Source organism: Halobacterium sp. KA-6, from assembly GCF_021029015.1.
Taxonomy (GTDB): Archaea; Halobacteriota; Halobacteria; order Halobacteriales; family Halobacteriaceae; genus Halobacterium.
Window position 1 is genome coordinate 56316 of sequence record NZ_JAJJZH010000005.1, and the last position, 113290, is coordinate 169605.

The following is a 113290-nucleotide window of genomic DNA, read 5'->3' on the forward strand; positions in this document are numbered from 1 at the left end:
GATTGTGCCGTTCCTCATCGGCGTAATCATCTTCGCATACGTCGTTTTCCAAGTCGTTCAGAACTTTGTGACAATCGAAGAAGCACACCACCCAGTCGCACTCAGTACTGCTGGCTTTCTTGAGGGGTTCCTGCTCGCAGCATCCAACCTCGGCCCACTACTCCCGGCGTATTTCCATACGTTCGAGCGTGACACCGAGCGCTATATCGGCGGGCTCTCCATGGTTTTGGGAATTATCTTCACGGTCCGCATTCTTCAGATGGCTCTTTTCACAGATCTCATGACTACGTACCGGCTCTGGCTCGGGTCCGTGATTGCGGTCATCACGATTGTGGGGCTTCTCCTCGGAACCTATCTGCGGCGGCTCGAAGTCGACGAGCAGAAATTCAACTGGTTCGTCATCACCCTGCTGTTCGTCATCTCGCTCAACATCTTCCGGAATACGATTCCGAAACTATTCTAGCGCGTTAGGGTTTGATATACGCATATCCCTCGTTCTGGAGGCGCGTTAACTCGCCAACGCCAGACGACACGAGTTCGACGCCTTCGATGAGATCGTCTTCTGAGATATCGGTGCCTTCGATCGTATTGCTGCATTGCTTGACTGTCACGCCACGGTCGATCAAATCCATGATTTGCTCGCGCTGCTGTGACATCGATTTCAGGAGTTCCAACCGCTGCTATTTGCATTGACATCCTCCTCCGCCTGAAGGCGGAGGAATCCTGAGCGTTGGAGCTTTCAGGTTTGCAGTCCCACCGAACCCCAACACGGTGAGAATCCGTGCGGGGTTCGTGGACTACAGCGGGTGAGAGTGCTGGGAGTGCCAAGCCCCCGGTACTCCTATCCTCGGTCATATCGGGACTCCCAGAGTTGTTTATGCCTCGCGGGAGTCCGGTAGACTTCGACGGACTCGGAGTTACTTTTCGTGGTTGCAAGCAGTCCGGCACTGCACTGGTTCATTGTAGGAACCAGCCGTTCACCAGACTGGTTCCGGATACTGCCTCGTTATTGTGGGCGGACAGGCCGCCTCCGCAGGAGGGGTCGGAATCCGCTCCGTTCCGACCAATTCCTACTCCACAGTACGTCGGCCTGTCAGTTAAACGTCACCATGTGAAACTCGGGAGTAGCGTTTCAACGGTGGACTGTTACCAGAAGTGACGGCGCGTATCCACGGCCTGAACGCCGTGGTATTGCGCCTGCTCAGCCTATAAGCACGACAGCTTCGGCATCGATGGTTTCGCCGTTCTAGAGATTTGCAATATTCCCGACGGCACGGGCGTGAAGTTCCGACTCGTCGTTCGAGTGATGAAACGACCGCTCTCATTTGCGTCGCTGTTCCCGGAGATCCTCTGCTCGGAGTTCGCCTTTCGCATGCCATGTCCGCGGCCGACACCCGATGATAATGGCGGTAAGGTAGAAGAGTCCAACAGTAACAAGAATAACGACACCCGAAATCATGCCGATTGCTGCACTCTCCACCCACGGTTCGGGAGAGAATGCTGTAATACGGACGAGCCACGCAGCAAGCAGTATTCCAAATAGTGGCAGGTACACGCGTCGGAGGCGGTGCGCGATTGCCTCTTCGGCGCTGATTTTGATGGTCGGCGTACGGTAATCGTCGCTGAGCTTTGCTCGCCAGTCTGGGTCCACGACGCCGGCTGATGGGTCGAGTCCGTACGCCCAGACGTTCTCCTGGAGAGTCCGAACCCGAGTTCGCCAGATTTCGTATCCACGATAGCGGCGCGCCTCGATCACGAGGAAGACCGAGAGCGTCGCCACGCCGATGAGGAGGATGTAATGTGGGTTGTTCGGACTTGAAAACGCCCATGTGATGATTGCGGCCATGACGATGACCGCCCAGTTTGTTGTCCGGTCGAGGCGCTCGCGCCAGAGCTTCATCCGATGGATTTCGCCGCGATACAGGTGCGCCATCGCGGAACTGGGCCCCATCTCCTCGTCTAGTAACCCTTCCCCGACATCCCGATACTCGGGGTCAGTTGGGTCGACATCCTTCGCGGTAGATCCAGTCATTGGGACCAGCAAAAAGTGTGCATAGTGGCTGTTCTTCCGTCGTACGATTAGGCGTCCGGCAGTTCGTCGAGGACGCGTTCGAATCGCTCCCGGACCTCTGCTGCGATCGAGTCCAGCTCGGGATTGTCGACAACGGAGAGCATAACCTCAGGATCGACTGCGCTCACGCCGATTTCCCCATCGTCTGTCTCGTACACGACGACGTTACAGGGCAGAAGCGTCCCTAACTGGAGTTCTTCTTCGAGGGCCTGCTGCGCAAGCGGGGGATTGCAGGCGCCAAGAATCCGATACTGGCGGAAGTCTTCGTCTAGTTTCTTCTTGAGCGTCTGTTGGACGTCGATATCACAGAGAACCCCGAACCCCTCCTCTGATAGTGCATTCGTCGTCCGTTCGACGACGATATCGAATTCACCGTCGACACGCTTGTCCAGAGTATAGGACATACTACTCAATTTAGCCACCTCGCTATTAGGTATTGTGTCCGGGGTTCACCAGAGACGGACCGTACTCGGGCAGGTGACTCAACCGGAAGCTGGCCAAAAACGAGTTCCAGCCACGTTCACCAACAGTTGAGCCGGATTTGCATTAGATGAGGAGCTGGATGTCAGCGTCAGCCATATCCTGAATCGCGGTGGCGGCGCCGACACCGGTCGTCACGCCGTCGTAGAAGTCGTCCTCGTCGTAGTCCATGAGATCGATGGTCATCTGGCACGCCTGAAACTCGACACCCATGTCGAGGCTCGTCTCGATGAGTTCCTCGATAGTGGCGGTGTCGTTGTCGTCGATTTTCTTCTCCATCATCTTCGTCGTCACACGGTCCATGCCCGGCAGCGCCGCGACGGCGTTCGGGACCGGCATGTTGGGATTCCCGACCGAACTCAACTGTAAGTTCTTCGAACGTTCCTCGTGGAGGATGTCGAGCCCCCAGAACGTGTGGAAGACGGTCACCTCGTAGCCGAACGCGGCTGCCGTACTCGCGAGGATGAGCGGCGGGTACGCCATGTCTAACGTTCCCTTCGTGGCGATAATCGACATCTTCGGGTCGTTGTCATCCTCTGTCGCGTCCGCGAGTTCGGTCTCTAACTCGTCAATGCGAGCGGCAAGTTCCGCACGAGAGGGTGCCCCCTCATCTGGTGATTGTGGCGTCTCCGTACTCATCGTTAGAACGTGAACACCTGATCGGCGTTCTCCACTTCGTCGAGGAACGTGGCCGCGCCCGCGAACTTGGTCGTGACAGTCTCATCGATGGCGTCCTGATCCCATTCGAGCATGTCGAGGGTCGTCGTGCACGCGACTGTCGTGACGAGATCGCCACCATCGGCCACCAGCGCGTCGAGGAGGTCGTACGGGTTTGGCATCCCCTCTTCGAGTAGCGGCTCGATCTCCGAGAGGTCGTTCTCACCTTCGAGGAGATGGGTGAGTCCATCGAAGGTGAAGTAGACGAGAACCTCGGTGTCGGAGGCAAGCGCCGTGTGGCCGAGGTTCATCGCCATCGCGAGGCTCTTCGGGCTGTCGTTGTCGACGATGATTCCGATTTTCTCCATTGGTTTACTCCGTCTTGCGCACGTAGTGCGTGTACACGTCGTCGCCCTCCTGCTGGTCGACGAGTTCGACGCCGTCGGTCGTGTCCGCCCAGCCGCCGAGATCGCTCATGCTCCCCGGGTCGGTCGCGAGGACCTCGAGGATCTCGCCTTCGGCGAGTTGGTCGATGTTTTGCTTCGTCTTGACAACGGGCATCGGACAGTTTTCGCCTTTCACGTCGAGAGTTTCAGTGGCTTCGTACTGTGTCATGGTAGTGACTTCACTCCCCAATATTGGGTGGAGTTAGAAAAGGATATCGATAGTAATTCCCTTAGTCCACAACACACTACCTTCTGTCCAAGTATAACTCGTCTCAGTAGCCCTAATAGTGGTTTTTGACCAATGGAGTGTTGTACTATAGTTGAACTACTATACAAAGCCTTATTTGCGAGCAGTAGATAGAGAGGACTGACGATGACCGACGCGGCAAATCCCGAATCGGACGAAACGGTCGCATCAACCACGCCTGCAGAGCTGAAGCAACGCATCGATAGCGGCGAGAACGTGTTCATCCTCGACGCACGCTCCGAAAGCGACTTCGAGGAATGGCACATCGACGGCGAGAACGTCGACGTCGTCAACTACCCATACTTCGAGCTGCTCGACGAGATCCCGGAGGACCTCCACGAACAGCTCCCCGACGACCGCCGGATCACCGCGCTCTGTGCGAAGGGCGGGTCGAGCGAACTCGTCGCGGACAACCTCGAGGACGCCGGCTACGACGTCGACCACCTCGAACGCGGCATGAAGGGCTGGGCGCGCATCTACGAGTACCAGGAACTCGACGTGGACGTCGACGCCACGGTCGCCCAGTACCGCCGTCCCTCCAGCGGCTGTCTCGCCTACCTCGTCGCCTCGGACGGCGAAGCGGCGGTCGTCGACCCGCTCCGTGCATTCACCGACGAGTACGAACAGGACGCGCGAGCCCTAGGCGCAGACATCGTGTACGCGCTCGACACGCACATCCACGCCGACCACATCTCGGGCGTCCGCGACCTCGCCACGGAGACGGACGCAACGGCCGTCCTCCCCGCGGCCGCCGCCGAGCGCGGTGTCGACTACGACCTGGCCTACGAGACAGTCACCGACGGCGACACACTCTCCGTCGGCGACGTCGAAATCGAGACCATCGCCACGCCCGGCCACACGACCGGGATGACCGCGTACAAGGTCGGCGACGTACTGTTCACGGGGGACGGCCTGTTCACCGAGAGCGTCGCGCGCCCCGACCTCGAAGACCCCGAGGCGGCCAAGGACGCGGCCCGCACGCTCTACGAGAGCCTCCAGGAACAGATCCTTCCTCTCCCCGACGAAACGGTCGTCGCACCGGCACACTTCAGCGACGCGGCGACGCCGAACGACGACGGCACCTACACCGCGGAACTCGGCGACCTGGTCGAGCGGATGGATGCGCTCACCATGGACGAAGACGAGTTCGTCGAGTTCATCGTTTCGGACATGCCGCCGCAGCCGGCGAACTACGAGGACATCATCGCGACGAACCTCGGCCAGCAGTCTCCCGACGACGAGGAGGCCTTCGAGCTGGAGCTCGGCCCGAACAACTGCGCCGCGAGCGAAGAGGCGATGACTAACTAACGATGGAGCCACTTCTCGCACCGCTCGTGCTCGAGACGCCCTTCCCCCGCGGGATACTGCCGTACCTCGTCGGCGGCCTCCTCGTCGGCCTCGGCGCGGCAGTCATCTACCTCGCGACGGGCATCATCGCGGGCGCGAGCACGTTCCTCGAATCCACGCTGTCGTACGTCTCCGACGTCGAGCGGTTCAACCGCTTCAAGTATATCCAGTCGCGCGGCTGGCGGGTCGTGTTCACACTCGGTATCGTCAGTGGCGCAGCTCTCTGGGGGCTCGTCCTCGCGCCCGATCCAACGATCTGGACGACTGACGTCCAGTGGTGGCGGCTGCTCGGCGGCGGCGTCCTCGTCGGCATCGGCACCCGCCTCGGAAAGGGCTGTACGTCTGGCCACGGCGTCTGTGGCGTCGGCTCCCTCTCGAACACGTCGCTCGTGAACGTCGCGACATTCATGGCATTCGCCATCGGAACCGCGCAACTCGTCCAAGCACTGGGGGTGACACCATGAGCGACGAGACGCGAAGCCCATGGTTCCTTCCCGTCATCTACGTCGGGGGGCTGATATTCGGCCTCGGCCTCGCCGTCAGCGGCATGGCGCGTCCCGAGGTCGTGCTGGACTTCCTCCAGTTCGACGACTTCGGACTCGTCTTCGTGATGGGCGGGGCCGCCGTCGTCACCGGCATCACGTTCGCCGTCGCAACGCGCTACCTCGATCGTGCGCCGCTCACAGCGAGCGAGTACACGCGCCGCGTGAAGGAGTTCGACCGCAACGTCGTCGTCGGGGGCGTGATCTTCGGCGTCGGCTGGGGGCTCTCAGGAATCTGTCCTGGCGCCGCCTACGCGAGCTTCGGCGTCGGGAACTATCCGATCCTCTGGGCCATCGGCGGGATGTTCCTCGGCGCGTACGCACAGGGATACGTCCGCTCGCTGACGGGCAGCGAGGAGACGAACTAACAATGTCATCAGAACATACAGTCATCAACGTTCGGCAACAGTATTGTGTAGAAACCGAATTAACGAACAACACTATGAGGGTCGTGTAAGATGTTCGGACTCGAGAACTTGAGTGGTTCCGCGCAGGCTGTCGCCACCGTCGGGGTCGTCCTCGCGGAAGCCTTCGCGCTGTACCTGGCGTACGGCGCACTCAGTAATACGGTCGGAACGACTGTCATCGACGCCCTCGGAGGTGACTAACCGTGGCGATCCTCGGTCTGAGCCTTACCATGGTCGCGGTATTCGTCGGATTCGGCCTACTCATCGGCACCCTGTTCGGGTTCTTCGGGATGGGCGGGTCGTTCCTCGTCACACCTGCACTACTCGTGATGGGCTATCCATCGACAGTCGCCGTCGGAAGCGGACTCGCGTTCGTGTTCGGCACGAGCGTCATCGGCGCGCTCCGCCACCGCGACCACGGCCAGGTTGACTACAAACTCGCAGCGATCATGACCGTCGCGATGACCCTCGGTATCGAGGGCGGGAAGAGCGTTGTGTTCTTCCTCGAAGCCACCGGGATGGCCGACCTCATCATCAACGTCGCGTACGTCGGCCTGCTCGCCGCTGTGGGGCTGCTCACGCTCCGGGACGCGTGGTCCGACGACGACGATACCGAGACGAGTAGCGACCTCGCGGACCGCGTCCAATCGATTCACATCCCGCCGATGGTGACGTTACGCGGCGGCGTCCGCGTCTCGGGGACGATTATCTTCGCCGTGGGGCTCGTCATCGGCGTCCTCTCGGGCTTCCTCGGCGTCGGCGGCGGGTTCCTCCTCATGCCGGCGATGATGTACGGGCTCGGGGTTCCTGCTGCAATCGCCGTAGGAACTGACATCCTCCAGATCACGATCTCTGGCGCGTTCGGTGCGTTCACCTATGCCCAGTCGGGCTCGGTCGCGCTGCCCGTCGTCGCGTTCCTGCTCGTCGGGAGCGCGCTCGGGGCTCGCGTCGGGGCGGGTGCGACGAACCTCGTCGACGAGGACGAGATCAAGGGCTACTTCGCGGCTATGCTGCTCGCGGGGAGTCTCGCCGTCGCGTCGAACAAACTCGGGACGGTCTACGGGATCGACCTGCTCAACACGTTGAGCACGGTGCTCATCTTCGGCGCGGCGCTGCTCGTCAGTGGCGCCGTCGTCCTCGCCGCCGTCTGCCGGCTCCGGAACGACCGGACCGGGACGTGGTGCCGGCTCACCACGTCGTAGGTCGGTACAGTATTGTGCCGACTATGCAAACACTTTTGAGGCTCTAACACCTACACTCCGTTAGTAATGGCTGAATCAATGAGTGAGATGCTCCGGCGGGACATGCAGTGTGAGGGACTGCTGGAGTGTTTCCACGACCTCAAGACGATCGACAAGGACATCTTCCAGCTGCTTCAGGACCGCCAGGAACCACTCACCGTCGACGAAATCGCAGAACAGGTCGACCGTGAACGGTCGACCGCGTACCGGAGCGTCCAGCGGCTGCTCCAGGCGGGCTTCATCCAGAAGGAACAGGTGAACTACGAGCAGGGTGGCTACTACCACGTCTACCATCCGCGTGACGCCGACGAGATCACCAACGAGATGCAGCGGACGCTCAACGACTGGTACGCGAAAATGGGCCAGCTCATTAGCGAGTTCGAAGAGAAGTACGAAAACGAATCGCAACCCGCAGCACCCGCTGAGAGTTAACACAGCGTTCCTCAGCTAGAGTATCGCCCTAAATCGGTGACAGTCCGTGACGGCGTGCAAACCGACCTCGTCATTGGAGCGTCTCACTCTCCCGGCTATCGGACAATTTTTCGTAGAAAGGAGGCAATCCGATACAGCACTGTATTTCGCTCGTACTGTCGCCATCCAGTAAATCCGCCGGTAAGCGTCGTGGCTGTGTAGCCCGCGTCTTCGAGGTACTCGGTCGCTTTCCGAGCGACGATACCCGCCTTACACACTGTGACGACTTCCGTGTCGTCTGGAATCGCGTCCAGATGGGAGTCGAGCGCTTCGAGACGGCCTTGTTGCAGGTCGTGGTACACCGGTGCGTTGGTGCTGCCCGAAATGTGGTTCTCCCGGTACTCCTGTTCGGGACGAATGTCGAGAACGAAAACATCGTCGTCGGATCGCCGGTCGTCAAGTCGCGACGGGCCAATTCCACTCATTGGAGACAACCCACGACCAGGAAGGTCTCCGGTCGGGTCGCCTGGAAGTCGATTTCGAAGCCGGCGTCGCGAAGTGCTGACGTCACTTCACCGGCAGTGAAGCGTTCTTCCAACGGCGGGCCGTCTTCGCCGGCGCCGTCCGCTGACCAGTCGCCAATGACGAGGCGACCGCCGGGAGCGAGAACGCGTGCGAGTTCGGTGCGGGCCTGTGCACTCGCGAACTCGTGATACGTCATCGTCGAGACGGCTGTATCTATTTTGCCGGTCTCGAACGGGAGACTATCCACACCAGACGTCACGAGCTCGGTGTTCTCCGGAACACCCTTGTCGCGGTAGTACTCGTGCATCGCCTCTTGGATATCAATTGCATAGACCTGACCAACGTGCGGCGCGATTGTATCTGTGTAGAAGCCGGTTCCGCTACCCAAATCAGCGACGGTCTCGGATTCATTCGGATCAAGGGCCCAGAGAAGCTCCTCTCGAGAGAGATACCGATACCGTGTCGCCGCACCCTCGAGTTTCGTCGCTTTGGCAGCATCGAATGTGTGATGACCCATACCTAGGCAGTTGTGGGCGAATTATGAAATAGTTGGCGACCCAGACATCAGTCACAGCCGGTCCGTTTCAAGCCACTAATTATATTTTGGGGCGATATACCGGCATTGTCGTAGGAATAGGCGAACCCTCCAATAACCCGCTCCCAACACATTTATATCCGCCCGACTGTGTAGTATTGGCTGTAATGAGCAATACTGATATCGAGGCGTCCGAAGTCGCACGCCGCATCGCTGAGGACGACGCCGAGGACCTATTCGTCCTCGACGTCCGCAACGAGGACGACTACGAGGAGTGGCAGATCCCGGGAAGCACGAACGTTCCCATCTACGACGAACTCCTCCAGTACGACTATTCGGGACTGGAAGACAATCTCGACGACCTCCCCGAAGATGAAGAAATCGCTGTCGTCTGCGTCGCGGGCGTCACGTCCGCCCGCGCTGCCGACTTCCTCCGCGAACACGGGTTCGACGCCAAATCCATCCCCGACGGCATGAACGCCTGGGGACGCGTCCACCGCGAATACGACGTGGATAGCGCCGACGGCATCACCCAGATCGTTCGCCCCGGGACGGGCTGTGTGTCCTACCTCGCACACGACGGCGACAAAGCCGTCGTCGTCGACCCGACCCAGTACATCGACCAGTACCTGAACGTCGCGGACGACAACGACCTCGACATCATCGGGGTCGCTGACACGCACGCGCACGCCGACCACGTCTCCGGCGCCCGCCGTCTCGCCGGCGAACTCGACGTGCCCTACTATCTCCACTCCGAGGATGCGGGCGAACTCGACGACGTCACCGAAATCAAGGACGGAGACACCATTGCCGTCGGCGACCGAGCCCTCGATGTGCTGCACACCCCCGGTCACACGCCCGGCAGCGTCTCGTTCCGGTTCGACGACGCGCTCCTCTCCGGGGACACGCTGTTCCTGCGGAGCGTCGGTCGACCCGACCTCGAGGATGGCTCCGAGGAGGCCGTTCGCGAGGCGTCCAGCCGGCTATTCGACAGCCTCACCACGCTAACCGATCTCTCAGACGAGACGTTCGTCCTCCCCGGCCACTTCAGTGACGAGCAGGTTCGACCGCTTGCGACGGCGCTCGGCGACCTGCAGGCGGAGACGACGAACGAACTGCTGAGCTACGTCGAGGACGGCGACGAGGAGACGTTCGTCGAGACCATCGTTGAGAGTCTCGCCGAGGAGCCCGCGAACTACAACGAGATCAAGCAGATTAACTGGGGCAAAGAACAGCCCAGTGGCGACGTCGAGACGCTCGAACTCGGCCCCAACAACTGCGCCGCGAACTAAGGAAACGAAAACCTGAAACCTACCATCTCAACTCCTCGGCCGGGTTAGTCGGCGGCCTGTTCTTCCTGCGGGGTTGTTTCGACCTGTAGCGGGTTCGATGTCGTCGTCGCAGTGACTAACCGGAGGAACTGACCCGCGTTCGTGAGGAGTTTGTTCTCCGCCTTTCGAAGGTGTTCTTCGTACGTCGAGCGAGCGACGGACGTCTGCTCGGCGAGGTCACGCAGCGACGTCTTCCGTGGCTGTTCGTAGTAGCCCGTTTCGAGCGCTAACTGGAGGGCTGCCACCTGCCGGTCTGTGAGGTTTTCGAAGAGCTGGTCGACCGGGGCCAACATACTGTGCGGAACCTGTTTCTCTGAAATCGAGGTTTTCGAGAGGAGTTCGATCTCTCTATCAGAGCGCAAGTCATCGAGCAGCGCCCGGATGTCTTCTCCATCAAACGCAATCACTGTGTAGTGCTCCCAGCCCTGTCGGTAGATCGTCGGGGACTGATACAGGCAATTATGTTTCTCGAATCGGTCGATAATCGATTCGTCGAGCGAGCAGAGACAGGACTGCGTAACGACGTGATACCCGTCCTCGTCCGCTGACTCGTGCAGCACGGTGCCGAGCTGATCGATCTCCTCGAGTAACTCGTCGGTGGGCGTCTCCTCGGATGTGATTTCGAGAACTTGGCAGTCGCTCAGCGGCCACTCGCGTATCGTTAAGTCCGGGTAGCGTTCCGAGATCGACCGGTACGGACACTCGTGTTTGACCCGGATCGACGCCTCGTACAGACTCATACGAACACATTTGACCTCGTCAAAATTAACAGTGCCGGTCATGTCCGGCAGTAGCCTGTTGCCGGTCTCCCGACTACACGGAAACACAGATGGAGGAACTACCGCCGAACGAATTTAGCGAACTGGTACACGACGGCGACGAAGATCTGCTCGTCGTCGATATCCGCCACGAAGCAGACTTCGAGGACTGGCATATCCCTGGGAGTGTCAACGTCGATGTCTACGACGAACTCACTGAAGACCCCGAACAGGCCAAAGACGCCCTCTCCGACCTTCCCCGTGAGAAGCGGATTGTCACGGTCTGTGCCGCAGGCGTCGTCTCCCAGACTGCAACAGAGGTCCTCAACGAACTGGGCTACGACGCAGTAACGCTTACCGACGGAATGAATGGATGGAGCCGCATCCATCGGCACGCAGAAGTACCAGCCGACCTCGATAGCACGCTCGTTCAGGTCGCGCGTCCGGGAAAGGGCTGTCTTTCACACGCTCTCGTCTCGGACGGGGAGGCCGCCGTCTTCGACCCGTCGCACTATCTCGACGAGTACGAACTGATCCTCGACGAGTACGATGCCACCCTCGTCGGCGTCTTCGACACGCACGCCCACGCCGACCACGTCTCCGGAGCCGCAGAGCTCGCCGACCGACACGATACATCCTACTACCTTCACCCGAAAGACGCGCTCGCGCTTGACGCGACACCCCTCGAAGACGGCCAGGCCGTCCCGGTCGGACAGACCGACGTCGAGGTCATTCACACGCCAGGCCACAGTGAGGGAAGCGTCTCATTCGACATCGAGGGGGCGGCGTTGCTCACGGGCGACACACTCTTCCACGAGAGTGTGGGACGCGTCGAACTTGGCGTCGAAGCAGGCATCGAGGATTCCGATGTCGAACGGAACGCGGCAACACTCTACGAGAGTCTTCAGCGATTGCTCGATCGACCGGACGACGCGCTCGTCCTGCCGGCCCACGACCTTGGGTCCCCTGAACCGCCAGTCGCTGCGACCCTTGCTGAAGTCAAAGACCAAAACGACGATCTGGGCCGCGACCGGGAGGAATTCGTCGAGGAACTCGCAGCGGACATTCCGGACCATCCGCCGAACTTCGAACGTGTCAAGCGGACGAACGTGGGACAAGAGTCGGTTCCAGCCGACGAGCTGGCCGAGCTGGAACTGGGCCCCAACAACTGCGCCGCCGAGTAATCCATGAGTACGGAAACTGACCTCAAACAGGGTATCCGTGAGCACCTCGGGCAGTTCTCACTCCACGTCCTGTTGGTGTTCGCCACGGGGCTGACTATTGGGTCCGAACGGGCCGTCGTCCCGGTACTGGGCCGTGACGTCCTCGGCGTCGAGTCCCTGCTCGTCATCGGCTCGTTCGTCGTCTCATTCGGCTTTGTCAAGGGCCTCCTGAACCTCTACGCCGGCAAATGGGGCGGCGAGTACGGCCGCAAGCCCGTACTCGTCCTCGGCTGGGCGACCGCACTCCCGCTGCCCATCATCCTCATCTACGCCCCGAGCTGGGCGTGGATCACTGTCGGGAACGTCTTACTGGGGATCAACCAAGCGTTGACCTGGAGCATGGCAATTAACGCCAAAATCGACATCGCGGGCCCCGACCAGCGCGGCCTCGCAGTCGGTATCGACGAAGCGTTCGGGTACACCGGCGTCGCCGTCGGCGCCTGGGTGACGGGTGTCATCGCCGCCCAGACGAGCCTTCGACCGGAGCCGTTCTACTTCCTCGCTGCTGTCGTCGTGCTGGCGTTCCTCATCTCGATCTTCCTGATCAAGGAGACGGTCCACCTCGCGGAGTTGGAGGTTGAGGACGACGACCATCACGACGCGAACCTGCCGTTCGTCGAGGTGCTGAAGCGCGCGACCTACGGCGACAAGACGCTGTTCGCCGCTGCCCAGGCGGGACACATCGAGAAGTTCGTCGACACGCTGTTCTGGCTCGCCGTCCCGCTGTATCTCACCAGTCAGGGGCTCGGCATCGCGGCGGTCGGATTCGTCGTCGCCGTCCACAGCGCGATGTACTTCCTCCAGATCGCGACCGGCGGCCTCGCCGACCGCATCGGACGCCGACCACCGGTCCTCGTCGGGATGTTCCTCGCCGGCGCGGGCGTCCTCGGAATGGTCCTCGTCGACGGCTACCTCCCATGGGTTGTACTCTCCGGGGTGTCGGGGCTCGGGATGGCGTTGCTCTACCCGAACCTGATGACAGTGCCTGGAGACGCCGCGCACCCGACGTGGCGTGCGACCGGCATGGGCGTCTACCGGATGTGGCGGGACACCGGCTACGGCGTCGGCGCCATCCTCATCGGCCTCTCGATGGAGTTGCTGAGCATCGAGGCCGCGTTCTACGTAATTGCCCTGTTGATGTTCGTCTCAGGAGCGATCGTGTACGTCTGGATGCAGGAAACCCATCCCGACTTCGGGACGCACGAACCGCCCGCTCCGGAGTGACTAGGTACAGCTCGCTCACTGACTTCCCGAGGCATCACGTCGAACCCGTTCGCCAGCACAGTATTGTGTAATTCGTGCAAAACAACTAAATCGTCGCGCATCGAAGAACCACAGCATGGCGGAGAATTTAGAGGAGATTCGACAGCGGAAACTGGAGGAGCTTCGTGACAGAGCCGAGTCAGCGCAGAGGACCGAGGCCACCATGCAGACTCCAATGACGCCGATCCAGATCAACGGACAGACCGCGCTGACTGAAACTGTCGACGAGCACGACGTCGTGCTCGTGGACTTCTACGCCGACTGGTGTGGGCCGTGCCAGATGCTCGAACCGGTCGTCGAAACGATCGCCGCTGAGACCGACGCGACGGTCGCAAAGGTCGATATTGACGCGAACCAACAGCTCGCCGCCGAGTACGGCGTTCGAAGCGTTCCCACGCTCGTCCTGTTCGCGGACGAGCAGCTGGTCGAGCGGCTGATCGGAATGCAAGACGAATCACGGCTTCGCACCGTTATCGAGAACCATACATAACCACCCCACAATGGCCAACAACCACTCGTCATCAGACCAGCAGACCGCCAATAACCAGTCGATCTCCGACGTTGCGCGAAAACTTGAATCGCCGTTGACCGACACCGTCGGTGAGTCACTGGTCGGCATCGCTGCCTACGAGAACGGCGAGTACAGCGTCCCGTATCGGGAGAGCGATGGGTCCGCCCAGTACACGACGGCGGACGTCACCGCGATTCTGGAGAACGTTCAGCTGGAGAGCATCGGTATTCGAGCGTACGAAGACCACCACGGACAGTCGTTACGCGCGACTACTCGCGTCTACGAGGATGTGGTTACAGTCGTGGTTCCGGTCACGGAGACCACGGGTCTCGTTGTCGCCCTTCGAAACGATGCGGAGCACGACCCGTACGAAGTCATCCAAACGGTCGAAGACGCGATTTCAGAGCGATGAATGAGGGGATTCTCCCCGAGTACGTGCATACCCACCGCGAGGAACTGGTCGCGCTCGGACTGGATCTCCTCGCAATCGATACGTCCAACCCACCCGGCGATACGCGCGAAATCGTTGCCGAGATCGAGGCGTTCCTCGACCCGCTTCCCGTCGACGTCGAGCGGTTCGCGGTCGATCCGGCGAAGCCGAACTTACTCGTTCGGGTTCCCGGTGAGTCGGACCGCACGCTACTATATAACGGCCACCTCGATACCGTTCCGTTCGACGACGAGGCGTGGGCGCACGACCCCCTGGGCGAACGTGTGGACGACCGCGTCTACGGCCGGGGCGCAACCGACATGAAGGGCGCTGTGGCGTCGATGCTGTTCACGATTCAATCCTTCGCAGCTACCGACACTGAGCCACCTGTCGACCTCCTGTTTGCGTTCGTGAGCGACGAGGAAGTGGGCGGCGACGCGGGCCTGCCCGCGCTGCTGAAGAATGGAGATCTCAACGCGGATGCCTGCGTCATCGGGGAGCCGACCTGTGAGGAGGGCCGGCACTCCGTCACGGTCGCAGACCGGGGCAGTATCTGGCTGACGCTCGAAGCCAGCGGCGAGGGCGCCCACGGCTCCCGGCCAGTACTCGGCGTCAACGCAATTGACCGACTCTACAATGCCGTGGAGACAGTGCGCGAACGGTTCGGCACTCAGCGACTCGAAATCGACCCTGACGTGGAGCCGATCGTCGAAGAGTCCATCGAATACTACAGCCCGTCGATGGGCGAAGACGTCGCTCGCGATCTGTTCCAGTATCCCTCAATCAATCTCGGCATCCTCGAGGGGGGCGACGCGATAAACAGCGTCCCACAGTCCGCTCACGCCAAGATCGACGTGCGGTTGACAGCGGGTGTCCACACGCCCGACGTGCTCGCGGGGATTCGGGAGTGTGTCGCCGACTGCGAGGGCATCACGATAGCCGACGTCTCGTGGAGCGTCGGGACCGCCGAGGCACCCGGCAGTCCGCTCGTCGAAGCTGTCGCGTCGACGGCGGCGGACGTCACTGGCGAGCGTGTCTTCCGGCGGAGTGCCACGGGCGGCGGGGACGCCAAAACCCTCCGAAACGCGGGGGTGTCGACTGTCGAGTTCGCGCTCGGAACCGACACCGTCCATGCGCCCGACGAGTACGTCCCTGTCGACGTGCTCGTCGACAACGCGGTCGTCTACGCACAGCTTCCGACTGCGTGGCAGTTCCAGATAGATCAGTAGCCGCCCATAGATACATTGTACTGACTACTTCGATGGGGAGACTCCAACTGGTGTTCTTCAAAACCGAGTGGACTTCTTCTAATTGCAATCCCTTGTAGCGTGCTGCCCACTATCCGCACTCTGCGCATTTTTGCAGACTCTGTGAATCGCCATTTCAACCATATATATCGAGGGCGCAATCCGGGTATGGATATTCCATCTTCGATCACACGACGGCGTGCGGTTTTTGGCGGTGTCGGAACGATCCTCGCAGGTGGTAGCATCGTCTACGGAGCTTCGACGCTAGACGCAAGCCAGGATTCGAAAGTTCCGACTGCGGCCCCGTTCCACACCAGTTCCAACACGACCGGGTTTGAAATTGACCTGCAGGGCCATCCGATAATGGGGCTATTAGACGCCCCTATCGATATGTACTACTGGAGTGACTACCAGTGCCCCTTCTGCCGTCGCTTCGAGCAGAATACGCTTCCGAAGATAATCCGGAACCACGTCCAATCGGGCACCGTTCGGGTCGTCTTCATCGAGTTTCCCTACATGGGCAAAACGTCGATGACCGCGGCGGTGATGGATCGCTGTGTCTGGCGGCAGGTGAGAGAGGACACCCCCCAGGCGTATTGGCGGTGGCATTCGACGCTCTTTGACAAGCAGGGCTCAAAGAACTCGGGATGGGCGTCGAAAGCGAATCTCCTGGAGATCACTCGAGGCGTCGACGGTGTCGATGCAAGTGCTGTCGATTCGTGTATGCAGACCCACCGAAGCGAGATTGAGGCGTCGATTAACAAGGATATGAGCCGGGCGGCACAGTTCGGGATCCGTGGGACGCCTGCGTTCATTCTCTACAATCGCGATGTAGATGCCGCTGGCAAACTCGTCGGGGCACAGCCATACGACCGATTCGACAAAGCAATCACACGGGTGCAGAACGCATGATCGCCCTGCGTCTCGAACACCACACCGAACAGCTTCTGGCAGCACTGGCCTATCCGCTGACGTCTACAATACGGGGACTCCTGTTTGTCGGGGTCTCCGTCGCAACCTACGTCCTTCTAATTTTGAGTTCATTCCCGGAGTACTCGATGCAGATGCTCGGTGCCGACCTCGGGTATCTCGATACTGCACTCGTGGCGCTCACTGCGAACACGTACGCGACAATTGGAGCCATCGGCCTCGGGCTGATTGTTGGGTATGCAATCTTAACTGGCGTCGCGGTCACGAACGTAGCTGGTCGAGTAGCTCAGGTCGGACTCTTAGGATCCAGAGGGTTGTCGAGCGCGATTCCCGGTCTGCTCGCATCCGGCTGTGCGAGCTGTGGCGCGGGTGTTCTCGGCCTCATAGGGTTCGCTGGTGCATTAGCAGCGATGCCGTTTCACGGGAACCTGCTCCGTGTTGGGGGCCTCGCGCTTCTGATTGGGTACCTCGCTCGTGCTGGCGACCCACGCTACTGTACGATCGACTTGGTTACCGAGGGTGAGTGACCGATGGCGTTGTTTGCTTCATCATCGATACTTGTGGCGGCATACGCTGCGGGTGTCTTGATGTTCTTTGCCCCCTGTAGTGTTGGGCTCCTCCCTGCGTACCTCTCGTATTTTTATACACAAGACGAAGATAAAATACAAGCAGACCAATCGGATGCGTCTGACCCTGTCCGGACGGCCCTCCTAGTTAATGGCATTCTGGTGTTTCTCGCCGGGGCGATCCCGCTCTTCTACATGGCGGTTGCCGGTATTCGGGTTTTGCTCCCCGGTTATGAGCTGATCGTCCCACTCGCGAAACTCGGAACAGGGAGTTACTATCCCCCAGTCGCCGTTGTCGTCGTCGGCACACTCCTCATGCTCTTGGGACTCGGTCGACGTGCAGTGGTCGATGGACTTCGCGTCGGCGGGTTCGTGACGGCCGGCGTAGTCACCGTCTATCTGCTTATTGGCGGTGTCGTGCTTCTCCTCGGCCAGTGGATCGAACCGTATCTCGTGTCGATGGAACTCCTCGTTGGGCCGCTCTTGATCGGTATCGGTATCATGTACTTCTACAATCTGTCTCCGCTGCAGTCGATCCGCCTCCCTGAGCGAGGTTCAGCCACGATTCCTGCCTTCTTTGTGTTCGGTATCGTGTACGGAGTTGGGAGTTTAGCGTGTAATCTGCCGGTCTTTCTGGGGATGATTCTCACGTCATTCACGACGGAAGGGCTCGTGCAGGGACTTGCCGTGTTTGGCTCATTCGGAGCGGGTATGGGGACACTCGTTCTCGGTGTCAGTGTGGTCGCACGCGTTACGGGGAGTTCACTCTCGCTTGGCAAATACGGACAGTCCGCTCGCTACGCTGGCAGTCTGGCCTTCGTCGTGATCGGCGTCTACGTGACGTGGTATTCGCTCCGGTCGTTCGGGTATCTCCCTGGCGGAGCGATGTTCGGATAGACCGGACAGTAGTGACTCATCCTCGTCTAGAGGACTCACGTTTCGCAGGATTTGGAGTCTGACCGAAATCGGTATACAAAGCCGAGAACCCCAACTGTTAGTGCCGCCACTAGTATTCGGATGAGTCCGCCTCCGAGGGCCGCCGTTGCACCACCAGCAGCGGTAGCTCCGGCAGCGCCTGTCGCGGCCGGAGCGGCAAAGAGACAACAGAGACTCAGTGCGCCACCGAGTCCGAGCAGTGACCAGCGGCGCCGTGAACCCGTCTCGTCGGTTGGTTCTGTTTGAATATCTGTCATTTGACTGGTCTACTGATGTGTGGTCGTCTGCTTCGGTTCTACCTCACAGGACTCACACGGACGTTGCGAGCGAACGTACAGAAGCCCGGCGAAGAGCGCAACACTCACAACTCCCAGAAGCGGCCGGAGCGGGTCGAAGTACGTCATTAGCGCGGAACTGCTAAACAGGGCAAGCAAAAACGCGTTGCAGATCGGGCATCCAAACGCTAGAAATCCGAGAACAGCACCCGCAGTTGCAGTCTTTTCGTCGCCACGCTGCTCCGTTGTTCGCTGTAACACGTAGAAGCCCAGGAATCCAGCAGTGAGAGCGAGAAAGAGATAATCCAACAGCGTTCGGGGAACCATCCGAACGTAGACCGGATTGGGAATCAATCCAGTGACGACCCCGAACAGTACAAACGACCCGACGCTGATAGCCGCCGCTTTGAGATGCCGTCTCTGAAACCGTCTCATCAGTACTATCGCTCGAGTTGCTGGGCTGTAAAGGACGCTGTCTGTTTGCACTATTCGCAAAAAGCCTCGTACGACAATACGACTCTCTGAACGGGGAAATCTCAGCCTACGAACCAGAATCGGGGAAACCACCGAATCTTTACGCCGTCCTCACAATGCGGAGATATGGAGAGTCGTGAGGGCAACCCGTCTGCGTCCCTCCTTGAAGTCTTTGCGGACGACTACTCACGCACGATTCTACTTGCAGCTGAGGAGGAGCCACGAACGGCAAAGGATCTTAGCGAGGTCTGTGACGCGTCGCTGGCGACCATTTACCGTCGCATCTCCACATTACGGAGCCATGATCTCATTGCCGTCCATTCGACGATCGGCTCCGGTGGAGAGCACAAACAGCTGTTCGAGACGACGGTCGAGGCGTTCCACGTTTCAATCGCCGACGGTGAGTTCGAACTCTCCGTCGAAACACGTGATGAACTCGCCGATAATTTCGCTTCGCTTTGGGAGAACTTCCGGGAGAGCACATGATCAGCCCGTCAATCGTCGTCGTCAAGCTGATTACGCTGTTTCTCAGCCTTCTGGTCGCGTACCTCGCCTTCTACGCATACAAGCGGAGTGAGAGCCATCCGATGCTCTACGTTTCTGTCGGCTTCGTATTCATAGGAATCGGAGCTATCTGTGAAGGCCTCGTCTACAGTGTGTTGGGAACGTCGCTGTTCTCAGCGGCCCTCATACAGGCAGTACTCGTCTCATTTGGGATGGTGCTGATATTACGTTCGGTGATGTCTAATTCGAATAACGAGGCTATCTAACCCGACAATTGTGTGCTCGTGGCATCCACGGATGGCCCCCGAATCGCTTTACTCTCATTCAATAGCTCTGAGACGAAAGACATACCCAGCCTATATTGTATAGTAAGCCCAAGACTATTAACGATCTAGTACATAGAGTCTGTTAATGGCAACACAAACAGCGAAGACGGACAGCGTGGGTTCACTCGACGATGGCGACCTTGAGACTGCCGTCGAGGACAGCGGCGTCACTCTCGTGGAGTTCTACACGGAGTGGTGTGGGACCTGCAAGCGGATGAAGCCGGTTCTCGAAACACTCGCGGAAGACACCGACGCGACGGTTCTGACGATCGACATCGAATCAAACCTCGAAACGGCGATCGAGTTCGGTGCCCAGAGCACGCCCACGTTCGTCCTGTTCGCCGACGGACAACCGGTGAAACAGCTTCGCGGTGGCCAGAACGAACAGGCACTCCGCGACCTGATCGCCCGGTATCGGGACTAATTCACCGACAACGAGATGAACCCCAGAGAACTTCGCGCCGATACGCCCGCCCTGCACGAGGACGTCTATCTGAACTTCGGCGCCCACGGGCCGAGCCCGCGGTACGTCGTCGAAGCTGCTGACGAGTTCGTGCGGTCACACGAGTACGAGACGAATACTCGAAACGACCCCTACGAGGTGGCATTCGACGAATACGACCGCGTACGGGAGCGTGTCGCCACCTTCGTCGGTGCGGGCGACGACGAAATCGCACTCACGGAGAGCACGACTGCGGGCATTAACGCTATCGCGAACGCCATCGACTGGGAGCCCGGCGACACCGTCGTTCGAACCGACCTCGAGCACCCAGCCGGAACGCTTCCGTGGCAACGCTTGGAACAGCAGGGCGTCGACGTTCGAGTAGTCGAGACCAAAAACGGTCGAATCGATCTCGACGTCTTCGCCGAAGCCGTTGAGGATGCACGACTTGCGTGCTTCAGTGCGGTGACGTGGACACATGGCACCCAGTTGCCCGTCAGCGACCTCGTCGACATCGCCCACGAGGCGGGTGCGTTCGCGCTCGTCGACGCCGTGCAAGTGCCGGGACAGCTCCCGATGGACGTCGACGAATGGGGTGCTGACGCGGTCGCAGCAGCCGGCCACAAGTGGCTCTTGGGACTCTGGGGCGGTGGCTTCCTCTACGTCGACGGCGACGTCGCTGAATCGCTCACACCCAACACGGTCGGCTACCGGAGCGTTGAGACACCCACGGCGGACCCCTACGAGTTCGCGGTCGGTGCTCGACGGTTCGAGGTCGGCTCGTCGAACCCCGCCCCCCACGTCGCCCTAGCCGAGGCGATCGATGCGATCGACGAGATCGGAATCGATCGCATCGCGGAGCGAATCCAGACCCTGGCCGGACAGCTCGTGGACGGCATCCCGGACGGTCAGCTCTACAGTCCCAATCCGCCCGAGTCGGGCCTCATCACGATCGACGTCGACGATCCCGAATCGACGGTCGAACGACTGGCGACAGCGGGATTCGTCGTGCGCTCGCTCCCGAGCCCGAACGCGATCCGGGTATCCGTCCATGCAGTCAACACTCGGGAGGAGGTCGACGGATTGCTCGACACGCTCGAATCGGAGTGGAACTGACGTCGAAGTGCGATGGATTGTCCGCCCCACACGTTCACTATCTCTACAATTGTGGGGGCGAGTGTGAGTCCCGGCAGGACGGGTTCTAGCGCTTACGTGGGTGTTACGCTGGTTTCTATGCCTTGCTTGCTTCGTGGCCCCAGACTGCTCTTTGAATTGTGTGGAGTATTGTGGAAATAGAGCAAGACTTAATGGTCGGCAGTCCGTAGGGGCAGGTGATGGCAACCAATACTGCAACCGACGCAGGCAGCGCTCCTGCGAACGAACCGATCCACGTCGATAGCGCCGACGACCTCGATGCCGTGGTCAGCGAACACGACGTCGTCCTGACGGACTTTTACGCGGACTGGTGTGGCCCCTGCCAGATGCTCGAACCAATCGTCGAGACCATTGCCGCCGAGACCGACGCGACGGTCGCGAAGGTCGACGTCGACGCGAACCAGCAACTCGCGAGCGCCTACGGCGTCCGTGGCGTCCCGACGCTCGTCCTGTTCGCCGACGGCGAGCAGGTCGAGGAGATCGTCGGCCTCCAGGGCGAAGACCAGCTCCGAACGCTCGTCGACTCCTACACGAACTAGATGAGTACGGACGTACACGACCTCGTCATCGCCGGCTCGGGAATCGCCGGCCTCTCGGCAGCGGTCTACGCGGCCCGCGCCGACCTCGACCCCCTCGTCCTTGAGGGCGACGAGCCGGGCGGCCAGCTCACGCTGACGACCGACGTCGAGAACTACCTCGGATTTCCTGAGGGTGTCGGTGGCATGGAACTTGTCCAGCGTGGCAAAGAGCAGGCCGAGCAGTTCGGCGCACAGTTCGAACACGGTCGCATCGAGGACGCGGCCCTCGACGGCCGGCCGTTCGAGCTGTCGCTGTCGACCGGTGACACGATTCACACGCGAGCCCTGATCGTCGCGACCGGCGCGAGTGCACGCTGGGTCGGCGCGGAGAACGAGGACGAGCTCATGGGGTATGGACTCTCGACGTGTGCGACCTGTGACGGCGCGTTCCACCGCGGCGACGACGTGCTCGTCATTGGTGGCGGCGACAGCGCCATGGAAGAGGCGTTGTTCCTCACGAAGTTCGCCGATTCCGTGACGGTCGTCCACCGCCGCGAGGAACTGCGTGCGTCCGAGATCATGGCCGACCGTGCTCGCGACCACGACGACGTCCAGTTCCGGTGGAACACGGGACTCGAAGCCATCCACGGCTCCCAGGAGAAGGGCGTCACCGGTGCCACGCTCGTCTCCCACCCCGATGGCTACCCCACGGAGAAGGCCGAGTCCGGGGGCGACGTCGAGCGGGAGACCGTCGATGTTGGCGGCGTGTTCTACGCGGTGGGCCACACGCCGAACACGCGATTCCTGGATGAGACTGCCGTCGAACGAGACGAAAGCGGCTACATCTTAACGCAGGCAGACGATGTCGGCCGGCCCACTGCCCGGACAGCCGTGGATGGCGTGTTCGCCGCCGGCGACGTCGCCGACCCCCGGTACCGCCAGGCGATCACGTCCGCCGGCACCGGGAGTATGGCTGCACTCGATGCCGAGGAGTTCCTCGAGACGCTGCGCGAATCAGACGAGCTGACGGCGACTGCGACCGCCTAACTGTTCACCCTTCTCGGGATCACTGAATGCCGCATCTCTGTTTCGACTATCGTATTCGGTTTCGCTGATTCTCCCCTCAGCTAATCACAACTGCTACACCGGTGTCTCCCCAAGTCTCTGCCATGACTGAGTATCGTCCCGACTTGGGGTGTGAGAGATGAAGCGACGGCGGGCAGATGCAGTAGTCGCCTTCCTCGTCGCAGCCGTCGTGGTCATTGGTGGTGCGTTCAGCTGGGACGCGTATCAACAACAGCAGGCCTTCGAGCAGATGGGGTCGATGATGGGTACGTCCATGGGGGCGGTGCACGGAACGAATCCGCTCTGGTATGTGCTCGGAACCGTCCTCGTTACAGCTGCCATCGGTGGGGGGTATCTCCTGGTCCGAGACGACATCACTAGCACAGACCCCGGTGAGCGTGTACAGACAGAGAGACCGAACGTAGCGGGTTCCGAGAGCCCCGATTCATCGGAGGAATCAACCCAGTTAGAGGGTGGCATCAATCCAGAGTCTCAACCGCAGGCTCGCGTATTAGACCTCCTCCCGGAGGACGAACGTCGCATCCTCAAGCCGATCCTCTCCTCGCCTGGCATTACGCAGATTGAACTCCGGGACCGCTCGGACTTCTCGAAGAGCAAGGTGAGCCAGACGGTTAGCGCCCTCGAAAAACGTGGCCTGTTGTACCGGGAGCGCCAGGGGCGGACTTATCGTATCTATCCGAGCGACGACCTGCAGCAGAATCAATCGCCCTAGCCACAGGTACAGCAACCCATACCCGTAGGAACCATCGGTCGACCGTGAGGTATCTCCGGTACCGTATTGGGTAACGGTTCTAATCAGCGGCTTGTGCCTGTTCTGTCGACTGACTCTGCCCCATCTCGGCGGGGTTTTTCATCCCTTCTTTCACGCCGAAATAGACGAGAGCGGCGTTGACCGGGTACGCGAAGACGAATCCCACGGACAGTGAGAACGCCAGCGCTCCCCAGAACAGGAGGTCGGAGATGTGGGCCTGGCTGGCGATCAGGAGGTCCGTTCCGATGGCCGCGATCTCCATGATGGTGATGCTCGGCGTCTCGCTGTAGAGAGCATCCAGCATCGCCTCGCCGAAGCCGACGCCCTCCTGCATCAACGGCCCGACGGTGAGCGCGTACCCGAACAGGTACGCGAGCGCGAACGTCCCGGCCGTGATGACGAGCGTGCTCTGGAGGGCGAGCAGCCCCGCGAGGAGCACGAACCCGAGGACTTCGCCAGCCCCACAGCCCGAGTAGCAGTGGGCGGTCGAGCGGAACCCACGCCGCCGGAGCGAGTCGGTACTAATCTGGGTGCGACCAGAGTACCAGTAGACAGCGAGGCCGAACGGGCCGGAGTAGAGCACGACCAGTATCCAGACGCCCTTCATGAGCGACGGCAGCGCCTGATTGTGCTCACGGATGTCCCACAGGAGGGTGCTGACGGACGCGAGGACGAACAGCGCCCAGACACCCATCACGAGCGGGTCCGAGAGGATTGGTTTCATGACGTGGCGAACCGGAGCGAGTGCGTGTTCGATCTGTGTGAGGAGTTCTCGGAGTGGCATACCGGGGAATGAGTGAACGATTGGAAGGTGTTGATACCGCCCGCCAACTGATGACTCGGTACATCCCTAGTTGGGCGGGGATACTTTCGACAGTTGTGGCTAACATTCCGAAGTGCAGCGTGTCACCGATGCCGACTCTGGCAACCCAGCGACATTAGAGCGAGCCGACCCACATCTCCGGTGGATTCAGTGGATATGAACGATTCCATTCTCTGGAAACGATTAGAACGCTCTATACACGTTCTCGAACGTTCTCCTGGGGGGATTTACACCCACGCCGATAACTCCCGGGCAGTCCTACGAGTAACCGAGGTCAAAAGACAATGACCAACTTCAAACTCGGCGGCTGGCTGTTCGTGGCGCTCGTGACCGTCGGACTCGCGTTCGCCGCGCCCATGGTCAGCGCACACGGCACCAACACGACCGTAGACGACGCGCCCACTGACAATGCTACTGCCGATGACTGGGCGGCTTGGATGGAGGCGCAGATGACCGAGCACATGGGCCCGGGTAGCGTCGAGTGGATGGAGTCGCACATGGGTGGGACCGTCGACGAGATGGCCCAGGACATGGTTGACGACGACTACAACGGCGGGATGTACGGACAGGGCCACTGCTGATAGGCCCTGACCGTTTCGATCGCCTCGACCGAATACCGAAACACACCACCAATTCACAATCATGACGCAACTCACCACTACGCTCGGACGCACTGCTCGTCGATTCGCGCTACTCGCCGTCCCACTGCTGGTCGCAGCGACTGGAACAGCTGCTGCCCACGGCGGCGGGAGCTACGGCGGCGGCATGATGAGCGGTGGATGGGGCCTCTTCGGCGGCGCGATGGGGGTCTGGGGACTCCTCTGGATGGGGCTCCTCATCGCCGTTCCCATCTACCTCATCTATGCACTTCTCAACCGAGAAACCAACGGGGATGACGACGGGCCGCTCTCAGTTCTCCGCGAGCGATACGCCCGTGGCGAACTCTCTGACGACGAATTCGAGCACCGATGTGAACAGCTGGAACGTGCCGGATGAGCCATTCGGTGCCAGTTCCAACACGAATGACTCCATCCGTGACGACCGCTTCGGAACCCCACCCTTAAGTCAATCAACAGAGTACTATATTGTATGAAGTACACAATACAAACGTCCGTGTCCGGTGACTTTGACCAAGTAGTCGAGACAACGATCGACGAGCTCGAAGATGAAGGATTTGGCGTCCTCTGCGACATCGACGTCCAAGCGACGCTCGAGGAGAAACTCGGCGAGGAGTTTCGACAGTACCGCATCCTCGGTGCGTGCAACCCGGGGCTGGCACACGAGGGCCTGAACGAAGAGATCGAACTCGGCGCACTCCTCCCGTGTAACGTCATCGTCTACGAAACCGATGACAGCGAGGTCATAGTGAGTGCCGTCGACCCACAACAGCTCGTCGGCATCGCCGACAACGAGGCACTCGACTCGATCGTGAACGAGGTCCACGACCGGTTCGAGCGCGTTCTCGCCAGTGTCGCGGACGAACTCGAATCATCGACCGAGATCTAAGCCATGGCATCATCAAACCAACTGGACACCACAACCATCGTCCTCCTCATCCTCGGGGCGATCATCGTCCTCCCGTTGCTCACGATGGGGATGGGATTCGGCGGGATGATGGGGTACGGTGGAATGATGGGTGGATACGGGACGGCCAGCGGCTGGTGGCCACTCGTCAGGATGCTCGTCCAGCTGGTCTTCCTCCTCCTCCTGCTCGGTGGCGGATATCTCGTCTTCCGTCGCGTGACGGCATCGCAGTCGTCGCGGAAACCTGCAATGGAGGAGCTGCGTATGGCATACGCCCGCGGAGATCTCACCGAGGAAGAGTTCGAGACGCGTCGGAACAAGCTCAAACGCTCGGAGTGACGGTCCGACCACCAACTTCCGGCGTTACTCACGTCCGCCCCCTTGGAATCCGAAAGCTGTGACCCTCACAGCTTTCGGATGTAAATAGAAATGCGCTAAAGGTACAAGACCATACTAGCTACTATGACGGAAGTTATCCTGTTCACGCAGGAGACCTGTGGAGCGTGCGCAACGCAACGAGAGAAAAACGAGGGGCTCGAAGATGCGTATCCGGGTGTCGAGTTCCGGGAGGTCGACATTCAGACCGATCTGGAGACGGCCGAGGAGTACGGTGTCCGAAAGACGCCAACGACGCTCGTGTATGCGAACGGGGAACAGACGGCCGAGTTCATCGGCATCGTCGACCGGGACGAATTGGAGGCTGCCATCGAGAGCGCCGGCCAGCAATCGCCCGGACTCGCGAACCGGCTCGCCAGCATCATCCGTGGATAACAGAAGCCAACCAGCTACAATGACAGACTACAGTAGACGCCAGTTCCTGGGAGCGCTCGGTGCTGGCACAGTCGCGAGTGCGGGATTCACCCACCCAGTCGCCGCACAGGAGACGCCCGTCGTGAAGATGGGCAACAACTACTTCGACCCGATCGGGCTCCACGTCGAACCTGGCACGACCGTCCGCTTCGAGATAGCAGCCGGAGCCCACTCGGCGACGGCCTATCCGGACCGCGTTCCCGCCGACGGCACCGCCTTCGACAGCGGGACCATCTCGCAGGGGAGCTTCGAGCACACGTTCGAGGCACCCGGCACGTACGACTATTACTGCATCCCGCACAAGACGGTCGGCATGGTCGGTCGCATCGTCGTTGGTAGCCCTGGCGGTCCAGCTGAAGACAGCCCGATCCCGGACGGCGAGGTCCCCGACAGCGAAACGATAGTCCAGAACGGCTCCGTCGCAGTCGGCTCGGACGTTGAGGGCAGCGGAAATACCGATGGCGGCATGATGGGTCCCGGCGGCGGCATGATGGGCGGATCGAGGGGCGGGTGGGGCGGTGTCCCCTTCATCGGCGGGGCACTCGGAATGCTGGGACTGATCGGTGGATTCTTCTACTGGGCACTGGGTCGAAGTGATGAATCTCCCGAGAGTCAGGATTCCGCGATGGACACCCTCCAGCGCCGGTACGCACAGGGCGAGATCGACGAGGAAGAATTCGAACGCCGGCGCGACCAGCTCACGTCGAATCGATGAAGTAGGTCGCTGACAAATATGACGGTATCCGACGATATCGGTGACTCCGAATGCGTGGTATCTCGATGTGTTCGTCGAAGAACGCCCTGTACGTCGTGTTCTTCCGAGCTTTGAGAAGAGGAGAACGATGTGCTGGTAGAGTGTGTACGTCATTTTGAGAACTTAGGAGTGACAAGTGATAGCTCGACGTGCCAAGTACATCGCTTGCTCAACGAACCGGAGCAACCGCGATTTCGGGAGGCTTCCATCCGGTTCGACGACCGGACGTACTGTAACTGCCTGAGGGTTTCAACAGAGCCATCGAACTGGCATCGCGATGCTGCAGTTCTGTATTGAGAGTGTGGACCCGGATTTTGCGATGCCACGAACACACGTCGACGACGATACCTGGCGAGAGTGGTTAACCCCTACATAGTCGATTCCAAGTGGCTCATCACAGTCCGTCGAAACAACCTCCGTTTCAAGCAACTCGAAGACTTGGACGTCGACGTCGTCGAACGGAAAGACGGAATCCAAATTCGATTAGGCGAGTTCGAGCTGGATATGCACTGGAGAGAAGCCCTGACGAAGTACGCTGAGCAGCACGAATCCCACTGTACGGACTTCGCGCAGGCAGTTCTCAAACGAGCAGCACAGGACGATCTGCTTGACCGTCAAGGACCAACGAAACAAGAGTTCATCACGTATCTGGAGAACGGACTCGTCGAACGGGACTTCAGCGAAATGTTCTGATCAGTCGCGAAGCTCAGCGACCGACTGTCCGACCTCGCGAACGTGTTCACTTCGCTCGAGGTCGAGTTCCTCGGCGAGGTAGTCAATCGTCTCTTCGAGGCTCATATCGGAAAGAAGTCCGTCGAGCGGTATAATCCTAGTGCTGGCGTAGCTATGTGGCCCATCAGAGGAAGCGTCTGTGTATACCGAACTTCGTACCCCTCGGGAAAACTGTGGAATCGGTGACCGCGTAGCGATACCCACCGAAATTACGCAGTGCCGCCAGTTGCTGTCCACCAACCGGACTCAATTGAATGAAACCCTCCGAAGCGATCGGGAGCGTTTCAGTCTGCAGGTTGTGCGTCAGTCGCTGGTGTCCCACCTGGAAGCTCGGGGATGGACAGGTCCACGCGGCGGAGCAGCTGGGCGTTGATCGCGACGATCACCGTACTCAGCGACATCAGAAGCGCACCCACAGCAGGGGAGAGCAGAATCCCGATCGGTGCCAAGACGCCTGCTGCGAGCGGAATCGCGAACACGTTGTAGCCGGCGGCCCAGACGATGTTCTCCTGCATCTTCCGATAGCTCGCCTTACTGAGTTTCACTAGCCGAACGACGTCCATCGGGTTGTTCTGGACGAGGATGACGTCGGCCGACTGGACCGCGACGTCGGTGCCGCTCCCGATCGCGATGCCGACGTCGGCTCGTGTCAGCGCCGGCGCGTCGTTGACGCCGTCGCCGACCATCGCTACGAGCTTCCCCTGGTCCTGGAGTTCCTGGACTTTCTCGTCTTTGTCTTCAGGGAGGACCTCCGCGAACACGGTGTCGATGCCCAGTTCGTCGGCGACGGCGTTGGCGACGTCCTGGGAGTCCCCTGTCAGCATCGCCACCTCGATACCCAGATCGTGGAGCGCGTCGACGACGCGGAAACTCTCCTCGCGGATCACGTCGGCCATCGCGAAGGCGGCGATTAGCTCTCCGTCACGAACGAGATACACCACTGTCTGGGCGTTCTGTCCGGCCTCGTCAGCGAAGCGCTGGAGATGGTCGGGGATCTCGCTATCGAGCTGGGTCAACAGGTTCGGCCCGCCGACGTACACCTCGTTTCCGTCGACGGTCGCCCGGACCCCTCGTCCTTTGATCGCCTCGAAGGCTGTCGCGTCGGGAGTAGTTAGGTCTCGCTCGTCGGCAGCCTCGCGGATCGCTCGGGCGATCATGTGTTCGGAGTCACTCTCGACGGCTGCCGCCAGCGCGAGCGCGTCGTCCTCATCGACGCCGTCGACGGTCGCCATGCCGACGACGCCGTGCTCGCCTTCGGTGAGCGTCCCCGTCTTGTCGAAGATGATCGCGTCCAGATTCCGTGCGTCCTCCATCGCGATGCGGTCGCGAACGAGCATCCCGTTGCGAGCGGCGAGCGACGTGTTGATCGCGACCACCAGGGGGATGGCGAGCCCGAGGGCGTGTGGACAGGCGATGACGAGCACCGTCACGACGCGTTCGATGACGGTCGCGTCGAACGAGACTGCGACCGTCCACGCAATCGCCGTCACGACTGCCGCCCCGAGGGCCACGTAGAACAGCCAGCCGGCCGCGCGGTCGGCCAACACTTGCGTCTTCGACTTGCTCTGCTGGGCCTCCTCGACCAGGCGCATGATGCCCGCGAGCGTCGTCTCCTCGCCCGTCGCACCGACGCGGACACGGAGGCTGCCGTCGCCGTTGATGGTGCCGCCGATGACCTCGTCGCCAGGCTCCTTCGAGACGGGCTTGGACTCGCCCGTGATCATCGACTCGTTGACGTCCGAATCACCTTCCTCGACGGTGCCGTCAGCAGGGACACTTGCGCCCGGCCGGACGAGCACGAGGTCACCTTCCGAGAGCTCACTGACGGGGACTTCCTCGGTCTCCCCGTCGTCGGTGATACGCTCGGCGGTGTCTGGCATCAGCTTCGCCAGTTCGTCGACTGCGCTGGAGGCCCGCCGGACCGACCGCATCTCGATCCAGTGGCCGAGCAGCATGATGTCGATCAGCGTGACGAGTTCCCAGAAAAACGCAGACTGTGTGGGGAAAATCACGCTCGCGAGGCTGTAGACGAACGCGACAGTGATCGCCATCGAGATCAACGTCATCATCCCCGGCGACCGGTCTTTCAGCTCCGGGAGTGCCATCTGGAGGAATGGAACGCCACCGTACGCGAAGACGATGACCGCGAAGACAGGGTTGATCCACTCGCTGCCCGGGAATACAGGGACGGAGAAGCCGAGCCACTCCTGTAGCATTTCGCTGTACAGGAGAACGGGAATCGACAGGAGCATCGAGATGAAGAAGCGCCGCCGGAACATCTGCTCGTGGCCTTCGTGCATCCCGCCATGGCCCTCGCCGTGTCCCTCGTGGGAACCGTGGCCGTGCCCGTCGCCCTCGTGGCCGGCGTGTTCGTGCTGTTCGTGGGACGCCATCTCACCTGCCGCAGCAGGGTGAGCCTCCTCCTCCAGTAGCTCCTGTTCTACCCCTTCCCCGCCTGATTCAGCGACCGCTTCATCGTGGTCGCCGTGTTCGTGCTGGTGACTGCTGGTGTCCTGCTGGTCCTCTCCTCCCGGGGAATTCTCAGCTGTATCTTTGTGGTCGTCCATGGGTCATGTTCTCAATTGAGGTGGTTCCGCCGGCTTCCTGAATCTTCGGCCCTAAAATCATACAGCAGGTCCAGCACAGGCAAACTCTGAAGACAGCGGTTAGCCGTCGTCTCGGAGCGACCCGTGCTATCTACAGCGCACGATACTCAGGCGTGAGCGGTGTATCCCGCGTCTTCGACGGCCGCCACGAGGGCCGTGACCTCTGCCTCACCGTCGATGCTTGCCTGTTCACTCTCCCTGTCGACGGTCACGGAAGTCACGCCAAAGACCTCTTCAAGGGCCTCTTCGACCGTCTGCTCACAGTGACCGCACGTCATTCCCTCTACGGTGATGGTCGTCGTCATACAGGGGTACATACGGTCCCCTGTCTTTAGCAGATTTCCCCTTTGATGATGCTGATGTCCCATAGGGAAAACTTTGGATTCGAAATCTCATCCACAGCCCTCACGAACCCGTTCTTCGGTTCGCCAACTGTCGACCCCAAGGATATCCAGCTGAGATATGAGACATTCAGCCGTTCACTAGTGGTCGTGTCCCTCCATCACCATCGGATGCCCGGTGGCGTATTCGTCGGGATCCTCCTCGAAGGTCTCCTTACAGGTCTGCGAGCAGAAGTAGTACGTCTCACCGTCGTGGGTCGCCGATGGCTCGCTATCGTCAGTCCGCATCCCACAGACGGGATCACGGTACTGGCCAGGCGCACCGAGGCCGCGACGATACACGTACAGGAGAAAGCCGGAAAGCGCGAACGCAATGAGGTTGAGGTAGAACGTGTAGTTGAGCTCGAAGTACGTTTGCTCGGTCGCCGTCTCGCCGCCCGCCAGATCAGGGACGATGCCGAGCGCGTCGAACAGCAGCTCCATGAGGAAGCCCGTGAACGCCATCGTCACGAAAAAGACGCCAAGGATGTACAGCATGATCTTCCAGCCGTAGTACTTCCGGTAGACGTTCAGCACGGGAATCGTGATGAGGTCGGCGTAGACGAACGCGATGACGCCGGCGAAGCTGATGCCGCCGCCCCACAGCGCGACGGCGAACGGGACATTACCCATGCTGCCGACGAAGCTGATAACGGCGATGGCGACGCCCATAATCGCGTTCTCGGCCGTCACAAGCAGCCCGTCGCCCTGGATGAACAGGGTGTTCCACACCCACTGGGGGACGAAGACGATGACGAACCCCGATATCAGGAAGCCGGCGATGACGTCCTTCCAGATCATCGACCACTCCTTGCGGTACTGGTTCCCGACTTTGTACCAGCCACCCCACGACAGTAATTCGTCACGCCACCCGCCGCGGCTCGACATCTCCTGGCGGTAGGTCTCCATACAGCCCTCCGAGCAGAACTTGAGCGTTTCACCGCCGTCAGTCCTAAGCGTGTACTCGTCTTTGCCTTCCATCCCGCAGGTCGGATCCTCGGTGACGCCCGCCTCACGGTCGCGCTCGTTGAGCGCCTCTCGCACCTCATCGAAGAGGTTCTCCGGAAGCGTGAGGTGAACGATGACGGCCATCACGGCGATGAGAATGAGTCCGCCGAGTAACTCTGCGACTAGGAACTCCCAGCCCAACAGAATCAGGATTATCAACCCGAGTTCGACGATGAGGTTCGTCGACGCGAACATGAACGCGAGGAAGTTCACCGCGTGCGCCCCCTTCTTGAACAACCCCTTCCCGATGGCGACGGCACCGAAACTACAGCCACTACTGGCCGCGCCGAACGCAGTCGCCTTGGTGAGCCCGCTCAGATCGCCATCACCGAGGACCTGCGCCATCCGCTCCTTGGAGACGTAGACTTGGACAAGGCTCGTGATCGTGAGGCCCATGATGATCGCCCACGCCGCCGTCCAGAGGAAGCCCACTCCGATACGTAGAGCTTCGGAGATGCCATCAATCATCGTCGCTACCATAGGTATCAGTTCGAAGGGATCATCTATTGCAGTTTTCCTTCAGATAGTTCGGGTCAGAGCCGTGGTGAGTAGGTATTCAAAAGAATTGTGTCGGGTGGAACGGTAGTGTTCAGATAAGGATTGAAAGGTGAGGCGGAGCGTTTTCTGAGGGATCTATGCCCGAAAACACCCGCCTTAGCGGTTGTTTAGACCAGATCGAGTTAGAGTTTGTTGAACGAGAAGCGACACCGCAACTGCTGATGAAGCTCAGTATTCAGCGCCATCTTGCTGAAGTCTATATTTCGAATACTGTGTTAATTCTTTAGATATTCGATGTCGAACGCGCACGCTCCACCGTTCATAACTGGGTTCATAAGGCTGACCTACAGCCCGAGTCTGGACGGACTCCGGATCACGTCGCGGTTGACGAAACTGTGATTCGACTCGATAACGAACAGTACTAGCTGTACGCTGCTGTCGATCCAGAAACGAACGAATCACTCCATACAGAGCTTGAACCGACGCGTACGAACGTGATTGCTCGCTCGTTTTCGCCAAACTCCGCGAGAAACATGACATCGATGATGCTCTGTTTCTCGTTGATGGCGCACCCCCGCTGAAAGACGCCTGTCAACGACACGGTCTCCGGTTCCAGTATGAAAAACATGGGAATCGGAATGCTGTCGAACGTGTCTTTCGAAAAATAAAACGACGTACTTCCTCGTTCTCAAACTGTTTCAGCAACGCCGCAGCAAGCACCGCCGACGATTGGCTCAGATCGTTCAGCTTCGCATGGAATCAGCTTATCTGAACACTACCCACTACCGTCAAAGGCACAACCGCATTAAATAGTTATTGCGTAGTATAATCTGAGAACCCAAACTCACGGAGGAATCACAATATGCCGACAAATTCAGACGACACGCAACTTATTACGCTCCTCCTCGTTATCATCGGCGCCGTATTCATCTTCCCGTTGTTCTTCATAGGCTTCGGAATGATGGGATTCGGTCCGATGATGAGCGGGATGTGGGGTGGTCACATGTGGGGCGACGGGACGATACCTGGCTGGATGTTCATCGTGGGCATCCTGATGCAGCTGCTGTTCCTCGCCGCCCTCGTCGGTGGTGGGTACCTCGTCTATCGCGCGGTCACGGGGGGTGCAAGTGACTCAGACCAAGCACTGGAAGAGCTTCGGCTCGCCTACGCCCGCGGGGAACTGACCGACGAGGAATACGAACAGCGACGCGAAGCACTCGAACGAGATACCTGATTACCCTCGATGCACGATTGCCAAGTCGCAGTCAACCGCCTGAATTCGTTCGAACGTCGGTGTGGAAACGAAACGTGAGACAGCACCTCGATCGGTACTCGCTCCGATCACGGCCAGATCGTAGAGAGACGTATTTCGTTCGAGGAACTTTTCGACTGAGCCGGTGGCAACCCGCGTCTCGATTGGATTTGGGAACGACTCGATGAGATTCTCCAGGGTTATCTCGGCCATCCGTCGGTCACGTTGCTGTGACACACAGGTACACGCACTTACTGTTCCGTCGCCGGGGATGAGTCGGTGGGCAAAGTCAAGCATCGCGTTAGCGAGTTCGCCCGACGTGCGGACCATCACCAAGATGCGTTCCCATTCTGTGCGGCCGTTCGATGACCGAAAGACAACAGCATCCGTGTTGCCGTTCAAAATCGTCCGCACGAACGGGCTGGGATCCTCCTCCTCAGTTTCGTATCCACAGACGATCAAATCACAATTCTCTGCTTTCGCAGTCGAGAGAACGGTCTCACCGGCAGACTCATCCTCAACGGCGACGACGAACTCGCAGGGGACGTCGACGACGGAAGTAATTCGGTCCTGAAGCCGCTCAAGGTCTTGGAGTTGCTCTTCGGTGAGGCGTTCTTCAGCTAGTTCAGTGACGGGCTCTGATGACTCTTCACGGTCTTCGGTGATTGCCTCCCCATCGGTAGCTTCTAGTGCTGCTGCTGTTTCCTCTATCGTCTCCGAACGTACTGTTCTCATGAGGACGATTTTCCCGGCGTCGTGAGCGGATGCTAGGCGTGCCGCGAACAGAACGACCGATTCATCGGTATCGTCGCGAATGGGGACGAGAATCTGGTCGTCACTCTGGGTTGAACGGAACAGATAGCGCGCGCGTTCGTGATAGACATTCCGTCGCCAGAGCAGGAATACGCCGGCGATAAGCAGGCTCGATACCACGATTCCGCCGACGTAAGTCAACCGCTCGGCACCGGTGACGAGTACGAGAAGTGCCGTCGAGAATGCCGTTGGTTCTTCCAGCGACAGTCCCCACGTTGCGACCCCAGTGAGAAAGATCCCCAGCGCGGCTGCCCCCGCGTGAACGTGGAACTGTTCAGGCGTAGTTGGATACCAGAATCGTGCGCTCACCTCGAGGGCGATCCAGCCACAGATCGCTCCTGCGGTCATCCCACCGACGAACTTACGTGGCGACGAGTAGCGTCCCTCGGGGTCAGCAAACAAGGTGTACGCACCCGAAGCAAGTGGCGGATACACCAGAAAGGAGACGATCGGTGAGACGTTTGAGAGCCACGTCACGACGCCGATGAGAAACGGAACGATAACGAGTGCAGTCAGATGCAGGAGGTTTTCGGTATCTTCCAGCCAGCTGCGGAGGTCCCGTACTTCCCGGCGTTCGACTCGACGCACTCGACGACGAATCGAGTGATACCGGTAGCGTACCGAATCGAGCATACTTCATCGTACTTGCGAGGAATAATTTGTGTGTCGCCTTCGTGTCGGCGTGAGACAGAAGGAGAGGAAGAAAATCCAGCGATGAAGCGTAAGGTTAGTCCGTCTGGTTTGAGAAACGCCACCAGATGACTGACAATAGCGACGTATCGGCGACGGGTGACTCGGGGGACACGAGCGGCGAGGTCGAAACGGAACTGTCCCGAGACATGAGCCTGTTCGATATCACGTTCATCGGTGTAGGTGCGATGATCGGCGCTGGGGTCTTCGCCCTCACCGGCTTCGCTGCTGGACTCGCTGGTCCAGCACTCACGATCGCATTCCTACTGAATGGATTCGTCGCGGTGTTCACGGCGGTATCATACGCCGAACTCGGCGCTGCCTTCCCGGAAGCAGGCGGAGGGTATCTCTGGGTAAAGGAAGCGCTCGTCGATCCGAACGGCTTCTACGCTGGCTGGATGAGCTGGTTCGCCCACGCCGTCGCCTGTTCACTCTATGCAGTGACCTTCGGTGTATTCCTTACCGAGTTCTTAGTCTACGGTGGTGTCCTCGCGGAAGGATTCCAGCTCTTCGGGTTCCTCGGCCGAGGACTCCTGGATAAGGTACTCGCGGTACTAATGGTGAGTCTGTTCGCCTACATCAATTATCGTGGTGCCGAAGAGACCGGGAAGGCAGGTGTGATCGTGACTGCCATCAAGGTAGTCATTCTCGGTATTTTCGTCGCATTCGGTATCCTCGCGACGGTCAATACCCCGAACTGGCCGGCGAAGTTCCTCAGCAGTCCGAGATTCGCCCCAAATGGAGCTATTGGAATTATCGGCGCAATGGGGTTCACGTATATCGCATTCGAGGGCTACGAGATCATCGTCCAGTCCGGCGAGGAAGTGGTGAACCCCGGGAAGAATATTCCGAAGGCAGTCTTCTATTCGTTAGCTATCGTCGTTCCCATCTACATTCTCGTCGCCTTCGCTGCGATCGGCGGTATTAGCGTCGTTCCCGAGCTTGCACAGCGCGCAGGACTTGCCGCTGACGCACCTACTTGGCAGCTGCTTGGGAATCTCGGCGAGCTAGGTATCATCGAAGCGGCGGGGCAGTTCGTCCCGTACGGGGTGCCGCTGTTGCTGATTGCTGGCCTTACAGCCACGATGAGCGCCCTGAACGCGACCGTGTACTCCTCCTCGCGGGTGTCCTTCGCGATGGGTCGTGATCGGGCGCTACCCGGGATCTTCGACCGGATTCATCCCGAGAAACGGACGCCCCACTGGGCGATTCTCCTGTCTGCGATACTCATCATAGTGATGGCAGTGACGTTACCGATCGAATCCGTCGCCGCCTCTGCGGACATCATGTTCATTCTGCTGTTCGTGCAGGTCAACTGGACGGTCATCAAGATGCGCAAGACCCATCCAGACCTACCGCGCACCTTCAAAGTCCCCTATATGCCGTGGCCGCCACTGATCGGCATCGTCCTCCAGTTCCTGCTGACGCCGTTTCTCCTCTCGGCACTGGGAATGGAGATCGGTCTCGGACCGGATTCCCACGGGTTCATTGCGCTCGTTACGACCGTGCTGTGGATGGGTCTTGGAATCGCCGTCTACTACGGCTATTCCCAACCAAAAGAGGAGGAAAAACTCGAGGAGGAAACACCGACAGTCGCCACCGAGCAGGCCACAGCCGAGGAACGGACCGAGCGCGAACAGCGGATTCTCGTTCCGATTGCCAATCCCGAGAGCGTCCAGCAGCTGATGCGGACGGCACTCGACTTGGCTGAGGAACGGAACGCCGATATTGAGGTTGTGAGCGTCGTCTCTGTTCCACAACAAACCCCGTTGTCCGAGGGCCGGAAGTTCGTGAGTGAAGAACGAGCCGTCATCGACAGCGCGATCGAGTTCGCGGAGACGGAACATCCAGAGGTCCCGGTGAGTGGAAAGATCCGAATCGGACATGATGTCTCCGAAGCGATTTTGAATACGGTCGAACAGGACGATGCAGACCTCGTCTTGATGGGCTGGCGGGGCCGTAGTCGACGTCGGGACTACGTCTTGGGCAGTAACGTCGACGAGGTGGTGAAGAAGGCTCGCTGTGACGTCTTGGTCGAACGAATCGGCCCCAGCAGTGACGAGGAGTCCCTCGGCACGGTTGATTCGATATTACTCCCTACTGCAGGCGGTGCGCACGCCGAACTCGCAGCAGAAATCGCTCGGTCGATCGCCAGACAGAACAACGCCTCAGTGAAGGTAGTGCATGTCCTCTCGGGCGAGACGGCGCGAGAGAAGGCGGAATCCATCATCGAGTCTACGCTCGCCGACCTCGAGGACCTCGAGACGACAAGCGAGATCATCGAAAGTGGTGACATAACGGGCGCCATCGTCGGAGAGACTGCCGATCACGACCTCACGGTCATCGGGGCAACACGAGAAGGACTGCTCCAGCAGCTGGTCTTCGGAGCAATTCCGGAAAACGTCGGCGAACGAGCCAAGAGTACGGTGATCATGGCGAAACGCGATCTCGGAATAACGTCGCGGCTCAAACGGTGGTTCAAGTCACGAAGGTCGTAATTTCCACTTCATTGGAGGTGCCCTCCTCACCCCGTCGTTTGAGGTGTGGCGTACACCGAAAGTGTCGTCACCTGTTTTGTTATCACCGACGGAACGTTAGTGACGTGGGGGAGGGTGATGGCGCGCTTCTCGGATTGCGAGTGCGAGAATCGAGGGGACGATGACGATTCCGATGAAGAACTCGATTGCCGGTAGCGCTCCAGTATTCAGCCAGATGAGGATATCTTCGATACCCCTCAGAAGAAAGACCAGAACGAGCAGAATCACCCCATGTTTCCCGATATCAAACGAAAAACAGCGCGAGTTCCCCGCCCCACCGTGGGTGGGGGTGAAGCGCGTCACTCCGGCGCGTGTTCCGTCTCTTCGATATACCGTTCAACCACTTCTTCCGACACCGCTCCCGTCGTTCCCACGTAGTACCCAACCTTCCAGAATCCGCCACCCCAGAAATACGACTCCTGAATTTCGGGATACCGCTCCAGCAAGTGCTTACCCGAGTACGACTTGAATTGCCGAGCGATGTCCGCCGGACTGTGCTTCGGGTCTGTTTGTACGAACAGGTGTACATGGTCGTCTGCAATCTCCAACGCCAGAATCTTGTGCCCAAAGTGGTCGGCAGTCTCACCAAACAACTCTCGCACATCGTTCTCCACTACACCGAGAACAGGGTGACGATACTGAGCGGGATCGGAGATCCCGCGAGGTACGCAAAGCTTCGCTTTGCTTGACTTCGGACACCAGACGAAGTGATACTTGCAGGAACTAACCGAATGCGCGTGACTACGGGACCCCTCCATCCCGAATCCCTACAATTATGACCAATCGGAACAACCGTCAAAGTCTGGGTGAGGAAGCCACGAAGACGATTCAGACGCGCCTTCACATAGCGTCTGGTGAACGGTCGTGGCTTCACGACGCCCGCCTCGCCTCACGCGAGATATTCAACCAAACCATCCGCCTCAAACAGCAAGGGGACACTCGCACCGAGATACAGAAGGAGGTTGACCGCGACAACTTCTTGCGGAACAACAAGTGCGCGGTCGTCGGCAAAGCCCTCCAAACGTGGGACTCCTACCAATTACTCAAAGAGTGGTGGGAGAATCAAGACGACCCTGATGGCGGCAAGCCGACGACGCCGAGTACGGACAAGAACGATGCGTACCCGCTCGTGATGGCGCACACGGAAGGCTACCGCCTCACCGTGGACGACGACACGAACCGCGTCCAGTTCCGCATCAGTCCGAAATCCTACAAGAAGGTAAAAGGCCACCTGCGCGGCGAGCCGGACGCGATGGACGAACTCCGAGACGCTATCACGTCGGATGAGGTGGAGGTGGGGCAGGCCGAACTCCTGTACCGCGATGGCGTGTACTATCTACACGTCACGGTCACACGTGAGTTCGACGTGCCTGAACCCGACACTGCCGATACTGTGGTTGGCGTGGACATCAATGAGCGTAACGTCGCTCTCACCACTCTTGACCGCGAGACAATGCGGACGAAGGGAACACTCGTCCTCGACTACGGACGGGTAAAGCAGGAACGCCAACGCTATCACACCATCACCACTCGCTGTCAAGAACACGGCAAGACGAGCATCCACCGGAAACTCGGTGACAAGGAAGAGCGATTCACCGAGTGGGTGTTGCATCGTCTCTCCCGTGCTGTCGTGGAGTTTGCAGAACAGTTCTCGGACCCGGTTATCGTGTTCGAGGATATGAGCGGTATCCGCGAGGAAATGCAATACGGTTCGTATATAAACCGCCGATTGCACAAACTACCGTTCCACAAATTCGAGAAATTCGTCTCGTACAAGGCGACGTGGCGAGAGATTCCGACGGATACAGTGGATGCGTACTACAACTCGAAGACGTGTTCGTGCTGTGGTGAGCGTAGTGGTCGGCAGGGACGGCGGTTCCGGTGTATGAACAGTGAGTGTGACGTGGTGCAAGACCACGCTGACCGGAATGCATCGGTAAACATCGCGTGGCGCGAGAGGACGAAACTCGACGATAACGAATCGAATTACCGGACTCACAAAACCCAACCGCAGGTACGGTTGGTGCGTCTGTCCGGGTCGGGGCGTGTAAGCCGCCCAACCTCATCCCGCTCGCTTGCCGAGCAGGGAGTGCTAGCGCACGGCTGAGGGAATTACAAAAGCCTCGGTCCACCGCGCCCGAGGCTGTTTACTTCGACCATGCTGTCACTATTCGTTGGACTGGTACTTCGGTCTGTTGGAGACTGGCCCTCGAACCCTTCCGTGACGTTGCTGCCCATATGACTCTCGATTCAAACAAGGCTCACCAGAAACTCGATAGCTTGGGGAAGAAGGAATCGAAGTGATCCGAATAGGGCGACGAAAAACCATCCTGACGCTGCGATCATCATCCCGTGGAGCCGTCCTGGTTCTGCGGCGGTTCGGTACCGGTGAGCGAGTACGCCACCGATACTGAGAGTAATGAGGCCCGCAAGGAGGAAGGCGGGGATAGCATAGTATTCTCCCCAGACGACAGGAACGAGGATCGAGAGGAACATGAGACCAGAGAGGGCCTGTAACATACGCCCCAGGCCGCGAGCAATCGTCCCAACCTTCTGAACCATCTACTCCGAACGTTTCGAGATGTGCGTCATATATTGTTGTGATTTCGCTCCGAAGCTTGTGATATCAGGCGTCTTCCGAAATCTTCCGTCCGATGAGAACCCAATGGAGTTTCTCATCACCATTCGGATGACGTTCTCGGGTCACGTGATAGACGTATGGGCCGTGAGGGCAGTCCGCGCACTCATTTCCACACGGCTGGCGTTTCACGACCTCAGTGTACCCTTGATGTTCAGTCAATTCTACGATCTCTTCACCCGGTGTCGGTTCGATCTGATCAGTCGGTACGTGATGAAATTGGAGAAGTTCCTGCGCGTAGATAATCGTCTCCCGGAGATCGTGAACACTTAGCTCTTGGAGCGTCGACGCAACATTCTCCGGATAATCGGCTGGAGGATTCGGCATGTCCGTTGGGTCGCTCATACCCACATTCAGCGAGGCTGCATCTTATATTTCCCGCCGAGACATCCCAAGATACGACCATCGAAATTAATGTCCAAATCGACTGTGCTTATTGATTGACATCCTCCTCCGCGCAAACGCGGAGGAATCCCGAGCGGTGGGAGTTTCAGGTGTGCAGTCCAATCACCGGACTACCAGCCCTTTCGGGCACGGGTAGTCCCACGGTATCGGACTGGTGGACTCCTGACGGTGCCAAGCCGCCGGTACCCCTATCCTCAACCGTGTACGGTGTCCCTGTGTTGTTTTTGCCACGGGGACGCCGGCAAGCGTCAACGGACTTGGGGGTATCGTCTGGTTTGCTTTGAGCAGTCGGCACAGGCACACGCTTCTACATGTGTGTTCACCAGCTGCCCTTTCGGATACTGCCTCGTTACGTGGGTGGACAGGCCACCTCCGAAGGACGGTTCGGAATCCGCTCCGTCCCGACCGATTCCTACTCCTCAGTAGGCCGGCCTATCACTTAAACGTCACTGTGGGAAACTCGGGGAAAGCGTTTGAACGGCGGGCTGTTAGCACAAGTGACGGCGCGTATCCACGGCCTGAAGGCCGTGGTATTGCGCCTGTTCAGCGTATAAGAGCGCTCAGAATAGATGGGTGGTTCAAAAGGATCTTGATCTGATAACAACCACTTAGACGTTGTCACGAGGACGAGGAGGGAGACGTTTGGATGTTGAGCGTCTTCTGGATGATCTGCCGCGACGCCATCGAACAGAGGAAATACCAGACGATCCACGTCCGCATCGGTCCAAGCAACGGCTCTTGCCAGGAGACGGCGCCCGCAAGCGGCAATATCATCCCAGTCTCGCCGACACCGAGGTGACCGCCACGAACCTTCCAGCGGAGCCAGAGGAACACGGGGATCGTCAGAAGCATGATCCAGACCATCGGCCGGAACTGTAGTTTGAACATCCCAAGCTGGTCGCCGGCCGCCTCCATCTGTTCCTCCTGGATCTGTTCGAGCGCTTCGTCATCCCCGCGTTCTTTAGCCTCCTCTTTCCGTTCTTTCAGTTCGTTCATCCGCTCCTGATACGCCTGCATCTTCTCGTGGTCCATGAGACGTGCCTGCAACACGGTCGAATACAAGCCTGTGACAATCGCAAGGAGGATGATGACCGCGTAGAACGGGAGCATGTCAACAATCGGTGCGAGAAGTAGATTATCGACGGACGCGATGATATTACGGATTCCAGTATTCCAGTACCCCGCAAAGAGGACGAGGGCTGTTACACCAGCTGCTTTGTCGTACCAGGCCCACGACTCGGATTCGATCTCATCTACCCCCTCTGCTGTATCTGAGAGCGGGCCGTGCTCCTCAAGCGTCTGCTGGACGCGGTCGGGGTTCGCAAGCGTGAATCCAGTACCACCGCTCACGAGAACTCCCGATTCGATCAATCGGCCCCATTGCCCGCTTGACAGCGCATCGCTGACGTCGGCCCATTGGACTTCATCGGTTCCCTCTTCGCTCCGCTCGAACACGATCGACAGGGCCTCACGCATCGCTGGATTATCGAGAAACGACTCTAACTGCTCTGCTGGCATACCATTATCTGGGGATTGAACTAGACAGTTATCAACCCTTCTGTTCGGGTACTATCCTTGTCTCCAGACGTCGTCGATCCCGGGGCGAAGTACCCGCCGTTGGTGACAAGAGTAGACCCCGGAGTCGGTAGGGCTCGTGTTCACATCTCCACTGGCGATTCGTCTAACAATCGCTAAGTGATTGTTAGATGTCCCACGGTGCCGTTCCGAGTTCTGTTGTCCGAGGAACAGAAATGCCAGCTATTTCGACTGCAGTTCGTGCCAAAATCGAACGGCTTACCTCAAGTCATTCCAATTCTCCAGTATGACCGCGGCAGTTACTGCCGAAGGTATCTCCAAGCGATACGGCGATACAATCGCGCTCGAGGACGTCTCGTTGTCAGTCGATAGCGGTGACGTTTTTGCACTCGTAGGGCCGAATGGGGCCGGAAAAACGACGCTCGTTCGTACACTCACAGGGACCACGATGCCAGACGCGGGATCGGTTACTGTGTTAGGGCGGTCACCGAACCAGGTCAAAAAAGAGCGGATCGGACTCCTCCCGCAATCGTTTACACCACCGGAGCGGTTGTCAGCACGTGAGTTGCTGGGCTATTATGCAGGGCTCTATGACGATCCGCGACCCGTCGACGACGTACTTACCGACGTCGGGCTGGAAACAACCGACGAAACGTGGTATACGAACCTGTCCGGTGGCCAGCAACGGCGCGTCTGTGTCGGCATCGCTCTGATCAACGACCCCGATCTCCTCTTTCTCGACGAACCGACGACAGGGATCGATCCAGCTGGGCGGCAATCACTCTGGTCGCTCATCACTGACCTTGCAGACGACGGAACAACGGTCTTCCTCACGACCCATTACATGGAAGAAGCCGAACAGCTGGCGGATCAAGTAGCTCTACTCGATTCTGGTTCACTTGTCGAAGTCGGCCGGCCGACTGCCCTCATCGAGCGATATGGCGGCGGAACACACCTCCGCATCGAAACAGAGCATTCTCTACACCAGATCGAGTCGCTCGGTGTCGACGTCGAGACAACCGAAACGGGACTGCGAATACCAGACGTTGCACCGGCGGAGATCGGAGAGATAGTCAGTCGGCTGGAAGCACAGGGAATCGACTACGAGACGCTTACCTGGACCGAGCCGTCGCTTGAAGACGTCTATTTGCACCTCACCAGCGAAACGATCGACGAACAACAACCATCAGAACCTGCTGTGAATCCCGTGGGGGAATCACAATGACTTGGATCACGCGTGTCGGTGCCGAGGCTGGGACGGCTTGGCGGTCGTTCCTCCGGCGGCGGACGGCGGTCTTCTTCACGTTCGGCTTCCCGCTCATCCTCGTCGGGATCTTCGGGGCTGTCGTCCAGACGAATCCCACCGGCGGCGGCCTCTTCGGACATCCGACCGGATTTTACGTCCCAGGCTATCTCGCAATCATTGTACTGTTTACTCCCCTCTCCCGGATCGGGAGTTCTATCGCCCGGTATCAAGAGGGGAATCGATTCGAGAAGCTGGCGACGACACCTCTCAATCAGGGCGAATGGCTGGCAGCACACACGCTGGTAAACATCGGGATAATCCTGCTCGCCAGCGCGATCGTACTGGGTGTACTTGAGCTTGTGACTGGCGGAAGTTTCAGTCTCTCCCCGCTCCTACTCCCGTTCATCGTACTGGCTGTCGTGGTGTTCTGTGGGATTGGGGCACTAATAGGCCGGGTCGCGGACTCACAGGATGGCGTTATCGCCGCGAGCAACGCAGTTGCCCTCCCACTCGTGTTCCTGTCCGAGACGTTCATTACCCCGGATATGCTCCCTGGATGGTTCCGACCGGCTATCGGCCTCTCACCACTCACGTACTTCGCTCGCGGCGTTCGAAACGCAACCTATCTGCACCAGTCAGCAGGAAGCGAGTTAGTCGTCCTGGCAGTGTTAGCAGTGGTATTCTTCGGTCTCGGTGCCTATGCCGTCCCTCAAACAGAGTAGGAAGTACGGCCCACACTCTCGCTCGATATCTCCGTGATAATCGCTCGACTAGGGTCGAAACAGATAATATCGAGTGTAGACCACGAGTGACTATGGGCCACAACATGAGACTCGACTATGCAAAGTACGCCAAACGTGGGTTCTTGCTGGGGCTAGGGCTCTTTCTTCTCGGTGCTCTCGGAGCTACTGCTGGTCCAAGCCTCGCAGGGGAACTCCCCGGATGGGAACGAACAGTCTTGTTCGATTCTATGGTGCTCGGGATTGCAGTTGGGTTCTTCTCTGTCTTCGGCTTCGGTATCTTCCTCCCGCTCACAGACTGAGCGGTCGTAGCCGATTGATAGTATCAAGTAGCCATCTTAGGAATTGAGCTCATCGCAACCCTCATGGAAGACCGATAGCTCCGCCGGACGGATATCGACCAGTATTTTATCATTCGTGGGAACATTCGAGCAGAGAGATGAGCAGTCCATCAGATACGCTTGCGGTTGAGAACGTTGTCGCATCTACCAGTATCGGCCAAGAACTCGACCTCGAGACACTCGCCGACGACCTTCCGACAACCGAGTATGCACCCGACCACTTCCCAGGTTTGGTCTATCGAACACAGAACCCGCAGGCCGCGGCACTCATCTTCCGGTCGGGAAAAGTCGTCTGTACCGGGGCCCAAAGTGCGACCGCTGTCGAAAACGCACTCGAGATCTTCTTTCAAGAATTGCGTCATCTCGGGATCCACGTCGACGAATCACCGGAGTTCACCATCGAGAACATGGTGACCAGTGGCGATCTCGACGAACGATTGAATCTCAATGCAATCGCAATTGGTCTCGGCCTGGCGAACATCGAGTACGAACCAGAACAGTTCCCCGGACTCGTCTACCGACTCGACGACCCCCCTGTCGTCGTCCTGCTCTTCGGGAGTGGCAAACTGGTGATTACAGGTGCACAGACAGTTGAGGACGCTGAGACAGCGCTCGGCACAGTTCAGTCTCGGCTCAAAAATCTCGACCTGCTTCAACAGAGGTGATCAAATATCGATTTCGACGATTTCAGTCGAGTCGCAATCCGGGCACGTGAGTTTGTATTTGATATGGCCGGACTTCGGCGTCGTCTCGACGTGCGTCTTCCACTCACTATGAAGAACACCATCCTCAAATCCACAGTTGGTACACGTCTTCTGCTTGTGTTCCAGACTCTCGGTAAATGCACGGACTCCCTTCTCGTGCTGCTCGGTAAACCGACTCATCACAATCTCCATAGATGAACTCTGTACTTAACTCTGGCGAGAGACTGTCACATTGTACCACAGTAATATAAGTGGTGCAAGGGTTCGATACGGGCTGGAGGTCAGGAGACCGAGACGACTAAAGAACGATTAGGCGATGATCCTCCTACGCTGCACCGACGTCCGGTTCGTGCGACACGACCTGCCACTCGGACGGCGACAGTTCGTTTCCGTCGAAGCCCTCGTTTTCGGGATACGTCGTGAGGACGAGGTACTCCGTTCGCGCAGCCAGATATTCAACCAAGATTTGTAGATTGTCGCTGGCGAGTCCGCCAAGACCATCGAGAAGCATCACTGGGACACGCTGGCTCACCTCGAAGGCCTCATAGCCCGCAAGTGCTGCGACGATGCCAAGAAGCTCTCGTTCCCCTTCACTCAATGCGTCCAACTGGGCTTCTCGCCCCTCACGTGCGACGACGAGATCGAACGTACTTGTGAGACGGGCCGTCTCGAACCCCGTGTCGAACTGTTCGAGCAGATCAGCGAGTGCTGACGAAAATGCCTCGCGCGTTCGTTGCTTGACATCTTCTTTCCGAGTGCGGAGGTCCGTGATTTCGTCAGTCAGTGAGTCGTACTCCTCATCGAGCATCTCGCGTTGTTCTGCGAGGGTCTCGGTTTCCTCGAGTTCCTCACGTGCGTCTGTCAACTCTGCCTCGGTGTATTTGATCTCGCTTTCGAGATCCGTAACCCGGTCTTCAGTCGAATCGACTTCTGCTTCGAGGTCAGCTATACGAGATTCGAGCTCGTCTCGGCGGTCGCGCGCTGTCTCAAGGCTCTCCTCAGTCTCTGCGAGGCGGGATTCCAGATCGCCGATGCGATCGGTCAAGTCTGTTTCTTTCCGGCGTGCCTGCTTGATCTCATCGCGCCGCGCTTCGAGGTCCTCCACACGATCACGGGTCTCGGCAGCCTGCGATCGGAGGTCTGCAATCCGGTCATCGAGCGCCGTCAGCTGTGCCTCGATATCGTCACGTGTCGAGTCGGTCCCACAGAGCCAACACGTCACCGAATCCGACAGCATATCGTGCGAAACCTCGGTCAGCAGTTCCACACGCCCTTCGTCGAGTACCCGTTTGTTGGCTTCGTAGACCGACTGCAATAGCTCTCTGTCGCGCTCAATGTCACGGAGGTCGGCATGAAGATTCTCGAGTTCGTCCTCAACGTCAGCATCCGATGGAACGGTAAGCGACTCCAGTTCGGCCCGCTTTTCGGCCAACGTCTCCCGAACGCGCTCGGCAGTCGCCTCCAAGCGCTCGATTTTCGTGGTTACCTGGTCACGTTCCGCGCGAAGGTCACTCAGCTGGTCGCGAGCGTCGCTCTCACCACCGCTGTCGTCATCGATAGCATCCCGTTCTGCACGCAGCTCCTCGAGATCGTCTTCGAGACTCGTGACCCGTTGCTGGAGTTGTGGGAGGCGTTCGGCCGCCTGGTCGGCTCGTTCGAGTTCGCGCTCGACTTGCTCACGTTCGGTCCGTAAGTCCGCAATCTGCTCGTCGATGTTCTCGAAATCAAGCGGCCGGGTGAGCATTGTCTCCAGGTTCTCGCCGGTTCGCACCGCCTGGCGGATGTCGTTGTCCTCGTCGAGGAACGCAAACAACTCCGCACAGATACGATCGTATTCGTCCTCCAGGTACGGCTGTCCGGAGCGCGACACGGACCCGTTGGTCCGTTCTAATTCGACTGTGATCTCCTCATCATCCGTTTGCAAGACAACTCGACCGGTCGACTGCCCTTCGGTCAGCGGCATCGCAGTTCCGAACGCGGTCTTGATGCCCGCGAGGAAACTTGATTTTCCCTGCCAGTTGCTCGCCCGGACAGCATTGACGCCCGGCTCGATATCAGCGTCACCCTGCCGGATGCCTGCAATATTCTCGAGAGAGAGGTGCCACGTCATACTTAGAGAGCGGCAATCGTGGCGGCTTCGAGGAGGAACGGTTCACCGAAGAAAGCAGTCTGGACTGCATCGACAACCACGTACGGAAGGGCGATAGCGGACGACTGGTTGCCAACGCGTTCGAGCACCGGGTCCTCGGACTCGGTCTCGGCGTGCGTCTCACAAACGTAGCCCCGTTCGACGGCATCCTCGAACGGCACCCGGACTGAACAGTCTGGGCAACTTAGTTTGACTTGCACATCCACCTGTGCGCGATCCGCGTCCCGAAGTCGGCCCTTCGATGTAAGCGACGACAGGACCGATCGGGCTTTTTCTGCGGCCCGTTCTCGGGTCATCTGGACGGTATTGGTTTCCCAGTCCGTTTCCGCGGGGGTCGTGTCCTTCTCGGCGTCGAGACAGCCCTTGAGGTGATGGCGCATCGTACTCCACGACACCAGCTCGTCAGCAATGTCGTCGATATCGAGCCCATCGGTCGCAAGGTCGGCGGCGAGTTCGTCACGCTGGATATCCTGGTCGCCAGTGATAATCTCGTACTCGCGGTCTAGGTGGACGTTCACCGTGCCACGATCGTGTTCGTCGTAGATTCGTTTCAGCAGTCGTTTGTTGAACCATTCAGTGAGTGCCTTGTAGCCAACGGCTGAGCGACCGTCCGAGCCGGTCCACCGCGCCACGAGATACTCATCGACCGACTCGTACCCGGCGTCGGGCACGGTCAGGGCGTGGCGTTCGATGAGGGAATCGACCTTGCATCCCATTTTTTTGTTCTACTGGGAAGGTGGGTCTGCCCGCTAATAAACGTGATTACTGGCGCGCACACCGACGGTACGAGAATTGTCACCGCCGTCTCGGCACCCAATAGACCGAGAGGACCACCGCCCAGATGACCGCTACAGTCACGAGAACGTCCGGATCAGTTCGGTGCAGGTTCCATCCAAGTGCGAGCAGTGCCGATACAGAACCAACGACACCTACCGTAGGGATGATCGTACTCACCAGCGAGTTACGCTTCGTGAACGCGAGCCAGCTCACGAGTCCAAAGATCGTCATAAACGCTCCGGAGGCGAATGAGGTGATGCTGTTCAGGTTCCCGTACAGCGTGAAAATCGACGTGAGCATGCTGATTACCACGATGGTTCGCACAGGCGGGGCGGACTCGGTCGTGGCACCGGGGGAACGGTGCGTCGGCGTGGACGCACCATATCCTGACGGGTTACGCCCACCATCCGTGGTCGCTGATTTAGTCTGTTGCTGTTCGTTGCCGGCGGTTGTCTGAGATATTTTGGCCGACAAGCGCGATGCACTGAACAGAGTCGCGTTCAGTGCGCTCGCCGTCGAGAGGACCGCGGCGATCGCGATGAGAGTGAATCCGAGATGGCCGAGGAGCGGCTCTGCCGCGATTGCCAGTGCTGTCTCGGGGTGCTCTTTAATTGTCGCGAGGGAGACGAGGTTCGTCGTGACGACGGCGACGAGTGCATAGAGTATCGTCGTTCCGACGAGCGAGATGTAGATCGCTTTGGCGACTGTCTCTGACGGGTTGCGGATGCTATCCTGGTCGAACATCAGGAGTTCCCAGCCCTCAAAGGCGACGAACGCGATGGCCGCAGCAGTAAGCGCGTTGATACTGATAGCATCAAAGCCCGATGCGATCGTGTTGTGGACGGTGCCGTAGTAGAGGCCACCCCCGGCAAACAACAGGAGAAGGACAACCTTTGCAGCGACGAGTGCATCCTCGGATTTACCGGATGCATGCGCGCCGAGGAGATTCAGACCGCCAAAGAGGACGACACCACCGACTGAAAACACGGGACGAGTCGGGATGGTGAGTACGTGCTGAACTCCAACCAGTTCAGCCAGATAGCTCCCGAACGCGAAGGCGTACATCGCCATGGTGCCCACGTAGCCGAACGTCAACAGCCATCCAACGAGCCCGGCAAGCTGGCGGCTGTCGGAGATCTCCTCGATCTGCCCGATCGGGCTACGTAGCTCCGAACACAGGGTGTTCAGGCGAACGAACGAATAGCCCGCACACAGGGCGATCAGGCCGGATAGCGTAAACGCGATCCACGCTGCGGTTCCTGCCCCGGCGGCAACGACACCCAGAACCGCGAAAATACCGCCCCCGACCATTCCACCGACAGCGATAGAAACTGCTTCGGGAAGACCGATTTTCTCACTCATGATCAGCAAGCCGGGGAGCAAGCTCGGTCATCCTGTGTCTCATACAGGTGCCCTACGAACAGATGCTATAAAAATACGGTTACCGGGGGATCGACAGTGACGAAGAAGAGAATCCGCCGTAGGCCAGGGCGGGGTTAGTTCAGTGAGTGCCAACGACGCTAACTCTGAGATAGAAGATATGATATAAAACAACGTCGATGAACAATAGATACAACAGACCACCAATGAGAAACGGGAGCGGATTCATATCTGTCTCTCCCGCTGACCAAGCCCGAGCGTAGAGTATCCCGCCACCGACGAGTGCTAATACCGTCGATAACGCGTTCAGAAATCCCGTCGTTCCCCACGTTAGGGAGAGGTTCCACGATGTGAACAGAATTTCGAGCGTCACCGGAACAGTACTCTAAAAGGCCATTACGCCCGTTATATTACCGATCGCGAGCGTATCTTTATCCCGCGAAATCCAGATGATACTGTTGAACTTCTCGGGTAGCTCCGTCGCCAGAGGGGCAATCAGCAATGCAAGCACAGCCGTCGGAAAATGCAGTACTTCCACCGAAAAATACCGAACCTCGGTAACGAAGAGTTGTGCATCCCCAAGATCGATGAATGGGGCGCGTTCGAAGGGCTAGTGACGGTGGTGGACGTCGTCGAGGAGATCGTCGGAGACATTCTTGATCAGTTCGACCTCAATGAATCCAATCCCTCAATCGGGCGGCTCGATACCGGTGGGTACACAATCGACGGGAACGTCCCATTAACAGCGGTGAACGAGGCGCTAAACACGTCCTTCGAGAGTGCAAACTTCGATACGCTTGGTGGATTCGTGTTGAGTCGATTGGGGCGTGCTCCTGAACCCGACGATACCCTCGAGGAAGGAGACCATCAATTGCACGTGGATGAGGTCGATGGAGGAGGATTTCAACCGTCACTGCGTCCATCGAGAAATGGGTAGCTTCGATAGATGTTCGTGGCCTTTACTGAGTTCAAGAACAGACATCCACTATGGACCTTCAGGTTGCCGGGCTGGAGGATCTACATAACCGAGTAGGGACGGCACTCGATAGAATCGGCGAATTACAGGCCGGAACGCGAGTCCAGTCGGATGCATTCTTCTCACACCCGTTTATGGAGGACCACACAGAGTTCGAGTCGTTCACTGCCTTCTGCGAGCAGAGTCCCTGGGTGCTCGACAACAGAAGTGACATTCAGAACGTTCCTCGCGAGCAACTCAACGACTACGTCGCCGCCACAACCGACTTCGAATCGTGGGAGGGAATGAAAACACAGGCCGCAGAAGAGGAGATAATTGATCAGATTATCTCGTAGGCTATCCAATTCCAAGAAGCGCGTTCAAGAGGTGATAGAGCGTATAGCTAATGAGACCTGCTCCGAACATCGAGCCGACCCACGAGCCGACCGTGTAACCCACCTTCCGAGGCGAGACACCATTTCCACTTGACGATTCCGCTGCGAGACCGCTTCCAACGATGCTCGCGATCATTACTTTATTGAACGAAATTGGGATGCCGAAGACGATTGCAAGCTGCGCTATTAGGAATGCCGGGATGAGCGCCGCGATAGATCGTCTCGGTCCTAACGAGGCGTACTCGTTCGAGACAGCTTGGACGAGTCGCGGCCCCCGAATCCACGCGCCCAAGAGAATCCCCCCACCTCCGAGGGCGAGCAGATAGATCGAAGGAAGCCGGAGTTCCGATTCAAAGATCGTTTCGAGGGGCCCGGTTGCCAGTCCGACCTGCGTACCACCGCTCGTGAACACGACGATGAGCCCCAGGGCAATGAGGAATTGATTGATGCCTGCGGTTTCGTCCCGTTGGAGGAGCGCCCGGGTAACAAGAAGCGCGACGAGACCGCCGATCACGCTCACGAGGACCATCCCAAGCGTGTACGTCCCGCCGATCGTCATTGGCAGAAGTTGCGACTGCGTCGCAATGTATCGTGCGGCTGACCCCTGGCTGCCGGATGCCGTTGGAATAATCGTGAGCTGGATATTAGCGAGTGCATACCCGACCGCTCCGCCGAGAAGCGGAATTCCTACGGTTTCGGGTACGGATTCGCTTCGAAGGCCACGTGCGAGCCCGTATGCGAGAACGCCTTCGACAACTGGAATCGCAAACCAGAACCCGAGAATGACGACGTACTCATGGTAAGCAAAGCCGCCGCCTAATGCAATTCCGGCGCCGATCATCGCTCCGGTAACGGTGAACGCGGACGGAATCGGATAACCGTATGAGTTCCCGATCGTGATGAGCGTCGCCGCTGTAAGTAGGGCAGCCGCCGCTGCAAGCGGCGTAATCGTGACACCAGTAATGAGATCCTTTCCGATCGTCTCGGAAATGCTCCCCCCTTGGAGGATCGCACCTAGACCAGCGACGATCCCAACCAGCAGTGCAGCCCGGAGGACGGAGAGTGCGTTTGCACCGACGGCTGGAGCGACGGGGGCGGAGTTACTATTGGCCCCGACTGTGAACGACATAAACAGGGCCGCTATGAGAGCGATACTCAGCACCAAGAGTACTGAAGCCATTAATGAAATCTACCTCGTAATCGTTGTCTGATTAAACCTGTATTCGGAAGGCTGCGCTCGAAACCGAGTCAAAATCGGGGTATGAATTGGATGAAAGCTTCGGTTTTAACCATATATGCGCCTGCTGCACTGATGTTCGATGTAAGTTATACGAATAGTCAGTATCGTCGGTGAACATACCGTTTTGCTTCCACGTCACGGTCGAACGCAGGTGTTCTTCGCGAACGCGGCGGCCCTGTTGGTCGTAGTAGTTTTCTTTACGATAGCCGGGCGGATTGTCCCTGTCGTTATCACGGGAATACCACGAGTTGAAGCTTCAGCGGGTTCCCCTAGAACCCGCTGACTGGACTGACTGTACAGCCCCTCGTACTTTGGATGTGTCTTCAACTCCTTATGGTCGGGACCTTCCCGGTGTCCTCCCAGACTTGCTGGGAGTGGTAGTTAGCGACGTTCCAGAGCTTGCTGGCCGACCATCCGTGCCGGTGAAGCGGCTCCGCCACCTGTGAGTGGTTGCAGATTTTCGCTCGATGGGTGCAGTGGACTTCCAGCATCGTGAAACGCCCGCATAATCGCTTATACGTATGTATCTTGTAATACTGGGTTTGAGAACGGTGGAATATCCGGCCCCGTCGGAGTCGGTGGAACAGGGGACTGAGTGACGGCGCGTATCCACGGCCTGAAGGCCGTGGTACTGCGCCTGCTCAGCGTATAATCTTAACCTTAGTATTCGCGTCCGATTTCGAGTTTTCTCATGGCCTTCTCGAATTCTTCGTCGTATCGCCGCGCGGGATCTCGGAGGTGGTCGCGAATCGACTCGGTCACGTTGACGGCTCGTCTTTGAGCTGCGAAGCAGTCACTAACGGCAGCAAGTAGTTCGACAGCCCTGCTTTCAGCCCGCCTTTCCTCAGGAGAAGCGTCGCAAAAGTCCTGCCAGAACAGTAAGACGAGCAAATCTTCTGCATCAGCACGCGATAACCGCTTGAAACGAAGTAGCGTACACTCTATCCTACGTCATAGAATCCAAACGCTTCTTCAGCCGCGTATTTTGGTTACTGAATTCGGTTACAGGTTACGTATACTGTTTCAGTAACCGCCAGTCTGATCTAGGGCCTTCTGCTGTTCAGCTTCTGTTGCATCCTCCCGCACTTCTGGGAGCGCCTCACGGAGCCCGACGCGCATCAGTAGCCGAGCGAGGTCACTCTGCGAGACACCATCCTCCGTGTCGATATCTTCGTCAAGAACGGCGCCAAGTTTCTTGGCTGTCTCGCCAAGCTGTCCAACATCGTTGAGGCCGACGAGGAGTGCCTTCAGTTGCGCGTCGCGAAAGTTGATGTTTTCCGGTGATTCGCCGTCCTCGATGGCGACGAGAGCGTCCTTAATTGCGGCGACGCGGTCGGCAGCGGCGTCTTGGTCGTCTTCGGTGCTGGTTGCCTGTGAGGTGTGGCGCTTCTGCTCTTTCGCTGCTTGGAGCGCTTCCTCGGCGTCGACGTTGGATTGCTGGTCGGACATGGTTACTGGATTTCGAGGTGATCGAGCAGGGTGGTGGTGTTCGTTCGGTACGCTTCGCGAGCGCGCTTGCCCGTTTGGTACAGCTCGTCGTCGTCTGCTGCGAACAGCGTTCGGCCCTCAGCCTGGAGGTTCCCAATGTTCTGGCTGTCTGCGACCGGGTCGCCGGCGACGTCGGGGTAGGTCTCCTCAAGGTCGTCGACAAACTCGCCGGACTGCTTCGTTGCTCCGGAGATCATCGTTGGGATGACCATCGAGAGGTGTGGGTGGACGTCGTGGGCGTCAAGGACGTCCCCGAGATCCTCACGGATCGCTTCGAGGTCGTCGCGAAGGCTGTCGAGTTGGTCGCGCTCGAACGCACCCGGACAAAGCGGTGTGACGACGTGTTCGGCAGCGAAGATGCCGTTAAGCGCGATGTTGTCTTCTTTGCCGGGCAAGTCCAGGATGACGAGGTCGTAGCGGTCTGCGAGCTGTTCGCTGATGAACGAGTCGAGTTTCAGATAGCGTTGCTCGACAGGGACAGAGGCAAGGTTATTGTCGGCGCCGCTAATGCCAGTGTCCGCGGGAATCAGGTCCGGGCCTTCACCAGTAGCGTAGACCATGCGATCGACGATGTCCGGGATGTTATCGACGATGAACTCCCAGTCGTCGCCAAAGACTGCGGAGATCGGTGCGTCAGGGTCTTCGACATCGTCGACGATGCCGAACTGTGTGGCGAGGTCGTTCTGGGTGCCGGCGAGGTCCAAGAGAACGACATCGAGGTCGTGGTCGGTGGCAGCAGCTGTAGCGACATGGGCTGCGGAGGTTGTTTTTCCGACGCCTCCTTTTTGGACGTAGAAGGCGGCGCGTGCTGTATCACGATTCACGGTTACAGTAACCGTAACCACGTTACATAAAGCTACGTCAGACGCTCAGTATCCGCCGCCGACCACGAAGCGACGGTGACGCCGCCTGGTGGAAGAATGCCGGCACCTTTGAAGCGATTGTAGGCGAGGGGCGCAGCCGAGAACGCCTATCAGAGTAACGTGGCGCAGCTATTGATGCGTGTCAGGCTGCGTACGGCCCTCTCCTCGATTCTCGAGGATGCACGAAAGGTCGAGGCGAAGAAAGCGGTCAAACAGACAAACGGCCCCCGAATGTAACCAGTAACCGTAACCAGTAACCGTATTGCGTGATTGTTGGTTCAGTGGTTACAGGGACGGGAAACAGAACCCCCAATAAAGCAGCGGCGCGCTGAGTCGGTCGCAAGCCGCGTGAACTGCTGGTATCGAAGCTAGATGGACGGCAGCGAACCTGACGAGTTCAATCGTTCGCTTCGGTCGGTTGCAGAGTATGCCCGGCGCCAAGGCTACGACGAGCTGACGTTGCGACTATTGGAGATGTAAACAGCCTCGAGCGCGGTGGCCCGAGGCTTTTGTAATTCCCTCAGCCGTGCGCTAGCACTCCCTGTTCCGCGAGGGAACGGGATGAGGTTGGGCGGCTTACACGCTCCGACCCGGACAGACGCACCAACCGCACCTGCGGCTGGGTTTTGTGAGTCCGGTAATTCGATTCGTTACCGTCGAGTTTCGCCGTCTCGCGCCACGCGATATTCACTGACGCATTCCGGTCAGCGTGATCCTGCACCACGCCACACTCGTCGTTCGGACACCGGAACCGCCGCCCCTGCCGATCCCCACGCTCACCACAGCACGAACACGTCTTCGAGTTGTAGTACGCATCCACCGTATCTGTCGGAAGTTCCCGCCACGTCGCCTTGTACGAGACAAATTTCTCGAACTTGTGGAACGGCAGTTTGTGCAACCGGCGGTTCATATACGTCCCGTACTTGATTTCCTCGCGGATCCCCTCCATGTCCTCGAACACGATAACCGGATCCGAGAACTGTGCTGCGAACTCCACGACAGCACGGGAAAGCCGATGCAACACCCACTCGGTAAATCGATCTTCCTTGTCACCGAGTCTGTGGTGGATGCTCGTCTTCCCGTGTTCCTGACAGCGTTTCGTGATCGTGTGGTAGCGTTGGCGTTCCTGCTTGACTCGCCCATAATCGAGGACGAGTGTGCCCTTCGTCCGCATCGTCTCACGGTCGAGGGCAGTGAGAGCCACGTTGCGCTCGTTGATGTCCACGCCGACCACTGTCTCGGCGGTGTTGGGTTCGGGCACGTCGAACTCGCGTGTGACCGTGACGTGTAGGGAGTACACGCCATCGCGGTACAGGAGTTCGGCCTGCCCCACATCCACCTCATCCGACGTGAGAGCGTCACGAAGTTCGTCCATCGCGTCCGGCTCACCGCGCAGGTAGCCTCTCACCTTCTTGTAGGGTTTCGGGCTGATTCGGAACTGGACGCGGTCTGTGTCGTCGTCAACGGTGAGGCGATAGCCTTCCGTATGCGCCATCACGAGCGGATACGCACCGGTCTTGTCGGTACTGGGAGGGGTCGGTTTCCCTCCATCTGGATTGTCTTGGTTCTCCCACCACTCTTTGAGTGATTGGTAGGAGTCCCACGTCTGGAGAGCTTTGCCGACAACCGCGCACTTGTTGTTGCGAAGGAAGTCGTCGCGGTCAACCTCCCGCTGGATCTCGGTACGCGTGTACCCGTGTTGTGTGAGGCGGATGGTGTCGTTGAAAATTTCGCGTGCGGCGAGGCGGGCGTCGTGAAGCCACGACCGTTCACCAGACGCTACGTGAAGGCGCGTCTGAATCGTTTTCGTGGCTTCCTCACCCATACGTTGACAATCGTTCCAGCCTATCATAAATGAAGGGATCAGGATGGAAGAGTACCGTAGTCATACACATTCGGTTAGTTCCTGCAAGTATCACTTCGTCTGGTGCCCGAAGTCACGCAAATCGAAGATTTGCGTACCTCGCGGGATCGGAAATCCCGCTCAGTATCGCCACCCGGTTCTGGATGTAGTGGAGGCCGATGTGCGAGAGTTGTTTGGTGAGACTGCCGACCACTTCGGACACGAGATTCTGGCGTTGGAGATCGCGGACGACCACGTACACCTGTTCGTGCAGACAGACCCGAAGCACAGTCCAGCAGACATCGCTCGACAATTCAAGTCGTATTCGGGTAAGCACTTGCTGGAACGGTATCCCGAAATTCGAGAGTCGTATTTCTGGGGTGGTGGATTCTGGAAGGTTGGGTACTACGTGGGAACGACGGGAGCGGTGTCGGAAGAAGTGGTTGAACGGTATATCGAAGAGACGGAACACGCGCCGGAGTGACGCGCTTCACCCCCGCCCACGGTGGGGCGGGGAACTCGCGCTGCTTTTCGTTTAGAATCAGGTGGGATTGCTGCACCCACGTCCGTCTTCAACGCCCGTTGGCTTGTGCCTCAGGACTTGCGGGTCATGGTCATACAGCCTCCACGCGGCACCTTCCGCGCTCACCTAGTAACACACTCCCGTGTTCATATAGAGTTTTTGTGGAAATCGCTTGTTGTAACCAGTAACCGTAACCAGTAACCAGACTGGGGCCTCTGCATTCGTAGCATGGATTTGAGAACACAATTGACATCCTCCTCCGCCTGAAGGCGGAGGAATCCAGAGCGTTGGGATATTAGGGTTTGTAGTCTCCCTGTTCTCTCGGTGTGAACCGGCCGCTCTCGCGGTCGAACAGGAGGACTCCGGGCTGTGCCAACCAGCCGTTACTCATATCCCTGGTTGGGGGACTCTGAGTTATCTTTTGTCGGATGTTCACTGCGCCGTTCACGTCCGCGTTCATCGTCGTCTCGCACGATGAACAGACGTACAGTCCACGCTCCACACGGTTCGCATCTCGAATCTGCCCGCAACACGAACACGTCTTCGACGTGTTCTCCTCGTCCACACGGTCAACGAGGATACCGTGTTCCTCAGCCTTGTATTCGAGAAGGCGAGCGAATCGGTCGAACTCCCAGCCGTGGAGTTTCTTGTTCCCCGACGCACCCCAGTTCCGCGAGTCGCCGTTCTTGTCTTCGCGGATGTCGCTGAGGTCGCCAACCGCTATCTTCGCCACGCCTGCTTCGACACACCGCTGAACGATGTGCTTGCTGAGAGTGTGAAGGAAGTGGTCTTTGCGTCGGGAGAGTTTCCGACGAGCCTTCAACGCCCGATTCGACGGCCCGTTCTCGCCTTCAGTCTGGTACTCCTCACGAGTGAAGTAGTGCTTGTCCTCTTTGAGCGTGTTCCCCGGATACAACTCTGAAGGGCCATCTTCGTAGTCGATGGCAAGGTAGTTGCTATCGTTGCAGCAATCGTTGGGTCAATTGTTGGCCGGTTGTAATGAGCCTCCGAGAACACCTCACCCTCAATCGGGAAGAAAAGAGGGTAGATGAAGAGATCCTCAACGTCATCCGCGAGAGCGATGCTGGGTTCGTCGGAACAACGGAGGTAAGCGATAATCCAAGCGTTGATCGGGAGGAGGACACTGTTCGGAACCGCCTCTGGGGTCTTGAGGAAGAGGGGCGTGTACATGTAAAACGAATCGGGAATGATGGGAACCTTGCTTGGTACCTATCAGAAGATGAGCGGCAAGACCCCGTGAACCCTGATATTTACTGGGCTGCACGCATCTGCGAGGAAGGGCGGGGCGTCGGAACTGTCGTACTGCGAATTGGCGTATTATGCGCACTTACCGGTTTCCTGCTAATGATGCTCGCACTGACTGCAGATATCGCGGGGATCCAATTAGAGATTGTGAGCGCCGTTGGAGCGGCGTATCTCGGCTATATTGTTGCAGGAGCAGGTGCGGTGAACGTCTTCGTCGGTGGCGGAATCAAATGGGGAGTTTCCATCATGGAGAACGTCATCGAGCGGCGTGCCGAGGTGAATATGGACACGAGTTCAGGATGACCACGGTGGCTGAATATTCCTATACCGGTTTTAGGAACAGTAAATGGAGATTTCTCTACGGGGCGACTGTTCTCGGCTGTTTCCTCGCGTAGGGAGTCAGTGGAACTCGAAAACTGTGATATCGATTGTGACGTCTCGCTTAGCGTAAGCTACAGCGAAGGCTAGGAGAACGAACAGCGAGAACAGACCGAACACGAGAGCCGTCGCTGGTAATGTCGTGAGTGCTTGCAGAATCATGGTGTATGCTCCGTTATCCGTCAGGCGGAGTGCTGGTCGATTTCCTCTTGTAGTTCGTCAAGCAACTCCTCGGCCCTCTCAGTACGGGTGTCTTCTGAGGAGTTACCCTCCGAGTCGAGGCTGCTCGGCTCCTCCTCGTCTTCCTCGGCTTCTTGGTCTATTTCGTTCCACGGCTCCCATCGCCGCAGTTGCTCAACGAGCTCGCGGTACTCGTCAGGAACTTTCTCCTTCACGTACTCTGGTTGCGAATCCCAGTTTCGCGCGGTGTGCTCCCAGGCTTCGGGAGAGAAGCGATACCAATTCTCTCCCGAATAGGGGCGGTTTCGAGAGGAGTCAGGGAGGTTTGGGTCGCGTCCAGGAATTGTCGTCGAGAATTGCGGACCGAGGGGGACGCGTTCAATTGCATCACTGACCTTGTCGCAGAGCTTCATGAACCCGCGTTCGTTCGGAAGAACACGTTCTTTCGCGTCCTGATACTCGTCGCTATCCCGTAGGAGGTCGTCCCAGTCGGCACCGTGCTCGATACGCCGTTCATCGACGACGTGTCTAATGGTAGCGAATGCCACTTTTTCGACCGCTTTCTGGTTGCCGAACTGGTCGAGGTCTAAGTCCTCGAACGCAGAGATGGCGAGTTCCTGCTCGGTCTGTGAAACTGGGAGAGATGAACAGAGCGCCTCGACGACCCGACGACGGTCGGCATAGTGCATCCGTTCGGCGAAGCCATCCGAAAACCGGTCACGCTCCTCGTTCACCTCCTGAAGGCGTTCTTCTCGCTCGCTTCGTTCACCGTGCTTGCCAATCGAGGTCGCGTCCGGCGTCTCGTAAACCTCCTTCTCGGCATGTTTGTCGATGTACAATTCTTCCTCTGACAGAGCCCCGTCTCCTGCCTCGCTCGCGTGACCGCCGATGATGCGGGGAGATGGAGAGGGGGTCATAGAACCGTTAGTCGTTTTTGTAGCCGATGCTGATGTAGTAGTGCGCTTCATATTTCGTACTTTCTCCGTCAGGGAGGGCCGACTGCCTTTCCTGCTCTCAGCTCGCGTAGATGTGTCTCAGAAACGCGTCGAACTGAGGGGAAATCGCCACACGCGTGGCTCAGAAATTAGCTGGCGTAGAACGGCCGTCCTCCCTTCATATAGATACGTTGTAACGAGAGTTACTTAAAGGCCGAATGGCGTTGCGGTCGCCATCTGTTAACCAACAGACCACACCCCATCTCTGCCGTGTTGGTTAAGACGGAGCGCTCTTATGTAGAGCTGTGGAAAGACGGTCTGACAGGAACTAATTCTGCTATCTTCTGGCGATTTGAACGCTAACTAAGTCGCGCAGCGTGAAGCCACTACACGTAGACGGCCTCTTTCCGTGTTTCTACTCCGTAGAGCGATTACTGTTAACCAACAGAATAGTGCCTGCCAGTGAAATGTTGGTTAATTTAGGGCGATTTTCTGATTGCCGCGCCGATCACTCGATTCCGATGACCTCACCGTTCCCATCTTGGAGTCATTCTCGGATTTCGGCCCTGGGACTGCAACACCTACTAGGATATCAGAGAGGACTTATTCAACCCAGTAGAAGGCAAATAGACGGATGCATGATTTAACTGGATTCCAGCGGGACCTCTTGTATGTAATTGCTGGGCTTGAGGAACCGCATGGGCTCGCAGTCAAGGACGAACTTGAGGACTACTACGAGCAAGAAATCAATCATGGGCGGCTCTATCCGAATCTCGACGACCTCGTCGACAAAGGCCTCGTAGAGAAAGGACAGCTCGACAAGCGCACAAACTCCTATACGCTCACCCGGCGTGGCCGCCGCGAGATTACTGCACGTCGCGACTGGGAAACCCAGTACGTCGACTTCACCGAGTAACAGCCCGTTTCCAGCGTTCAGGAATGGGTGTCACTCACTCCAGCAACACTGCTCTCTTCGCGTGGTAGTCGCTTGATAGCTCCGTGGACTCACTCAAGCAGGCCGAGTTCAGTGAGGCGGTCTTCGACGTGTTTCAGTGCGGACTGTGCGTCCTCAGATTCATTTGCACCGGTAATCACGAGTTTCCCACTGCCGAAGAGGAGAACGACGACGTCGGGGTCCTCAAGGCGGTAGACGAGGCCAGGAAACTGTTCGGGTTCATACTCTATTTGCTCCAACCCCAGACCGATCGCAATCGCGTTCAAGTTCAACGATTGCTTGAGATCGGCACTGGAGACGATATTCTGCACCTCAATCGGCGGATTACTCGAGACATCGATGCCTAACTCGCGGATGTCCTCAAACACGATCTCGAGGGCTTCGTGAACGTCATCGACGCTTTTCGCGCCGGTGCAGACGACTTTCCCCGACCGGAAGATCAGCGTGGCTGACTTCGGCTCCTGGAGGCGGTAGACGATTCCAGGAAAGTCCTCGGGGTTGTACTCCGCGCCGGGAAGGTCTGTGGAGAGTTGGTCGAGGGCGAGTTCTTGGCCGATATCGCTGGATGCAACGACGTTCTCGATGTGAATCGTGTCCGCCAGAGTGCTCATACAGAGTATTTCTCGGACAACTCACTTAAATAGCGGGTGGAAATGTGTGGCGCTGGTGAGGCCCTCAACGGCTAATCGATTCGGGTATAGGCCGCTAAGTACAGATGTTCCATTCAATAACTGTTTCTACGCCAAGAATTTCGAATCTGGCTCCGTTCGTGGGACTCTCAGTGATACGGATCTGCCAGTCGTGGAGGGTGTCATAGAAGGCTTTCCACACCAGACAGGGAGCGCTCAGCACAGACGGCCTATCTACCGATCAGTAGAGATGTCTGCGCCATCTCTGATAAAATCGCCCGTGAGCTTTTGATTATTGGTGGGGTATACCACGATATGACATTCAGCGTGAGTTGGCACAACCTGCTTGAAAACGCCGAGGAACTGCCACCGGACGCAACTCTTCTCACGCCGCTCTCTCGCAAACCGTTCCGACTCACAGACGTGCAAGAACACCGTATTCTCATTGAGTATCGAGAAGATGATGGTACCGTTCCACTCCACCGCGAGCAGTTCGAGACTCTATACGATCACGTCACCGAAGGTTCGAGTGGCTTTGAACTCGACAATCTTCCCCCTGATGCCGAACCCTACGCCACTGTCCTGAGCTTGCACCCGCGGTTTGAGATTGACGACCGCGAGGGAATGCTCTCGGAAAGTGAATCCCCGACGAGTTCCCCGTTAGTCGATGCTCACGAGGTGGAGAGAGATGGAGACGACCGCGAGGAGCCCGATATTTCCGTCTACTCCGACGCACTCTTGCTTATCGATGCGCTCGAACGCAACGACCCAACTAATCTTGAATCGGTAGACACTCCTGCGTTGGTGAACCTCTATACACTACTCTCCGACGTACAGCGAAACGCGAATGATCTCCGTCAGGGTGTGCGGAGTGTGTTACTCGACCAGCTCCATCACGATCAACCTGTCTCCGGGCAGTACGGGTCTGTCCAGCGAACCTCACGCCGAAATCGGTCACTCAAAGAAGATGCGGACGTACTGGACGTACTGGAAGACGCAGGGATTGACCGTGAACGTGTGACAAGCGTAGATCCCAGCAAGGTAGATGATGCGCTTGAGGTGACGGAACTCTCAGAATCAGACGTCTATGAAATCGAGGAGAGTGAATATGTTCGGAAAGCTGAAGTCGATGAGGAAAGCAAAGAGACGCGTCTCCAAGGACTCAAAGATCGATTAGCTGCCACCGACGAGGACACCGAAGACCTACAGGAAGAAATCCAAGAATTAGAACAGCGGATAGACGACCTCACTAGCTTCGAGTCAGCGTCATCTTTCGACACCAAATCAGACGGCGAACTGTAACTGGAACTCGATCAGTACAGGCAATTTATTTCCCAGAGAGGCGTCACGAATTGCATAATGGGTCCTGATTGGTCAAATCGAATCCCCCTCCCGTCACTCAGAGCGTTCCTCGGAGTTGTTCTCGGAAGTGCTGTCGTTGGTGCGGGAGTGGCTCGATACGCACAACTAATGGATGGAAGTGGCCCGATACTGGACGTGGTATTCGTCGCTGGGTTGTGGAGTGCGGGCGGAGTGCTGGTTGTTCTCGCCGCATTGCCTGTCGCGTTGGACTACGACGTGGCGTACGCGTACGCGATTTCGTTTGGTGTGCTATTTGGAGCGGTCTCCGTGATTGGCGTCGCGTACACTGGGCAGCCCCCGTCGCAGGTAGCGAAGTTCGGGTACGCTCTGTTACTTGGGAGTGGGTCAGCGCTTGTCCCCGGCACATTGGCGGTACTTGTTGGCCTGCTCTGGAAACGACTCACCGCACAGCAAATCCGATAGCCCCAATGAACGGGGAACCTCCACTATATTCGCACACCTACTGAGCGGCTGTTTCACTCCGAATCGGCGCTGTGAAAAACCCGCCTCGATGTGGTGAGTGGCTTCGATACGTATAGCGGGTTTCGTGAACGCACCCCCCGTGTGCGAAATGGCGCGGGTTCAGACCACACACCCCCCGCTTGTAGAATGTAGAATAACTCGGACCACCCCCCGATTGTAGAATGTAGAGGAACTACTGAACGCTCACGGTAGAGGAACCATTATTTATCAAATGGACGTAGCCTTCGTATGGGCCTGAGCGTCTCCGGGTACACTCCATCACTCCTCACTCGTCCACGGATTCAGTCAGTTTGTGCAGTCGTTGTTGTCGTTGGGTCACTTCTTCCGTGGACGAGGGTTCCAGCAGGAGTCTTTAATTTCATGTATTTTCCGGGGTTGGAGTCTGGGCTTGCGGCGTATGGCCGATATACGCTCATCGCTGGCGTGGGAGCGTTTGCATTAGGCTGGCAATCGGCGGGTACTCGGAGGATTCGTATCGCTTCAATAGGGGTTGCAGGACTCGTTGTTGTGCTCAGCGCTGCTTGGATCGTCCGCATGACGAACGTTTCCGGCTTTAGCCCCGCGATAGGTACATTCTTGACCCTTCTTGGTGGAATTAGCCTCCTCACAGTAGCGTTTACCCTCGACAAGTAAGCAACCCCACCTACAGGCTGTTTCGTCGAGAATGGTGTCTGACAAATGGGATTTCAATAGAGCAGGCAAAATCAAAACAACTGATAGGGGTGTAGAATGGCCGTTATTTGGCCGGGAAAGACGCAACCCCCTGAGAAATGTATTCGACAGCTGGTGGTTGCCGGGAAGTAAAACATAACGAGGATGATATGGGTTCACAGATGAGTGTTCAACCCCCACCCCCCACTTGTAGAATGTTCCGGGGGAATCAGTGGGGGAGGGGGTTGGCGGGAAGACAGCTTGAGAACGCCGAAAACGCCAAGAATACCAAATAGAACGGGAGATAGTGCCATTCTCTCGTTAATCGTTTCTAGACAAAATGCTTAATATAAACATACGCTAACCATATCCGTAATGCAACTAACGCAGGTGTCGGCGAGGAACGTAGGCGACACCTGTCCTAGAACAGCATTTTCTTCCTATCTTCTCGATTCTTGTTGCTTGAGGCTCTCTCCGTAAGGAATCTCTCTATCTACGATCGTGTTCTGAATTTGCCCCTAGCCCCATCTCCCCCTCGAACATTCTACAAACGGGGGGTGGGTGTAATTTTTCTCGGATAGTTGAGAGAACACTCCAAACCTTACCAAGTCGTTACCACGTCTCGCACCAAGATAAAGACGGTCGCGAATAAGCTCAACCAGCCCCCAACACAAGGACCTCCCCGTAAGAGTCGGCGGAGATGACACACCTCTTTTCCCGAGAGGTACCAGTGTTCTCTGTCGTAGTCGGTAGCGGAGACCTTGTTTCCTCGGTCTACCGAACATGGGACACACCTCTTTTCCTGAGTGACGGTGAGCGAACTGACGTCGAAAACCAGCAGCCTACACGATCTTCAGTCGTGGTGGAAGACGGCCACGGTAGCGAAGTGTCTGTACCACACCCCCTCACCGTTTTTCCTGAGAGTAGCTGTTTCGGGAAGAAGCGGTTGTCGTCGATGGTCTTCCAACCACTACCGCATACAGCTACAGCACGAGGGTGTCATAGAACGATTCGCATAGAGTCTCTTTCGCCGCAACCGTGGTGAACTATCCGTTCATTAGAGCTGGTTTCGTGAACGCTCCTCCGTGTGCGAAATAGCGCAGGTTCAGACCACACACCCCCCGCTTGTAGAATGTAGAACAACCCGGACACCCCCCGCTTGCCGAATGTAGAACAACCCGGACACCCCCCGCTTGCCGAATGTAGAACAACCCGGACACCCCCCGCTTGCCGAATGTAGATGGCCTACTGAGCGCCTTCAGCCGGTACTAAATCCTGATGACGAAACGAGATTGGGAGCTCTTCGTCTGTTTCTACGTCTTGCAGAATGTACGAGTATCCATCTGTGGCTCGTCCGGTTTCCGTCCCAAGGTCGTCCGTTAGAACGTCAACAACCTCACAAACGATATCGTGATAGCGAGCGTCAGGATCGTCAGAGCCGGTGTAGATTTGCACCCGGTCACCGACCGAATATGAATCACTCGCCGGTTGCGGGATGTCCTCCATTGATTCATTTTGCATCGACAGACCCTATCAGTCCATCGTTACATCCGCATACCCACTCAGCGGCTCAAGACACAAAGAGTATTTATCGGACAATGGACGCAACTATGCAGATCGCGGGGAATGGGTATCAGGTTCAACTTCCACCGGCTGAAGACGCAGGTTTCCACGAAGGTGACCGTGCTCCTTGTCAGGCTGCGCCCGGCCTCCTCCTCATTTCAAAAGCCGGTGATACCTCTGTCGGACGTGATGCAAGCCGTCTCGCTGATGACCTCCTCACAATTCGCCGTGAGCAAGTAGTCTAAGCATTTGGCCAGAATCAACAGGCTGCAAGCTCTTCCTATATCGTGAACGGGGGAGGTTAGTTGGGACTGTTTCCATAACACGTTCGACAGGGTGCCAGCTCAGAGCCGATACCTCACTATCTCGGAACTGCCACATTCAGAGCAGTGGTCGACGTCCGCAGACTCCAAGGTCGTTCCACAGTGCCGGCATTCGACAATCGAGTCAGTCTCTGACCCACCGAACACACGGGTAAGTAGCCGGATCATGCGTTCGGATCGACAACGCCGCCACAGCCCGGGCACTCCGCCCAGTACCGTACATCGTTGCCGGTCTCGTACTCAACGAGGACATGCCAGTGGTTGATCGAGTCGCCACATCGGGGACAAACGCCGAGTTGCGGATTCTGCGAGGCCATAGATCGTGTCTCAAACGTGGGGTGGACAGCCTTCGACAGAGAAGGCTGGATCCGGGGGGCGAGCGTGTGACAGCGGGCATATCCATCCCGCTATGGGACTAGGGCGCCTGCATCCACATATAGGTCAGCCACCCGGAGTGACACGACACGCCCACGAATTGCCAAGAGCCGGCGGCCATCGCGTCTCACCGCGGTCCTAGTACACTACCCACCACAAGGCAATTCGATCGCAACAGGAAGATCTGGATCAAACCCCTTCGTACTCAATTGACATCCTCCTCCGCGTAAACGCGGAGGAATCCCGAGCGGTGGGAGTTTCAGGTGTGCAGTCCAATCACCGGACTACCAGCCCTTTCGGGTACGGGTAGTCCCACGGTATCGGACTGGTGGACTGCTGACGGTGCCAAGCCGCCGTTACCCCTATCCTCAACCGTGTACGGTGTCCCTGTGTTGTTTTGGCCACGGGGACGCCGGCAAGCGTCAACGGACTTGGGGGTATCGTCTGGTTTGCTTTGAGCAGTCGGCACGGGCACACGCTTCTAGCATGTGTGTTCACCGACTGCCCTTTCGGATACTGTCGTCCGAGAGACGACGTCTCTCGTGATCACGAAAATCAGTGATTTTCGAACGACCTCGTTACGTGGGTGGACAGGCCACCTCCGAAGGACGGTTCGGAATCCGCTCCGTCCCGACCGATTCCTACTCCTCAGTAGGCCGGCCTATCACTTAAACGTCACTGTGGGAAACTCGGGGAAAGCGTTTGAACGGCGGGCTGTTAGCACAAGTGACGGCGCGTATCCACGGCCTGAAGGCCGTGGTACTGCGCCTGTTCAGCGTATAACCCAGACCGATAGGGGTGAACCGCCTCGGAGTCAAGGCCCGACGTACTCAGCCTGACCTGCCTGTAAACCACTATTCATTCCTCGAGGACACACCGTCTTCGAAGTATCATCTCCCACCCCTACAACACCGTCTTCGAAGTATCGTTCCCAGCCCACTAGCTGGACAGTGTCCACTATAAGGAATCTACTTTCTCCTCCCAGACTTCAACAGCATAGGCATCATCGGGCGCATTATCATGTAACTTTGCGGCGGCGTCGACGGACTCAAGCTGTCGTTGAAGGTCTTCGCCGAGATCTACCGGGACGTAATAGGCTCCCTGGGACCGTTCGACGAGGTCATCTTCGGAGAGGGTGGTCATCGTGTCTGCTGCGTCCGCTTCACTCATGTCTGTGCTGGCGGCAATCTCAGGCGGCGTGAATCGTTCTCCGCGATTACGGACGAGAAAGCCCAGCGCATAGTATTCGTCAGTGTCTGGGATTACCACATACGGGTTCTCGTCATTCGAACCACCCATGAGTTCACTGCTAGGGTCACACCGAAGGCATGTGAAGTATTCCCCAATTCTGCAGTATCTACATCGCATCGAGCGGTCTCAGAAGTTACTCCCCACCCCTCGTTTGGAGTGAAAGCAGTTATATATTCTAAGACATATTTTTAGTATTCCTATAGTATTTACCCGATTACTATTGCCTGGTTACCTTGCACGGTGGAATACCGGGGGAACCCCGTGCGAAATAGAGCGCTCAAGATCGACACCACCCCACCCCTCGTTTTGAGTGAATCTGCTTATACTTCCACAGTGACTCTTATCCGGTCCGTACGCAACGAGAATATGCCGGTCGTGAATCGAGGTCCCATACTGGGGACAGTCACCGAGGCGGGAGTTCGTTGAGGGATCTGGAGTATTCGAGGCGGGCGTCGATAGCCGTCAACGTGACGGCTAGCCCACGGTGGACGTGACGTGTGACAATCGGGCGAACGCCCCACCCCCACAATCGGACTCAGGAATTCGCGCCCACATAATTGTCGGGTACGTACAGCAGAACGCTCGCCCCGCTTGAGTACCAGCTGGAGCGGATAATCAGAGAAAAGGCGCTCCGGGACGAATCAACGGTGTAACAGCTAGCTGTGTCCGTTGCGATACTGAATACCGAATCTGGGGTAGAAACTACTCGTTGGTGGTGTCGCTGCCACTGTCGGTGAAGTATCCGTGTTCGGTCTGAAAATGGTCACAGACAGCTTCGGTATCAGGCGGGAGATCATCGCCGCACTCGGTACACGTCGACATAGTTGACGGTCATGTTGAGCACACCAAAATGGATTGATGTCCGGGGAGCGAGCTCTGGCTACCGATTCTTGGGTGAGGGAGCGGGCAACGATACAGGTGGGTCGCCACAGAAAGCCTATACTAGCGGCGTCGAGTGGGCGGTGTATGCCGGAGTGCCAGAACTGTGGGAGTCACGTCACCGATGCCTATGCTCGCGTGTTCACGCCGGACGACGTGACGAGCCCACGCGCCTGCCCCAGCTGTGAGACCGTCACGCGTGATCGCAACGGCATCCGTGAGAAACGAACCTAACAACACCCAGAGGTCCACGGACAGGCTACAGCAGGAGTGTCAGAGAGCTCGTTCCAAGATGTTATTCTGGAGTTGTGACCGACAAGCCGTCGTAACTAGTCGCTATCTCGCGGGTCTGAGACGAGCTCGAATAACCGAGTGGGTTCGTGGACGAGTCGGACGTGGCCGGCTGCTTGGAGGACTTCAAGACGATTGTAGACGGTGTTACGGGAGTAGCCGGTCTCATCAACGAGGAGACCTTTGGTCGCACGGCCCTGGCTCAAGACATCGAGGATAGCTTTGTCTGCTGGCCGCAGATCGCGTTCGTCCATCAGCTTGCGTATTATGCCTGTGCGAAATCCGCGTGCAAAGTACCCATTCATACGCATAATACCACCCGAGTTAACCAAGCGGCTATGCATGTGCATACTGCACAAGTTTAAGGTCTCTCTCCTGAATACCCAAGAACACAACGGAGGCCAGTTCACAAATCAAGCACAGCAACCGCCGCAACAGGCGACCAACCGGCTATAGCGTGGAAGATAACCACACAAGCGTCTTCAGAAACACCACAACCGATGCCTCTCCAGATTGAATACAAATGCCCAAACTGCCGCAGAACTGTCGCGTGGATCTACGACGACGAGGAAGATGAAATGAGAGTGGATCTAGTGACAGGGTGCCCTGGGAATGACTGTACTCGGGTCCACGAAGCAATGGTACGACGAGTCGACGAGGAGGAGGCCACCAAAGTAAAACAACGAGGATACGTCAGGTAAGAGCGGATATCAGCGAGGCAGACATCGACGATTACACGCCTGCGAAGAGAAGATGTCCGCTCAGCACAGCGTTGTGAACAAACAACACCTCAGGAGTGGGTCTTGAGAAGGTCAGCGTGCGGCGGGGAGCTGGTACATCCACCGCCCGGCCGCGTGCTGTGTGAACGTGGTGTCACAGTCTAAACAGAGAGGACTCCCACGATGGCCGGTGTGAAGGCTATGATCACACTCCGGGCGTGGGATCGATAAACGACCAGCCTTCTGGGGGTAGTTCCTGGGAAGAAAACGCAACCCGTTCGACAGTCTGGAGGGCGGTGTCGGCGTCACTGAAGTAGGGCGCGAAGGCGTTTGGCCACCGCTCGTTGAATGCACGCTCGAAGCGCTCAGTACGGAACCGTGTCTCCGTGTAGTCTGTTTCGTGTGCCCAGTATACGCTATAGCCGGCTGCAAGGTAGTCCGCGGTCACCTTGGCAACGTCCTTGGAGTCGTTGTGGTGTTGGACTTCGACGACGACGCCGACGCCGAAAAACCGGTTTGGGTTCGTGATTGGGTCCGGGAATCGGACAATCGCGTCGGCGCGCCGTTCATCAAGGAGGCTCGGCCCCTTTGAAACATCGACGACGTATTCGAGGCCGAGGTCAGCGACATCGAAGTCTATAAATCGGGTGCGAAGTCCAGAAACAGTGAGTGATTTCAGGCGTCGGTGCCGGTCACTTTCACCGATATTCTCGGCGTCAATGCCAGAGCAGTTTCTGGATTTGGTGTTGCCACGGAGGTTCTCGATATGCATGAAGTGGCGGGCCTGTTGGTCGCCAGCACCCCGTGGCCGCATTCGGCCACCACAGGCAGGACAGTAGACTGTATCACCGCCCGGAACGTCTTCCGGGACGACGAGGCCATCCGTGCCGTCCCGATGTGCGAGAAACGGCATACCCGCAGGTTACACGGAGAACTCTGAAACGTTTTCGCTGATCAATACGTCTGTAAGTTCATACATTGCCTTGCTTGTTCTATACTCGGACCTTCTGCCGTTGATTCTGGAGATGAATTCAAGACGGGAGCGATGGGCCCCTATTGATGTAGTGTCATGTCTTGATTGCGGTTGTGCTAGAGGGCCCCGAGGCAGTTTTACCAGGTTTTTGTTATGTAGGAGAGATGAGTTTTAGAGACAGGAGTATATAAAGGAGTGATAGCCACTGGCTCAGCATTCTCACCCCACATTCTGTGGGGTGAATTTTCTCTGAAGTTCTATCTAGTTTACCGCAAACTAGATAGACAATTCTGGTTTAGCCTCGGAAATCGGGCGGATAGATCACAGGTTGGGCGGGTATTTATTAGATTGCAGCTATCTAATAGATAGTATGCCCAGCTCAACATATCGGCCTCTCGAAATAATTTCGGACGGCGATTCAAACTCGGAGTATACTAGATTTCGAAATGCAGCCCGTGAAGGAACGCCGCTGGAAGAACTAGTTGGTCTAACTGGTCTTGATACCGGGCTGCGAGTTTCGGCTCTTGCTCACATGAATGACTCCTGGTTTGAGTGGCGAGGTGGCGATCTCTACATTGACGTCCCCGCATACCAGAAATGTACCCTTGGCTCGGGAGAAACTGGGTCAGGGGGAGACCGAACCGACCGAGGAGACCCGTGTTGGTACTGTAGGAATCGTAGCTCCGATAAAGCATTTCTGCCAACAAAGAATAGGCTCCCTGACCATGGGGACTGCTGGCATCCAAAAAGTGAGGCTGGATGGAAAGGACGATTGATTCCAGTAATTGAAGACGAAACAGTTGAGATATTAACCACATACTTCCAGCTGAACGATACCCTCGTTGGTTCTCAGTCAATCCGAAACATCATCACGCGAATTGCTCGCCGAGCAGGAATTCACGAGGTTATTAACTACAGTGGCGGGAAGGACAAAAACTGGCCTACGACTCATGACCTCCGAGATACCTACGGAACGAAACTTTCCCTAATGGGCTACAACCGCGACGAAATCAAGAATGCAATGGGCCATGCCTCAATTGAGCAAGCTGATGACTACATCCAACTGAGCGGTGTCGAAGCCACCCGCAATTTCGCAGATAAGTGGGACAGCGACTTGACATCGTAAAATGACGAAGCGACAACTGAGAGAGTTTGACAACGAACCACTTGACGCCGATGAACGTGATGTGGTTATTGAAAAGGTGCAGAGCGAATCTCCGGTAACGAGATATGCTGTTCTTGGGCTGCTCTATACTGCTATGACGGCCGCTGAACTGAGCCACTTACGGAACCGGATGGTTAGAAATCGAGACCAAGGTAGACTGTTGGTTCTGAGTGGATCGACTGAATGCCGTGTAGGTAATGGTCGAAGAGGCCCCACTGGACGCTGGCAACTAACGGGCGACGCCGAACGTGGAGATGGGTGTAGATGCTGCAATGGAACATACACTTTCGATAATACTCGCTCAATTCCAGTCCAACACAACGACGCCATCGGTGCACTGGAAGACTTCTTTGACCTCTACGATTTGACGCCTTCAAATGCCGTTCTGAGGCGAGCCGTCGATAAATTCGGGGATAAATGCGGGATTGCCCGAATGAACGTAGAGGTCCTCCGATACACGTATCCAGTAATCTTGGCTGAACATGGGTTTACACGTGTGGAGATTGGGGAAGCGATAGGCGTCACAGAAGGGACAAGAGAGGATATGAGCTTTTCAGAGCAAGTTGGGCCATACTGTCGTGATAGAAATCCGTTTATTTGTGACGCTGAACTCGGGTCTGGCGAGACGTGTAGCAGGCCGGCAGAGACGGGAGCAGATCGTTGTGCCCGCCATAGCGGTAGCACAGCAGTATGCGGGGCGTTGCTTGACAATGGAAGCCGGTGTGAATTCCTCGTCGACGATCCAGACGAGCGATGCGTACATCACTCCACAGAAGATGGATTACCTATCTGTGGTGCAGAGCTGGATGATGGAGGAACGTGCCAATCTCCAGCACTGGAACCGGGAGGGTCATGTTTTCATCACTCCGAAGTGAACGAGTCAACCCACTGTCTGGCTGAGACAACTGATGGAGGTCGTTGTATGAGGGCTATCTCTCAGTCAAAAGATGTTGACCAGTGCTCATTTCATCGGAATGACCACACCTGTAACGCCGAGACGGCACGGGGAACAGAGTGTACTCGTCCGGTAGATGAACCAGAGGACCGGTGTCGGGCTCACAAAGAGGATAGATCGATTTGTGGTGCTGAGACGGATAACGGCGGTGTGTGCCAACGGACATTGAGTGGGTCGAGTAATCGATGCCACTTCCATTCGGATGATTAGGTGTTGCCCTCTGCGACATCTGATACAGGAGCCAGTTGTGATTGACTACTCCTGAGGGTGTCATAGAACAATTCACATGCCCGCTGTATAGCGATCCGAAGCGATCGACCGCGACCCGGCTACCGTCCGCGAGGTTGTGCTGCGAATGTACGACGGCAACCCAGTGACCACGCCGATGTGACCCACCGATTCATTGCTGACCTCGTCACCATTGAGGAACGCCTTCGAAAACGAGATAAGCGAGGATCAGGAAGCTAGTTATCGAGGTTGCTGGCGTCGAGTTCACCAGCTAGATAGCGTCGTCCATCGTCAGTGAGTCCGTAATAGCCAGGTTTTGCTTCGGTCACGAGCCCGTACTCGACGAGGACACTAAGGCGTTGACTTACCCAGGATCGTGAGCGGTCGATGTTGTGGCCGATTGCGGCGGGGCCGAGTTCAAGCCCAGAGTCGAGGACTTCGAGGATGCGGTCGTCAGTGGGGTTTTGCATCCAGTCTCCGGGCTGTCTCATTGTCTCTGTCCTCTTCCGCCGTATTATTACTCTTATCGAAGTGTAGAACAAAACTAACGGAATCGTCTATTATACTAAACGGAACCGTGAATAGCCTTTTACCGAATTAGTCCAAACCCCCACGTAATGACAACCCCCTCCACTCAACCCCAATCCCCACTCGACGGCGTCGAAAACTCCCTATCCAATCTCCGGGACCACGAACTCCTCAAAACAATTCCCCCTGAAACAGTCCTCACCATCACCTGGCAACCCCCATCGTCCGACACCCCCGTCACCACAACCGCCGAGGTAACAGACACGGACTCACCATCCCCACTAGTCACACTCGCCCCGGAGTCCGATGAAACGATGCTCTATGCGACCTGCCCTGACGACGACTCACTCTACATTAAACCAGCAACCAAGACCCAAGCCATTGACAGCGGCGAAATACGTGATGTAACTGTCCAGAGCGTTCCTGTCAAACCCCTCTATATCACCGATAAAGGTGTCAACACCCCTGACCCCCTCGTCGGCAAAACCGGCTACCTCAACATTAAATCCAACACCGGGGATGCGCACCAGAAAATCACTGACCCCGGCCTCGAGGAATACGATCAACGGCTTCTCATCCCCCTCATGCCGGCGAACGACCCCCACGAGCTAGACGGGCGTGAACTCTCAATCTGGCTGCTCAGCGATCGACGACGCTGGTATCGTATCGTCGACGACCGCAATCACTCCTTGGACAGTTACCCACTCGTTGATCGGCCAGCCTACAGTGCAGGCGAATTAGAGGAGAACCCGTACTATGAACGCCTTGAAACCAGTTGGGAGGTCGTCCAACAACTCAAGCGCGCGGTCCGGGACGACCCCCAGTTTGACGATGAGTCAGAGGACCGTATTGTGAATCGTTTCATGAACATGGGGTCTGATCTCCGTGGGGTCCAACTCCGTGTTGACTGTCCGAACCCGCGGTCGAAGCAATATGTGAACCCGACACTCTACCGAAATCCAGACTGGGAGACGTATGACGAAGCGCTGTCGATGATCGAAACACGACTAACTGCGGTAGCAGATGCCCACCGGAACGCGACCACCGATACGCGGCAGTTGACCCAAGTCAGGCGACGGATAAACGATCTTGAAACTGCAATCGAAGACCTCCGCGAATATGTTGTCGCCCCCACCGGAAAACCGACTGACACGCCCTAGCGATTACCCAGAAACCACCAGAAGGGCTCAATTGGTCGGTTGGTTGTGACAGGTGTGGCTAAGGCCACAAACCCAAAACACTCCCCACGCCCCGCTCAGCCTCTACCCGAAACCGGCCCCTTGGGGACGCGCGAAAATTCTGAGTTCAGCCAATCGTTGGTTCCCTCAATCCATAGGGGAGACAAACTTATTCTATTGTTTGCATATAAGGGGAATATGAAGGAATTTGATGAGGGCGTTCGAGAAACCTTAGCGGAGACACGAGTCCATATAGGTGAGACGGCGTTCAACCATGTTACGAGCGCTATCGGTGTGTTTGAGTCTCACGCATATGCTCATTCCTGTTTCCTCGCTATTACTGCGATTGAAGAAATGGGCAAGGCAAGAACACTCCAGATAGTACAGGGAGACGCGTTTGAACACTATGAACCTGTGAGAATATATGACGGAGAAATCCATGATTTCCTCCAGAACCATAGCACAAAGGCGATTCGGGCGGCGGCGTCAGGTTTAGCAGCCAACCACGGCGCTGTACGCCGTCACGGGAGACATGATGAGGCGGACCTCAACCTTTCTTCAGGAATACTGTATTTAGGTAAATCAAACAAGTGGATGAACGTTAGAAACGCCTGCTTGTACACAGATATGAATATTTCTGGAAAATCAGTGTACTGGCCAACTGATGAAATCTCCGCGCATCACGCATACTACTTCATCTGTATGGCGTTGGAAGTACTAGCTGAAGAATCAGAGGCAGGATTTGGTTCTCCTATAGAACATCTCGGTGATTTTGATCAAGTCACGGATTTTGAATCAGCCGTTGGTTTTCGACGCCAGATGTTAGAGTTGCTATACGGTTTCATGGACTCTTACGAGACCCAATTTGACCCAAGCCATCTGGAGTTCTTCGTCGAGGACCCGCGTCAAGATGATATACGGGAGGAAATTCGAGAGCAAGAGGTTCGAGTAGATGATAACAGGAGAGAGAAGCTGAGGAACATGGTTTTGGCAGGCATGGATGATGATATAGACACTGAGAAGCTTCCAGAGGGAGTTAGCTTGGAGGAATTCCGTGAACCGATTATCAGAGAGATGGTTGATACGATGATGGATGTTCCCTATCACACGGGGCAGAATTTTCACCCCGAGTGGAGCTCGTTGAGAGAAAAGGTGAATGAATACGTCGAATATGAGCGGGTGGAGTGAGAAGTACGCGAATCTATAATTTGGTGTTCTATCGAGAGACAATCGAGGGCTACGCAGGGTCACCCTCGGGGTCACACGCGACGAGAATCCGTTTCCCGAATATGCACACGAATCGCAGTATCTCGTTCACACGATGGCAGCCGCGATTCGGGTGTTCGAGCGATCAATACGTGGACTTCCACAAGTTAAGGTCCATGCCAGTGTCCTGGTGAGCACGAATCCCGGAATAGTATGGACTCAACAAGGGCAAACTCAATCCGGGAGCTTGGACTACGGTCCTCACGCAGTCCAGGTGAAGAGCGTAACGTGAACCACCTGTAGAGATCACAAAGATGGTCCCCGGCTAGCGACAGCGAATAGCGACGACACAGAGGCTACGTCTCCTGGAAGACGGCGTGCGCTCGCGGTGGTATGAGTACGCCCTGGTTCCCGGTCGTGGGTCCGGATCTCAGATGACTAGGCCAAGGCTGTTCATGAGGTATTGCTCAATGTCCAGTAGCCAGAGGGCTATGTCGAGTTGGACTAACGGTTCCCTCGAGTATGTGAGCAGAGTCAGTCCGCGACCGTCTCCTCGACAATATCAACTTCCTCGTCGGTGAGACCATAGAGCTCGTAGACAATCTTGTCGGTGAGGTCGTCCGTGCGCTCGACCTTCGCCTCCAGCTCCTCGGCGTGCTCGACCGTTTCGGTGTAGATCTCCAGGCCCTTGCGGACGTCGTCGACGGCGGGCAGCGTGAGCTTGCGCAGGCGGTCTACCAGCGAATTCGTCTTCGTCGCCGTCTCTCGGAAGTTCGCGAATCCGCGGCTTCGTCGACGGCGACCGGAACGAACGCCTTGATGAGGTCGGCCTCGGTCTCCGTGAGGTCCGTGATGCGCAGCGCCGTCAGCGGCTCCGTCTTCGTGTACCACAACTGGTCTGTCTCATGGTCGTCCTCGTCGTCGGGCTTATAGCGCGCCGTCAGCCGTATCTCAACGGTGTTCGGGGATTCGTGCTCGATGGACGGCTCGCCGACGCGGAGGTTTGGCCTATTTTTGACACGATTTAGATGGCGGCACAGCGAGTACGGTGAAGACGAGTAGGAACTTGACCGCTCGTTCTCCATCGGGAACAGGCAGAAGCCGCAGGACCACCTCACCGTCTCCAAGCGGTAGGAGCTTCGACAGGCTGCGCTCAACTACGGGGAGATTCCCATGTACAAAACGGTCAAGTGTAAGGAGGAACGCCGTGAGCGACCAGAGCCCTACGTGGCCTAGCGGAAGGGTATCCCATCGGCCTGTTGGGCGTTGACGATTGGGGCGATATCAATAGCTGGAAGTTCATCTCTCCGGTGTGGACGAGCTGCGATGCGGGACTCCGGCCCACAGTCGAGGGGCGAAATTTTCCAACAGGTCACCCCTCGATGTAGCGTCCCCGTGGGATATCAACCGGGCTGTTGCGCTTCTGGAGGGAAGTTTTCCCTCTCGGATACTGTGGCGGTCGAAGAACTGACTCAAATCACCAATTGTCGGAGAACTCTATCTCCAGATCCACCTTCTCCGGAAGTTCTGATACGTATCGTTTCTTGTCTTCAGAACTTAGGTTCGTGAGTAAGTAGTAGCCACCCGACACTCTCTGTTGTCCCCGCATTTCCGAACCGTTCGGATGCGTGGGTTCGTCGTTGAGAAGCGCTCGACTTCCCTGTCCTGTACCGGGAATGTAGGGTATATCGATCTCGTCAAGAAGCCGCTCCTCTCCTATGAGGTAGTTCACGAGTGATCCAACTGCCTCGGATTGGACGTCCTCAGCCACTCGAAAGGCGTCTCTCCCGTTTCGGGTGAGCCGAATCACATACTCCCCATCCTCTGATCCGTCACCTCTCGGGGGGTCTTGAACAACTGCCGTCCGGTGGGCCTGTTCTTCCAGCGTCTCGACCAGATCATCGACGAAGGCTTTCGCTGCATCCTCAACTTGCTGTGACACAGCATTACCAGCGACCGCCGTAACCTCTCCCGTCACATCTTCTGCGAGGGTTCCCTTGTTCTCCCGAAGTGAAGCGACTGCGTTCTGTACCGCTTCAATCTTTTTGGCAATCTGTCGTGACTCCCCCGAGTCGATATACTCCTGCGAGAGTGCCTTTAGAGGGTCTTCGTTGTTTGGCACATCCTCGATGGAGAACTCCGCGAGAGAGATTTCGTTAGGCCGGTTGCTGGATACGTCACGGCGGAATATCTCGAATTTCCGTCCATTCGTAAGGAGGCCCCAATCGACCCCGACCTGACGCATATAGCTTTTCAGCTGATTCTCGTGGCTTTGGTCGAGGGGCGTATCACATCCCTTTGCCTCCACGAAGACAACTGGCGTCCCTTCCCGTTTGAGCGCGTAATCGACCTTCTTCGTCCCCGATCCCATCTGGACAGAATACTCAAGCTCGACGTCTGACGAGAGAATATTCCACCTGAGTAGCTCGATCAGCGGTTCGATGATCTTCCGCTTGGTGTTCTCCTCGTCCATCTGCGGGGAGTCATCGATCAGACCCGCAGAGCGTTCCGCATATTCAGATAACTCCTCACGAAGCGTCATTTCGAGTTGCTTTTTCTGGCAACCGGATAAAGATACGGAGAATCTGATTCCGCTAAGATTTGACTTGCTTCTGGATGACTAATCAGGAGTCATCCTCAAACTCCACGTATTCGTTCTTCGAGTCATCCAAGTGGTCGCGAGCTGGCGAGGAATCCCCGGCAGATCGTACTTGGCGGGCTTCCCATACGTGATTCAACTTCTGGGGTTTCCCGAAGTTCCGACGATAGTAGAAGGACGACCCATACTTAGCTTGAAGCTCGTTTTCCGGTTCGTAATCTGCGGGTGGCTTCGGAGGCACATCAGGAAGTTCGTCCAATCCTGAGAGACCGCCGTTCGAGATATGGTCTTCAATATCTGTCCCGTCACTTGATTGGAGTTTGAGAGAACGGGACTCGGAGGGAACCATCGTGTACCCATATTGGTCAACATCATCAACACCCGCACCGGAACGGTAGACCCAATTCCCGTTATAGAGCGAACTAAACCCATCTACCCCGGTATCAGTTGCCCAGAGTCCAAGCCACTCCGAACGCGGGCAGATTAGGGGAAGGCTCTGTTCTTCCGCGAAAGAACTGAGGTTTCGGAAGAACGTCCCAACGCGGGGGGCCGTGCTGCTCTCGAACACTTCCTCTCCTTTGTAAACCGTAAGCGCAATTCCAGCATAATCTCCCCTCTCAACTTCACTTCGAAGTATTTTCAGCGCTTTTGAGGCCGTATCTTCTTCATTGCCACTTCCGTCTGAGAAGGCGGAATAGTGCAAGTACAGATGGAAGAAAGAACGCGGTTCTCCATCCGTTCGAGCAAACTCCGACATTTTGGAGTTCGCTTTACAGACCGCTGAAATCAGATCACTATCATACCGCCTAATGAGGGGTACAGGAGGGATGACAACGGAACTTGGAAGACCCATCGCTTCATCTGCTATTTGGCTAAAGAACCCGTCATAGTGCAACTCCGGAAGATTCTTCCAGATTTCACCGGGGTCTTCTCCAGTATCCGAGACCGCGCCCTTTGCGACGCCAAAGTCTCGTAGTATCGGGTTGAAATTCGACCGGATGAAAGGCCGAGTGAACTTAGGGAGGTAGTCAAGAGCAGTTTCGATTTTACCCTCTTGGAACGCAGTCTTAAACTCGGACTTTGCCTCCTTGTCGTGCTTCAACAAGTACGTTCGCAGTATGTTTGTTTTCCCGCGAAAGGCGAAAAGCTCTGGCGGGAAGAAATGAATCAGGGGATGATTCTCTTCCAGTTTTTCCACCTCGTTCTCCCCGATCGGCGTCTCTCCATCCTCGCCCGTTCTCTGGAGGATTGCATTCTTCTCCCGGAGACGAGGCCAGTCCCAAGCCGGCACTAAAATCGGATTGTAATCGTCGAGTGCTTCTCGATAGTCGAGGGTTACGTGGAGATCGTAATGCCAGTTCTTGACCTCAGGGGCAAAGAACGGGGTTTCGATTCCCGTGTGATTGCCGATTTGAACGGTAGTCTCGCCGTTGCTCGTCGTCTTGAAGGAATTGCTATCACTCATAATGACCTCCTATTGTTTTTCTTGAGAGGCAGTTGTTGGTACGGGAAGGCACACAAAAGTCCTTCTGATTATATAACGATCCCTGATGCCTGTGGATTCGAGTACCATTCACGGGTTCCACGCATCAACTTCTTTGTGTAGCCCAACGTACAGTAGGCCGAGAACGCCAACGGCACCCGCGAGTGGATTAGTGGCGAAGAACCCGTAGAGCATCGGGCCAGCGAAGAACCCGGCTACGGTAGTGAAGGCGATAGACGCTGCTTTTCCGAACATGGCATCCGATTTTGTTCTGAATTGCCCACTCCGACCGTGGTAGCCCGCCCTCGACGTCTGCCCGAACAGCCGAGCGTTAAACAGAACGCCGACAACGAATCCAACAATCGCACCGAGATAGGCGACGGGAAGCGACATTCGATTTTACCCTCCGCCACCACCGAAGACCATCGCACCGATGCCGACCGCCGTAAGCGTGTAGGGCAGAGCGTCGGTCATCGCGTGCTTGACGGCGTTTCCGTCATCCGGGTTGTGCTTGTCCATCTGTACCGTGTAGTAGTCGTCGTACTCTCGAATCTGGAAGCTATCCGTGGCCTGCTGATCACGGTACACCTTATTCGCCCCCATGTGGAGTGACATAGGAGATTCCGTGAACCGTGAAGGGATGCCACCGACGGCCCGCTTCGAGATCTTGACTTTCTCGCCGTACTCCTGCTGAGCCATGTGGAAAGCGGTGTTCCACGAATGCACTCGTTCCATCACCTTGGGGTATGTGAGGGTTTGACTTAGTATTTTTCCTGATATTCCAGATATAGAAGTGGCTATCAACTACTTCTGAGTAGTGGTGTAGGCCACCACAGAATTGATGTTGTCCGCCTTTGTGAGATTAGTAGTAGGATGGAACAACTGGGCGATGAGTTGAGTCGACTCGGATGGGGAAAGTATGAATCAGCTTGTTACCATGCTCTCGTGAAGTTTGGAGAAATGAAAGCGAGTCAAGTAGCGGCTCGTATTGACGCGCAACCCGCAAAGGTGTACCAGCCGCTAAACAGCCTTCACGAGCAAGGGTACGTCAAGGTTAGAGGTGAAAATCCGAAGCGGTACATCGCTCAGAACCCGCGTCACGTCATCGAAAAAGAGCGGGAACGATTTGAATCTGAATCGGACGAGATTCTCGAAAGTCTCGAAGAAGCGTGGGAAGTACAAATCGAACGGGGGCCTGACGCCGAGGACTCTGCGTGGGTACTCTCCGGACAAGATGGGATGAATACCGAGCTTTGCAACCTCATCAAGGAGGCCGACGAATCCATCGTCGGATTCGACACCCGATTAGCGTGGGCTACCCGTGATGTGATCGAAGCAATCGAGAAAGCCCTGGAGAACAATATCGATGTTAGAATTATCGGCACCCCCCACTCCTCAGAGACGTTAGACAGATTAGAGAAGTCAGGTGCTACCACGAACGTTGCCGACGACCACAATCGGTCTTCGTACTATGTCATAGACGAGGAGCGCGTCCTTCTGAATATCGGCACTCAGGACGCAACGCTCTCATTTGAAGACTCAGACGTTGCAAGTATTATAGTGAATGACTTTCAAACACACGCGCAAGAAGAAGTAGAGGCCCAAACATGAACACCAGAAAGATGCTCCCACTCGCATTGTTGTACGCTGATGAGGAGCATCAGATTGATGGGCGAACCCGATTCCAAAAGCTCATCTTCCTGATGCAGATGGAGGGGAACTTGAACGACCTCGACCCAACAGACACCTATCGATTCGAACCCTACGATTATGGGCCGTTCTCAAGTACCCTCTACGACGACCTGGATAGCCACATCGAGCGAGGGTTAATCGAAGACTCGAAAGAGGAATTGGACGAGGAAGATGATATTGTAAAGTACGAATATCAGCTCGAATCAGATGGGCAGGAGTTCGTTGAAGAGCAAGTCTCTGAGAATGAATTTGGGCGTATTGTCCAAGAAGCCGAGAGAATCATAGAGGAATACGGCGATATACCGCTTCCCGAACTGATCGACCTCGTATATTCCAAGTATCCGGATTACGCCGAAAACAGCGTACTCAGGTAATTAGAACACTTCGAGATAGTCCTCGATAACCTCCCGCTCTTCGTCGGTTAGGTCGAACATCTCGTACACCGTTTGGTCGATCTCTGCTTCGAGGTCTTCAATACTCGTCTCCTCGACTGTCTGCCGGTCAGATTCCAACGCCTCGATGAGTTCTTCCACCCCTTCCCGAGACTGTGGAATCGGAATCGTCTGTTCCTCCCCCTTCTTCATACTCCTACCGTCAACGGCGGCGTGAACGTATTGCGCTCTAAGTTTCTGCTCCTCGCGGTCGCCTCTGTCCATCAGCGGGTCAGTAATCTCGTCGGAGCGGCCAGCCGTCACAGCGAAGCGACCATCCGTCTTCTCCTGAATGTCGGCGTTCACCGGGTAGCGTCGGGTCTGCCACTCGTAGTCGATGTAACCAAGATCGCCGTCGAAGTCTCCAAGGTAGGCTTCGGGGAAACGAGCAGTTCGACTATCCACGTCGATAGTATCGGTAATCCGACCGGCCTTCTCGCGGAGAGTATCGAACTCCCCGTCTGATGCCGTAGTTATGCATGGGAGTTTTTCGACGTACTGTGAGCGATACTCATAGTACCCTCCTGCTTTGACGGTCGTGATGTGCTTGAAGTAGAAGTCCAGAGTCTTTGAGTTCAACTGGCAAGCAATCTCCTGTGTGTTTTCTCGGAAACTTTCAGTTAAGAGGACACCATAGGCCGTCGTGAAGTACCACGTCCCTGGCTCGTCGATCATAAAGGTAGCATCCTCCGAGATGTGTGCTTGGATGATTTTCGGGTTCTCGAATTTCCCGAGATTCTTGGGATAGATGTATCCGTACCAATCATCTCGTCCCTCCATTCGGCCACCTTCTCGACTTTCGAGTGCCTCCTTGTGTTCCGTGAAGAATTCCCACGTCTTCGGAAGGCTCTCACGAAGGTAGTCCTCTGGGTAGAGTCCTGCGTCAAGTTCTCCGGTCTCGTCGTTCTCCGCATAGTAGGGATGAACGACGTGCAGGCCCGACCAATCTCCCCGCCAACGTTTGACTTCGTCCCCTTGTAGGAACGGTCGGAGAAGGTCTGTCTCGATCTCGTACTGGTTTGACTCTCCCGTGGGAACGACGGTTACAACATCTCCAGTATCGTCTGACTCTATCCGGTCGGCATCAAGTACCTCAACGATGTAGATCTTGTTTGCGCTCGTCCGTATCCCTTGGAAGACCGCATCCGTCACAGACTCGATGCGGTCGTCGGATTTGTCTTCGAGTTTCCGAAAGACCTCCAACTCCTCCGGCGGCATCATCGACCAGTAGCCGTCGCCAAGTTCTCCCTGTGGGAAGTCGAACACGTCGATGAACTCGTCAGAGTATCCGGGTTCGTTACGGTGGTCGCGCACGGCGGCGACGATTTCCTCGTCTAACGCTCGCCCGGTGTCCTCATCGACGTTCGCTTTCACACGCACGCACCGAATTTGGTTCTCCTCTCGGGCCTCTTTGTCCGGCTCGTCTTCCGCAATTACGATGGCGGGGTAGTTCGTTGCGTCCTTGAACACGCCGGAATCCCGGAAATCGTACACCTCATCGAGAGCCGCTTCTCTGCGGAGTACACGACGAAGGCCATCCCCGTAGTCAGTCACCATGAACTGATTCGGCGTGATGTAGCCGAGTTTCCCCGTCCCTTCTTCCAGCCAGTCAAGCCCTCGCTCGTAGAACGGACAGTAGAGGTCGTAGTTGCCCGTCGTGGACTCATACAGTTCATCGAGAACTGATTTCTGCTGGTCGGGAAGGTTCTGGATGCGAACGTAGGGCGGGTTCCCGACGACGTACTGGTAGTCCATGTAGTTCTTGACGACGAGCGCGAGAACGCTGTCCTCGAACATCTTGAACAGCCGTCCGTCGCCGTGTTCTTCCCGCAGGTAACGCACCGTCGCGAGAACGTCGTTAACGTACGGCTCGAAGAAGTCCTCGACGCCATCGTATTCACGGGTCGTGTAGCGGTGGATGCCTTCTTCGAGGCCGCCGCCGTACTCCCACCAGCCTTCCTGCATGTGGAACTTCACCACGTCCAGAACGCCCTGTAACGCCGCGTAATACTCCCCGAAGTTCCGCACGCCAGCGTTCACCTTGGCCGTGTCGTACTTCGGCATCCGCACCCGCTGAACGAGGAAGCCGTCCTCCAATTCTGAATCGGCCACCTCGTCCTCATCGACTTCGATGGGGAGGGGTACGGGAATCTTCACGTCTTGGTTGTCCTCCGTGATCGAGTCTAACGTCATCTGCGTCTGGCCCTCATCCCCGAGGTCGATACCCGTTAATTCCCGCTCATTCCGCAAAGAGTCTGTTCGGAAGATCGGGAGCCGGCGAATCGTGAAGTCCTCGTCCTCCTGTTTCGCCTGCTTGTACTCGGGGAGGATGGCGACCATGAAGCGAATCTGTGCCATCAACACCGCGAACGGATGGATGTCCAGCCCGACGATGTGGGGTGTCGTACACAGTTCGGTGAGGTGTTCCGACCAATCCGGGTCGTCGTTGTACCGGCGGACGTCGTCGAGGTAGCGGTTGACGGCTTCCACGAGGAACGTACCGGAACCACAGGATGGGTCGATGATACGCTCCTGAGAGACGCCAACATCGTAATCGACACCATCCATGATGTAGTCGATGACCGGCTGTGGCGTGTAGAACTCCCCGAGGGCCTTCCTTGTCTCCGGGTCGAAGTATCGCTGGTAGAGGTCGCCCAACGGGTCGCCCTGAACCTCCGCGAAGTCGAACTTCAGCACGGCAAAGGAGACGTGCGCGATGGCGCGACTGAACCGTTCGCGGGTCGCCGGGCTGACACGGCTCACATCACTCCCCTCTTTCGCGACAGACTCGAACCGACTGTACGGATTCTTGTGCTGGCTGGCGGTTTCTTTGCCATAGCCGTCCGTCCACCAGATGAAAATATCGTCCTCAAAGAGGCTCTGAACGAGGTGGTTGCGCATATCCTCGATCATCCCGTTCGCCGCAATCGGGTAGGCGTCCAGCTCGATGGAACCACTGAATCCACCAAGTTCATCGAAGTATCGGCGGAGCCCCGTCTTGTTGGGGAAGAAGTCGTGGTCATCTGTGGCCTTCGCCAAGAGGAGCCGGGCGAGGAGTGCGTGGCCGGATTCCAAGCAGAACATGAAGTCGCGGAGGGACTGCTGGCCGTCGATGAAGGGTTCCCACGAGTCGGGTGTCTCGTCGGGTTCGCTGGCGTAGCTGGCCTCCCAGAAATCGTACGCGCCTTCCACGAACTTCGCCTCCTGCTCGTCGCGGAGTTCCACGAGCAAGTCCATCATCGCCGTCACGAGGTCGGCAAACGGACTGTTCTCCTCCAAGCGGAATGTCTCGAAGAAGTGTTCCTGTCCGAGTTCGCCGTCGAGTTCCACTTCGTCAAGGCGGTCGAGGAATGCCGTGACACTTTCCGGATCGGTAATGTCCCACTCAGGTTTCTGGAGTGCCGCTTCGAGGTCGGCGGCATCACTATTCGTCGCGTCTTCGAGGAAGACACGTTTCATCCGGGAATGGCCGTCACGGCTGTAGAGGCGGAGTTCGTCACCGTTGGTGAGGACGCCGTAGTCGGCTTTGAGCTGGTCGACGTAGTGGAATAGTTGGTCTTCGTGAGGGTCGAGGTCGCGGTCGGTGGTCTTGAACTCGTAGACTACGGTGACGGACTCGTTGTTGTCGAGAGTGACGTAGTCAGGGCGTCGGTCGTCGGGGAGTGTCCATTCACTTCGGAGGTCGTAGCCCGCACCATCGTAGCCGAGGAGCGTATAGAAGTTCTCGTTGAGGAACGCGTTCTCCACGTCTTTCTCGCTCATATCCGCACCGAGGCGTGATGCGATTCCGTGGAGGGCATCGAGAATCGCAGACGTATCAGACATATCCGTCTCGAAACAGTCGGGCATCAAAAAGGTTGCATCCCTGTGCCTCTTACTCGCATCCCCCAACCAGATTCGTACTGCGTCTTACTCACGTCCCCCAACCAGCTAATCGCCAGCCAGCGCTCCCATAAGCGTCTGCTGTCCGGGTGACGCGCCGGGTGGTGGTGACCCGATTCTCGCCACCACCTCCTCGTCGTCCTCTTCGACATCCTCGAAGTACACCCGCAGGAAATGTTCGTACTGCGCGATCCCCGGAACTGCCTCGATGACACGCTCGAAGTCCGTGTCCGTCCAGAACACCGGGTCGTGGACGTTCACGGCGTCAACGTCTTCTGGCAGGTCCGGGTCCAACCGATCCGCAGCGCCATACAGGACGTCTCGCCACCGCACCGTGCCGAGTGAAACCTCCTCGATGGTGCTTTCGTGGTCCTCGTTGTACGGCTCGTCGGTATCGCTGGCTGGTGTCCACCACGGCTCCAAGTACGCACGGTACTCACCCCGCCCGACACGCTCGACGATATCCAACGCCCGCAACCGCTGCAGGTAGCGGTCGACCGAATTCTCCGATGAGACGTCGACAAGCTCCTGGCGTGAGACCGGGGTGTCGCTCGCCAGCAGCAGCTTCACCATCTTCTGCATCGCAAGTTTCGGCCGCTCGCCCTCGAACAGCGACGGCAGCAAGCGATTCGCCGGGAGCGTCGCGACGCCAGTCGCAAGCGCGCTGACCGAGAGCTCGTCGCCGACGCGGTCCCGGGACTCGAGGGCCTGCATCGCCGCCGCGACGTCAAACGGCGACGGCCCCCGAGTGGAGGTCCCGAGTGCGGCGTGGACCACGTTCGCGAGCCGGTCGAGGTCTTGGCGTGCACCGGCGCCGAAGCCCTTCTTTATCGCGAACCCCTCCACGATCTCCCGGGTTGCCGCCACCGAGTTCCCCCTCCGGACAGGAACGTCCATGACGGCGGCGTCCTCGGTGCCGTCCTGAATGCGGTCCCGAACCCGGTCGTCTTCGGCGGTGAGGGCGGCCTCGACGTCGTTGACGACATCGTCGCTGGCGTCGTCGACGGCGACCACCCACGAGCACGTCAGGTCCGCCCGCGGGTCTCCGGGATCAATCTCGTAGCCCAGCCGGCTCTTCAGCTTCTCCTCGCGGCGCTCGCGCTGCATCCGATAGATGGAGTGAACGCCCTCGGGGCCACGGTAGACGCCCTGTTTCGCCACGACACTCCGGAAGAACCCGAGGAAGCGGCCGTATCGGCCGTCGTCGCGACGTAACTGCGTCGCGTCCGGCACCCGGAGGTGGACGGTGAGGTCGTAGCCGGCCGCGTCGTACAGCGCCGTCGCCGTCGTGAACAACCCGATGAGCTTCGAGACCAGTGCCGAGCGCTGGTCGTAATCGAGCTCATCGAACTTCCCGACCTCCTCGAGCAGCGAGCACCGAACGCTCTCCAGGCGGTCGCGGTAGCTGTGGTAGTTGTTCTCCTCGCCGCTGCTCATCCACCCCATCTGCGCCGCGAACTTCGCGACGTCCGCGAGCGCCGCGTCGAACGCATCGGCGCCGCCCCACAGATTCTCAAGGTCACTCCCTAGCCGGCTGCGCCGGAGAATCTTACTCCACGCCCGACTGCCGAGTAAGGAATCAACGAGACGTGCCAACGTCGCCAAGGGATTCCCCCACTCCAAGACCACCGCAACATCATCGTCGAACGCCGGCCCACCGGACAGATACGAGACACGGCCATCATCGAATTCCCGGAGGTTCGCATCCTCTACGACGGTTACGCCCTCAGTGCGGCGAGCGGACTGCAGCTGATGGTGGAGCGTCGCGGGTTCGATCTCGCGTGGGGCTTCACCGCCGCTGTACCGGCCGAGGAACCGCGTATAGCCGTCGTCCTCGGCGTCGCCGGTATCCGCGAGGAACGCCTCGGCGGCGGTGGTGCGGGGGCCGACGGCGGCCAGGCCGTCCCCGGGCCGGTCGTGCCGGTTTTGGGGAATACACTCTCTTGTATCGCGGTTGGGGGACTGAGTAAGACTCGCCTGAACGGGAGACTGGACAGCACCCGAAGAGTCGACATAACCGGCGAGAGAGGCGCCAAGCTCCGTTAGGACAACCTTACTCGGTGTGGTGGTGTCGTCAATGGTGACGAAGCCGGCGTCCACGAGCTCCTGGACGTACGCGTAGATGCTGCCCTCGGAGAGGCCGACGTCGTCGTCGGCCGCAAGGTCGCCGCGGGTTGCGCCAGCGGCCGAGAGATTGCCGAGGATGCGCGTGTAGCCGGTACCCGACCACTCGCGGTCACGGATGATGTCCCACGCCTGACTCGCGAGTGCCGCGTCCTCATCGCTGTCTGTGTCGGTTCTAGACGGGTGGGAGGTATCTGCGTCCTCGGTAAGACTGAGATGCCGGCTCGTCCAGTCAGCGTGCTCGTCGACGAGAATGGATTCCATGCGTGGTGTCGAGAACACCAACTGGATATCCAGCGCGCCGAGAGAGCGGGCGCGTGTCTCGCTGCGTGTGCCAACCCATTCGCCTTCGTTGAGCGTCGCAGCGACCTGTGGCGTCACCTCAAGAGCATCGAGCAGTGCGACCGGGCCAGCTCGGAGCGCTGCACGGCCTGCGTTGAGCAATCCACGGCCGGTCCCGATCCGCGTCAGTGACCCTGGGGCGTCATCAACAGTAGTGTCTTCCTCGACGGCACGGACGGCGAACGCGACGAGGTCACGGACCCACGCACGCACTTCGACCGGCGCCTGGCGGTCACCATCGATCTCAACGGTCCCTGGGTCGATCTCAAGCTGGTCGAGCAGCGCCGTCGCAATCGCTTCTGTGCTGGCGGCCTCAAGGTCGACGCCGTCTTGGTCAACTGTCCACTGAGCAACAGCGGCGGTGAGTGTCGGGAGGAGTTCCTCGAGGAGGGTGGGAATCCAGCGCCGCATCTGGGGCTGCAACCCACTGTGGACGACCGTCGTCGAGAGATCCGTCTGGCCATCCTGATCTGGCGGGATACGCGAAATACCGGGGGTTGCGGCCACGGGGAGTGGGGTTCCAAGCGGGTCGAAGGTGGGGTTCGCGTGCTCGGAATCGGGTTCCTCCGCGTCCGAGCGCGAGGAGGGTGTGGGCGTCGTCGATTCCTCGTTGGTGTAGAGGAGATCGGCGGCATCGTCGGCGCCGATATGGCGGAGGACTACCTCTTCGTCGGTGAGTGACGACCGGGCGGCGTCCTCAAGAGAGTCGTAGTCTGCGAGGGCGTCGTCGACGGTGGCACGGTACTGCTCGCGAGCACGTGAGTTGCTCCGGCTTGAGAGGATCTGGGTGCGCTTCTCGATGAGTGCGTCGCGGTCGGTGTCCTCGGCGAACTTGCGGAGTGTGCGAGTCCTGTAGGTAGTCCGACAGCGAGGGCAGTCTGTGGTCTTGCGGCCGGCGGCGGTGAGCCAGAGCTCGCTACAGTGCGAGCAACCGACGAGCCAGATGGTGTGGTGTCCGGACATGGGGCGTCTGTCCGGGAAGTTGCGTGCTGACGACTCCCGAGTTAGTCGTCGTACCCAGGACCGTTCGCGTTCGAAACCAGCCGGTAACGACTCTCGGCCAAGAGAATCGCGGAGCCACGGCTGGGGGCGAAAGCTATTAGGTCATGGGCCTGCGAGAACCAAGTGTCTAGGTGGGTTCTCTTGCCGTCGGGGACTAGCCATCCTCGGCGGCGAAATTTTATTTCGCCGACCAGAGGCATCCCCGACGACTATGGCACGTCGTGCGGTTATCTTGCCTTGGTTGCGTAGCCTTTGCCACCCCGCCCATAAAAAACTACGTCGGACAAATCACCACACCACTCCCCCGACCATCTGAGTCGGGAAAGATTGAGAGATCCAGACTGCGTTCAGCATGCGGGGCGACCGATAGGCCAACCTCGATAACTTCACTGATAGCGGCTCGCTCGTTCTGCATCGCGGGCAGACAGGAGATAAGGGCGACATCGACACCAAGAACACACGGATTCAGGACGATAGCTCCATCAGAGTCGAGGAAACGAGGACAGAAGTAGTTACGGAGAACATAGCATCTCGTCGGCAAGTTCAGTTACAACGGCCGGTCGCTGAACTTCCTCATCACGAAAAACCGGTACGTAGACATCTACGACAGCAGCGTCGGCACGATGGCGTTCGTGTAATTCCTGCACGATATCGTGATGCATCACGTCGCGAACTGAAACAACTACCCTGATCAGGCATCTGAGCCGGTAGTGGGCTCAGGCCGTCAGGGAAACACCACTCGTTAGCACGCTACCAAACGAGGCGGGAGCATTATCACGCCCTCGGAAGTCCTGTTAGTATGCCCAACTCTGAATGGAAGATTCCCAACGACCCGGATGTGGACCCGGAAAATATTGAGCCGGGAGCTGACCTCTCTGAGTCAAATCTCTCAGAGGCCGAGCTCCCTGGAGCCAATCTTTCAGAGGCAAATCTTCGTTCTGCCGACCTTTCGAATACTAACCTCTCGGAGGCCGAACTCTCAAATGCCTACTTGTTTGACGTTGACCTCTCGTCAGCTCTTCTTCAACATGCTGACCTCTCGGAAGCAGACATTAGGTCCGCCGACCTTTCAGAGGCTTTCCTCGGTTACGCTGACCTCTCTAGTGCCAGCTTAGGGGGGACCACGCTCTCAGGATCCAACCTTGTTCGTGCTGACCTCACATCGGCCAGTTTGTTGGATGCTGACCTGTCAAAAGCCGATCTCCATAACGCGACGCTTTCAGACGCCAATTTCCGTAATGCGATACTATCAGACGCTAATCTCCGAAAAGCAACGTTCTCAGACGCAAACCTTCGAAACGCGACACTTTCGGGGAGTGATTTAACGCGCTCTAACCTGAAAAACGCACTTTTGTGGGATACTCTACTTTCGGATATATTAGTTTCCCGAAATACTGACTTCAGCCGGCCGAGAAAGAGACTGGCGGATTTTGCCAAAGATGAAGAAACTGATACTCCTTCTAATCTTGCAGATTATTGGGACGTTGTCGCACGGACAAACCACGAACTGAGGACCGTATATAGCGACAACGGTCTCCTCAGCAAAGCCCGAAACGCACGCGTTCGAGAACGCCACGCTCGCCGGAAAGAGGCACTCCACGACGACACTCAGAGGGGAACAGCCGCGGCGATTGGGTCGCTGATTTCACGGTGGACGACTGGCTACGGCGTCAAACTCCTCCCAGTGGTTGGAGTCATGCTGGCTCTCTTCTTTGGCTCGACAATCGTGTACTCGAACACTGGAATGAGTGTCGCAGAGAGCCTGTACTATAGTGTAGTCACGTTCACCACCTCGCCACCAAATCCACCCGAACCGGGGCTGATGCGTCTAGTCGCTGCCGTCGAGACATTCCTCGGAACGACCATGATTGTCTTCCTCGGTTACGTTCTCGGTGCTCGCGAACAGGTGTAATAACCGGCATTATTCAGATTAGCTGATTCCATGCGAAGGCAAAGGTTTGCAACCTGTTTCCGTAGAGTCAGCAGTTGCGTGGCGGAAGTGGGTGGCAAACTGCTCAGTCCGGCATTTCAGCTCTTAAACACGCGTTCGTCGGTAGTGCCCACAAATTCGAGAACTATCGTCGCCACTATCCTTCTCACGTGTTCTCGAAGTCTCGTATTGAAGAGGCCCAAGGGCCTCTTCACTATCAACTAGAAGGTAAAACGGTTGCGTCCCACTAGTAAGATGTTCTCCCTTACGTCGGTGTCCGCATTCTCGACGGGGGCGGCGAATCTGGATTACCTTGTGTAAAACCGATCTAACCTCTACTCCAATTCACGTCCCATAGGGACGTGAATTGGAATGAGAGTTACGTGATGTGGAGTGGGAGCTATACACTCATCACATCTATGAGCTTGAATTGACGGACGGCTAGTCCAGCTGCGACACCGAAGTATCCATAAAACTGAACGTATCTACGACCACCTCGATGAGGTGTAACACATGAGAGAGGTCGCCGCCTCGCTCAATTTGGCTACTTCGACAGGGGTTGCTGCTGGCGTGCTGTCGCCGTTTGTATTCAATCTCCCCCACAGTGGGAGATGGCGATTAGGGTCAGTATCGGTAACACCGTTGCGCTCGTAGCGATGTTCGTATTCCTCGCTGGAAGCGGCGTGAACACCAGCCAGCCCAAGTTCCAGCGCTAAAGGCATGGAGGAAGGAGGTTTTGAGGGCGATTCCCCGGGGTTCGCCCCCCAGGATTGGGTGTTTAGATTCGGAATTAGACGACAGGTTCGACGACAACGTGGCTGTGCTTGAGGCGAGGGGCCTTCGATCGGCCAGCATCTTCGTATTCGATGACGTCGATCTGCGCGAGTTCCTGGAGATCACGACTCACGACGCCCTTGTCGTAGTCCAGCTCCTGTGCGAGGGCTCGTACCGAGTCCGGATTGTGTTCGTTCAGGTGGTCTAGGATCTCCAGACGGCGGTCGTGAAATACCTCTTCAGCTCGCTCTCGGGCGAGAACGAGAGTGTCTGGATAACCGTGCTTCGTCAGCGTTTCCGAGAACGCAGCACGAAACTCCAGACGGTCGTCGATGTCCGCATCTTCGCGTTCGAACTCGTTGGGGTCGGGAACCGAGGATGGCGGTTCTTCAAATTCGGGCATATTCATCACTCCCTGACCGTTGTTAGGACTGCAACGGTGAAAAGGGTTCTGGCTCCCACCTAAAGCAGGTCGTCAGGCTCTAAGTGGTGTTCAACTCGAACTGTCGAAACTTTTAAGTGGCTGGGTCTCCTATAGTAAGATAGGAGAGCATCTGCTATGCCGGCCGGCGTTCTACCATCTCTACTGTCTGAGTAGCGGCTTTCTATCCCGTGAAATCACCAGCCTGAGAGCGCAGGCTATGCTGGTGCGACGGTTCGCGCGCGTGGGCAGACCTCCGGTGAACAGAAATGAATGGCAAAACCAACACGACGAGTTCAGACGCACAGGTGATGTACTATGGAAACCTTTGACAGTATCGACCTCGGGACATATCGAGGAGACGACTACTTCCTCGTCGGGTACGTCGAGCCCGAGCCCGAGGACAGGGAGGAGTATGACCCCGAGGTCGATGCCAACAACTACGGGTGGTCTCTCGTCCAGAAGGCGGAATCCCCCCTCGACGAGAACACCGAAATCGTACGGCTGGACAATTGCCACGACCAGCCCCATATGGATAAGGAGTATCTTCCACCCGACGTCAGCGAGGACAAGAAGGAATGGCTCGACAAGGGATATTCCTTCTATCGGATGCGGGACTACCTCCTGGAAAACTGGGAGAAGTTCGCTGACCTCCACATCCACTATAACGAGTAGAAGTTGAGACAGGTATTCTCAATGCATAGCTGGTAGCAATTCACTTCGATCGCTACTCCGTGATCAGTTCGACGACGTCATCGACAGTGAACAGATGAAGATCGTCCCGTTCCGATTCGGCTTCCTTGACTGCGGACGAGAATCCAGACCGACTGAATAGCGCATACGTGTACTCTGGGTCACCACCGCTGTCTGGATGCCAGTCTACTTTTGGGGCCTCAGATTCGACTCGACTGAGGACGTCATATCCAACCGCTTCCTGTCGGAATTTTGCCTCACCGACGAGGAGTGTCTCTCCATTCGTCGGCGCAACGATGTCGATCTCGTTGCCACTCCCATTCCACCAGTTCCCGGGTTCCTCTACGAAGCGATACTCGTCACCGAATGCGTACAAGACAGCACGCTGGCATAACTGTTCGAACGTCCCACTGACGAAGTCTGGCAGTTCTGGGTCGATGAGGTCGGTGTAAGCGTCCTCACCATATACCTCGTACCGCGCTGTCCGCCCATAGACGAATCTGAACCAGAATCGGAATAATGGATCTGTAATCGTATACCGACCTTTCCGGCTCCGATCTGGATTGACGGTAACTGGGTAGTCTCGTTCGATAATACGCAAGTCATTCAGTCGGTTGAGATAATATCCGACGCTACTGTTACTGATTCCGGCACCCTGGGCGACTTCGTTCTTGACTCGGTTTCCTTCTGCAAGCGACTTCAATATCGCAAAATACCGGTCGACCTCGTCCAGTTCCCGGTGGAGCACGTTTTCGGGCTCCTCGTGGAGTCCTCCATCACGCCGTAACAGCGTTCTCGTGACGTTCTCCTCAAGCGTCTCGTCGTCTTCGACGGCTCGCAAATACTCTGGTGTTCCGCCGAAGACACCGTAGGTCATCACCTGTTCAACGGGGGAATACTCGGGGAAAAACGACATTGCCGCCTCGAAGTGAAGTGGGCCAACTTCGATTTCCCCGTTCGGGTTTTTAGCGACGCGACCGTACAACGGCGCTGTTCCTTCAAGCGCGTACTCGTGCATCATTCCAATAGCGGACCCGGTCAGCACGAAGGTCGTTGCAGTGTTCTCAGCGGTATGATCCCAGACGCGCTGCAGGATCGATGGGAGTGCGTCCGTTTGCTCGACGAGATACGGGAACTCGTCGACGATGATGACTGCATCCTGCTCGGCAAGAAATTCGAAGAGGGGTTCCCACTCTTCACGGATTCGTGTGATTCCTGGATACACCTCGGCAGCGTCGTTGATGAACGAGGAAATCTGCTGGTCTGCAGTCCCTCTAGTCGCCTGGTAGTAGACGGCGTCGTTACGGTCTCGGATCGACTCGATTGCGAGCGTCGTTTTCCCCATTCGCCGTCGCCCCCAAACTACCGCCAGTGCTGCCGTATCGCTCTCGTAGAGTTTATCGAGACGTTTCAGTTCCCGTTTCCGGTTTACAAACCCAGTCATTATGTCTTCTTTGAAGGGGACACATAAAACTGTTCCTCTAAAGGAGTCTGAACTAACTTAGTTTAGACTAACGTATCTCCGACACTCTTAGACGAGTTCTTGCTGCCCGCCCGGTACGGAAAGGTGTGTCACGGAAGGAAATCGTTGAGGATCTGCTGGATTCGGCTGAAGGGCTCGTCCACGTCGATAACGTACTGATGGACCGGGAGTTCGACAGCCAGCACATTCTAGAGATGATCAGCCAGCGTGGACTGTCCTACGTCGTGCCAAAGCGGATGCAGGCCAGCGAGAAAGCCCAAGCTAAACGGTTGCTCCAGCGGGATCAAGATCGGTACGAGACCGACCTCAAACTCCATCTTGGGAAGAACGAGTGGCACGAGACGACGCTGATCTACCGACGGAAAGAGAACTCCGAGCATGACGATCACCGACAGTACTCGGTGTTCATGTCCAATCGTGGTGGGGGCTTCCTCACTGAGTATGGGTATCGGTGGGAGATCGAGAGTGGCTATCGATCGATTAAGCGGTTCATGGCCGCGACGACGTCCACGGATTTCGGACTGCGGTTCTTCTACTTCGCGTTCGCCTGTTTGTTGTACTCGATTTGGCGAGCAGTTGACCTACTCGTCCAAGTCGAGTTGACAGGTGAATACGAACACGCACCGATGGTGACGGCCGACAATACGCTCACGCTGCTGAAGAAGGAGACCGGAATCGGGTAGTACGGTACTCTACCCGTGATAGAGCGTCGTCCGAGTGGCAACGCTACCCTAAGTTGCAGAAAATCGCCCATATGGTAGGGACTTTAACAAGAATGGCCGTTTGGACGGCAACCTGAAGCAGTTTCTACTCATCGATTCGGTCGAAACCACGCATCACAGCCCCGCTAAACCCACTGTAGTCTCAACTTCCCACAACCTCGGAGGATGGATTTGATGCGCGCCTTTTTTCAGAATATTTAATTTGTGGAAAATTAAAATGGTTGTCTGTTGCTATCTTCGACGTCTCTGGTAGTACCACAACCCACCAATTATCACGAGCATCGCTATCCCGCCGACAAAAAACATGAGCCCAGGCGGAACAAGCGGTCCAGGGTTGAACGGCCCCGGAACCGGTGTCGGATTGATTGGTTCTGACGGCTCGACAAGTGGTATTTCGTGCGTGATCGCCCATTGAGCGAGGACACTCAAAAATCCAAAAAGGACAACCACCCCGACGACCTGTTCCAGTAGTTCTCGAAGCTCAGACTGCTCGTCAGAGGTGCTCCCGCTGAATACCACCGGTTCAGATGTCGGAGCGTAGATCGACATCTCGACGCCTTTCTCAGAATAGCCTGTTTCTACCTCCTCGATGAGATCCGCATCCCGTAAGTTACGAATGTGATAGTGGACGTTTTGAAGCGACAAGTCGAGAGTGTCGGCTAACTCACTCGGGGGTGCTGGCTCGCTGTGGAGTGCTGCAAGAATACGGCGGGCTGTGGTTGACGAAAGTGCGTCAAAGACGAGATCGGCGTCTTCACTGGTTAGATCAAGAACTCGCGCCGAGGTATTATTCGACTCCGGAAGGGGACGAAATGGGAGGAGTCGCCGGTCGTCGTCCGTCATCCCTCTGAAGAGGTCCGTGTTGTTTTCTTCTTAACGAGTTCGAACTTCGCTTGACATTCGATTCGTCGGGGTCGATTGCCACTCTGTAATTCCCCGACAATCGCGAAGATATACGTCCCCTCCTCAAGATTCGCCGTAATAAATGTCGTCTCCTCAGTATAGGGTGTCGGATGGGGTGCCAGACTGAGGGACCACCTGTGAGTTGATTCTGGACCGATTGAAATCGGCTGTTCGGTACGTTCACCTGACGCACTTTCACTCCAGTTACTCTCTGTCCGACGCATAATCACCCACTCACCAGGGTTGACAACAAATGGATCATCCGATTGGTTTCGGAGCGTTAGACCGAGAGTCTCGACCGTCTGATTGGTTGTAACGACTGTGAAGGTTTGCTCGTCCAACTCGATATACACTGGTTGATTCTCTGCTGATCCTCTATCCGCACAAACCACCCTATCGACTTCAGATCCAAACGTAGGACAGTTTGGCGTTTTAGGTGAAGTGGTGGTGTCCTGTTGATCACTTCCTGCATATCCTGTACCGAGGCAACCAGCTATCAGACCGACGCTACCAACCGTAGCGACGTCTCGTAGGAAGGTTCGACGATTCATGTCTGAAAATGCGTAGGGATTGAGAATGGGCCTTGTGTACGATCAAAATTTGGCTATAACTATTAGAGTCCTGTTGCTCCAGTCGTTTGTAATGATGGTGAGAGGGCAGTCTGGATTGCAATCTACGACGAAGCTGGCGGGCTCAAGGGCACGATTGTGAATGACATCGATTCAGCGATAGCATGGGAAACTTATGTATTTTGCCGGTATCGGAAACCCACTACTTAAGCGATCCGTCGTGGCGGTCAGTCACAGATTCTCCACAACTGAGCCTCCTAGCACACTCGAAGCGTTGATTCTGTAAACTTCCACACTACCTTGTATGACTGGCTCTGGCGGCTCACACCCGAGTGAGAGCCCGCGAATGCGCTATCTGTGTGAGGCGTACCAGCTTGGAATCGCCATCCGAAACGAACTCCAACATACCGATCTCGTTACCGCGGTCGAGAATTTGGACCATTCGGTTGATTCGATTGAAGATGGGTATCCGTCGTGGCATCCTGCTCCCCTCTCCTTTCGCGCGATGGTTCTCTCGTTCGTTTTCATGGAGATTACGGGTGATTCGTATGCCGAGTTCGCACGAAGACTGACCCGGCAACCGGAAGTGGCAACGATCTTCGGGTTTAGTCGAGTGCCCGACGAATCGGCGTTCTCGCGGGCGTGGCGGAATCGATTTGACGACGCTTGCCAGGAATACGTGCAGACCGCAGCTCATTTCGTCGTCAAAGAGGTCCACGACTTCGATATTCCTGCGCCCGAAGTGCGCTCCAAAGAAGAGATCCTTGACGAGCCTCAAGTAGAGGCGGACGCAGCGGAGGACGACTCGTTCTCAGAGAGCGAGATCATCCAGACGACGCGGCTCGCCCGTGATCACGCGTTCGGCTACTTCGAGTCAGACCGGGCCGCGAACGCGTCCTACGAGGACACGCGATTCTTCGAGTTGCAGACCTTCATGGGGATGGTTCGGTGCGGCACCGCCCAGGGAGCTGCGCGCTTCCAGTATCGACGAGGCGAACAGTACGGACCTCATGGAGACACTCATCTCCGCGCTGTCAAGCAATTCGAATCCGAAGAACTTGTGGATGGATTTAATGAAACGACGGATCGGTTGCTCTCGGTCATCGCCTCGGAAGCCTCGTTCCGCCGGCCAGTGACCGTTGCGATCGACATTACGACTATTCCCTACTACGGGGATGTCGAGGAGATGCCGATGGTGAGTGGGACGAAAGACGGCGAGGGCCGGGCGTTCAAGTTCGCGACGCTCTCGATCATCGGACAGAACATCCCTCTCGTCTTGGCTGTCGAGCCGGTGCGAGAGAGTTCAGCGTGGGATGAGAACCCACCGAACCGGATCCACCGCGTCGTGCGCCAACTCGTCCGGCGCGCGAAAGAACACGTTCCCATCGAGACGGTCCTGTGTGACCGCGAGTTCGATTCCATGCGCGTCTTCCAGACCCTCTCGAACCTCGACGTGAACTACCTCATCCCGAAGCGCATCACCAGCTCCGAACGCGAGGTGATAGAGCAGATGGAAGAGGACGACCAGGAGGTCGCTGTTGAATCAGCGTCCATTCACGTCGAGGCGGGGTCGCATCCGATGCGGTTTCTGTACGTGCCGTCGACGAGCGGCGAGGGAACGACCGTCTTCGCGACGAACCTCCGAGTCGGGCCAGATGAGGCCGAGACGTTCTGTCGACGGTATAATCGACGGTGGCAGATCGAGAATGAGTACAAATCTATCAAGCACGACTTCCTTGCGAAGACGTCCTCGAAGGACTACCGCGTGCGGTTGTTCTACTTCGTCTTCGCCGTGCTGTTGTACAACATCTGGCGGCTCACCGACTTCCTGCTGAAAGCGAGTGTCGACGGTGAGATGGACTACGCTCCTGTGTTGACCGCGGGCGAATGCGTCGAGATTGTCGTCTCGGCGTTGATCCCGCCCGACTAACCGGCTGAGCCCTCGATAGGTCCACCTCTCGGGAGTGGCGACGCTGCTCGGCAGTGCCAGAATTCACGCAATTTCTCACGCCCGTCCGATAGTACACCTGAAAGGGTTCAAATTCGATTCTCTATCGGGGAGAAGAACTACGAGTTGACGGAGATTCAGCCTGAAACTAGCCTATCCTCCGAAACTGTGAACTTCCACACTCCCAGAGTTTTGTATAGCGATATATAGTTTATAACCCTGCTTATCCAGCCATAGCAGGCGCTTCAGAGCCCGAAAGCCGTGATTTCGCTTCGACACAGTTGGTTTGGTTTAGATGAGTAAAACAAACCAGAACTAAGAGGGTGGCCGCCCTCCCGTAAGCACGAACGATGGAAGTCCCACAGCGAGCGTCTATATCCCACCAAAACGTCGAAGCTGGCCCAATCGCCAAACGCACCGTCATGAACAACAGCGAGATCGTCGCCTGTGCTGGCTGCGACGAGGACCTCGACACCAGCAACTACCACCTCCACACCACCCTCAGATTCGGCGCTGGCGGTGGCCGAGGCGTCCGCTACAAATCCTTCCTACTTCACGATGCGGAGTGTTTCAACACGTGGAAGCGTGATCTAGATGTCTAATAACGACGCTACCCCTGGGGTTCGCGGCCTCGAAACCCTCCTCGACGACCGCATGGTCAGCCTCGAAAGCCCACAGACCCAGCGAAACACCCGACTCGCCGTCAACGACCTGTTCCAGTTCCTCACCGAGAACAACGACGTCGACCGCATCCAGGACGTCGACGAACAGGACGCCCGAGATTGGGTTATCCACCTCGTGAAAGAAGACGACCTCGCCGCGAACTCCATTCGGACGTATTTCGCGCTCGCTCGCGCCACATTTGGCTGGTGGCAACGCAGCGGCGAAATCGACCAGAATCCGCTCGCGACGACCACCGCCGAAGAAGTACTCCCGTCGAAGAGCAACGACGTTGAGCAACAGTTCTGGACTACCGATGCTCGCGAACAGTTGCTCGCCTACGTCGACGAGCGTGCCCATGCTGCACTCGAGAACGACAGCAGCGACGCCGCACGCGCGTTCCGGGACCGCTCCCTCGTCTACATCCTTGCGGATACCGGCGTCCGTGGGGCAGAGGTCTGTAGCGTCAGTCGCGACGACCGCCGCAACGGTCTCCGATGGGAAGACGTTGACCTCGAGGCGGGCGTGATGACTGTCCTCGGGAAGTCCGGCGACCAGGAATCGGTGTCGCTCCCGGGGGTGACTTCCGAGAAGCTGGCGCGCCACCGGCGGCTCGTCGACGCTCCTGACGAGTGGCTCGTCATCCCAACCGGAGACGCAGCATCGAAATACCGGGCCGTTCGCGACGAGCTGGCCGACCGCGGATACGAGGACGCGGAAATCGAGGGAGTCCTGGAAGATTGCGAAATCGACGAGGTGCTGCGCGAGTACGAGGTTGCGCCGCCCGCGTTAACTACGGAGGGCGCGAGAACGCTCTTACAGCGGCTTTGCGAGGAGGCGGACGTCGATATCGACGGCGATTATTTGAAGCCCCACGGCGGCCGGCGTGGGCTCGGAGACGAACTCTACGGCGAGGTCGCCGCCGAAAGCGCACAGGAGGTCCTTCGACACAAGTCCATCGAGACAACGCATGCCTCCTATCGAGATCGCCACCCAGAGGACTTAGCAGCAGATATCGAGAAGGTCCGTTACAAGAACGAGTGAGTTGGATTGAGGGAGTGGTCTACTCTCGAAGGCACCACTACTGTAGAGAGTGAATCCGGTCGTAATAGACTGGGCACCCGTCGCGGTCGGCGGTGGTGCGCCGACCGCGGGACGCAGTGGTGTCCGTCTAACCGTCACTGATACTCATCGCTCGAGTGTTCTCCAATATCGCCTCCGTTCGAGACGGGGTGTTTAACACAGGGTTGTGTGAATTCTCGCACGTGACTACGAGACGGAACGTATTGGCGCTCACAGGTACAACAGCAGCTGCAGCACTCGCAGGATGCAGCAGCGACGGTGACAGTGATAGTGACAGTAACGGCGACGGTGGTACTGATTCGACTGGCACGCAACTTACCGACATCATTGAGATCACGAATCAGGAATGGCGCGGCCGGTCAATCCTCGAAGCGACCGTCCGGAACAAGACCGACAGCACCATCGGGACGCTGCAGATCGATGTGAACGTCTACGCGGGCGATGAGCAGATTAGCGACGGGTACGGCACTATCACCGACCTTCCCGGCGGTATTGAGGACACGGTGCGTGTGAGCAATATGAGCGATTTCTCCGCGGTGCCGTGCAAGGACGCGACGACGTACGACCTCGTTCCGAACTTCTATTTCGAGAACACGCAGTACGAGCAACAATTCGAGCACGAGTACAACCCCGAATTCTGCGAGTGACCACGTGATTACCTAGAATGACATCAGAGTTCGAGCCTGCCGACGCACCGTACGACGTCGGGGATATCGTTCACATTTACGCTCCGGAACCCGAGTTCGAGCACCGGTTCGGGTGCGAGGTGGTCGAAGTACACTCTGACGATAAATCAACGTCATACACGCTGTACGCGCACGGTATCCAGCGCGTCTTAGACGGGACGTACCCTCACGAATACCTGATTCCGTCACCTCGTGGATACCCGAACATCGCCGAGTTACTCGGTGAAGCTCGGGTTGATGGGGAAGAACTTCTGGGGAAGTTCAAACGCCCCGATCTCAAGATAATCAACAAGTACCTCACTGCGGTGGATGTCGATTCAGATCCGACGAAAGACTGGTTGAGAGAAATCGAGAAAGGCGATGTGAATCGAATCAATTCCGTATTTGCCGAATTGTACCTTCTATACTACTTGCGAGAATTGTACGGCACGGAGCAGGTATCGATGAACGCGAATCTTTCCGACGATCGTGATTCGAAGGATTTTGACTTGCGGCTCAACACCAACGACCAGGATATCTGGATTGAGGTCACGAAACCGGACCATGCTGAGGTACTGGAAGGTGGGTTTGGGTTCGGGATGGGGAAGCGAACGACGAATTCGATTGATAGGAAGCTCAAAACGGCACTGTCTAGTTTAGCACCCCCTCGACCGGCGTGTTTCCGTCGAGCGATTGATGCGGTCTCTGGTGGTTGTAGTAATGCACAAATTGTTCAATCCATTCGCGTGCGCTCGACCGACTGCCCACCCACGAGTTATGGAAACGGTCGATGCGCATTTTGAGCGTGTGGAACCACTTTTCAATGAGGTTCCGGTCGGTATAGTCCACCCGACCGTTCAATTCTAATCAAGCAAGGGAAGTCCGATAGCCGAATTGGTCGACCAGAAACACCGCATCGGAGAGATCGTGTTTCTCGCGGAGTCCATACAGAAACGCCGCCGCAGGATCGGTTCCATGCCGACCGAATAATGCGACGTCAAGAATCAACTTCGTGTCGAGGTCAATTGCAGCATACAACCAAGACCACTCTCCGTTAATTTTGACAGCAGTCTCGTCAACCGCGACCCTTGACGGCTACGCCGTCGGCGGGTCAGGAACGATGTCAGCCAGCCCTGCTTGGTGAGAGCGTTCTACGCCCAATTCCGTGAGAATCGTTGTTGTCTCTCTGAGCGAACAACCGGTCGCGTGAAGCCGGACGGCGAACACCCTGACGGGCGTCGCCGTCCGCTCACGCTCCCAAGATTCATCAAAATCCGCCGCATAGCTCTCGCTGAGCAGGTCTACGAGCATCTTGGCCAACTAACTCAACGACCTGCTCACTTCTCAAACTCACTTAACTACAGTGCCAGTTCCTGTGTATTATCCGGAATATTGAATAGGTTGTGGCGTGTTAACAAAGAATAATGGATACGGAACTCCTCCGTACCCCTTCCTACCGATTTAGGGATCTTCCCGAATTTCCGTATACACCACAATACGTCGATGTCAGCGGTGCAATCGATGCGGTGGATTGTCCCGGCCTAACTGAGGCGTTGATGGGATACGTGACAGCAGGCTCCGGTAAAAGAACGATCTTATGCCTCCACGGTGAAGCATCATGGTCGTTTACTTATCGAAAGATGATTCCCATTCTTGCCGATGCAGGTCGGGTCATCGCTCCAGATTACCTTGGATTCGGCCGATCCGAGAAGTTCGCGCGGATGGACGACCATTCCTTCCAGCTACACCGTGATACTATTGCTGAACTCGTCAAAGTTCTTGACCTACAACACATTACATTAGTCGGTCATGATTGGGGTGGCCCATTTGGGCTTGGTGTCGTAATGGAACATCCTGATAGGTTTGACCAGTTTGTGTTCTTGAATTCGACTCTACCAGATGGTCGATATCCAATGTCGGATACGTTCATGAAGTGGCGAAAGTTCGCCGAAGAAACACCTGATCTCTCGATTGGCCATCTTATTGAACAGGGTTTGGCAGTCAATTCCGACAGAGGATATATCACCGATCTTTCTCCAGAGGTGCTTGCTGCCTACGAAGCGCCGTTCCCTAGCCCGGAATACAAAGCTGGACCCCGACAGTTCCCCCTTATGGTCCCTACGCCTGAACACCCAAGCCCTGCTAGCAACCCGATTCGCAGAATTGAAGACCGGATCCCGGAATTCGACAAACCAGCACAGATGTTATTCTCGAAAGGTGATCCGATTATTCCGTCGGGACGCATACGACTCCCAGAACTGTTCTCTCGGACGGAAGAGCATGTAATTAGTAATGCTGGACACTTCCTTCAAGAGAATGCTGGTAAACAAGTTGCTAAACATATTGTGCGATTCATCAATGATCCCTCAGTGTAAACCCATCTCTTCTTGCAGCCTACCCAGTTCCCATTTGACGTGCACCGCAACATGCGTATATCAACGCCAAATTCTATTGAATTTTAGTGTATCACCCTTCTTCAATTAGTGTTTGAGTTCTTCCGAGGCGCGGTATTCAGATAATACTGAGAGTGATTTTGGCGCCATCACCCTGATTTCGTATTGATTTTGGATCAGCGAGCAAAAACAGCCCAAACTCAACGCTGAGCCGAATACTGTTTCCAGTAACAGCAAAAACTCAGCCAAGAGCGGTTCTGACTCGACATATACCGAATCCCACTAATTCGATCACTCTCAGTATTATCTGAACACCTATGGAAACGCTGCTACCTACACAAACCACCGTTTTCGATAAAATAGTTACGCCATCCCGGGATCTGCTGCTGACACAGCCGACAGGCGGTCCCAATCGTCAGGCGGTGCGGTCGCTGTCTGGCGATAGCTACCGCTCACCGCTGGCCTCGGCCGGCCACTGAGGGCCGCCCGCTCGGCGGCCCTCAGAATCCTCGTCTACGCGCTTACACCAGGTGGGTCATACACTTCACCACGGCTGAGCATGTGATAGATCGACACCAACATCTTTCGCGCTGTCGCCACGATAGCTTTCTGTGAGTTCTTCCGACTCGCTAGCCGCTCGTAGAAGCGACTCAGATACTCGTCGTTACAGGTGTGAACTGCTGTATGAGAAGCTTGAACGAGCAGCCATCGAACTCTCCCCGATCCACGCTTCGAGATGCTCCCTTCGATCCGCGAGTCGCCTGACTCGCGGATCACCGGATTCAACCCGACGTAGCTGACGACTTCTTTGTCACCGTCAAATCGGCTGATTTCGCCCAACTCTGCGTAGACCGTCAGTGCCGTATAGTAACTCACGCCAGGAATTGTCATCAGCAGCTGGGTCTCCTTCAGAGACCCAGCGCGTTCTTCAATTGTCTCGTCGAGATTATGAATCTCCTCGGTGAGCGTCTCTATCACCTCAGGATGCGATTCCAACAACGAATTCCATGGCGTCGGGAGCGAGAGTTCCCGCAGGAACTCTCGTCCCTCAACGCTCAACGGTTTCACGTCTTCCGTGATACCGTGATCGGAAAGCAACCCGTGGACTTTGTTAGCGTACTTGGTTCGATCCTCAACCAACGTCTGTCGCCCGCGCACGAGTGCGCGGGCTTCCCTGATCTCGTCGGTCGGAACGTAGCTTTCTGGCACGGAGTTCAGCCGTACCATCCGCGCGAGTTCTTTTGCGTCGACGCGATCAGTTTTCTTGTCCGACTGAGCGATCTGGTTCAACTCTTTCGGGTGGGCAACAGTTACATCCAAATGTTCCGACAGCGTATCGTGGATGTGGTAGTAATTGCTGGTCGCCTCGATCGCAGCTTGTGCGCCAGTGTACCGTTGGGCGAGGTCGTCGAGGTTCGCGTTCTCGACGCGAACCTCTTCGACGATCTCTCCCGCCTCATCCATTACTGCCACCTGTGCGTACCGTTTGTGGACGTCGATTCCGAGGTACATGGTTTGTTCACCCGGGACGCCAGTGCGTGAAGCAGAGATGCACCTATTCGGGCTTTCCCGGATGCCGCGGCGCGCGGCATCCGGGCTGTAACGCCCATGACTCGGCTCCCTTCGCACATGGACCAGTCACTACCACGTGCTCGATGGCACGGTTCAGATATCGGTCTCTTGCGCCCCATATCTTGGTTCACGCTCTCATGGCATAGCAGCGTTTCCATCGAGTCACTACCCATGCTCCCACCCATATTATTATATTAGATGATGACAATAGATTCCCTATGAGCGACACGGAACGTTCTCCCACGAGTGGAAGTAAGCAGAACTACAAGGTCGGACGGGTCCTCGAGGAATACGATCTACGTTCGCTTGATGCGGAATTAGACGAGATGTGGCTCGGCGCGGAATCAGCGGATTCATACAGCTTGCGGGGCCTGAGCAATCACATTAATAAACAGGTGCTCAGAACGGCGATGGAACGCGCCGATATTGATCCACTCGATGGAGAGATTGAAGAGACGTATCGAATCCTAAGGAACGATGATATCGATCAGATCGTCTATCAGAATACGGTTCATCGACTACAACGTGAGGGAATTGATGTTACGTCACTCGAACGTGATTTTGTTACCCACCAGGCAGTTTACACATATCTCACTAAGTTTCGAGGTGTGACACGAGACCAATGTAATCGCAACGAGTCTGATCCGGATCACATGATCCGAGACCAACTTACTGAGAACGCAAAAGAGTTGTTCGAGTCGATACGGCAGGAAGAACAGATTTCTCTTGGTGATTTCGAGCTTGACGTAGATGTTCGTATTCACTGTCGGAGCTGCACAGAAACGTACTCTTTGAAGGACTTACTCCAAAGAGGAGGATGTGCTTGTACCGAGCCACACGAACAGCGAGAAACAGCGTAACCACGTGACGATCTACTGTCGGAGGTGCAGGAATGCAGCGTTACTATTCTCGAGTGTCATACGTAGCGTAGACGGGCGTAGGCCAATTCAGCACTACCTACAGCCTAATCGTCTTCTGCCGGTCATCTTGCCGTTCATTAGTATCATATATTGACTCCTCTTCTCACTGTACCATAGAGGGTGCCATAGAACTCTTGTCACACCATGATGGTCGTACCATGGTGTTTAGTTTAGCGAGTTCCACCAGACGGTGAAGGCTCGGAACCACGATACCGCTGTTGTTGAATCGACGTGGCTGAAACTATTACTGAACGATAAGGTTCAGGATTTTATCTCTATAAATATATGTCTAACAGCATTCTGATTCCCTTGACGAACCGTCTGGAATCGCAGCCCAACTCGCTGCAGTGCTGTTTTGAGAGCTTGGCTTCGTCGACGAGAAACACAGCGTCTTCAACGTCGTGTTTCTCGCGGAGTCCCTGCAAGATTTTTCAGTTAACGTTATTGTCGTTGGAAAAAGCCGTACATGCAGGAATTTGTTCGAGTCGGGATTGACGGCAGCGTACAGCCAGTACTTCTGGCCGTCGATGCGGATTGCCGTTTCGTCAACCGCAATCTGATCCGGGTTGGCGCCACTGGCAGGCTGTAGATTAGCTTTCTGCACCCAGTCATAGACGACTTTCCATGACCGTTTAACACCTAACTCCTTAATTTCATTAACTGTATTCGAAGGTGATAGTCCAGCCAAGTGAAGTTGAATACCGAAGCTCATCAGCTCGCTCGGTATTCGTTCGCGCTCCACAAAACCTACTCAAGAACGTTGCTACAGCCACTGAGACGAGAGATTTCAGGCATGAACCAGCCGAAATTCGTCTCTCCCCACTTTTCAGCCTTAACTAAACATGACCCTTCGTGCGGTGGTCGCTCAATATCAGGACCTACTCCCTGCCGATTATTCAACTGGTTTGAATTTGATCCCGTAGCGAGGAACGTCTTGCTGGTCGTATATCCGTCTGAGTGTCGCCCGAACAGTGGTTCCCACTGTCACGGCGTTTGGGTCTGTGTCGGTGAGCTGCGCGGGGAGCGTTACAGTTCCATGCTCTGTCTCTAGGGCGATGATCGCTACGGCATACGCGCCCGTACGTTGCTGGAGTTCCGCAAACTCGGGCGGTGCGCCGTCTTGTCTGATGACGGTTACTGCCTGAACCGTACCAGTTCGCGGTGCTTCGAACGTTTCGAAGTCCGTCCTGGCGTGACACTGTTGGCAGGCGCCGTCCGGCGGGAAGGTGACGCCATCGCAGGCGGAGCACCGTCCCGCTATGAGTCGGTATCGCTGGTCCAGTGACCGTCGCCAGGTGGGAAGGCTCACGTGCGCCCCGCCGCCTGAGACCGTCCCATCACCCACATAGCCCCGTTTCCGGAGGTAGGACAGGTAATCTATGCCATCTTGTTCGGCCGTATCGATTCCTGCGACGGAGAGACCACCTTCGAAGGCGACCGCAGCGGCGCTTCCCCCACCGAAGAACGCCCCGATTGTCAGGTCATCATCCGCCGCCTCTGCGAGCGCCGAGAGAAGGCCAACCGGAACAGTCGCTGCGCCAGCGTCGCCGATCTCGTCGGCGACCGTTCCCCGTGCCACGGCCTCGTTGGACAGTGGGAGATCGGCCGCAGCGCGGTACGGAAAGGTTCCATTCCGCTGGTGCATGGCAGCACCAGTCGCCGAACTAGTGTCAACCTCAAGGGCTCCTACTGCTTTTGTGATTCCTGTCCGGATGATATTCCGCTCGTATGTCGTGATATCGAGCGAGCGCACAGTCTGATCACCACGCTGGCGGTACCGGATGCCTGGCGCGTCGTCGGTATACCACGCGATCTCGTGGATCGGAACGGTAGGATCGTGATCGATCAGAAACGCCGCGGCGGCGGCGCCAAGCGGATGGTCTGTCGCGGCGGGCTTACCCTTAGGACAGTCAGTCGTAACCACGAGTGCTGTCCCGTCAGCGTCCAGCGCACGGGCAAACGCCTCTGCGCCGGCCGCAGTGTGCTGCCCGATGGTCGTGCTTGTGACGGTCTCTGGAAGGCCAAGCGCCCGGACGAGGCGGGGCACGAACTCGCCTTCGTCTAGGGGCGGCGTTGTGGTCGCAGCGACAATCAGGTCGATGGTAGCGGGGTCACGTTGACTCGCGGCTAGCGTCTGTTCAGCCGCTGCGACTGCCATCGTCAACGCGTCCTCGTCGGCGGCAGGAACTGTTTTTTGGTTGATACCTGCAGCGTGTGCGGTATCCCAGGCTGCCTCTATCTTGTCGGTCGATAGTCGGAAGCGAGGAAGATAGCCGCCCGCAGTTACAATCCCTCTCATGCCTGTTTCACCCGTTCGAAGATATGCACGGTAACGCCCCCCCCCCCGCTTCCTCCGACATTATGTGTGAGCCCATAGCGAGGTTCGGCCACCTGTACATGTGCTTCGCCGCGCAACTGCTCGAATGCCTCAACTATCTGTCCAGTCCCCGTGGCCCCGATTGGATGGCCTTTTGACTTAAGGCCGCCGCTGGTGTTCGTGGGGAGGGTGCCCCCAGGATCGGTGCTCCCCTCCCGCAGCAGTTGGCTTGCTTCTCCACGGTCACAAAAGCCGAGATCCTCGTAGGCAAGGAGCTCCGCGATCGCGAAGCAATCGTGGACTTCTGCGAAATCGAGGTCTTCCGGCCCAATATTCGCTGCTTCGTAGGCTGCCTTGCCGGCTCGCACGCTTGCCGGAATACTCGTTAGCGACTCCCGTTGGAAGAGGCCAACCCGGCCGCTCGAGGCTCCCATCCCCGCAACCCGGATTAGCGTGTCGCTGTACTCCCGAGCGACTGCTTCGCTAGCGACGATCACGGCGCTCGCCCCATCAGTTGTCGGACAGCAGTGGTAGAGATTGAGTGGGTCCGCGACCAGCGGTGCGGAGACCGCCTCATCGAGTGAGCACTCGAACCCGAGGTGTGCTTTTGGATTCTGTGCGCCGTTTCGGTGATTCTTCACGGCGACCCTGCTCAAATCTTCCACCGTTGTCTCGTACTGGGCAATATGTGCGCTCGCCATTTGCGCATAGACGCCCGCGAACGTCGTGCCACTAGTTCGTTCCCATTCCGTCTCGCCGCTGACGCCCAGCCACCAGCGCGTCTGGTCGGAACTCGTGTCCGTCATCATCTCGTACCCGCCGGCTAGTGCGACATCGGCGAGTCCAGCCCGGACGGCAGTCACTGCCTGCCGAAACGCATAGCCACTGGCCGCGCAGGCGTTTTCCACTCGCGTCGTCGGAATGCCGTGGAGCCCGATGTGTTCCGTTACTGCTGGACCCGATAGGCCGATCTGGCGCCCGCCGACACCGAGAGTTCCGAGGTACGCTGCCTCGATTTGATCGAGTGCCACGTCTCCATTAATGCTGGCGAGTGCCGCATCAAACGCCTCGTCGAACAACGTCAGGTACGTCTCCTCTGGTAGGGAGCCGAACGGCGATTGGCCGGCTCCGAGTACATAGGCATCACGCATCGGTCGACCTCTTATTCGTCCCCATGGGTCTAAAAGGTACAGGGCGAAATACGCGCCGATCAACGGTGGAACATACTGGTCGCGCCTCTACTACTTCCGGTGAGTGACACACCGCAACTCGTTGCCGAATGCCTGGTTACCACAGCCGTCTGTCGTACATTCGTGCGTCGCACAGTACTGGATGCCGTCGCCGGTGTTTGCCGGCATCGAGCAACCGCCGAGTGCACATTCGTGATCCTTGCAGTACTGGCTGTTCACGGCCTGGTTTGTGCAGTCATCCTCGGCACAGTTGGACACGGTATTTGGCATATATTTTCTATCGATGCTACTAGTATTTATATGTCAAGGGCGTCGTACGACACCTCATACCAGATTGGCAAGCGGTCGCCAGCAGAGAGCTTGGTCGATGATGATGCGTGGAGTGCCAGGGTCGTCAGTCGAACTGCTCGAACGGTTCCCCACACTGCTGGCAGACGAACATTTTTCGACACATCGCTGTGCCCTTGCGTTGCTCAAGGACCGTGTCTGTCGAACCACAGAACGGACACGCGATGCTGGGCTGCTCTGTGTCCGCTGTGGACGACCTCCTGTTAAAGCGTACCATCTGTCAGTTGTGACAGGTTGGATCGGGCGCCTCATCGTATCCAGGCACCGCAATTCCGTACTCGTTAAGCTGTTCACGACCGCGGTCCGTAATACGGTCGTAGTCCCAGGCAGGGGAGTATACCGTTGTGATGTCGACCTCGTTAATTCCCTCGACACCGATGACAGCCCGCTCGATATCTCCAGTGATGATATCCTTGGCGGGGCAGCCCGTATACGTAAGAGTCAGGTCGATTTCCACCCGTCCGTCAGTGACCGCGACGTCGTAGATCAGCCCTAAGTCCACGACGCTTATCGGGAGTTCCGGGTCCTGAACGGAGCGAAGCGCAGCCCACACGTTCCGTGTCGTCGCGTCGGCTTGCTCGATCGCTCGTTCAGGGTCGGCGGGTGGGGTTGTGGTGGTGTCAGTCGTATCGGTGCTCATCGGTTTTATACCTCGTATCTGGTGACAGGGTGGTCGCCGACAAGTCCCGCTTCTGCGGAGTGGATCTCGCCCACTAACTGGTCAAGTGCGGCCGTGTGTTCGCCACGACGGCCGTTGGTCGCAGGCGGTTCGCCAAGTGATTCCAGCACTTCCTCGTTAATATCAATTGGCCGACCGAGCAGGCGCTCATGGACCTGATCGAGCCAGTCATCTTGAAGATCCGCCGGAGCACGGTCGATGATCCCGTCCGAAACGAGCGGATCGATGATCTCATCAGGGAACGCAAAGAGGTCGGCGGCGTTCGGTAAGTGCTCGTTGAACGCGGTTGTGAGTCGCTCCTGGCCTTCATCAGTAGTTGTTAGCCGATCAAGCCAGAGATCGACATGTTCGCGGTGGAATGATTCCTCGTTCAGGATTGCCTCGGCACGCGCCGAAAGATCCCCGTTGAGCAAATCATTTCCATCCCTGATCGTCTCCACCAGTAAGCGCTCGGCGTCGTGATAGACCGCGCTAATCGCGATCAGATCCTCGAACTTAATCGCCTCTGCCGGCGGCCGCTTGTACTCTCCGTCAGGGCCACGGAGCGATTCGCTTCGGAGTTCTGCGCGCTGGACATCGACGTGCTTTGGCTCTACGAGGATTGAGTTGCGCCGTGCTTTGGGCGCACGGTTAAGGCCGAGATTGTCGAGATCGTAGGTCGTCCCCTCGACAGCAGGGCGAAGTGCTTCGGGGACCGGCAGGTCATGATCGAGGATCACCTCATACCACATTCGGGCGTGGCCTAGTTCGTCCTGGGACATCGACGCAAGCGTGTTGTCCTCCTCAAAGGTTGGGGCTTGCGCCACCCAGTCCGAGAGTCGATGACCGATGACGAAGTCGTCGTCGGCGAGTGAGAGTAGGAACCGCGTCAGTTCGGACTCGTAGTCAGTGGCAACCATTATCCGAACACCTCCTCATCGTCATCAGCGATCTCCGGAAGTTCCATGTTCCGAGCATAGTATGCGGTCGTTCGGTAGTCACGATCGGCACTTGGCGCGAGTGATGCTTGCTTCGATGGCTTCACAATATCGTCGTGCGCGACGACCCAGACGCCTTCGGGGTTCCACCGCCGCTCGATCGTCTCTCGTGTCTGCGATAATGCGAGTTCGCTGTCGGACGACACCACCGTCTCTTCATACTGGTAGGGCTCGCCTGGTTCCCATTGCACGAACACCGCGAACCGCTCGCCATGGTCACCGCTGAACGCCTCCGTGATATCCGGATGATGCGTTTCCTCAAGAACGAACTCGTCTTCGTCGCCGGTGTCTTCGCTCATCGTTAGTCCCCCGTGGCCGGTGCGTTGCCGGCCTGATTTTGAGCCTGTTGCTTGGCATAGGCATCCATCGCGTCAACAACCCACTGGCCGGCATCAAAGGCACGGCGACGTCCCTCGAGTCGCTCCTGGGTCTTCGGGCCGTTCCCCTGCGCGAGCTGTTTCGCAGGGACGATATGAGGATTTTCGTTCGGATCCGGAGCCGTGAAAACCCATTTCTCTTCCTCCTTGTCGTATCGGAACTTATCGTCCGGGATCTCGAGCCCCAACTTCCGGTACGTCGGGACGTTATTGTCGAAGAAGTTCTGCCTGATTTCGTCGGAGGTGGCAGGCCTGATTCGAAGCTCCTTCAGCCGGTCTTCGATGTGGTCGGACTGTGAAAACTTCCCGAAGAAGCGGACCGCTCGGGGCCACCATCGCTCGAACGCGTCTTGGAGCGCCTCTTGCTGTGCCTTCGAGCCGGTGGCGTGTTTTGCAGCCATGTGCTGTCCCCACCGCGTGTGGAACTCCTCCTCACGGCAGTTACGTCGCATTTGGCGCCGTAATGGCCCATAGCTGGATTGTTGGAGCTGATGTAGAATATGGGAGGCACTAGTGTCGATCGTGAGCGCGACCATCACCACGTCTAACCACTCCTCAACAGGATAGTGAAGCGGCGCGCCCCAAGTCGTCTCCCCCGTCATCAGCTTCTCTATCATTTCCCGCCGATCTGCACCCAAGCTCTCAGCGACACGCCACTGCATCTGGGCGTGGCCGATCTCGTCCTGAATCTTTGCGTTGAACGCGAGCTTCGTCTGGTAGTCCGGGGTGTTCTGAAGCCAATGTCCCTCCGAGAACGCGCCCATGAACTCGACGTTCCCCGCGGCCTGCAGCATTCCGACCATGAGCTGCTTGTACTCATCAGTGAGCTCGTCAGGGTCTTCGATTATCTCTCCGTTCTGAACTCGCTCCTCCAAACTGCGATCTTCTGAACTTTGGGGCATGTTGAACCCTATCATAGGCCACGGTATTGGACATGATAAATATTATTATAATATTATTTATATTTCCCACCGTCAAGAATCAGTGGGTGCCTGCCTAGAAGCGAAACTCCATCGATACCTACGCGCCCTCCGCCTACGAGTGGTCATCGATTGCGTTGATACGGTTGGAAGACGATGCAGTTGTCGCGGGGAGGCGGACGGAGTTAACCTCAGACGTCGCGCCCCGCTGGCGCGGTATTGAGGTCCCGCTGCTCGGCTTCGATCCCAAGCTCGGCAAGCGCCTCGCGCATGTGGCGTTCCGTAACGAACTCGGCGTCATCGGCTACTCGCTTCTGGTGAGCGGTGGCAAGTACTGCACTGCGGCGGTCATCTGGAATCGTAAACTTCTCCGCGACGAGTTCGATTGTGAGTCCATTGTTGTCCTCGGTGTATAGTGAGTGAAACGCTCCTC

110 protein-coding genes and 9 pseudogenes (2 of these 119 only partly in view) are annotated in these 113290 nt (G+C 57.1%); 61 read left to right on the forward strand and 58 right to left on the reverse strand.

What is annotated here, in order from left to right; all coding sequences use genetic code 11:
- Positions 1-463 carry the 3' portion of a sulfite exporter TauE/SafE family protein gene (locus LPA46_RS11310; protein ID WP_230892598.1) on the forward strand. It extends 458 nt beyond the left edge of the window, so the window shows 463 of its 921 coding nt (coding positions 459-921); its start codon lies off the left edge, out of view; it ends in the stop codon at positions 461-463.
- Between the two features lie 4 nt (positions 464-467).
- Here LPA46_RS11310 and LPA46_RS11315 read toward each other — a convergent pair whose 3' ends face one another.
- From LPA46_RS11315 to LPA46_RS11340, 6 genes are all read right to left on the reverse strand, one after another.
- Positions 468-656, reverse strand: coding sequence for a DsrE family protein (locus tag LPA46_RS11315; protein ID WP_230892599.1), 189 nt, complete (start codon positions 654-656; stop codon positions 468-470).
- A gap of 665 nt (positions 657-1321) precedes the next feature.
- Positions 1322-2032 (reverse strand): DUF2270 domain-containing protein, encoded by a 711-nt coding sequence (locus tag LPA46_RS11320; RefSeq protein ID WP_230892600.1) that lies wholly within the window; start codon positions 2030-2032, stop codon positions 1322-1324.
- A 47-nt stretch (positions 2033-2079) separates the two neighbouring features.
- A complete protein-coding gene (locus LPA46_RS11325) occupies positions 2080-2475 on the reverse strand; it encodes a DUF302 domain-containing protein (protein ID WP_230892601.1) in 396 nt (131 codons plus the stop codon).
- A 142-nt stretch (positions 2476-2617) separates the two neighbouring features.
- Positions 2618-3190, reverse strand: a complete 573-nt coding sequence (locus LPA46_RS11330; RefSeq protein WP_230892602.1) for a DsrE/DsrF/DrsH-like family protein — start codon at positions 3188-3190, stop codon at positions 2618-2620.
- A gap of 2 nt (positions 3191-3192) precedes the next feature.
- Positions 3193-3576 (reverse strand): DsrE family protein, encoded by a 384-nt coding sequence (locus LPA46_RS11335; protein ID WP_058984916.1) that lies wholly within the window; start codon positions 3574-3576, stop codon positions 3193-3195.
- A gap of 4 nt (positions 3577-3580) precedes the next feature.
- Positions 3581-3823, reverse strand: a complete 243-nt coding sequence (locus tag LPA46_RS11340; RefSeq protein ID WP_058984917.1) for a sulfurtransferase TusA family protein — start codon at positions 3821-3823, stop codon at positions 3581-3583.
- Between the two features lie 204 nt (positions 3824-4027).
- Here LPA46_RS11340 and LPA46_RS11345 point away from each other — a divergent pair, with 204 nt between their 5' ends.
- The 6 genes from LPA46_RS11345 (at position 4028) to LPA46_RS11370 (ending at position 7870) form a co-directional block, all read left to right on the forward strand.
- Entirely contained in the window at positions 4028-5209 is a 1182-nt protein-coding gene (locus LPA46_RS11345; protein ID WP_058984918.1) for an MBL fold metallo-hydrolase, read from the forward strand.
- A gap of 2 nt (positions 5210-5211) precedes the next feature.
- A complete protein-coding gene (locus LPA46_RS11350; protein ID WP_058984919.1) occupies positions 5212-5712 on the forward strand; it encodes a YeeE/YedE family protein in 501 nt (166 codons plus the stop codon).
- Positions 5709-6158, forward strand: coding sequence for a DUF6691 family protein (locus LPA46_RS11355; protein ID WP_230892603.1), 450 nt, complete (start codon positions 5709-5711; stop codon positions 6156-6158). The genes LPA46_RS11350 and LPA46_RS11355 overlap by 4 nt, the downstream gene beginning before the upstream one ends.
- Before the next feature lie 90 nt (positions 6159-6248).
- Complete coding sequence (locus LPA46_RS11360) at positions 6249-6398, forward strand: DUF7512 family protein (protein ID WP_230892604.1); 150 nt, start codon at positions 6249-6251, stop codon at positions 6396-6398.
- Positions 6399-6427: 29 nt separating this feature from the next.
- Positions 6428-7399, forward strand: coding sequence for a sulfite exporter TauE/SafE family protein (locus LPA46_RS11365; protein ID WP_230892726.1), 972 nt, complete (start codon positions 6428-6430; stop codon positions 7397-7399).
- Positions 7400-7465: 66 nt separating this feature from the next.
- Positions 7466-7870, forward strand: a complete 405-nt coding sequence (locus tag LPA46_RS11370; protein ID WP_058984921.1) for a helix-turn-helix domain-containing protein — start codon at positions 7466-7468, stop codon at positions 7868-7870.
- A gap of 95 nt (positions 7871-7965) precedes the next feature.
- Here the strand turns inward: LPA46_RS11370 and LPA46_RS11375 are convergent, their stop codons facing one another.
- Entirely contained in the window at positions 7966-8334 is a 369-nt protein-coding gene (locus LPA46_RS11375; RefSeq protein ID WP_058984922.1) for a rhodanese-like domain-containing protein, read from the reverse strand.
- On the reverse strand, positions 8331-8891 hold the full coding sequence (locus LPA46_RS11380) for a class I SAM-dependent methyltransferase (protein ID WP_058984923.1): 561 nt from the start codon (positions 8889-8891) through the stop codon (positions 8331-8333). The genes LPA46_RS11375 and LPA46_RS11380 overlap by 4 nt, the downstream gene beginning before the upstream one ends.
- Positions 8892-9076: 185 nt before the next feature.
- On the opposite strand from LPA46_RS11380, the gene LPA46_RS11385 reads away from it, so the two are divergent.
- Positions 9077-10201, forward strand: a complete 1125-nt coding sequence (locus LPA46_RS11385; protein ID WP_230892605.1) for an MBL fold metallo-hydrolase — start codon at positions 9077-9079, stop codon at positions 10199-10201.
- A gap of 44 nt (positions 10202-10245) precedes the next feature.
- Here LPA46_RS11385 and LPA46_RS11390 read toward each other — a convergent pair whose 3' ends face one another.
- Positions 10246-10980, reverse strand: a complete 735-nt coding sequence (locus tag LPA46_RS11390; RefSeq protein ID WP_230892606.1) for a helix-turn-helix domain-containing protein — start codon at positions 10978-10980, stop codon at positions 10246-10248.
- A gap of 89 nt (positions 10981-11069) precedes the next feature.
- Between LPA46_RS11390 and LPA46_RS11395 the strand changes: the two genes are divergently transcribed.
- From LPA46_RS11395 to LPA46_RS11430, 8 genes are all read left to right on the forward strand, one after another.
- The gene (locus LPA46_RS11395) at positions 11070-12182 is read left to right on the forward strand and encodes an MBL fold metallo-hydrolase (protein ID WP_230892607.1); all 1113 of its coding nucleotides are present in this window, start codon (positions 11070-11072) and stop codon (positions 12180-12182) included.
- 3 nt (positions 12183-12185) lie between these two features.
- Positions 12186-13445 (forward strand): MFS transporter, encoded by a 1260-nt coding sequence (locus LPA46_RS11400; RefSeq protein WP_058984927.1) that lies wholly within the window; start codon positions 12186-12188, stop codon positions 13443-13445.
- A gap of 115 nt (positions 13446-13560) precedes the next feature.
- A complete protein-coding gene (gene trxA / locus LPA46_RS11405) occupies positions 13561-13974 on the forward strand; it encodes a thioredoxin (protein WP_230892608.1) in 414 nt (137 codons plus the stop codon).
- A 10-nt stretch (positions 13975-13984) separates the two neighbouring features.
- A complete protein-coding gene (locus LPA46_RS11410) occupies positions 13985-14407 on the forward strand; it encodes a hypothetical protein (RefSeq protein ID WP_230892609.1) in 423 nt (140 codons plus the stop codon).
- Positions 14404-15654, forward strand: coding sequence for a M20 family metallopeptidase (locus tag LPA46_RS11415; RefSeq protein WP_230892610.1), 1251 nt, complete (start codon positions 14404-14406; stop codon positions 15652-15654). Before LPA46_RS11410 ends, LPA46_RS11415 begins: the two co-directional genes overlap by 4 nt.
- 186 nt (positions 15655-15840) lie before the next feature.
- Positions 15841-16584, forward strand: coding sequence for a DsbA family protein (locus LPA46_RS11420; protein WP_230892611.1), 744 nt, complete (start codon positions 15841-15843; stop codon positions 16582-16584).
- Positions 16581-17129, forward strand: coding sequence for a hypothetical protein (locus LPA46_RS11425; protein WP_230892612.1), 549 nt, complete (start codon positions 16581-16583; stop codon positions 17127-17129). Before LPA46_RS11420 ends, LPA46_RS11425 begins: the two co-directional genes overlap by 4 nt.
- A 3-nt stretch (positions 17130-17132) precedes the next feature.
- Positions 17133-18065: a cytochrome c biogenesis CcdA family protein gene (locus tag LPA46_RS11430; protein WP_230892613.1), complete on the forward strand. Its 933-nt coding sequence runs from the start codon at positions 17133-17135 to the stop codon at positions 18063-18065.
- A gap of 305 nt (positions 18066-18370) precedes the next feature.
- On the opposite strand, the gene LPA46_RS11435 is transcribed toward LPA46_RS11430, so the two are convergent.
- Complete coding sequence (locus tag LPA46_RS11435; RefSeq protein ID WP_230892614.1) at positions 18371-18814, reverse strand: hypothetical protein; 444 nt, start codon at positions 18812-18814, stop codon at positions 18371-18373.
- Between the two features lie 165 nt (positions 18815-18979).
- On the opposite strand from LPA46_RS11435, the gene LPA46_RS11440 reads away from it, so the two are divergent.
- The 7 genes from LPA46_RS11440 to LPA46_RS11470 all read left to right on the forward strand — a co-directional run bounded on the left by LPA46_RS11440 (position 18980) and on the right by LPA46_RS11470 (position 23596).
- Positions 18980-19339, forward strand: coding sequence for a winged helix-turn-helix domain-containing protein (locus LPA46_RS11440; RefSeq protein WP_058984935.1), 360 nt, complete (start codon positions 18980-18982; stop codon positions 19337-19339).
- The gene (locus tag LPA46_RS11445) at positions 19336-19623 is read left to right on the forward strand and encodes a DUF7521 family protein (protein ID WP_058984936.1); all 288 of its coding nucleotides are present in this window, start codon (positions 19336-19338) and stop codon (positions 19621-19623) included. Before LPA46_RS11440 ends, LPA46_RS11445 begins: the two co-directional genes overlap by 4 nt.
- 145 nt (positions 19624-19768) lie before the next feature.
- Positions 19769-20107 carry a thioredoxin family protein gene (locus LPA46_RS11450; RefSeq protein WP_230892615.1) on the forward strand — a complete coding sequence of 113 codons (339 nt, stop codon included), beginning with the start codon at positions 19769-19771 and terminating at the stop codon, positions 20105-20107.
- 15 nt (positions 20108-20122) lie between these two features.
- Positions 20123-21241 carry an aminotransferase class V-fold PLP-dependent enzyme gene (locus LPA46_RS11455; protein WP_230892616.1) on the forward strand — a complete coding sequence of 373 codons (1119 nt, stop codon included), beginning with the start codon at positions 20123-20125 and terminating at the stop codon, positions 21239-21241.
- Positions 21242-21459: 218 nt separating this feature from the next.
- Positions 21460-21819, forward strand: coding sequence for a thioredoxin (gene trxA / locus LPA46_RS11460; RefSeq protein WP_230892617.1), 360 nt, complete (start codon positions 21460-21462; stop codon positions 21817-21819).
- A complete protein-coding gene (locus tag LPA46_RS11465) occupies positions 21820-22845 on the forward strand; it encodes an NAD(P)/FAD-dependent oxidoreductase (protein ID WP_230892618.1) in 1026 nt (341 codons plus the stop codon).
- A 157-nt stretch (positions 22846-23002) separates the two neighbouring features.
- A complete protein-coding gene (locus tag LPA46_RS11470) occupies positions 23003-23596 on the forward strand; it encodes a helix-turn-helix transcriptional regulator (protein WP_230892619.1) in 594 nt (197 codons plus the stop codon).
- A 79-nt stretch (positions 23597-23675) separates the two neighbouring features.
- Here the strand turns inward: LPA46_RS11470 and LPA46_RS11475 are convergent, their stop codons facing one another.
- The gene (locus LPA46_RS11475) at positions 23676-24419 is read right to left on the reverse strand and encodes a DUF4396 domain-containing protein (RefSeq protein ID WP_230892620.1); all 744 of its coding nucleotides are present in this window, start codon (positions 24417-24419) and stop codon (positions 23676-23678) included.
- 323 nt (positions 24420-24742) lie between these two features.
- Between LPA46_RS11475 and LPA46_RS11480 the strand changes: the two genes are divergently transcribed.
- From LPA46_RS11480 to LPA46_RS11505, 6 genes are all read left to right on the forward strand, one after another.
- Entirely contained in the window at positions 24743-25039 is a 297-nt protein-coding gene (locus tag LPA46_RS11480; protein ID WP_230892621.1) for a hypothetical protein, read from the forward strand.
- Between the two features lie 61 nt (positions 25040-25100).
- Positions 25101-25454 (forward strand): SHOCT domain-containing protein, encoded by a 354-nt coding sequence (locus LPA46_RS11485; protein WP_230892622.1) that lies wholly within the window; start codon positions 25101-25103, stop codon positions 25452-25454.
- A 93-nt stretch (positions 25455-25547) separates the two neighbouring features.
- A complete protein-coding gene (locus tag LPA46_RS11490) occupies positions 25548-25964 on the forward strand; it encodes a DUF302 domain-containing protein (RefSeq protein WP_230892623.1) in 417 nt (138 codons plus the stop codon).
- A 3-nt stretch (positions 25965-25967) separates the two neighbouring features.
- Positions 25968-26321, forward strand: coding sequence for an SHOCT domain-containing protein (locus LPA46_RS11495; RefSeq protein WP_230892624.1), 354 nt, complete (start codon positions 25968-25970; stop codon positions 26319-26321).
- 123 nt (positions 26322-26444) lie between these two features.
- Positions 26445-26753: a thioredoxin family protein gene (locus LPA46_RS11500; RefSeq protein ID WP_230892625.1), complete on the forward strand. Its 309-nt coding sequence runs from the start codon at positions 26445-26447 to the stop codon at positions 26751-26753.
- Between the two features lie 19 nt (positions 26754-26772).
- On the forward strand, positions 26773-27507 hold the full coding sequence (locus LPA46_RS11505) for a plastocyanin/azurin family copper-binding protein (protein WP_230892626.1): 735 nt from the start codon (positions 26773-26775) through the stop codon (positions 27505-27507).
- 43 nt (positions 27508-27550) lie between these two features.
- Here the strand turns inward: LPA46_RS11505 and LPA46_RS11510 are convergent.
- Positions 27551-27708: pseudogene (locus tag LPA46_RS11510) on the reverse strand (IS5/IS1182 family transposase); the annotation flags it as partial.
- Between the two features lie 94 nt (positions 27709-27802).
- On the opposite strand from LPA46_RS11510, the pseudogene LPA46_RS11515 reads away from it, so the two are divergent.
- Positions 27803-28239, forward strand: a pseudogene (locus LPA46_RS11515) (hypothetical protein); the annotation flags it as partial.
- Positions 28240-28562: 323 nt separating this feature from the next.
- Here the strand turns inward: LPA46_RS11515 and LPA46_RS11520 are convergent.
- The 3 genes from LPA46_RS11520 to LPA46_RS11530 form a co-directional block, all read right to left on the reverse strand.
- Positions 28563-30845, reverse strand: coding sequence for a copper-translocating P-type ATPase (locus LPA46_RS11520; RefSeq protein ID WP_230892628.1), 2283 nt, complete (start codon positions 30843-30845; stop codon positions 28563-28565).
- 146 nt (positions 30846-30991) lie between these two features.
- Entirely contained in the window at positions 30992-31189 is a 198-nt protein-coding gene (locus tag LPA46_RS11525; protein ID WP_230889873.1) for a heavy-metal-associated domain-containing protein, read from the reverse strand.
- 177 nt (positions 31190-31366) lie between these two features.
- Positions 31367-32752 (reverse strand): permease, encoded by a 1386-nt coding sequence (locus tag LPA46_RS11530; protein ID WP_230889874.1) that lies wholly within the window; start codon positions 32750-32752, stop codon positions 31367-31369.
- A gap of 155 nt (positions 32753-32907) precedes the next feature.
- Here LPA46_RS11530 and LPA46_RS11535 point away from each other — a divergent pair.
- Positions 32908-33542 (forward strand): annotated as a pseudogene (locus tag LPA46_RS11535) (IS6 family transposase).
- Positions 33543-33632: 90 nt separating this feature from the next.
- Positions 33633-34004 (forward strand): SHOCT domain-containing protein, encoded by a 372-nt coding sequence (locus LPA46_RS11540; RefSeq protein WP_230889875.1) that lies wholly within the window; start codon positions 33633-33635, stop codon positions 34002-34004.
- Here LPA46_RS11540 and LPA46_RS11545 read toward each other — a convergent pair whose 3' ends face one another.
- The gene (locus LPA46_RS11545; RefSeq protein WP_230892629.1) at positions 34005-35423 is read right to left on the reverse strand and encodes an HPP family protein; all 1419 of its coding nucleotides are present in this window, start codon (positions 35421-35423) and stop codon (positions 34005-34007) included.
- 170 nt (positions 35424-35593) lie between these two features.
- On the opposite strand from LPA46_RS11545, the gene LPA46_RS11550 reads away from it, so the two are divergent.
- Positions 35594-38023 (forward strand): amino acid permease, encoded by a 2430-nt coding sequence (locus LPA46_RS11550; protein WP_230889877.1) that lies wholly within the window; start codon positions 35594-35596, stop codon positions 38021-38023.
- Between the two features lie 338 nt (positions 38024-38361).
- Here LPA46_RS11550 and tnpA (LPA46_RS11555) read toward each other — a convergent pair whose 3' ends face one another.
- Positions 38362-38820, reverse strand: coding sequence for an IS200/IS605 family transposase (gene tnpA, locus LPA46_RS11555; protein WP_230889878.1), 459 nt, complete (start codon positions 38818-38820; stop codon positions 38362-38364).
- A 44-nt stretch (positions 38821-38864) separates the two neighbouring features.
- Between tnpA (LPA46_RS11555) and LPA46_RS11560 the strand changes: the two genes are divergently transcribed.
- Positions 38865-40169 (forward strand): RNA-guided endonuclease TnpB family protein, encoded by a 1305-nt coding sequence (locus LPA46_RS11560; RefSeq protein WP_442903389.1) that lies wholly within the window; start codon positions 38865-38867, stop codon positions 40167-40169.
- Between the two features lie 281 nt (positions 40170-40450).
- The gene (locus LPA46_RS18845) at positions 40451-40579 is read left to right on the forward strand and encodes a hypothetical protein (RefSeq protein ID WP_269070123.1); all 129 of its coding nucleotides are present in this window, start codon (positions 40451-40453) and stop codon (positions 40577-40579) included.
- A gap of 109 nt (positions 40580-40688) precedes the next feature.
- On the opposite strand, the gene LPA46_RS11565 is transcribed toward LPA46_RS18845, so the two are convergent.
- Both LPA46_RS11565 and LPA46_RS11570 read right to left on the reverse strand, forming a co-directional pair.
- Complete coding sequence (locus LPA46_RS11565; protein ID WP_230889880.1) at positions 40689-41045, reverse strand: hypothetical protein; 357 nt, start codon at positions 41043-41045, stop codon at positions 40689-40691.
- Positions 41046-41723: 678 nt separating this feature from the next.
- A complete protein-coding gene (locus LPA46_RS11570; protein ID WP_230889881.1) occupies positions 41724-42623 on the reverse strand; it encodes a DUF106 domain-containing protein in 900 nt (299 codons plus the stop codon).
- A gap of 304 nt (positions 42624-42927) precedes the next feature.
- Here LPA46_RS11570 and LPA46_RS11575 point away from each other — a divergent pair, with 304 nt between their 5' ends.
- The 4 genes from LPA46_RS11575 to LPA46_RS11590 all read left to right on the forward strand — a co-directional run bounded on the left by LPA46_RS11575 (position 42928) and on the right by LPA46_RS11590 (position 45633).
- Complete coding sequence (locus tag LPA46_RS11575) at positions 42928-43866, forward strand: ABC transporter ATP-binding protein (protein WP_230889882.1); 939 nt, start codon at positions 42928-42930, stop codon at positions 43864-43866.
- The gene (locus tag LPA46_RS11580) at positions 43863-44609 is read left to right on the forward strand and encodes an ABC transporter permease (protein WP_230889883.1); all 747 of its coding nucleotides are present in this window, start codon (positions 43863-43865) and stop codon (positions 44607-44609) included. The genes LPA46_RS11575 and LPA46_RS11580 overlap by 4 nt, the downstream gene beginning before the upstream one ends.
- A 92-nt stretch (positions 44610-44701) precedes the next feature.
- Positions 44702-44929 (forward strand): DUF7860 family protein, encoded by a 228-nt coding sequence (locus LPA46_RS11585; RefSeq protein WP_230889884.1) that lies wholly within the window; start codon positions 44702-44704, stop codon positions 44927-44929.
- 137 nt (positions 44930-45066) lie between these two features.
- Positions 45067-45633, forward strand: coding sequence for a TATA-box-binding protein (locus LPA46_RS11590; protein ID WP_230889885.1), 567 nt, complete (start codon positions 45067-45069; stop codon positions 45631-45633).
- Here the strand turns inward: LPA46_RS11590 and LPA46_RS11595 are convergent, their stop codons facing one another.
- From LPA46_RS11595 to LPA46_RS11615, 5 genes are all read right to left on the reverse strand, one after another.
- Positions 45634-45852 carry a hypothetical protein gene (locus LPA46_RS11595; RefSeq protein ID WP_230889886.1) on the reverse strand — a complete coding sequence of 73 codons (219 nt, stop codon included), beginning with the start codon at positions 45850-45852 and terminating at the stop codon, positions 45634-45636.
- 145 nt (positions 45853-45997) lie between these two features.
- Positions 45998-47782, reverse strand: coding sequence for an archaea-specific SMC-related protein (locus LPA46_RS11600; RefSeq protein WP_230889887.1), 1785 nt, complete (start codon positions 47780-47782; stop codon positions 45998-46000).
- Between the two features lie 2 nt (positions 47783-47784).
- Positions 47785-48537: a rod-determining factor RdfA gene (gene rdfA, locus LPA46_RS11605; RefSeq protein ID WP_230889888.1), complete on the reverse strand. Its 753-nt coding sequence runs from the start codon at positions 48535-48537 to the stop codon at positions 47785-47787.
- A gap of 79 nt (positions 48538-48616) precedes the next feature.
- Positions 48617-49960 (reverse strand): APC family permease, encoded by a 1344-nt coding sequence (locus tag LPA46_RS11610; protein ID WP_230889889.1) that lies wholly within the window; start codon positions 49958-49960, stop codon positions 48617-48619.
- A gap of 403 nt (positions 49961-50363) precedes the next feature.
- Positions 50364-50516: a hypothetical protein gene (locus tag LPA46_RS11615; protein ID WP_230889890.1), complete on the reverse strand. Its 153-nt coding sequence runs from the start codon at positions 50514-50516 to the stop codon at positions 50364-50366.
- Between LPA46_RS11615 and LPA46_RS11620 the strand changes: the two genes are divergently transcribed.
- On the forward strand, positions 50502-50915 hold the full coding sequence (locus tag LPA46_RS11620; protein ID WP_230889891.1) for a transporter associated domain-containing protein: 414 nt from the start codon (positions 50502-50504) through the stop codon (positions 50913-50915). The two genes, LPA46_RS11615 and LPA46_RS11620, sit on opposite strands and share 15 nt — an antisense overlap.
- 50 nt (positions 50916-50965) lie before the next feature.
- Positions 50966-51289 carry a hypothetical protein gene (locus tag LPA46_RS11625; RefSeq protein ID WP_230892630.1) on the forward strand — a complete coding sequence of 108 codons (324 nt, stop codon included), beginning with the start codon at positions 50966-50968 and terminating at the stop codon, positions 51287-51289.
- 1 nt (position 51290) lies between these two features.
- On the opposite strand, the gene LPA46_RS11630 is transcribed toward LPA46_RS11625, so the two are convergent.
- The 5 genes and pseudogenes from LPA46_RS11630 to LPA46_RS11645 all read right to left on the reverse strand — a co-directional run bounded on the left by LPA46_RS11630 (position 51291) and on the right by LPA46_RS11645 (position 56744).
- Entirely contained in the window at positions 51291-52508 is a 1218-nt protein-coding gene (locus LPA46_RS11630; RefSeq protein WP_230889893.1) for an inorganic phosphate transporter, read from the reverse strand.
- Positions 52509-52623: 115 nt separating this feature from the next.
- Positions 52624-53059, reverse strand: a pseudogene (locus tag LPA46_RS19180) (RNA-guided endonuclease InsQ/TnpB family protein); the annotation flags it as partial.
- A gap of 532 nt (positions 53060-53591) precedes the next feature.
- The gene (locus LPA46_RS11635; RefSeq protein ID WP_230892631.1) at positions 53592-54017 is read right to left on the reverse strand and encodes a hypothetical protein; all 426 of its coding nucleotides are present in this window, start codon (positions 54015-54017) and stop codon (positions 53592-53594) included.
- Between the two features lie 2 nt (positions 54018-54019).
- Positions 54020-54880 (reverse strand): ParA family protein, encoded by an 861-nt coding sequence (locus LPA46_RS11640; protein WP_230892632.1) that lies wholly within the window; start codon positions 54878-54880, stop codon positions 54020-54022.
- Between the two features lie 559 nt (positions 54881-55439).
- Complete coding sequence (locus LPA46_RS11645; protein ID WP_230892633.1) at positions 55440-56744, reverse strand: RNA-guided endonuclease InsQ/TnpB family protein; 1305 nt, start codon at positions 56742-56744, stop codon at positions 55440-55442.
- 43 nt (positions 56745-56787) lie between these two features.
- Here LPA46_RS11645 and tnpA (LPA46_RS11650) point away from each other — a divergent pair, with 43 nt between their 5' ends.
- Positions 56788-57246: an IS200/IS605 family transposase gene (gene tnpA, locus LPA46_RS11650; RefSeq protein ID WP_230892634.1), complete on the forward strand. Its 459-nt coding sequence runs from the start codon at positions 56788-56790 to the stop codon at positions 57244-57246.
- A 334-nt stretch (positions 57247-57580) separates the two neighbouring features.
- On the opposite strand, the pseudogene LPA46_RS11655 reads toward tnpA (LPA46_RS11650), so the two are convergent.
- Positions 57581-58243: pseudogene (locus tag LPA46_RS11655) on the reverse strand (RNA-guided endonuclease InsQ/TnpB family protein); the annotation flags it as partial.
- A 41-nt stretch (positions 58244-58284) separates the two neighbouring features.
- Between LPA46_RS11655 and LPA46_RS11660 the strand changes: the two are divergent.
- Complete coding sequence (locus LPA46_RS11660) at positions 58285-58854, forward strand: hypothetical protein (RefSeq protein WP_230892636.1); 570 nt, start codon at positions 58285-58287, stop codon at positions 58852-58854.
- Between the two features lie 257 nt (positions 58855-59111).
- Here the strand turns inward: LPA46_RS11660 and LPA46_RS11665 are convergent, their stop codons facing one another.
- Positions 59112-60026 (reverse strand): hypothetical protein, encoded by a 915-nt coding sequence (locus LPA46_RS11665; RefSeq protein ID WP_230892637.1) that lies wholly within the window; start codon positions 60024-60026, stop codon positions 59112-59114.
- A gap of 652 nt (positions 60027-60678) precedes the next feature.
- Here LPA46_RS11665 and LPA46_RS11670 point away from each other — a divergent pair.
- On the forward strand, positions 60679-60960 hold the full coding sequence (locus LPA46_RS11670) for a PadR family transcriptional regulator (RefSeq protein ID WP_230892638.1): 282 nt from the start codon (positions 60679-60681) through the stop codon (positions 60958-60960).
- 89 nt (positions 60961-61049) lie between these two features.
- Here LPA46_RS11670 and LPA46_RS11675 read toward each other — a convergent pair whose 3' ends face one another.
- Positions 61050-61610, reverse strand: a complete 561-nt coding sequence (locus LPA46_RS11675) for a TATA-box-binding protein (RefSeq protein ID WP_136361163.1) — start codon at positions 61608-61610, stop codon at positions 61050-61052.
- 333 nt (positions 61611-61943) lie between these two features.
- On the opposite strand from LPA46_RS11675, the gene LPA46_RS11680 reads away from it, so the two are divergent.
- Positions 61944-62930: a hypothetical protein gene (locus tag LPA46_RS11680; RefSeq protein ID WP_230892639.1), complete on the forward strand. Its 987-nt coding sequence runs from the start codon at positions 61944-61946 to the stop codon at positions 62928-62930.
- Positions 62931-66174: 3244 nt separating this feature from the next.
- On the opposite strand, the gene LPA46_RS19185 is transcribed toward LPA46_RS11680, so the two are convergent.
- Both LPA46_RS19185 and LPA46_RS11685 read right to left on the reverse strand, forming a co-directional pair.
- Positions 66175-66327, reverse strand: coding sequence for a DUF7837 family putative zinc-binding protein (locus LPA46_RS19185; protein WP_442908243.1), 153 nt, complete (start codon positions 66325-66327; stop codon positions 66175-66177).
- Positions 66328-67342: 1015 nt separating this feature from the next.
- Positions 67343-67654 carry a MarR family transcriptional regulator gene (locus LPA46_RS11685; protein ID WP_230892640.1) on the reverse strand — a complete coding sequence of 104 codons (312 nt, stop codon included), beginning with the start codon at positions 67652-67654 and terminating at the stop codon, positions 67343-67345.
- Positions 67655-68602: 948 nt separating this feature from the next.
- Here LPA46_RS11685 and LPA46_RS11690 point away from each other — a divergent pair.
- Positions 68603-68749: a DUF7563 family protein gene (locus LPA46_RS11690; protein ID WP_230892641.1), complete on the forward strand. Its 147-nt coding sequence runs from the start codon at positions 68603-68605 to the stop codon at positions 68747-68749.
- 95 nt (positions 68750-68844) lie between these two features.
- Here the strand turns inward: LPA46_RS11690 and LPA46_RS11695 are convergent, their stop codons facing one another.
- Both LPA46_RS11695 and LPA46_RS11700 read right to left on the reverse strand, forming a co-directional pair.
- Complete coding sequence (locus LPA46_RS11695; RefSeq protein WP_230892642.1) at positions 68845-69060, reverse strand: ArsR family transcriptional regulator; 216 nt, start codon at positions 69058-69060, stop codon at positions 68845-68847.
- Between the two features lie 670 nt (positions 69061-69730).
- Complete coding sequence (locus LPA46_RS11700; RefSeq protein WP_230892643.1) at positions 69731-70438, reverse strand: hypothetical protein; 708 nt, start codon at positions 70436-70438, stop codon at positions 69731-69733.
- Between the two features lie 430 nt (positions 70439-70868).
- Between LPA46_RS11700 and LPA46_RS11705 the strand changes: the two genes are divergently transcribed.
- Both LPA46_RS11705 and LPA46_RS11710 read left to right on the forward strand, forming a co-directional pair.
- Positions 70869-71624, forward strand: a complete 756-nt coding sequence (locus LPA46_RS11705; RefSeq protein WP_230892644.1) for a site-specific integrase — start codon at positions 70869-70871, stop codon at positions 71622-71624.
- A 617-nt stretch (positions 71625-72241) separates the two neighbouring features.
- The gene (locus LPA46_RS11710) at positions 72242-72538 is read left to right on the forward strand and encodes a hypothetical protein (protein ID WP_230892645.1); all 297 of its coding nucleotides are present in this window, start codon (positions 72242-72244) and stop codon (positions 72536-72538) included.
- A 544-nt stretch (positions 72539-73082) separates the two neighbouring features.
- Here the strand turns inward: LPA46_RS11710 and LPA46_RS11715 are convergent.
- Positions 73083-73337, reverse strand: coding sequence for a winged helix-turn-helix domain-containing protein (locus LPA46_RS11715; RefSeq protein ID WP_230892646.1), 255 nt, complete (start codon positions 73335-73337; stop codon positions 73083-73085).
- Between the two features lie 126 nt (positions 73338-73463).
- Between LPA46_RS11715 and LPA46_RS11720 the strand changes: the two genes are divergently transcribed.
- Both LPA46_RS11720 and LPA46_RS11725 read left to right on the forward strand, forming a co-directional pair.
- On the forward strand, positions 73464-74534 hold the full coding sequence (locus LPA46_RS11720; RefSeq protein ID WP_230892647.1) for a hypothetical protein: 1071 nt from the start codon (positions 73464-73466) through the stop codon (positions 74532-74534).
- A 216-nt stretch (positions 74535-74750) separates the two neighbouring features.
- Positions 74751-75740 (forward strand): AbiV family abortive infection protein, encoded by a 990-nt coding sequence (locus tag LPA46_RS11725; RefSeq protein ID WP_230892648.1) that lies wholly within the window; start codon positions 74751-74753, stop codon positions 75738-75740.
- Between the two features lie 552 nt (positions 75741-76292).
- Here the strand turns inward: LPA46_RS11725 and LPA46_RS11730 are convergent.
- The 5 genes and pseudogenes from LPA46_RS11730 to LPA46_RS11750 all read right to left on the reverse strand — a co-directional run.
- Positions 76293-76774 (reverse strand): annotated as a pseudogene (locus LPA46_RS11730) (hypothetical protein); the annotation flags it as partial.
- A gap of 461 nt (positions 76775-77235) precedes the next feature.
- Entirely contained in the window at positions 77236-78300 is a 1065-nt protein-coding gene (locus tag LPA46_RS11735) for a type I restriction enzyme HsdR N-terminal domain-containing protein (RefSeq protein ID WP_230892650.1), read from the reverse strand.
- A gap of 82 nt (positions 78301-78382) precedes the next feature.
- Complete coding sequence (locus LPA46_RS11740) at positions 78383-79822, reverse strand: hypothetical protein (RefSeq protein WP_230892651.1); 1440 nt, start codon at positions 79820-79822, stop codon at positions 78383-78385.
- Between the two features lie 108 nt (positions 79823-79930).
- Positions 79931-80233 (reverse strand): hypothetical protein, encoded by a 303-nt coding sequence (locus LPA46_RS11745; RefSeq protein WP_230892652.1) that lies wholly within the window; start codon positions 80231-80233, stop codon positions 79931-79933.
- Between the two features lie 6 nt (positions 80234-80239).
- Entirely contained in the window at positions 80240-80575 is a 336-nt protein-coding gene (locus LPA46_RS11750) for a hypothetical protein (RefSeq protein WP_230892653.1), read from the reverse strand.
- 138 nt (positions 80576-80713) lie between these two features.
- Between LPA46_RS11750 and LPA46_RS11755 the strand changes: the two genes are divergently transcribed.
- Both LPA46_RS11755 and LPA46_RS11760 read left to right on the forward strand, forming a co-directional pair.
- Complete coding sequence (locus LPA46_RS11755; RefSeq protein WP_230892654.1) at positions 80714-81451, forward strand: TrmB family transcriptional regulator; 738 nt, start codon at positions 80714-80716, stop codon at positions 81449-81451.
- Entirely contained in the window at positions 81448-81906 is a 459-nt protein-coding gene (locus tag LPA46_RS11760) for a SocA family protein (RefSeq protein ID WP_230892655.1), read from the forward strand. Before LPA46_RS11755 ends, LPA46_RS11760 begins: the two co-directional genes overlap by 4 nt.
- Here LPA46_RS11760 and LPA46_RS11765 read toward each other — a convergent pair whose 3' ends face one another.
- Both LPA46_RS11765 and LPA46_RS11770 read right to left on the reverse strand, forming a co-directional pair.
- On the reverse strand, positions 81907-85788 hold the full coding sequence (locus LPA46_RS11765) for an Eco57I restriction-modification methylase domain-containing protein (RefSeq protein ID WP_230892656.1): 3882 nt from the start codon (positions 85786-85788) through the stop codon (positions 81907-81909).
- A gap of 105 nt (positions 85789-85893) precedes the next feature.
- Complete coding sequence (locus LPA46_RS11770; RefSeq protein ID WP_230892657.1) at positions 85894-89274, reverse strand: DUF5817 domain-containing protein; 3381 nt, start codon at positions 89272-89274, stop codon at positions 85894-85896.
- Between the two features lie 838 nt (positions 89275-90112).
- Between LPA46_RS11770 and LPA46_RS11775 the strand changes: the two genes are divergently transcribed.
- On the forward strand, positions 90113-91225 hold the full coding sequence (locus tag LPA46_RS11775) for a pentapeptide repeat-containing protein (protein WP_230892658.1): 1113 nt from the start codon (positions 90113-90115) through the stop codon (positions 91223-91225).
- A gap of 808 nt (positions 91226-92033) precedes the next feature.
- On the opposite strand, the gene LPA46_RS11780 is transcribed toward LPA46_RS11775, so the two are convergent.
- Positions 92034-92420, reverse strand: coding sequence for an HVO_A0114 family putative DNA-binding protein (locus tag LPA46_RS11780; RefSeq protein WP_230892659.1), 387 nt, complete (start codon positions 92418-92420; stop codon positions 92034-92036).
- 336 nt (positions 92421-92756) lie between these two features.
- On the opposite strand from LPA46_RS11780, the gene LPA46_RS11785 reads away from it, so the two are divergent.
- On the forward strand, positions 92757-93113 hold the full coding sequence (locus tag LPA46_RS11785; protein ID WP_230892660.1) for a DUF7718 family protein: 357 nt from the start codon (positions 92757-92759) through the stop codon (positions 93111-93113).
- A gap of 52 nt (positions 93114-93165) precedes the next feature.
- Here LPA46_RS11785 and LPA46_RS11790 read toward each other — a convergent pair whose 3' ends face one another.
- A complete protein-coding gene (locus tag LPA46_RS11790; RefSeq protein WP_230892661.1) occupies positions 93166-94575 on the reverse strand; it encodes an ATP-binding protein in 1410 nt (469 codons plus the stop codon).
- A 95-nt stretch (positions 94576-94670) separates the two neighbouring features.
- Here LPA46_RS11790 and LPA46_RS11795 point away from each other — a divergent pair.
- A pseudogene (locus LPA46_RS11795) lies at positions 94671-95297 on the forward strand (transposase); the annotation flags it as partial.
- A gap of 270 nt (positions 95298-95567) precedes the next feature.
- Here LPA46_RS11795 and LPA46_RS11800 read toward each other — a convergent pair.
- A complete protein-coding gene (locus LPA46_RS11800; protein WP_230892662.1) occupies positions 95568-96179 on the reverse strand; it encodes an ArsR/SmtB family transcription factor in 612 nt (203 codons plus the stop codon).
- A 975-nt stretch (positions 96180-97154) separates the two neighbouring features.
- Here LPA46_RS11800 and LPA46_RS11805 point away from each other — a divergent pair.
- The 4 genes from LPA46_RS11805 (at position 97155) to LPA46_RS11820 (ending at position 101146) form a co-directional block, all read left to right on the forward strand.
- Positions 97155-98738 carry a transposase gene (locus tag LPA46_RS11805; protein ID WP_442908249.1) on the forward strand — a complete coding sequence of 528 codons (1584 nt, stop codon included), beginning with the start codon at positions 97155-97157 and terminating at the stop codon, positions 98736-98738.
- Between the two features lie 440 nt (positions 98739-99178).
- Positions 99179-99358: a hypothetical protein gene (locus LPA46_RS11810; protein WP_230892664.1), complete on the forward strand. Its 180-nt coding sequence runs from the start codon at positions 99179-99181 to the stop codon at positions 99356-99358.
- Positions 99351-100460, forward strand: coding sequence for a tyrosine-type recombinase/integrase (locus LPA46_RS11815; RefSeq protein WP_230892665.1), 1110 nt, complete (start codon positions 99351-99353; stop codon positions 100458-100460). The genes LPA46_RS11810 and LPA46_RS11815 overlap by 8 nt, the downstream gene beginning before the upstream one ends.
- Before the next feature lie 221 nt (positions 100461-100681).
- On the forward strand, positions 100682-101146 hold the full coding sequence (locus LPA46_RS11820) for an FxLYD domain-containing protein (protein ID WP_230892666.1): 465 nt from the start codon (positions 100682-100684) through the stop codon (positions 101144-101146).
- Between the two features lie 669 nt (positions 101147-101815).
- Here LPA46_RS11820 and LPA46_RS11825 read toward each other — a convergent pair.
- Positions 101816-102475, reverse strand: a pseudogene (locus LPA46_RS11825) (IS6 family transposase).
- Between the two features lie 113 nt (positions 102476-102588).
- On the opposite strand from LPA46_RS11825, the gene LPA46_RS11830 reads away from it, so the two are divergent.
- Positions 102589-103539, forward strand: a complete 951-nt coding sequence (locus LPA46_RS11830; protein WP_230892667.1) for a haloalkane dehalogenase — start codon at positions 102589-102591, stop codon at positions 103537-103539.
- 531 nt (positions 103540-104070) lie between these two features.
- On the opposite strand, the gene LPA46_RS11835 is transcribed toward LPA46_RS11830, so the two are convergent.
- Entirely contained in the window at positions 104071-105069 is a 999-nt protein-coding gene (locus tag LPA46_RS11835; RefSeq protein ID WP_230892668.1) for an IS110 family transposase, read from the reverse strand.
- Between the two features lie 278 nt (positions 105070-105347).
- Here LPA46_RS11835 and rdfA (LPA46_RS11840) point away from each other — a divergent pair, with 278 nt between their 5' ends.
- Entirely contained in the window at positions 105348-105989 is a 642-nt protein-coding gene (gene rdfA / locus LPA46_RS11840; RefSeq protein WP_230892669.1) for a rod-determining factor RdfA, read from the forward strand.
- Positions 105990-106214: 225 nt separating this feature from the next.
- Here rdfA (LPA46_RS11840) and LPA46_RS11845 read toward each other — a convergent pair.
- The 9 genes and pseudogenes from LPA46_RS11845 to LPA46_RS11880 all read right to left on the reverse strand — a co-directional run.
- Positions 106215-106844: pseudogene (locus LPA46_RS11845) on the reverse strand (IS6 family transposase).
- A 97-nt stretch (positions 106845-106941) separates the two neighbouring features.
- Positions 106942-108348, reverse strand: a complete 1407-nt coding sequence (locus tag LPA46_RS11850) for a zinc ribbon domain-containing protein (RefSeq protein ID WP_230892670.1) — start codon at positions 108346-108348, stop codon at positions 106942-106944.
- Entirely contained in the window at positions 108345-109517 is a 1173-nt protein-coding gene (locus LPA46_RS11855; RefSeq protein WP_230892671.1) for a thiolase C-terminal domain-containing protein, read from the reverse strand. The genes LPA46_RS11850 and LPA46_RS11855 overlap by 4 nt, the downstream gene beginning before the upstream one ends.
- Before the next feature lie 433 nt (positions 109518-109950).
- Positions 109951-110121, reverse strand: a complete 171-nt coding sequence (locus tag LPA46_RS19190; protein WP_442908244.1) for a PaaD-like zinc ribbon domain-containing protein — start codon at positions 110119-110121, stop codon at positions 109951-109953.
- A 3-nt stretch (positions 110122-110124) separates the two neighbouring features.
- Positions 110125-110544, reverse strand: coding sequence for a metal-sulfur cluster assembly factor (locus LPA46_RS11860; RefSeq protein ID WP_230892672.1), 420 nt, complete (start codon positions 110542-110544; stop codon positions 110125-110127).
- 5 nt (positions 110545-110549) lie between these two features.
- On the reverse strand, positions 110550-111482 hold the full coding sequence (locus LPA46_RS11865) for a 1,2-phenylacetyl-CoA epoxidase subunit PaaC (RefSeq protein WP_230892673.1): 933 nt from the start codon (positions 111480-111482) through the stop codon (positions 110550-110552).
- A complete protein-coding gene (locus LPA46_RS11870; RefSeq protein WP_230892674.1) occupies positions 111482-111859 on the reverse strand; it encodes a hypothetical protein in 378 nt (125 codons plus the stop codon). Before LPA46_RS11870 ends, LPA46_RS11865 begins: the two co-directional genes overlap by 1 nt.
- A 2-nt stretch (positions 111860-111861) precedes the next feature.
- Positions 111862-112854 (reverse strand): Phenylacetic acid catabolic protein, encoded by a 993-nt coding sequence (locus LPA46_RS11875; protein ID WP_230892675.1) that lies wholly within the window; start codon positions 112852-112854, stop codon positions 111862-111864.
- A gap of 194 nt (positions 112855-113048) precedes the next feature.
- On the reverse strand, positions 113049-113290 hold the 3' end of the coding sequence (locus LPA46_RS11880; protein WP_230892727.1) for a VOC family protein. 373 nt of this gene lie beyond the right edge of the window; 242 of the gene's 615 nt are visible here — the last part of the coding sequence; its start codon lies beyond the right edge, outside the window — the gene reads right to left on this strand; it ends in the stop codon at positions 113049-113051.

Coding starts and splice junctions, on each gene's coding strand:
- LPA46_RS11315 (WP_230892599.1), bottom strand. CDS start 656: ATGTCACAGCAGCGCGAGCAAATCATGGATTTGATCGACCGTGGCGTG.
- LPA46_RS11320 (WP_230892600.1), bottom strand. CDS start 2,032: ATGACTGGATCTACCGCGAAGGATGTCGACCCAACTGACCCCGAGTAT.
- LPA46_RS11325 (WP_230892601.1), bottom strand. CDS start 2,475: ATGTCCTATACTCTGGACAAGCGTGTCGACGGTGAATTCGATATCGTC.
- LPA46_RS11330 (WP_230892602.1), bottom strand. CDS start 3,190: ATGAGTACGGAGACGCCACAATCACCAGATGAGGGGGCACCCTCTCGT.
- LPA46_RS11335 (WP_058984916.1), bottom strand. CDS start 3,576: ATGGAGAAAATCGGAATCATCGTCGACAACGACAGCCCGAAGAGCCTC.
- LPA46_RS11340 (WP_058984917.1), bottom strand. CDS start 3,823: ATGACACAGTACGAAGCCACTGAAACTCTCGACGTGAAAGGCGAAAAC.
- LPA46_RS11345 (WP_058984918.1), top strand. CDS start 4,028: ATGACCGACGCGGCAAATCCCGAATCGGACGAAACGGTCGCATCAACC.
- LPA46_RS11350 (WP_058984919.1), top strand. CDS start 5,212: ATGGAGCCACTTCTCGCACCGCTCGTGCTCGAGACGCCCTTCCCCCGC.
- LPA46_RS11355 (WP_230892603.1), top strand. CDS start 5,709: ATGAGCGACGAGACGCGAAGCCCATGGTTCCTTCCCGTCATCTACGTC.
- LPA46_RS11360 (WP_230892604.1), top strand. CDS start 6,249: ATGTTCGGACTCGAGAACTTGAGTGGTTCCGCGCAGGCTGTCGCCACC.
- LPA46_RS11365 (WP_230892726.1), top strand. CDS start 6,428: ATGGTCGCGGTATTCGTCGGATTCGGCCTACTCATCGGCACCCTGTTC.
- LPA46_RS11370 (WP_058984921.1), top strand. CDS start 7,466: ATGGCTGAATCAATGAGTGAGATGCTCCGGCGGGACATGCAGTGTGAG.
- LPA46_RS11375 (WP_058984922.1), bottom strand. CDS start 8,334: ATGAGTGGAATTGGCCCGTCGCGACTTGACGACCGGCGATCCGACGAC.
- LPA46_RS11380 (WP_058984923.1), bottom strand. CDS start 8,891: ATGGGTCATCACACATTCGATGCTGCCAAAGCGACGAAACTCGAGGGT.
- LPA46_RS11385 (WP_230892605.1), top strand. CDS start 9,077: ATGAGCAATACTGATATCGAGGCGTCCGAAGTCGCACGCCGCATCGCT.
- LPA46_RS11390 (WP_230892606.1), bottom strand. CDS start 10,980: ATGAGTCTGTACGAGGCGTCGATCCGGGTCAAACACGAGTGTCCGTAC.
- LPA46_RS11395 (WP_230892607.1), top strand. CDS start 11,070: ATGGAGGAACTACCGCCGAACGAATTTAGCGAACTGGTACACGACGGC.
- LPA46_RS11400 (WP_058984927.1), top strand. CDS start 12,186: ATGAGTACGGAAACTGACCTCAAACAGGGTATCCGTGAGCACCTCGGG.
- trxA (WP_230892608.1), top strand. CDS start 13,561: ATGGCGGAGAATTTAGAGGAGATTCGACAGCGGAAACTGGAGGAGCTT.
- LPA46_RS11410 (WP_230892609.1), top strand. CDS start 13,985: ATGGCCAACAACCACTCGTCATCAGACCAGCAGACCGCCAATAACCAG.
- LPA46_RS11415 (WP_230892610.1), top strand. CDS start 14,404: ATGAATGAGGGGATTCTCCCCGAGTACGTGCATACCCACCGCGAGGAA.
- LPA46_RS11420 (WP_230892611.1), top strand. CDS start 15,841: ATGGATATTCCATCTTCGATCACACGACGGCGTGCGGTTTTTGGCGGT.
- LPA46_RS11425 (WP_230892612.1), top strand. CDS start 16,581: ATGATCGCCCTGCGTCTCGAACACCACACCGAACAGCTTCTGGCAGCA.
- LPA46_RS11430 (WP_230892613.1), top strand. CDS start 17,133: ATGGCGTTGTTTGCTTCATCATCGATACTTGTGGCGGCATACGCTGCG.
- LPA46_RS11435 (WP_230892614.1), bottom strand. CDS start 18,814: ATGAGACGGTTTCAGAGACGGCATCTCAAAGCGGCGGCTATCAGCGTC.
- LPA46_RS11440 (WP_058984935.1), top strand. CDS start 18,980: ATGGAGAGTCGTGAGGGCAACCCGTCTGCGTCCCTCCTTGAAGTCTTT.
- LPA46_RS11445 (WP_058984936.1), top strand. CDS start 19,336: ATGATCAGCCCGTCAATCGTCGTCGTCAAGCTGATTACGCTGTTTCTC.
- LPA46_RS11450 (WP_230892615.1), top strand. CDS start 19,769: ATGGCAACACAAACAGCGAAGACGGACAGCGTGGGTTCACTCGACGAT.
- LPA46_RS11455 (WP_230892616.1), top strand. CDS start 20,123: ATGAACCCCAGAGAACTTCGCGCCGATACGCCCGCCCTGCACGAGGAC.
- trxA (WP_230892617.1), top strand. CDS start 21,460: ATGGCAACCAATACTGCAACCGACGCAGGCAGCGCTCCTGCGAACGAA.
- LPA46_RS11465 (WP_230892618.1), top strand. CDS start 21,820: ATGAGTACGGACGTACACGACCTCGTCATCGCCGGCTCGGGAATCGCC.
- LPA46_RS11470 (WP_230892619.1), top strand. CDS start 23,003: ATGAAGCGACGGCGGGCAGATGCAGTAGTCGCCTTCCTCGTCGCAGCC.
- LPA46_RS11475 (WP_230892620.1), bottom strand. CDS start 24,419: ATGCCACTCCGAGAACTCCTCACACAGATCGAACACGCACTCGCTCCG.
- LPA46_RS11480 (WP_230892621.1), top strand. CDS start 24,743: ATGACCAACTTCAAACTCGGCGGCTGGCTGTTCGTGGCGCTCGTGACC.
- LPA46_RS11485 (WP_230892622.1), top strand. CDS start 25,101: ATGACGCAACTCACCACTACGCTCGGACGCACTGCTCGTCGATTCGCG.
- LPA46_RS11490 (WP_230892623.1), top strand. CDS start 25,548: ATGAAGTACACAATACAAACGTCCGTGTCCGGTGACTTTGACCAAGTA.
- LPA46_RS11495 (WP_230892624.1), top strand. CDS start 25,968: ATGGCATCATCAAACCAACTGGACACCACAACCATCGTCCTCCTCATC.
- LPA46_RS11500 (WP_230892625.1), top strand. CDS start 26,445: ATGACGGAAGTTATCCTGTTCACGCAGGAGACCTGTGGAGCGTGCGCA.
- LPA46_RS11505 (WP_230892626.1), top strand. CDS start 26,773: ATGACAGACTACAGTAGACGCCAGTTCCTGGGAGCGCTCGGTGCTGGC.
- LPA46_RS11520 (WP_230892628.1), bottom strand. CDS start 30,845: ATGGACGACCACAAAGATACAGCTGAGAATTCCCCGGGAGGAGAGGAC.
- LPA46_RS11525 (WP_230889873.1), bottom strand. CDS start 31,189: ATGACGACGACCATCACCGTAGAGGGAATGACGTGCGGTCACTGTGAG.
- LPA46_RS11530 (WP_230889874.1), bottom strand. CDS start 32,752: ATGGTAGCGACGATGATTGATGGCATCTCCGAAGCTCTACGTATCGGA.
- LPA46_RS11540 (WP_230889875.1), top strand. CDS start 33,633: ATGCCGACAAATTCAGACGACACGCAACTTATTACGCTCCTCCTCGTT.
- LPA46_RS11550 (WP_230889877.1), top strand. CDS start 35,594: ATGACTGACAATAGCGACGTATCGGCGACGGGTGACTCGGGGGACACG.
- tnpA (WP_230889878.1), bottom strand. CDS start 38,820: ATGGAGGGGTCCCGTAGTCACGCGCATTCGGTTAGTTCCTGCAAGTAT.
- LPA46_RS11565 (WP_230889880.1), bottom strand. CDS start 41,045: ATGAGCGACCCAACGGACATGCCGAATCCTCCAGCCGATTATCCGGAG.
- LPA46_RS11570 (WP_230889881.1), bottom strand. CDS start 42,623: ATGCCAGCAGAGCAGTTAGAGTCGTTTCTCGATAATCCAGCGATGCGT.
- LPA46_RS11575 (WP_230889882.1), top strand. CDS start 42,928: ATGACCGCGGCAGTTACTGCCGAAGGTATCTCCAAGCGATACGGCGAT.
- LPA46_RS11580 (WP_230889883.1), top strand. CDS start 43,863: ATGACTTGGATCACGCGTGTCGGTGCCGAGGCTGGGACGGCTTGGCGG.
- LPA46_RS11585 (WP_230889884.1), top strand. CDS start 44,702: ATGGGCCACAACATGAGACTCGACTATGCAAAGTACGCCAAACGTGGG.
- LPA46_RS11590 (WP_230889885.1), top strand. CDS start 45,067: ATGAGCAGTCCATCAGATACGCTTGCGGTTGAGAACGTTGTCGCATCT.
- LPA46_RS11595 (WP_230889886.1), bottom strand. CDS start 45,852: ATGAGTCGGTTTACCGAGCAGCACGAGAAGGGAGTCCGTGCATTTACC.
- LPA46_RS11600 (WP_230889887.1), bottom strand. CDS start 47,782: ATGACGTGGCACCTCTCTCTCGAGAATATTGCAGGCATCCGGCAGGGT.
- rdfA (WP_230889888.1), bottom strand. CDS start 48,537: ATGGGATGCAAGGTCGATTCCCTCATCGAACGCCACGCCCTGACCGTG.
- LPA46_RS11610 (WP_230889889.1), bottom strand. CDS start 49,960: ATGAGTGAGAAAATCGGTCTTCCCGAAGCAGTTTCTATCGCTGTCGGT.
- LPA46_RS11620 (WP_230889891.1), top strand. CDS start 50,502: ATGCAGTACTTCCACCGAAAAATACCGAACCTCGGTAACGAAGAGTTG.
- LPA46_RS11625 (WP_230892630.1), top strand. CDS start 50,966: ATGGACCTTCAGGTTGCCGGGCTGGAGGATCTACATAACCGAGTAGGG.
- LPA46_RS11630 (WP_230889893.1), bottom strand. CDS start 52,508: ATGGCTTCAGTACTCTTGGTGCTGAGTATCGCTCTCATAGCGGCCCTG.
- LPA46_RS11635 (WP_230892631.1), bottom strand. CDS start 54,017: ATGTCCGACCAGCAATCCAACGTCGACGCCGAGGAAGCGCTCCAAGCA.
- LPA46_RS11645 (WP_230892633.1), bottom strand. CDS start 56,744: ATGGGTGAGGAAGCCACGAAAACGATTCAGACGCGCCTTCACGTAGCG.
- tnpA (WP_230892634.1), top strand. CDS start 56,788: ATGGAAGAGTACCGTAGTCATACACATTCGGTTAGTTCCTGCAAGTAT.
- LPA46_RS11660 (WP_230892636.1), top strand. CDS start 58,285: ATGAGCCTCCGAGAACACCTCACCCTCAATCGGGAAGAAAAGAGGGTA.
- LPA46_RS11665 (WP_230892637.1), bottom strand. CDS start 60,026: ATGACCCCCTCTCCATCTCCCCGCATCATCGGCGGTCACGCGAGCGAG.
- LPA46_RS11670 (WP_230892638.1), top strand. CDS start 60,679: ATGCATGATTTAACTGGATTCCAGCGGGACCTCTTGTATGTAATTGCT.
- LPA46_RS11675 (WP_136361163.1), bottom strand. CDS start 61,610: ATGAGCACTCTGGCGGACACGATTCACATCGAGAACGTCGTTGCATCC.
- LPA46_RS11680 (WP_230892639.1), top strand. CDS start 61,944: ATGACATTCAGCGTGAGTTGGCACAACCTGCTTGAAAACGCCGAGGAA.
- LPA46_RS19185 (WP_442908243.1), bottom strand. CDS start 66,327: ATGGCCTCGCAGAATCCGCAACTCGGCGTTTGTCCCCGATGTGGCGAC.
- LPA46_RS11690 (WP_230892641.1), top strand. CDS start 68,603: ATGCCGGAGTGCCAGAACTGTGGGAGTCACGTCACCGATGCCTATGCT.
- LPA46_RS11695 (WP_230892642.1), bottom strand. CDS start 69,060: ATGGACGAACGCGATCTGCGGCCAGCAGACAAAGCTATCCTCGATGTC.
- LPA46_RS11700 (WP_230892643.1), bottom strand. CDS start 70,438: ATGCCGTTTCTCGCACATCGGGACGGCACGGATGGCCTCGTCGTCCCG.
- LPA46_RS11705 (WP_230892644.1), top strand. CDS start 70,869: ATGCCCAGCTCAACATATCGGCCTCTCGAAATAATTTCGGACGGCGAT.
- LPA46_RS11715 (WP_230892646.1), bottom strand. CDS start 73,337: ATGAGACAGCCCGGAGACTGGATGCAAAACCCCACTGACGACCGCATC.
- LPA46_RS11720 (WP_230892647.1), top strand. CDS start 73,464: ATGACAACCCCCTCCACTCAACCCCAATCCCCACTCGACGGCGTCGAA.
- LPA46_RS11725 (WP_230892648.1), top strand. CDS start 74,751: ATGAAGGAATTTGATGAGGGCGTTCGAGAAACCTTAGCGGAGACACGA.
- LPA46_RS11735 (WP_230892650.1), bottom strand. CDS start 78,300: ATGACGCTTCGTGAGGAGTTATCTGAATATGCGGAACGCTCTGCGGGT.
- LPA46_RS11740 (WP_230892651.1), bottom strand. CDS start 79,822: ATGAGTGATAGCAATTCCTTCAAGACGACGAGCAACGGCGAGACTACC.
- LPA46_RS11745 (WP_230892652.1), bottom strand. CDS start 80,233: ATGTCGCTTCCCGTCGCCTATCTCGGTGCGATTGTTGGATTCGTTGTC.
- LPA46_RS11750 (WP_230892653.1), bottom strand. CDS start 80,575: ATGGAACGAGTGCATTCGTGGAACACCGCTTTCCACATGGCTCAGCAG.
- LPA46_RS11755 (WP_230892654.1), top strand. CDS start 80,714: ATGGAACAACTGGGCGATGAGTTGAGTCGACTCGGATGGGGAAAGTAT.
- LPA46_RS11760 (WP_230892655.1), top strand. CDS start 81,448: ATGAACACCAGAAAGATGCTCCCACTCGCATTGTTGTACGCTGATGAG.
- LPA46_RS11765 (WP_230892656.1), bottom strand. CDS start 85,788: ATGTCTGATACGTCTGCGATTCTCGATGCCCTCCACGGAATCGCATCA.
- LPA46_RS11770 (WP_230892657.1), bottom strand. CDS start 89,274: ATGTCCGGACACCACACCATCTGGCTCGTCGGTTGCTCGCACTGTAGC.
- LPA46_RS11775 (WP_230892658.1), top strand. CDS start 90,113: ATGCCCAACTCTGAATGGAAGATTCCCAACGACCCGGATGTGGACCCG.
- LPA46_RS11780 (WP_230892659.1), bottom strand. CDS start 92,420: ATGCCCGAATTTGAAGAACCGCCATCCTCGGTTCCCGACCCCAACGAG.
- LPA46_RS11785 (WP_230892660.1), top strand. CDS start 92,757: ATGGAAACCTTTGACAGTATCGACCTCGGGACATATCGAGGAGACGAC.
- LPA46_RS11790 (WP_230892661.1), bottom strand. CDS start 94,575: ATGACTGGGTTTGTAAACCGGAAACGGGAACTGAAACGTCTCGATAAA.
- LPA46_RS11800 (WP_230892662.1), bottom strand. CDS start 96,179: ATGACGGACGACGACCGGCGACTCCTCCCATTTCGTCCCCTTCCGGAG.
- LPA46_RS11805 (WP_442908249.1), top strand. CDS start 97,155: ATGCGCTATCTGTGTGAGGCGTACCAGCTTGGAATCGCCATCCGAAAC.
- LPA46_RS11810 (WP_230892664.1), top strand. CDS start 99,179: ATGAACAACAGCGAGATCGTCGCCTGTGCTGGCTGCGACGAGGACCTC.
- LPA46_RS11815 (WP_230892665.1), top strand. CDS start 99,351: ATGTCTAATAACGACGCTACCCCTGGGGTTCGCGGCCTCGAAACCCTC.
- LPA46_RS11830 (WP_230892667.1), top strand. CDS start 102,589: ATGGATACGGAACTCCTCCGTACCCCTTCCTACCGATTTAGGGATCTT.
- LPA46_RS11835 (WP_230892668.1), bottom strand. CDS start 105,069: ATGTACCTCGGAATCGACGTCCACAAACGGTACGCACAGGTGGCAGTA.
- rdfA (WP_230892669.1), top strand. CDS start 105,348: ATGAGCGACACGGAACGTTCTCCCACGAGTGGAAGTAAGCAGAACTAC.
- LPA46_RS11850 (WP_230892670.1), bottom strand. CDS start 108,348: ATGAGAGGGATTGTAACTGCGGGCGGCTATCTTCCTCGCTTCCGACTA.
- LPA46_RS11855 (WP_230892671.1), bottom strand. CDS start 109,517: ATGCGTGATGCCTATGTACTCGGAGCCGGCCAATCGCCGTTCGGCTCC.
- LPA46_RS19190 (WP_442908244.1), bottom strand. CDS start 110,121: ATGGTACGCTTTAACAGGAGGTCGTCCACAGCGGACACAGAGCAGCCC.
- LPA46_RS11860 (WP_230892672.1), bottom strand. CDS start 110,544: ATGAGCACCGATACGACTGACACCACCACAACCCCACCCGCCGACCCT.
- LPA46_RS11865 (WP_230892673.1), bottom strand. CDS start 111,482: ATGGTTGCCACTGACTACGAGTCCGAACTGACGCGGTTCCTACTCTCA.
- LPA46_RS11870 (WP_230892674.1), bottom strand. CDS start 111,859: ATGAGCGAAGACACCGGCGACGAAGACGAGTTCGTTCTTGAGGAAACG.
- LPA46_RS11875 (WP_230892675.1), bottom strand. CDS start 112,854: ATGATAGGGTTCAACATGCCCCAAAGTTCAGAAGATCGCAGTTTGGAG.